At 36.8% G+C, this 81,119-nt stretch carries 76 protein-coding genes, 1 tRNA gene and 1 riboswitch (1 of these 78 only partly in view); of the genes, 40 read left to right on the forward strand and 37 right to left on the reverse strand.

The features are described 5' to 3' along the window. Positions 1-1,727, reverse strand: the 5' portion of a protein-coding gene (locus ACGHIN_RS03280; protein ID WP_390450779.1) for a SusC/RagA family TonB-linked outer membrane protein. 1,177 nt of this gene lie to the left of the window's left edge; the window shows 1,727 of its 2,904 coding nt (coding positions 1-1,727); the start codon lies at positions 1,725-1,727; its stop codon lies off the left edge, out of view. A 155-nt stretch (positions 1,728-1,882) separates the two neighbouring features. On the opposite strand from ACGHIN_RS03280, the gene ACGHIN_RS03285 reads away from it, so the two are divergent. After that, positions 1,883-2,467, forward strand: a complete 585-nt coding sequence (locus ACGHIN_RS03285; RefSeq protein ID WP_390450780.1) for a ribonuclease HII — start codon at positions 1,883-1,885, stop codon at positions 2,465-2,467. 109 nt (positions 2,468-2,576) lie between these two features. On the opposite strand, the gene yidC is transcribed toward ACGHIN_RS03285, so the two are convergent. Both yidC and ACGHIN_RS03295 read right to left on the reverse strand, forming a co-directional pair. Then, entirely contained in the window at positions 2,577-4,376 is a 1,800-nt protein-coding gene (yidC, locus tag ACGHIN_RS03290) for a membrane protein insertase YidC (protein ID WP_390450782.1), read from the reverse strand. A 193-nt stretch (positions 4,377-4,569) separates the two neighbouring features. Next, positions 4,570-6,177: a CTP synthase gene (locus ACGHIN_RS03295; protein WP_390450784.1), complete on the reverse strand. Its 1,608-nt coding sequence runs from the start codon at positions 6,175-6,177 to the stop codon at positions 4,570-4,572. A 657-nt stretch (positions 6,178-6,834) separates the two neighbouring features. Here ACGHIN_RS03295 and radA point away from each other — a divergent pair. The 3 genes from radA to ACGHIN_RS03310 all read left to right on the forward strand — a co-directional run bounded on the left by radA (position 6,835) and on the right by ACGHIN_RS03310 (position 10,471). After that, a complete protein-coding gene (gene radA, locus ACGHIN_RS03300; protein WP_390450785.1) occupies positions 6,835-8,184 on the forward strand; it encodes a DNA repair protein RadA in 1,350 nt (449 codons plus the stop codon). A gap of 75 nt (positions 8,185-8,259) precedes the next feature. Further along, on the forward strand, positions 8,260-9,798 hold the full coding sequence (locus tag ACGHIN_RS03305) for a M12 family metallo-peptidase (protein WP_390450787.1): 1,539 nt from the start codon (positions 8,260-8,262) through the stop codon (positions 9,796-9,798). A gap of 79 nt (positions 9,799-9,877) precedes the next feature. Then, the gene (locus ACGHIN_RS03310) at positions 9,878-10,471 is read left to right on the forward strand and encodes an acyl carrier protein phosphodiesterase (protein ID WP_390450789.1); all 594 of its coding nucleotides are present in this window, start codon (positions 9,878-9,880) and stop codon (positions 10,469-10,471) included. Between the two features lie 471 nt (positions 10,472-10,942). Here ACGHIN_RS03310 and ACGHIN_RS03315 read toward each other — a convergent pair whose 3' ends face one another. Continuing rightward, the gene (locus tag ACGHIN_RS03315; RefSeq protein ID WP_390450790.1) at positions 10,943-11,449 is read right to left on the reverse strand and encodes a DUF6702 family protein; all 507 of its coding nucleotides are present in this window, start codon (positions 11,447-11,449) and stop codon (positions 10,943-10,945) included. Between the two features lie 64 nt (positions 11,450-11,513). Between ACGHIN_RS03315 and ACGHIN_RS03320 the strand changes: the two genes are divergently transcribed. The 20 genes from ACGHIN_RS03320 to ACGHIN_RS03415 all read left to right on the forward strand — a co-directional run bounded on the left by ACGHIN_RS03320 (position 11,514) and on the right by ACGHIN_RS03415 (position 30,386). Then, positions 11,514-12,092, forward strand: a complete 579-nt coding sequence (locus ACGHIN_RS03320; protein ID WP_390450904.1) for a HupE/UreJ family protein — start codon at positions 11,514-11,516, stop codon at positions 12,090-12,092. 68 nt (positions 12,093-12,160) lie between these two features. Further along, complete coding sequence (locus ACGHIN_RS03325; protein ID WP_390450792.1) at positions 12,161-14,539, forward strand: M1 family aminopeptidase; 2,379 nt, start codon at positions 12,161-12,163, stop codon at positions 14,537-14,539. Positions 14,540-14,759: 220 nt separating this feature from the next. Further along, positions 14,760-14,894, forward strand: a complete 135-nt coding sequence (locus ACGHIN_RS03330) for a hypothetical protein (RefSeq protein ID WP_390450794.1) — start codon at positions 14,760-14,762, stop codon at positions 14,892-14,894. Positions 14,895-15,061: 167 nt separating this feature from the next. Further along, positions 15,062-15,340 carry a co-chaperone GroES gene (locus tag ACGHIN_RS03335; RefSeq protein ID WP_123262470.1) on the forward strand — a complete coding sequence of 93 codons (279 nt, stop codon included), beginning with the start codon at positions 15,062-15,064 and terminating at the stop codon, positions 15,338-15,340. 95 nt (positions 15,341-15,435) lie between these two features. Beyond that, positions 15,436-17,061 carry a chaperonin GroEL gene (groL, locus tag ACGHIN_RS03340; protein ID WP_390450796.1) on the forward strand — a complete coding sequence of 542 codons (1,626 nt, stop codon included), beginning with the start codon at positions 15,436-15,438 and terminating at the stop codon, positions 17,059-17,061. Between the two features lie 223 nt (positions 17,062-17,284). Then, on the forward strand, positions 17,285-18,514 hold the full coding sequence (locus ACGHIN_RS03345; RefSeq protein ID WP_390450798.1) for a DUF2268 domain-containing putative Zn-dependent protease: 1,230 nt from the start codon (positions 17,285-17,287) through the stop codon (positions 18,512-18,514). A 236-nt stretch (positions 18,515-18,750) separates the two neighbouring features. Then, positions 18,751-19,245 carry a YfbM family protein gene (locus ACGHIN_RS03350; RefSeq protein ID WP_390450800.1) on the forward strand — a complete coding sequence of 165 codons (495 nt, stop codon included), beginning with the start codon at positions 18,751-18,753 and terminating at the stop codon, positions 19,243-19,245. Positions 19,246-19,347: 102 nt separating this feature from the next. After that, a complete protein-coding gene (locus ACGHIN_RS03355) occupies positions 19,348-20,145 on the forward strand; it encodes a hypothetical protein (RefSeq protein ID WP_390450802.1) in 798 nt (265 codons plus the stop codon). 320 nt (positions 20,146-20,465) lie between these two features. Beyond that, on the forward strand, positions 20,466-21,560 hold the full coding sequence (locus ACGHIN_RS03360; RefSeq protein WP_390450804.1) for a hypothetical protein: 1,095 nt from the start codon (positions 20,466-20,468) through the stop codon (positions 21,558-21,560). Between the two features lie 35 nt (positions 21,561-21,595). Next, complete coding sequence (locus ACGHIN_RS03365) at positions 21,596-22,255, forward strand: DUF2461 domain-containing protein (protein ID WP_390450806.1); 660 nt, start codon at positions 21,596-21,598, stop codon at positions 22,253-22,255. 98 nt (positions 22,256-22,353) lie between these two features. Beyond that, on the forward strand, positions 22,354-22,869 hold the full coding sequence (locus ACGHIN_RS03370; protein WP_390450808.1) for a DinB family protein: 516 nt from the start codon (positions 22,354-22,356) through the stop codon (positions 22,867-22,869). A gap of 96 nt (positions 22,870-22,965) precedes the next feature. Next, positions 22,966-23,424 carry a nuclear transport factor 2 family protein gene (locus ACGHIN_RS03375; RefSeq protein ID WP_390450810.1) on the forward strand — a complete coding sequence of 153 codons (459 nt, stop codon included), beginning with the start codon at positions 22,966-22,968 and terminating at the stop codon, positions 23,422-23,424. Between the two features lie 62 nt (positions 23,425-23,486). Further along, positions 23,487-24,032 (forward strand): dihydrofolate reductase family protein, encoded by a 546-nt coding sequence (locus ACGHIN_RS03380; RefSeq protein WP_390450812.1) that lies wholly within the window; start codon positions 23,487-23,489, stop codon positions 24,030-24,032. Between the two features lie 5 nt (positions 24,033-24,037). Next, entirely contained in the window at positions 24,038-24,397 is a 360-nt protein-coding gene (locus ACGHIN_RS03385) for a DUF2200 domain-containing protein (RefSeq protein WP_390450814.1), read from the forward strand. A gap of 80 nt (positions 24,398-24,477) precedes the next feature. Beyond that, positions 24,478-25,161, forward strand: a complete 684-nt coding sequence (locus ACGHIN_RS03390; RefSeq protein ID WP_390450816.1) for a hypothetical protein — start codon at positions 24,478-24,480, stop codon at positions 25,159-25,161. Between the two features lie 159 nt (positions 25,162-25,320). Beyond that, a riboswitch (FMN riboswitch) is annotated at positions 25,321-25,446 on the forward strand. Positions 25,447-25,539: 93 nt separating this feature from the next. Then, the gene (ribB, locus tag ACGHIN_RS03395; protein WP_390450818.1) at positions 25,540-26,190 is read left to right on the forward strand and encodes a 3,4-dihydroxy-2-butanone-4-phosphate synthase; all 651 of its coding nucleotides are present in this window, start codon (positions 25,540-25,542) and stop codon (positions 26,188-26,190) included. Between the two features lie 146 nt (positions 26,191-26,336). Then, entirely contained in the window at positions 26,337-27,332 is a 996-nt protein-coding gene (locus ACGHIN_RS03400; RefSeq protein ID WP_390450820.1) for a T9SS type A sorting domain-containing protein, read from the forward strand. A 190-nt stretch (positions 27,333-27,522) separates the two neighbouring features. Beyond that, on the forward strand, positions 27,523-28,275 hold the full coding sequence (locus tag ACGHIN_RS03405) for a DUF3575 domain-containing protein (protein WP_390450822.1): 753 nt from the start codon (positions 27,523-27,525) through the stop codon (positions 28,273-28,275). A gap of 48 nt (positions 28,276-28,323) precedes the next feature. Next, positions 28,324-29,064: a hypothetical protein gene (locus tag ACGHIN_RS03410; protein ID WP_390450824.1), complete on the forward strand. Its 741-nt coding sequence runs from the start codon at positions 28,324-28,326 to the stop codon at positions 29,062-29,064. Positions 29,065-29,093: 29 nt separating this feature from the next. Then, positions 29,094-30,386, forward strand: coding sequence for an MFS transporter (locus ACGHIN_RS03415; protein WP_390450826.1), 1,293 nt, complete (start codon positions 29,094-29,096; stop codon positions 30,384-30,386). A gap of 51 nt (positions 30,387-30,437) precedes the next feature. On the opposite strand, the gene ACGHIN_RS03420 is transcribed toward ACGHIN_RS03415, so the two are convergent. Then, positions 30,438-30,650 (reverse strand): hypothetical protein, encoded by a 213-nt coding sequence (locus tag ACGHIN_RS03420; protein WP_121459940.1) that lies wholly within the window; start codon positions 30,648-30,650, stop codon positions 30,438-30,440. Between the two features lie 175 nt (positions 30,651-30,825). Between ACGHIN_RS03420 and ACGHIN_RS03425 the strand changes: the two genes are divergently transcribed. Together ACGHIN_RS03425 and ACGHIN_RS03430 are read left to right on the forward strand one after the other, a co-directional pair. Further along, positions 30,826-31,440 carry a class I SAM-dependent methyltransferase gene (locus tag ACGHIN_RS03425; protein ID WP_390450827.1) on the forward strand — a complete coding sequence of 205 codons (615 nt, stop codon included), beginning with the start codon at positions 30,826-30,828 and terminating at the stop codon, positions 31,438-31,440. Positions 31,441-31,509: 69 nt separating this feature from the next. Continuing rightward, complete coding sequence (locus tag ACGHIN_RS03430; protein ID WP_390450828.1) at positions 31,510-33,291, forward strand: M43 family zinc metalloprotease; 1,782 nt, start codon at positions 31,510-31,512, stop codon at positions 33,289-33,291. A gap of 76 nt (positions 33,292-33,367) precedes the next feature. Here ACGHIN_RS03430 and ACGHIN_RS03435 read toward each other — a convergent pair whose 3' ends face one another. From ACGHIN_RS03435 to truA, 4 genes are all read right to left on the reverse strand, one after another. Further along, positions 33,368-35,128, reverse strand: a complete 1,761-nt coding sequence (locus tag ACGHIN_RS03435; protein ID WP_390450830.1) for an ABC transporter ATP-binding protein — start codon at positions 35,126-35,128, stop codon at positions 33,368-33,370. A 125-nt stretch (positions 35,129-35,253) separates the two neighbouring features. After that, a complete protein-coding gene (locus ACGHIN_RS03440) occupies positions 35,254-36,024 on the reverse strand; it encodes an alpha/beta hydrolase (protein ID WP_390450832.1) in 771 nt (256 codons plus the stop codon). Positions 36,025-36,100: 76 nt separating this feature from the next. Further along, positions 36,101-36,688: a Crp/Fnr family transcriptional regulator gene (locus ACGHIN_RS03445; protein ID WP_390450834.1), complete on the reverse strand. Its 588-nt coding sequence runs from the start codon at positions 36,686-36,688 to the stop codon at positions 36,101-36,103. Between the two features lie 11 nt (positions 36,689-36,699). After that, positions 36,700-37,455 (reverse strand): tRNA pseudouridine(38-40) synthase TruA, encoded by a 756-nt coding sequence (gene truA, locus ACGHIN_RS03450; protein WP_390450836.1) that lies wholly within the window; start codon positions 37,453-37,455, stop codon positions 36,700-36,702. A gap of 87 nt (positions 37,456-37,542) precedes the next feature. Between truA and lpxK the strand changes: the two genes are divergently transcribed. From lpxK to ACGHIN_RS03475, 5 genes are all read left to right on the forward strand, one after another. Next, on the forward strand, positions 37,543-38,568 hold the full coding sequence (gene lpxK / locus ACGHIN_RS03455; protein WP_390450838.1) for a tetraacyldisaccharide 4'-kinase: 1,026 nt from the start codon (positions 37,543-37,545) through the stop codon (positions 38,566-38,568). Between the two features lie 153 nt (positions 38,569-38,721). Then, positions 38,722-39,246, forward strand: a complete 525-nt coding sequence (locus ACGHIN_RS03460) for a TlpA family protein disulfide reductase (protein ID WP_390450840.1) — start codon at positions 38,722-38,724, stop codon at positions 39,244-39,246. Positions 39,247-39,256: 10 nt separating this feature from the next. After that, positions 39,257-39,712 carry a GNAT family N-acetyltransferase gene (locus ACGHIN_RS03465; RefSeq protein WP_390450842.1) on the forward strand — a complete coding sequence of 152 codons (456 nt, stop codon included), beginning with the start codon at positions 39,257-39,259 and terminating at the stop codon, positions 39,710-39,712. Positions 39,713-39,754: 42 nt separating this feature from the next. Beyond that, the gene (dinB, locus tag ACGHIN_RS03470; RefSeq protein ID WP_390450844.1) at positions 39,755-40,852 is read left to right on the forward strand and encodes a DNA polymerase IV; all 1,098 of its coding nucleotides are present in this window, start codon (positions 39,755-39,757) and stop codon (positions 40,850-40,852) included. Positions 40,853-40,894: 42 nt separating this feature from the next. Next, complete coding sequence (locus tag ACGHIN_RS03475; RefSeq protein ID WP_390450846.1) at positions 40,895-42,370, forward strand: alpha-amylase; 1,476 nt, start codon at positions 40,895-40,897, stop codon at positions 42,368-42,370. Between the two features lie 43 nt (positions 42,371-42,413). Here ACGHIN_RS03475 and ACGHIN_RS03480 read toward each other — a convergent pair whose 3' ends face one another. The 28 genes from ACGHIN_RS03480 to ACGHIN_RS03615 all read right to left on the reverse strand — a co-directional run bounded on the left by ACGHIN_RS03480 (position 42,414) and on the right by ACGHIN_RS03615 (position 76,445). Next, entirely contained in the window at positions 42,414-43,745 is a 1,332-nt protein-coding gene (locus ACGHIN_RS03480; protein ID WP_390450848.1) for a carboxylesterase family protein, read from the reverse strand. A gap of 66 nt (positions 43,746-43,811) precedes the next feature. Continuing rightward, positions 43,812-45,089, reverse strand: a complete 1,278-nt coding sequence (locus ACGHIN_RS03485; protein ID WP_390450850.1) for an alkaline phosphatase family protein — start codon at positions 45,087-45,089, stop codon at positions 43,812-43,814. Positions 45,090-45,215: 126 nt separating this feature from the next. Then, a complete protein-coding gene (locus ACGHIN_RS03490) occupies positions 45,216-45,974 on the reverse strand; it encodes a T9SS type A sorting domain-containing protein (protein ID WP_390450852.1) in 759 nt (252 codons plus the stop codon). A 2-nt stretch (positions 45,975-45,976) separates the two neighbouring features. Continuing rightward, positions 45,977-46,504 carry an ankyrin repeat domain-containing protein gene (locus ACGHIN_RS03495; RefSeq protein ID WP_390450854.1) on the reverse strand — a complete coding sequence of 176 codons (528 nt, stop codon included), beginning with the start codon at positions 46,502-46,504 and terminating at the stop codon, positions 45,977-45,979. Beyond that, a complete protein-coding gene (locus tag ACGHIN_RS03500; RefSeq protein ID WP_390450856.1) occupies positions 46,501-47,046 on the reverse strand; it encodes a YceI family protein in 546 nt (181 codons plus the stop codon). The genes ACGHIN_RS03495 and ACGHIN_RS03500 overlap by 4 nt, the downstream gene beginning before the upstream one ends. A 21-nt stretch (positions 47,047-47,067) precedes the next feature. Continuing rightward, on the reverse strand, positions 47,068-47,406 hold the full coding sequence (locus ACGHIN_RS03505) for a c-type cytochrome (RefSeq protein ID WP_390450858.1): 339 nt from the start codon (positions 47,404-47,406) through the stop codon (positions 47,068-47,070). A gap of 1 nt (position 47,407) precedes the next feature. Then, positions 47,408-48,247, reverse strand: coding sequence for a DUF5777 family beta-barrel protein (locus ACGHIN_RS03510; RefSeq protein WP_390450860.1), 840 nt, complete (start codon positions 48,245-48,247; stop codon positions 47,408-47,410). A 125-nt stretch (positions 48,248-48,372) separates the two neighbouring features. Next, positions 48,373-49,023, reverse strand: a complete 651-nt coding sequence (locus tag ACGHIN_RS03515; protein ID WP_390450862.1) for a Crp/Fnr family transcriptional regulator — start codon at positions 49,021-49,023, stop codon at positions 48,373-48,375. Between the two features lie 208 nt (positions 49,024-49,231). Further along, on the reverse strand, positions 49,232-49,537 hold the full coding sequence (locus ACGHIN_RS03520; RefSeq protein ID WP_121459920.1) for a DUF3467 domain-containing protein: 306 nt from the start codon (positions 49,535-49,537) through the stop codon (positions 49,232-49,234). Between the two features lie 94 nt (positions 49,538-49,631). Next, positions 49,632-53,897, reverse strand: a complete 4,266-nt coding sequence (rpoC, locus tag ACGHIN_RS03525) for a DNA-directed RNA polymerase subunit beta' (protein ID WP_390450864.1) — start codon at positions 53,895-53,897, stop codon at positions 49,632-49,634. 113 nt (positions 53,898-54,010) lie between these two features. Beyond that, a complete protein-coding gene (rpoB, locus tag ACGHIN_RS03530; protein WP_390450866.1) occupies positions 54,011-57,832 on the reverse strand; it encodes a DNA-directed RNA polymerase subunit beta in 3,822 nt (1,273 codons plus the stop codon). Positions 57,833-58,243: 411 nt separating this feature from the next. Beyond that, complete coding sequence (locus tag ACGHIN_RS03535) at positions 58,244-58,777, reverse strand: hypothetical protein (RefSeq protein WP_390450868.1); 534 nt, start codon at positions 58,775-58,777, stop codon at positions 58,244-58,246. A 34-nt stretch (positions 58,778-58,811) separates the two neighbouring features. Continuing rightward, a complete protein-coding gene (locus tag ACGHIN_RS03540) occupies positions 58,812-62,228 on the reverse strand; it encodes a DUF6923 family protein (RefSeq protein WP_390450870.1) in 3,417 nt (1,138 codons plus the stop codon). Between the two features lie 389 nt (positions 62,229-62,617). Further along, positions 62,618-62,989, reverse strand: coding sequence for a 50S ribosomal protein L7/L12 (gene rplL, locus ACGHIN_RS03545; RefSeq protein WP_123262513.1), 372 nt, complete (start codon positions 62,987-62,989; stop codon positions 62,618-62,620). A 46-nt stretch (positions 62,990-63,035) separates the two neighbouring features. Then, entirely contained in the window at positions 63,036-63,629 is a 594-nt protein-coding gene (gene rplJ, locus ACGHIN_RS03550; RefSeq protein WP_390450872.1) for a 50S ribosomal protein L10, read from the reverse strand. 18 nt (positions 63,630-63,647) lie between these two features. Further along, a complete protein-coding gene (rplA, locus tag ACGHIN_RS03555) occupies positions 63,648-64,340 on the reverse strand; it encodes a 50S ribosomal protein L1 (protein WP_123262515.1) in 693 nt (230 codons plus the stop codon). Positions 64,341-64,351: 11 nt separating this feature from the next. Beyond that, entirely contained in the window at positions 64,352-64,798 is a 447-nt protein-coding gene (gene rplK, locus ACGHIN_RS03560) for a 50S ribosomal protein L11 (RefSeq protein WP_027375531.1), read from the reverse strand. A gap of 360 nt (positions 64,799-65,158) precedes the next feature. Further along, the gene (gene nusG / locus ACGHIN_RS03565) at positions 65,159-65,701 is read right to left on the reverse strand and encodes a transcription termination/antitermination protein NusG (protein ID WP_121459911.1); all 543 of its coding nucleotides are present in this window, start codon (positions 65,699-65,701) and stop codon (positions 65,159-65,161) included. A gap of 20 nt (positions 65,702-65,721) precedes the next feature. Continuing rightward, positions 65,722-65,928, reverse strand: a complete 207-nt coding sequence (gene secE, locus ACGHIN_RS03570) for a preprotein translocase subunit SecE (protein WP_121459910.1) — start codon at positions 65,926-65,928, stop codon at positions 65,722-65,724. Positions 65,929-65,940: 12 nt separating this feature from the next. Then, a tRNA-Trp gene (locus ACGHIN_RS03575) sits at positions 65,941-66,011 on the reverse strand. Positions 66,012-66,064: 53 nt separating this feature from the next. Continuing rightward, positions 66,065-67,252 (reverse strand): elongation factor Tu, encoded by a 1,188-nt coding sequence (tuf, locus tag ACGHIN_RS03580; RefSeq protein WP_121459909.1) that lies wholly within the window; start codon positions 67,250-67,252, stop codon positions 66,065-66,067. A 256-nt stretch (positions 67,253-67,508) separates the two neighbouring features. Then, on the reverse strand, positions 67,509-70,607 hold the full coding sequence (locus ACGHIN_RS03585) for an efflux RND transporter permease subunit (RefSeq protein ID WP_390450876.1): 3,099 nt from the start codon (positions 70,605-70,607) through the stop codon (positions 67,509-67,511). A gap of 46 nt (positions 70,608-70,653) precedes the next feature. Further along, complete coding sequence (locus tag ACGHIN_RS03590; protein WP_390450878.1) at positions 70,654-71,739, reverse strand: efflux RND transporter periplasmic adaptor subunit; 1,086 nt, start codon at positions 71,737-71,739, stop codon at positions 70,654-70,656. A 2-nt stretch (positions 71,740-71,741) separates the two neighbouring features. After that, the gene (locus ACGHIN_RS03595; protein WP_390450880.1) at positions 71,742-72,998 is read right to left on the reverse strand and encodes a TolC family protein; all 1,257 of its coding nucleotides are present in this window, start codon (positions 72,996-72,998) and stop codon (positions 71,742-71,744) included. A 61-nt stretch (positions 72,999-73,059) separates the two neighbouring features. Continuing rightward, positions 73,060-74,424, reverse strand: a complete 1,365-nt coding sequence (locus ACGHIN_RS03600) for an ATP-binding protein (protein ID WP_390450882.1) — start codon at positions 74,422-74,424, stop codon at positions 73,060-73,062. Between the two features lies 1 nt (position 74,425). Further along, entirely contained in the window at positions 74,426-75,106 is a 681-nt protein-coding gene (locus ACGHIN_RS03605; RefSeq protein ID WP_390450884.1) for a response regulator transcription factor, read from the reverse strand. A 284-nt stretch (positions 75,107-75,390) separates the two neighbouring features. Then, positions 75,391-75,702 carry a hypothetical protein gene (locus ACGHIN_RS03610; RefSeq protein ID WP_390450885.1) on the reverse strand — a complete coding sequence of 104 codons (312 nt, stop codon included), beginning with the start codon at positions 75,700-75,702 and terminating at the stop codon, positions 75,391-75,393. Positions 75,703-75,704: 2 nt separating this feature from the next. Then, the gene (locus ACGHIN_RS03615) at positions 75,705-76,445 is read right to left on the reverse strand and encodes a hypothetical protein (protein ID WP_390450887.1); all 741 of its coding nucleotides are present in this window, start codon (positions 76,443-76,445) and stop codon (positions 75,705-75,707) included. A 116-nt stretch (positions 76,446-76,561) separates the two neighbouring features. Between ACGHIN_RS03615 and ACGHIN_RS03620 the strand changes: the two genes are divergently transcribed. The 9 genes from ACGHIN_RS03620 to ACGHIN_RS03660 form a co-directional block, all read left to right on the forward strand. Further along, a complete protein-coding gene (locus tag ACGHIN_RS03620; RefSeq protein ID WP_390450888.1) occupies positions 76,562-76,870 on the forward strand; it encodes a hypothetical protein in 309 nt (102 codons plus the stop codon). A 210-nt stretch (positions 76,871-77,080) separates the two neighbouring features. Continuing rightward, positions 77,081-77,458: a hypothetical protein gene (locus tag ACGHIN_RS03625; RefSeq protein WP_390450889.1), complete on the forward strand. Its 378-nt coding sequence runs from the start codon at positions 77,081-77,083 to the stop codon at positions 77,456-77,458. 253 nt (positions 77,459-77,711) lie between these two features. Beyond that, positions 77,712-77,954 (forward strand): hypothetical protein, encoded by a 243-nt coding sequence (locus ACGHIN_RS03630; RefSeq protein ID WP_390450890.1) that lies wholly within the window; start codon positions 77,712-77,714, stop codon positions 77,952-77,954. Beyond that, a complete protein-coding gene (locus tag ACGHIN_RS03635) occupies positions 77,938-78,585 on the forward strand; it encodes an ERF family protein (RefSeq protein WP_390450891.1) in 648 nt (215 codons plus the stop codon). Before ACGHIN_RS03630 ends, ACGHIN_RS03635 begins: the two co-directional genes overlap by 17 nt. A gap of 2 nt (positions 78,586-78,587) precedes the next feature. Further along, positions 78,588-79,628, forward strand: a complete 1,041-nt coding sequence (locus tag ACGHIN_RS03640; RefSeq protein WP_390450893.1) for a PD-(D/E)XK nuclease-like domain-containing protein — start codon at positions 78,588-78,590, stop codon at positions 79,626-79,628. Then, complete coding sequence (locus ACGHIN_RS03645; RefSeq protein ID WP_390450895.1) at positions 79,618-79,980, forward strand: hypothetical protein; 363 nt, start codon at positions 79,618-79,620, stop codon at positions 79,978-79,980. Before ACGHIN_RS03640 ends, ACGHIN_RS03645 begins: the two co-directional genes overlap by 11 nt. Position 79,981: 1 nt before the next feature. Continuing rightward, positions 79,982-80,419, forward strand: a complete 438-nt coding sequence (locus ACGHIN_RS03650; RefSeq protein ID WP_390450897.1) for a hypothetical protein — start codon at positions 79,982-79,984, stop codon at positions 80,417-80,419. Then, positions 80,416-80,592, forward strand: coding sequence for a hypothetical protein (locus ACGHIN_RS03655; protein WP_390450898.1), 177 nt, complete (start codon positions 80,416-80,418; stop codon positions 80,590-80,592). The genes ACGHIN_RS03650 and ACGHIN_RS03655 overlap by 4 nt, the downstream gene beginning before the upstream one ends. A gap of 6 nt (positions 80,593-80,598) precedes the next feature. Continuing rightward, the coding region (locus ACGHIN_RS03660) for a hypothetical protein (protein WP_390450900.1) at positions 80,599-81,119 on the forward strand (521 nt) is incomplete at its 3' end.

Here is an 81,119-nt window from a genome sequence, read left to right on the forward strand (position 1 = left end):
GTAACAGATGGGTAGAAAGCTCCTTCGCTTAATGATGAGAACCAGTCTTGTCTTCCTGTTGTTTCTAAGAATAGCATATCTTTATAACCGAAAGACGCTGAATAGAAAACACTATTGATACGGGAATAAAATGAAGCATTCGTCGCTAAAGCTGTTTCTTTACTATTTGCCAGGTTATACAGATTAGGAATTACTAATCCTCCAACTGTAGTTCCTTCAAGCCAGCTTAATTTATTATTTCTAATATTGAAACCTGCAAAAGTATTCAAACTAAAGTCTCCGAAATTATCATTATAATGTGCTCTTCCTTCATAATTGTATTCAGAAACATTTCTTTTCTGAATAGTATAATCTGAGATGGCTTGTGAACCAACAGCTACCCTAGAACTAATACTTTGGCTATAAACATCACCGTACACTTTACCTACAACATATATTTTTTTGCTAAAATTATACGTTAAGCCAGCGTTTCCAAAAAATCTATGTCTGGAATCTTCTGAAGTATTTTCATAAATTGTCCAATATGGATTATCAGAATATAGTGGAGTTGCATCATCCCATGCTGTTCTGTTCCATGTTCTTTGCATTCCGTTGGCCAGTTTATAATCTTTTAGTTTTGACATATCCAACTGTCTCTGGCCCCATTGATAGAACTTTTGTGCCACTGAATTATCTCCATAACCTTGTTCTGGTCTATTGAATCCGTCTGTTCTCACATAGTTTAAAATAGCTTCAGCTTTAAGTTTATCAGAAAGCTTACTATTCATATTTAAACTAAGATTATCTTTCTTAATTTTAGAAGTAGGTATAATCCCTCCTATATTAGTATTGGTATATGATAATCTTATATTAGTATCATTAAAGGATTTTGAAACGGATACATTATTTGTGTAGGTAACACCAGTATCAAAGAATGAATCCACATCATGTTTAGGAGCTACCCAAGGAATAGGTTTCATATAATCTTCGGCAAATTCCGGGTCATATGCATTCCATGGTAGATAAAGTAAATTAGGATCATATTTTGGACCCCATGATTCATCAGTTCCGTATTCAGCAATATTGTAGGTTTGTCCTCCAATATTAACCGTTTCGAAAGTATCAGACAATCCTCCTCCGTATTGATTTTGTAACTTCGGACGAATATAAATGCTTTCAAAAGACACTCCCGTATTTAACTGGATTTCTGTTCTGCCTTTTTTTGCTGATTTGGTTGTGTAAATGATTGCTCCATTTCCTGCTCTGGAGCCATAAAGAGCCGCTGCCGGGCCTCCTTTTAGTACAGTTACGCTTTCAATATCATCTGGATTAATATCAAAAGTAGCATCACCATAGTCTCTACCTCCTGCACCTCTTTGCGTATCTATGTCATTGACATTGCCGTTGTCTAAAGGCACTCCGTCTACAACAATTAAAGGTCTATTTTCCCCGGTTACAGAACTAATACCACGCATAGTAATTCTTGTAGATCCCCCCATCGAAGATGGAGCCGTAACCTGTACCCCTGCTACATTTCCTGATAATGCACTTACCGCATTATTTTGTCCTGCGTCCGAAAGCATATCGCCTTTAATTTCTTGGGAAGCGTATCCAAGAGCCTTCTTTTCCCTTTTAATCCCGAGTGCAGTAACGACTACACCTTCAATGTCTTGTGTTTTTACGGTATCATTCTTCGTTTCCTGGGCTTTGGCCACAGCTAAAGACGAAGATAGCACTAACGTAAGCACACCTGCTGTTAGTTTCTTCATATCAAATTAATTTTTGCTTAGTACAAATTTGTAAAACTTTCTTAAAAACACAAAACAAAATCCCAAAAAATTATTATTTTTTCCATAACTCTTGAAATATTATTAATTTTGCATGATAGAAATTGTTAAAATTTATGGATTTGCTAAAGAAATGGACGGATAATTATATCGAGGCGGGGTGTGATGAAGTAGGCAGAGGCTGTTTAAGTGGTCCTGTAGTGGCAGCCGCGGTTATTTTAGATGATAATTTTAAGCAAAGTTTAGTTAATGATTCTAAAAAGTTAAACTTTCAGACCCGGATGCAATTGGATGACTACATAAAAGACAATGTTAAAAGTTATGCTATTGCTGAGCTTCCCGCTGAGTTCATAGACCAGCATAATATCCTGAATGCCAGCATCCATGCCATGCATCGGGCGTTAGACCAATTAACGATAAAGCCGGAGCTTATTTTAGTCGATGGAAACAGATTTCATCCTTATAATTATATTCCACATCAGTGTATTATAAAAGGTGATTCTAAAGTATTATCCATTGCGGCCGCTTCCATTTTAGCCAAAAACTACAGAGACAGACTGATGATTAAATTGCATGATGAATTTCCTCAATATGGATGGAATACTAATTTTGGATATGCTACTAAGCTTCATCAGGAGGCACTTTCTAAGCATGGACCAACCAAATATCACAGGAGATCTTTCAGACTTGAATATGACTAAATATCTTCAGATTGTAAATTATGATTTCACAGACTTTACAAATGAAATTTAAAATCTATCTAAATAAAAAAGGGAAGCAATAATTTGCTTCCCTTTCTGTTATGATATGTTATTTCTTTTTATTTCTTTGCTGTTCTGCCATTTTTTGTTGTTCCTGAGCTTTCTCCATCATCTCTCTCATTCTCTTTTGGAACTTCCCTTCCGCTTTTGGTTTTTCCTTATTGGCCTGAATCTGGGCATGAATCTTTTTCTCATCCAGTATCCAGTATTTAATGACAAGGATAATTAAAATGTTGATCGCATTCGATACAAAATAATACCATGATAAACCTGATGCAGAAGTATTCAGGAAGAATAGGAATGTAATCGGGAAGATATACATTAATACTTTCATGTTTGGCATTCCTTCTTGTTGAGGCTGCTGAATATTTCCTGAAGTCATGATCGTATAAATGAGGATTACCACTGTACAAGCTAATGCAAACACGCTTAAGTGATCTCCCAGGAAAGGAATGTTAAATGGTAACTTGATCAGATCATCATATGCGGTCAGGTCTTTTGCAAACCAGAAGCCTTGTCCTCTCAAATCTATAAAGTTCGGGAAGAAACGGAATAACGCATAGAAAATGGGGATCTGCACTAACGCCGGCAAACAACCTGCCATCTGATTTACCCCTGCTTTTCTGTACACTTCCATCGTTGCCTGTTGCTTCTTCATAGGGTCCGCATCCTTCAATTTGGCATTTACTTCATCGATTTCCGGGCGGATCACCCTCATCATCGCACTTAATTTATGCTGTTTGTACATAATTGGTGACAAGATAAGCTTCACAATGATCGTCAATATGAAAATAGCCCAACCTGCTGTTACTCCCCAGGAAGAAATAAAGTTATACATCGGCATAAAGAACCAACGGTTCATAGATCCGATAAATGACCAGCCTAAAGGTAATATTTCATCAAAGTTTTTATCATACGATTTCAATAAAGGTAAATCCAGCGGCATAAAATACCACGTGAAATCCTGGTTTAATTCATTTCCGGTCATCTGAACAAACCCTTCATAATTAAATTTCTTCAAATACTCCCCTTCTTCTACGTTCTCCTGGTTCCCTTTACTTTGTGTAAAACCGGTCTTCGCTTCAATAATTGAAGAAAAGAACTGCTGCTTTACCCCGATCCAGTTTAACGTTTCGTCCGGCTCATCCATATCTGTTCTCGCATCATAATCATAATCCTTATAATTATTGAAAGCATAAGAGAATTCTGAGTGAGACTGTTCCTGAGCCCTACCCTTTTCTAAATTTCTCACATTATAGTTCCAGATGAAATCTGCTTTTGTATCTGAAGTCACTTTAGCAAGTCCCTGAGTTCTTACTTTAAAATCTAAGGTATATTTCGGAAGTAATGTATAAATAAACTGAATAACAGCACCTCCATAATTAGCGGTCATGGTCACAGAGTTCCCGTTAACCGTTGGAGAGAACACCAAATCTTTGGTATTAATTACTTTTCCTGTTTTATCTTTAAACTGAAACCCGTAGCTGGAATTATTTTTATTAATCAGATAAAGCGGCAGATCTGCTTTATCACTTTTCTGATCATACGCTTTGTATTGTGAAAGCTCCACTTTAGAAACCTGTCCTCCTAAGCTGGAGAATTCCAGTTTCAATTCGTTGTTGGCCAGATTGGACACCTGAATTGCATTAGGAGTTACATTTGGATTGATATTACTTGCCTGAGTTTGCTTTACGGCAGTTTTTACCTGTTCTGTCTTTTGCTGCTGAGCTTTCAGCTCCTCTTCTTTCTGCTGCTTGTTTTGAAAATAAAACATGAAGCCGAAAAGCACCAAACATAAAACCGCAAAACTAATCATTTGACTTTTATCGAGTCCGTTGTTCTGTTGCATGTTGATTTTATTAAAATTATTTTTATTGCTATTGAATTATAACAAAACTTATAAATCTGTAGCTTTTTTGAGCTGACAAAAATACTGTTTTTTTATCAAAACTCTATCGTTTACCCTATTACAAAATAATAAACTCAAGCTGATAATAATCAACCTGAGTTTATAATAAGACGTTTATCGTAATGTAATTACTTTATTTCGATGTACAAGCTTTGATAAAAGCTCTGAATAAAGGATGTGGCGTAGCTACCGTACTCTTGTATTCCGGATGATACTGTACCCCAACATAGAATGGGTGATCTGGCATTTCTAATGCCTCAACCAATCCTGTTTCAGGGTTTGTTCCTGTAGCAAAGAAACCTTTCTTTTCAAAATCCTGTAGATAATCACTGTTGAATTCATAACGGTGACGGTGTCTTTCCAGAATATTTTTGTTTCCGTAGATATCTGATAATTTAGAACCGTTTTTCAAAGCACACTTCCAGGCTCCCAAACGCATAGTTCCTCCTTTATCTACAATATTTTTCTGTTCTTCCATTAATGAGATCACAGGATCCGGTGTAGCGGTATCAAATTCCATAGAGTTGGCTTTAGAATGCCCTAAAACATTTCTTGCGAATTCAATGGTCATGATCTGCATTCCCAAACAGATTCCCAGCATAGGAATTTTATTTTCTCTTGCATATTGTGCGGTAAGGACTTTCCCTTCAATTCCTCTGTCTCCGAATCCCGGAGCGATCAGAATTCCGTTGACTCCTTTTAAAGTTTCTTTAATATTTTCTTCGGTGATGTCTCCACTGTACACCCATCTTACTTTCACCGCTGTTTCCAGATCAGCTCCCGCATGCTTGAAAGCTTCAGCAATAGATATATAAGAATCCTGAAGGGAAACATATTTACCTACTAACGCGATCTCTATAGTCTTTTTAGGGTTTTGGAATTTTTTAAGGAAAGTTTTCCAGTCTTTCAGATCGGCATCTTTATCACTTTTCAGGTCCAGCTCTTTTAAAACTACGTCATCAAAGTTCTGTTTTTGAAGATACATTGGCACTTCATAAATAGTATCCAGATCTTTACACTCAATTACATTATCTAAAGGAACGTTACAGAATTGAGCCAGTTTTGCTCTCTGATCTTTTGGAATTTTATGTTCCGTTCTGCAAACCAATACATCCGCCATTATTCCGCTTTCCATCAGCTGACGAACGGAATGTTGTGATGGTTTTGTTTTCAATTCCCCACTTGAAGCCAGATAAGGCAATAATGTAAGGTGAATTACCATAGAATTTTTCTCTCCTAATTCCCACTTCAACTGGCGAACCGTTTCAATATAAGGAAGGGATTCGATGTCTCCCACAGTTCCTCCGATTTCCGTAATAATGATATCGTAGTTCTGTTTGGAAAGAATTTTAATTCTACGCTTGATTTCGTTGGTGATATGAGGAATTACCTGAACTGTTTTTCCTAAAAAGTCTCCTTTTCTTTCTTTTTCAATTACAGTCTGGTAGATTTTCCCTGTGGTAACGTTGTTGTTTTGGGAAGTGGGAGCATCTAAGTATCGCTCGTAATGACCTAAATCCAGATCCGTCTCCGCCCCATCTTCGGTTACATAACATTCTCCGTGTTCATAAGGATTCAGTGTTCCTGGGTCAATATTGATATAAGGATCTAGTTTTTGGATCGTTACATTAAAACCGCGTGATTTTAGTAGTAGTCCCAGAGAAGCAGAAACGATTCCTTTTCCCAAAGATGAAGTTACACCTCCTGTCACAAAGATGTATTTTGTATTCTTTTTACTCATTAGATTAGGTTTGTGCAAAGTTAGGGGAAAAAGAAATACAATGCAATTTTTAAATTTTAATTACACTTAAAATACAGATGAATAACGTTTATATTTTCTCGCTGATTGAGCAAATAATGCAGATAATCGTGTATAAAGATTAATGTAAATTGAGCAACTCCTCAACAATGGATTTTGATTTTATTTACCAGTTTTTAAATTTGAAATGATTATTTTGGAGTATATTAAATCAAAAAGGTAGATTATAAGAAAAACAATAAACGAATTTATGTACATCAGTAAATTTAAAATACTTTCATTCGAAGCCTCCGAAAAATATAAAAAGGGGTTATTGCCTGAAATAATTAAAAGAAACAGATAAATAGTTTCAAATAAAATGGAGATCCGCAATATAGAATGGTAGCTTTTTCTAAAAATCAATACAGTAATTAATCCTATCAAACTAATTATTGAGCAAAAAATCAGAATGAGAAAAGGAAACATTCCAAAATTCCCACCCGGCAAATGCAAAAATCCTATCGTCCATACTGTAAATAGAAAATTCAGGAGACTCATGACCACAAAAGTTGTCAGGCTTTTTAACACAATATTTTTCATGATTGAAAATTAATTAAAATTCGAAAGAAAAAATTCAAAAAAAATTTTGAACTTCGCAGTATGGCAAAACTTAAAACAGCATATTTCTGTCAAAACTGCGGAACTCAGTATTCTCAATGGATGGGGCAATGCAAAAATTGCGGGCAATGGAATACTTTAGTGGAAGAAATCATCGAAAAACCTTCTCATAAAAGCCTTCCTTCTTCAAAATCGAAACAGCACGTCATTAATATTATTGAGGTTGAAACCAGTGAAGAGCCAAGAATTAAAACGCCTTCCGAAGAACTCAATCGTGTATTGGGCGGCGGAATTGTTTTAGGTTCGGTAACTCTGATCGGTGGAGAACCCGGAATCGGAAAATCCACCCTTCTTCTTCAGCTTGCTTTGAAAATGAAGAAAAAGATTTTCTACGTTTCGGGGGAAGAAAGTGCCTCTCAGATTAAAATGAGAGCGGACCGTTTAACTGAAATTCAAAATCCGAATTGTTTTCTGTTTACTGAAACCTCACTGGAAAAGATTCTTCATGAAGCCCAAAAGCTGGATCCTGACTTCATTATTATAGATTCCATTCAAACGCTACAGTCACAGCTTATTGAAAGTTCACCAGGAACCGTTTCCCAGATCAGGGAATGTTCCAATGAGATCATCAAATATGCTAAAGAAAATAACACACCGGTTTTTCTTGTTGGCCATATTACCAAAGACGGACAAATTGCAGGACCAAAAGTCTTGGAGCACATGGTAGATGTTGTCTTAAATTTTGACGGAGATCGAAATCATCTTTTCAGATTGTTAAGAGCGAATAAAAACCGTTTCGGTTCCACTTCCGAAATCGGAATTTATGAAATGGTTGCACAAGGACTGAGAGAAATAAAAAATCCTTCTGAAATTTTAATCACCAAGAAATTCGAGGAACTTTCCGGAAATTCTGTTGCTGTAACACTGGAAGGAAACCGTCCAATGTTATTGGAAATCCAGGCACTAGTAAGTACTGCCGTTTATGGAACACCACAAAGAAGCTCAACGGGTTTTGATGCCAAAAGATTGAATATGCTTCTCGCCGTCCTGGAAAAAAGAGCAGGTTTCCAGCTTGGCGCCAAAGATGTTTTCCTGAATATTACCGGAGGGATAAAAACAGATGATCCTGCTTTGGATTTGGCTGTTGTCGCATCTATTCTTTCATCCAACGAAGACATAGCGATCTCCGAACATTTCTGTTTTGCTGGAGAAATAGGCTTAAGTGGTGAAATCCGTCCCATTGCTCAAGCCGAACAAAGAATTTCCGAAGCTGAAAAACTGGGGTATGAGAAAATTTTCATTTCCAACCTTAATAAAATTCCCAAAAGAAAATTCGGGATCAAAATTGAAGAGGTAAGTAAAATTGAAGAATTCCATGAAAGGCTTTTTTAAACTTATCCAGCTATTACAGTCTTAAGCTAACTATTTATATATTTGTCTCTAAAACCATTTTAAAACTAAATAACTATGAAAACAAAATTCACAGCTTTGTTGATTTTTTGTACAGGCTTGTTCTTTGCCCAAAATAAAGTTTTCCAGAATATCATTAATGAAAATAATTTACCTACTGAACAAAAGATACATAAAGAACTTGCTTCTAATTATACTTTAACGAAGTATTATCTGCAACCAGCTTTCAATTTACAGTCTGATCTACAGATCGCGCTTCCCACCAATAAAGAGATTACCGCTAAATTCAATCGTATTTTCAGATACAGCAACGGTACAGAATCGTATGTTTATGATATAGTGAATTCTCCCAACGCAGAATTAGTACTCTCAAAATATGACAATATTGTTACCGGAATGTATGCTTCCGGTACAGAAAAAGTGATGTTTCACCAAACTAAGGGAGACGTTTTCGCCCTATCGGTAGTAAGTGATGAAAAAATGATCAGCCAGGATTCTAAAAATGATTATGTTTTAGATCCTTCAATTTTAGACAATGCCAATAAAGTTAATGCCGATGTATGTTCCGAATCTACTCCGGTATGCAGTGCAACCAGAATCGATGTAATGGTTGTATACACTACCGCAGCAAGAACAATCTGGGGCGGAGTTTCACAAAGTAATACCCTAATCGCTACTGCTGTTACTAATTTCAATACAGCACTTATTAATTCCGGAGTTACCAATACTACGATTAACCTGGTATATTCTGGGGAAATATCTTATACAGAGTCTGGAAATATTAATACAGACCTTACAAGATTCAGAACCAACGGTGACTCCTATATGGATGATGTACACACCTTAAGAACGACATATGGAGCAGATCTTTGCAGTCTGGTTACCTCTACTCCAACGAACACTTGTGGTTTAGGAAATCTTAATACAAATCCTACCAACTACAGTAGTAACGCTGCTTTTTCTGTGACTATCTATAACTGTGTAGTATCCAATTATTCTTTAGCTCACGAAATGGGACATAATATGGGGCTTAATCATGACTGGTATGTTGCAACAGGCTCTCTTCCTTGCAGTCATCAACACGGCTATATTAATCAGACAGCCATTACTTTAGGAACAGCCAGTGCTTCTTCACAAAGATGGAGAACTATTATGGCCTATAATGATGAATGTACGGCTGCAGGAATTAGCTGCTCAAGAATTAATCGTTGGGCAAACCCGAACGTCAATTACAATACGGAACCTACAGGAATTGCTATAGGGAATACAAATCCTTCAGATGAAGCTTTCGGCTTTTCCCGTTTTGCGTGTGTGGTCTCGAATTTTATGCCTGAAGCTAATTTAGCTACAGCGGATATCAACTTTAAATCTAAAGAATTTATTTTATATCCTAATCCGGCAAAAGATATTATTCACATTTCCATTAATGATAACAAAAAGTATTCATTCAAAGTAATTAACTCTCTTGGCCAGCTCTTACTGACTACTTCAGAAAAAAGTATCCATTTAAAAGGTCTTGCTTCCGGAGAATATTTCCTTAGCATTTATGATGAAAAAAATACGTTGATTGGAAATAAGAAATTTATTGTCCAATAATCTTCAAAAAATAATTACCTTAAGTCCTCCGAATCGTTAAAATATTCGGAGGATTTAATTTTATGTATTATATTGGTATATGAATTATCTGGCTCACTCATTTCTGACTTTTTCCGACGGACAAATCGTCGGGCAGTTTTTAGAAGATTTTATTCCTAATAAAGACCGTTTTTCATTCCCTAAGGACATCCAGGATGGGATTACTTTACACAGAGCCATTGATACCTTTACCGATTCCCACCCTGCTATTCATGAAGCAAAAAAGATTTTCAGTCCATTAGTTAGGTTATACTCCGGCGCTTTTGTAGATGTTGCCATGGATTATTTTGTTGCCAATGATCCTGCTTTGAATTCTCTCAATGGATGGAAAAAACATTCCCTAAAAGTATACAAAGTTCTCCATGAATATGAAGTCTGGCTTCCTGAGAATCTGAAAAGAATGTTAATAAAAATGGAACAGGATGATTGGTTGTACAACTACCGTGAAAACCAGGGAATACAATTCAGTATGCGGAATGTTCTTCACAAAGCCAAATATCTCAATACTGATATCCCCGTATTTGAAGCGTTCCTGCAGAATAAAGGTATTCTTCAACAATGCTATACTAATTTTTTCCCCGATTTAATAGCCCATGTTAAAGGGATGAATGCTTTACTCCAGCTGGAAAATTAAATTCCGGCAAAAAAAACAAAAACACTCACAGCAGTAAGTGTTTTACTATTTGTGTTATTAGAATTATGCGCCTGTTTTCAGGCAGATTGAGGGTTTCAAGGTTACGTTAAATATATTTTACCAATCCCTACCTAAATACAAACAATAGCAGCCCCGTCAAAATAGCGATTTAAAAAATATCATTTATAATGCATTTAATTTAAAAATTATATTAAAACATACAATAATTAATAAATGTTACATTATTTTTTATGATAATTTAACTTATTTAACAAATTTAAAAAAAATACTTTAAAAACAAGCATATTAATAAAATATTATTTAAAACCACCTCAAACATCCACACCAAAAAAAGTTAAAAATTGAAAATCAAACCGTTAAAACCAAACATTAAAAGAAGATAACTCACAAAGAAATATACCTAACACCCGTATTAGCGACATTACCAGCAGGCACTGTGATGATGAAAAATTAGAATTGCTTATATAAATAGCGCTCAGGGTAGGTTAGTTTTTCACTCTTTCTGGCACCGTTTACGATAATATGAACAATATTGATCTGGTCATCAAAAAGATTATACAAAAAACTCACTGCCGTTTCTATCTTTTTAGGATGATCAACAGATTCTGACTCCAGATATATATTGACAGATTCATTATCCTCTTCATAGCCCAGATAATCCACTTTTAAAAACTTGTTATTGGTTTTTAATTTGAGATATTCTGCACAATAGGCTTTCAAGGCTTCATTGAGCAACAATTTATATTTAACATCATTGAAACGAAGAGTTTTCCCGTATTTTTTGCTCAAAGCATTTTCCAGGTCATCAAGAAAAAAACGTCCGGTAATTTCAAATGTCTTCGATTTCGAATTATAGCTGATTTCTACAGACCCTACATGATAAGGATGAATATCTTTTGCAAAAACCTGTAAAGAAAGAAACAGAATCCCTATAATCAAAAATATTTTTTTACCCATTGCCTATTGAAATTTGTTCCGAAATTAATCATTATTTTCGTAAGCCTTAATATTTTATTTTATGATGCAGGATTTTTTATTCTATCTGAATCTCGGTTGGGAACATATCATTTCATTAGACGCTCTGGATCATCAGCTTTTTGTTTTAGCACTGATTGCGGTATACTCTTATCAGGACTGGAAGAAAATCCTGATTCTTGTAACAGCTTTTACCATCGGGCATTCCATCACTTTAGCATTAAGCATATTGGATGTTTTCAGAGTGCCTTCAGACTGGGTTGAATTTTTAATTCCTCTCACTATTGTTCTGACATCATTCGATAATATTGTGATGAAGAACAAAAAACAGACATTAATGAGAGCCAACTATTATCTGGCTTTAATTTTCGGGCTTATCCACGGAATGGGTTTCGCCAATACGGCAAGGGTAATGATCGCGAAGAGCCAAAGCATAGCTGTTCCGCTCCTGGGATTCAATATCGGTCTTGAATTAGGTCAAATAGTAATTGTATTGGCAATTCTTCTGATCTTATTTGTACTACTCAATCTATTTAAAGTTAATAAAAAAGACTGGATCCTGTTTGTATCTTCCGGGGTTTTTGCTTTGGCATTAAAAATGACTTTAGAAAGAATTCCCTTTTAACGTTGAAACATTTTCAACTTTTCAACTACTTATTGTTATATTTGAAAACTCTTAAACAAATTTTGATCATGAAATTAAAAGTAGCTTTACTTTCAACATTTGCTTATATAGGTTTAACGGCTCAGAATATTCAAAATAATCCAGGCAGTAATCACGGAAATAAATTTGAACAATTAGGGACGATTCTTCCTACTCCCAATATTTACAGGGCGGCTTCAGGAGCCCCGGGACACGGATACTGGCAAAACAGAGCTGATTATGAAATTTCAGCCTATCTTGATGAAGATAAAAGAAATCTGAAAGGCTCCGAAACAGTTACTTATTATAATAATTCACCGGACGACCTGGATTATATTTGGTTGCAGCTTGATGAAAACCAGCAGTCCAATATTAAAAATGCCGATTACGACAATTCGTCTACCCTTCCGAAGACAGCCAATGATCAGCAGTTAAGAACTACTGATCTTCCTGCAAAAGATAACGGATACGGAGTGAACCTGGAGAAAGTAACTGATGCTGCAGGAAATCCCTTAAAATATGTAGTCAACAAAACGATGATGCGTATCGACCTTCCTAAAATTTTAAAAAAGGGAGAAAAATTCGTTTTTAAAGTAGACTGGAACTACAATATCCCCAACAGGATAGCCAAAGGAGGCCGTGGCGGTTATGAGAATTTCCCTGAAGACGGAAATGATCTTTACACCATGACGCAATGGTACCCGAGAATGTGCGTATACAGCGATTTTCTAGGGTGGCAAAATCATCAGTTCACCGGCAGAGGTGAATTTGCTTTGGTATTCGGAAATTTTAAAGTTTCCATGAATGTTCCTGCCGATCATATTGTGGGCGGAACCGGAGAATGTAAAAATTATGAGCAGGTATTATCTTCCGATCAGCTGGCACGGTACAGAAAGGCACAGAATGCTAATGAGCCTATAGAAATCGTAACGTTGGATGAAGCGAAGAAAGCGGAAAAAAACCATTCAAAACAAAGAAAAACATGGACGTTTGAAGCAAGTAACGTAAGGGATTTTGCGTGGACGTCTTCAAGAAAGTTCATTTGGGACGGCATGAACGTAACCATTCCCGAGAACAACAATAAAGTAATGGCCATGAGCTTCTATCCGAAGGAATCCTACGGATTATATAGAAAATACTCTACAAAAGCAGTTGCCCACACTATTAAAACCTATTCCGAATTTACCATTCCCTATCCATATCCGGTAGCACAATCGGTAGAAGCTGCCAACGGAATGGAATATCCAATGATCTGTTTCAATTACGGAAGAACGGAAAAAGACGGAACATATTCGGAAGGAATCAAAAATGGGATGCTTGGTGTGATCATCCACGAAGTAGGACACAATTTCTTCCCGATGATCATCAACTCAGACGAAAGACAATGGAGCTGGATGGACGAAGGGTTGAATACTTTTGTGGAATACCTTACGGAAGAAAAATGGGATAATAAATTCCCTTCAAAACGTGGTCCGGCATGGACGATTGTAGATTATATGAAGCTTCCGAAAGATCAGCTGGAACCTATTATGACCAACTCAGAAAACATCACTCATTTCGGGCCTAATGCGTATTCAAAACCGGCAACGGGATTGAATATTCTTCGGGAAACCATTATGGGTAGAGAACTTTTCGATAAAGCATTCAAAACCTATTCTAAACGTTGGGCATTTAAGCATCCTGAACCGGCAGATTTCTTCAGAACCATGGAAGATGCAAGCGGTGAAGACCTTGACTGGTTCTGGAGAGGATGGTTCTATGGAACAGATCCGGTAGATATTGCGATTGAAAAAGTTACAGTGGCCACTCCAGATCTGGATGCCGTTCCGAAAGCCAATGAAGTAAGATATAAAGTGGATAAGCCTATACAAAATGATTTTGAAGATATTTCAAAAATCAGAAACCGAGAGGATAAAAACATTGCTTTCTACGTAGAGAAAGATAAGGAGGTTCAGGATTTCTACTACCGTTATGACAGAGGACAGGAAAAAGTGGATACCAACAAGGAATACTCTTTCAAGGTGGATAATATGGCTTCTCTTGACACAAAGGATAAGGACAAATTTAAAAATATGACCGCTTATCAAATCGATTTTGCTAACAAAGGCGGATTGGTAATGCCTATCATTCTTGAATTCACTTTTGAAGACGGCTCAAAGCTATATGACAAGTCTTCCGCTCAAATCTGGAGACATAATGAGGAGAAAGTTTCAAAAACCTATTATTTCAATAAAAAGTTGAAATCCATTCAGCTTGATCCAATGAGAGAAACGGCTGACATTGATACATCGAACAATTTCTGGAGCAATGACGGAACGAATTCTGAAACTTCAAAATTCCAGGTATTCAAACAAAAACAGCAGGATGGCGTAAGAGGAAGTGCAAACGGAAAAGTGAATCCAATGCAGGCCGCCGGAAAGAAAAATTAAGATTTAAAAAAATCATATAAAAGGTTTACCAGATTGGTAAACCTTTTTTTATTCAAAACAGTATTGAACCACTCAAAAACGTATTTCGTCATCATTATTCTCCTTTTTGACACCAAATCATACAGGCAATGATAAAAAACTTTACTTTTGAAAATACACCAAAGTCAAAAACCTGATTGACGTTAAATGCTCAGGAATATTAACAACAAAATATTACTTTATGAAAAATGCCAAATTAGTAAGCAGAGAAGCCCAGAAATCTATTATAGGCGGAGCTTCAACACTTGTCTGTTGTGAATACAACGACAATGGAAGATGCATTTTATGGATTGGACCGGGACAGAACTGCCCTTAAAGACCAAGAATATTACAAGAAAACAAAGGCCGGAAAATTTTCCGGCTTTTTATTTTTCTGCCAAAATTTCACACCCTGTAATAAAATTCTGCCAAAAATTTCTTTTCAGACGCTTGGCATACATTTAGAGAATTCCAACGCAGAAATAACTTAAAACAGATATAATTATGTCAGTAAACTTTAAACCATTAGCAGACAGAGTTTTGGTAGAACCAATTGCTGCAGAAACTAAAACAGCTTCAGGTATTATTATTCCGGACACGGCAAAAGAAAAGCCACAAGAAGGTACAGTAGTAGCAGTAGGTCCTGGTAAAAAAGATGAGCCTACAACTGTTAAAGTAGGTGACAAAGTTCTTTACGGGAAATATTCAGGATCAGAATTGAAATTGGAAGGAAAAGATTATTTAATCGTAAGAGAGTCTGATTTATTAGGAATTATCGGATAATCTGTAAAAAAGTAAAATGTATTCATGTAGAATGACTTCATGAATATAAAATTCATTAATACATTGTACAACGCACATTAATACAATAAAAAATTATGGCAAAAGATATTAAATTCGATATTGAATCAAGAGACGCTTTAAAAAGAGGTGTTGATGCATTGGCAAATGCAGTGAAGGTAACTTTAGGACCTAAAGGAAGAAATGTAGTGATTGAAAAATCTTTCGGTGCTCCTCACGTTACTAAGGATGGTGTTTCCGTTGCAAAGGAAATCGAACTTGAAGATAAAGTAGAAAACATGGGAGCTCAGATGGTAAAAGAAGTAGCTTCCAAAACCAATGATATCGCAGGAGACGGTACTACTACCGCTACTGTTTTGGCACAGGCTATCGTAAGAGAAGGTCTTAAGAACGTAGCTGCAGGTGCTAATCCAATGGACTTGAAAAGAGGTATTGACAAAGCGGTAACAGCAGTTGTTGAAAACCTTAAAACTCAATCTCAGGAGGTAGGTGATTCTTCAGAAAAAATCAAGCAGGTTGCTTCTATCTCTGCCAACAATGACGATACCATCGGTTCTCTGATCGCTGAAGCATTCGGAAAAGTAGGTAAAGAAGGAGTAATTACCGTAGAAGAAGCTAAAGGTACTGATACAACCGTAGACGTTGTAGAAGGGATGCAGTTTGACAGAGGGTACCAGTCACCTTATTTCGTGACAAACCCTGAGAAAATGCTGGCTGAGCTTGAAAACCCATACATTCTTTTAGTTGAGAAAAAAATCTCTTCTATGAAAGAATTGCTTCCGGTTCTTGAGCCAATTGCACAGGGAGGTAAATCTTTATTGATTATCTCTGAAGAGGTTGAAGGAGAAGCTTTGGCAACTTTAGTGGTAAACAAATTAAGAGGATCTCTTAAAATTGCTGCTGTAAAAGCGCCTGGATTCGGAGACAGAAGAAAAGCCATGTTGGAAGATATCGCGATCTTAACAGGTGGACAGGTAATTTCTGAAGAGCAAGGTTTCACCATGGAAAACATCTCTTTAGATATGTTGGGAACTGCTGAAAAAGTATCTATTGATAAAGATAACACAACGATCGTAAATGGCGGTGGTGACGAAAGCAAGATCAAAGGAAGAGTTTCTCAGATCAAAGCTCAGATGGAAACTTCCACTTCTGATTATGACAAAGAAAAGCTTCAGGAAAGACTGGCTAAGTTAGCCGGTGGTGTTGCTGTACTTTATGTAGGTGCTGCTTCTGAAGTGGAAATGAAAGAGAAAAAAGACAGAGTAGACGATGCGCTACACGCAACAAGAGCTGCTGTAGAAGAAGGTATCGTTGCCGGTGGTGGTGTTGCTTTAGTAAGAGCAATCACATCTTTAGAAAATCTTTCAGGAGCTAATGCTGATGAAACTACAGGAATCAAGATCGTTAAGAGAGCTATCGAAGAGCCATTAAGACAAATCGTTGCTAACGCAGGTGGTGAAGGCTCTGTAATCGTTGCTAAAGTAGCGGAAGGAAACGGAGATTTCGGTTACAATGCTAAAACTGACGAATACGTGAACATGCTTGAAGCAGGAATCATCGACCCAACTAAAGTAACAAGAGTTGCCCTTGAAAACGCAGCTTCAGTTTCAGGAATGCTTTTAACCACTGAGTGCGTAATCACTGAAGTGAAAAAAGACGAACCAGCTATGCCAATGGGTGGCGGAATGCCGGGAATGATGTAACGGCCAGCGAACGAGGCAAATTAATATACTAACCGCTCTATTTTATAGGGCGGTTTTTTGTTTGGATTATGGTTTTTCATAAGGAAATAGTATATTTAGATTTTAATTTAACAATTGACAAATAGAGAACTAAAACCAAAACAACATTAGCACAATTATATATTCGTCAATACTTTTCTGTTGTACAACATTCTATACAAAATTGTATTTAAAATCAAAAAAAATGAATTTTAAAGTTTTAACTATTCTTCTTTTAATAATTTCTAATTTCTCTTTCGGACAAACCACTTTTTCAGAAAGTCCGTTAAATGCAGTTTTTGAAACTCGGGATTTTACCAATTTTTGGATAGCATTTGACAAAATGGAAACGTCAAAAGAAAATCCATTTAAAGAGTATTTACAAAACGGTTCTGTTGGTCTTAATGCGTTTCCTTACAGAGTAATGAGCGCAGATTCTTTATATGCTAATGTTAAAAGAAAAAAATCTGAATACGAAATTACCCGAAATATAATACATGATATTCCATCAAAAGAAAAAAGGTTAAGGGCAATTTATAGCGCCCTCAAATACTGGTATCCTGAAGCTAAGTTTCCACCCATTTATTTGGTGTATGGGTTAGGATACTCAGGAGGAACCTCTACAAATGACGGATTAATCATTGGAACTGAAGTCATAAAAAATCTTGATGGTCTTCCGGCACTTGCTGCTCACGAATTAATTCACTTTCAACAAAATGTTGAGGGAGAACAATCTTTACTAAAACAATCATTATTAGAAGGAGGAGCAGATTTTATCGGGGAATTGATTTCGGGGGAAAATATAAATTCTGCACACTTCCAGTATGGAGAAAAACATCTCGACAAACTATGTAAGGAATTTGTCAGCAGACTAAAAGGAGAAGATCAACAAGACTGGTTGTATGGAACATCAAAAAAAGATGACCGTCCCAATGATTTAGGATATTGGATGGGATATAAAATTGTGGAAGCCTATTTTAATAAACAGGAAGACAAGAAAAAGGCTATCTACGATATTCTGCACATAAAAGACCCCATGCAGTTTTTGAAAGAAAGCGGTTTTTTAAGTTCATATATTGAAAGCTATCAAAAATCCAACAATGAAGCTCCCGATACATTTTATAAAATATTTTCAGATGAAGTTTATAAGGTATCAATCGTTGTAAAAGTTCCCAATAAAGAAGACGAAATTTATATCACCGGAAATCAGGAAGAATTGGGAAAATGGAGTCCTAATCAAATAAAACTGAATAAAAAAAGTGATTATGAAAGAATAATAACACTAAAATTACACACCCCGGCAAAATTTAAATTCACGAAAGGAAGTTGGGAAAAGCAAGCTGAAGTTTTAGGAATAGAAAAAGGCAGTAATATTTCTTTGGAAACATTAAAACCTAATACAAAAGTAAAATATGAGATCATCAATTGGTTTTAGAACTGAATTAAAAGAACAGCTACTTTTAAATTCCACAAAAAAGCATAATGATGTAACGGTCAGCGACCGAGGCAATTTAATATATAAACCGTTCTATAAAATAGAACGGTTTTTTTGTTTGAATTATAGTTTTCTGTAAGGAAATAGTATATTTATATAAATTAGAAAGTTAGCTGTAACCTTGTCACAAAACCGCACTAACAGAAATTAACAACTTTAGACAAATATTTTGAATTATGAGTATGATAGGAAATTTGCTTCGAGTGACAAAATCTGAACTTGAAAATTATTTAAAAGATAGTTCATTATTAGAAGACAAAATCTATGACGACGAAACGGAAAATGAAAATTTAATTGATATTGACAAATCGTGGGACGGAATAATATATTTACTTACAGGACAAAGTTCAGCAACTGCGGAGCATAATCTTGTAAGGGTTTTATTCAGTGGACAACTAATAGATGAAGAACAAGATTTAGGCTGTGGACCAGCTCACTATTTGACACCAGAACAAGTTGCAGAGTTAAATAATGAAATTTCGACAATTACAATTACTGATTTAAAACAAAAATTCAATTCTGAAAAAATGACAGAACAGGAAGTTTATCCAACAATTTGGGACGAAAGATATGACGCATTTGATTATGTTGCTAACGGATTTTCAACATTACAAAGTGTTTTTGCAAACGCAACAAAAAATGGAGAAGCAATAATTACATTTATAAATTAACCTACAAAGAAAAAAAGAATTGGCGCAATATCTATTGTCATTATTACACAATACGTAACTTAGAAAGTTAGCCGTAATTTTAAACCAGAACTGGAATTTCAAATGGGAAGAAACACTAATATATATATGTTTGATAAAGAAATAGCTTCTGAAAAACTTTATCAAGATTTAAAATTCAAAAAACTCTGCAAGAGAACATTTGAAAATTTTATAAATGAAAGAAAAATTGAATTTGGAAACTCTTATCTCGTTTCCTATGATAATATTTTATCTATCGTAAAAGAAAATATAAACAATATTACAGCTGACGAATTATTTGAATTGATTTACTATATAGATGAAGAATTAATATATGGGAAATATGATAATGAAGGAAGTGACTGGAAATCAAGAGATAATTATCAAAATAAAATTTATGAAGAATATGGCATTACATTATTGTATGAACTTCCAACTTCTACAGTTTGTTATAGCTATATGTTTCAATATGGTAATTACACCCATCATTATCCAATAGAGGAGATTAAATTTGATAAAGATGATGAGGGTGAAAATATTAGCTCATTTGATTTTTTAAAATTCAATGATTATATGATTCTTATAATGAAAAGAATTATTGACGGCAAACTTGATGGAGATAGTAATTATTATTTAAATGACAATGAAATGACTATTTTAAACAAAGTTATTATGGAACATGAGGATAATAATATATTACACCTAATTATAGAACATGAATTTAACTTCATAAAATCTTGTTTTGAGTCTGAAGGAAAAGCAAGTGACCCAGAAAAAAACACAGTGTATAGAGCTACAGAATTTTTAAACAAATCAATAGAAATGAAGTCCAAAATAAACCCTCTAAAAAACACAAGAGTCGTAATTGTTGATTCTTGCTAAACAGCAGTTTTTCGATTGAACATTTGTGCTTCGATTTCCACCACTTCGCCAAGCTACAAAACGTTAGCTGATAGTTAATAAAAACAAATCTCAACTATCCTCAGTATTTCTAATCAATTTTGAAATCCAATGTAGTAAATGTAAAGTTTCTTCCATTTTCTATATCGCTTACTGTACCTTTGCTCCGCAAGTATTCTGCATTTTTTTAATGATTGCTGAAAAAGCTATCATCTTTCTAAGTTTACATACCAGGAATTGAAACAACTATTTTAAATTTACAAACAAAAAAATCCATACAAATAATCCGGCCTCAAATTACCATGGAAGACAATTTTAAAAATTTCGAAAGAACGATTAAGAAAAAACACAGTATTAGTTTCACCCCAAAATATAAAGAAGAATTCAAAACACCTGTCAATGAAACACTCTTTATTGCTATTGCAGAAAAAACATTCGAAAAATTAGGCTGGGATATCGTTTACAAAGACAGCAACAGCATAGAAGCAAAACGTAAAGAAGCAGGCTGGATAAATGAACGCTGGACAGAAATTATTACAGCCCATTATAAAAATGGAACCGTTTTCGTAAAAAGTGAATCCTTAGGTAATGAAATATGGGATGCAGGAAAAAATTCTAAGAGAGTAAAGCTATTCATCTATGCTTATGAGGAAATCTTAAAAACATTTGACCAAAATGCACTCAATAAAATTGAAAATGAGGCAGAAAGGAGAAATAACTGGGATGATTATGTTATTCCTGAAACCTTACCAAAGCCAATACAAACAAAAAATCCCAATATCACATTACCCATTATTGGTGGCTTATTCCTCTCGATAACTCTCGGTTTCGTATTAGCATTTCTTTCCGTAAAAGGGATATACATAATTATGCTTTTTGAATTTTTGGTGGCAACTGCTATTGCTTTTACGATGAAATATTTAATTAAGCTTTCAAACTATACAGATTTTAGCAAATTGAAATATCTGTTGGGAGTAATGGTTATATTAATTTATGTATTAAACCAATATTTTCAATATGAACTCATTTTGCATGAAAATAATCTGGAAAGAATTGGATTTTTAAATTTTTTACAGATAAGATTTACGGAAGGTTTTATAGTGAACAAAATTAATTTAGGTTGGATCGGATGGATAATCAGCTGGATCTTACAATTAGGACTTACAGGTATTATTCTTTATTTAAAAATAGTTGCTGTTCTCACCAGTTATATTATTGAAAGAGTTCCGGTTGAAGTCATTGACTTTGCATTTTATCATGTAGTAAAAGAAAAATCAGAGGAGGAAATTAGAAGTGAACTTGCTAAAAAAGGATGGTCCAACAAAAGAAATCAAGATGAAGCCATGGAAGCAGTTGGGGGAATGCAAAATGCAATAGAGTTAAATAGAATCAAATAAATATCTTTGGACTTTAGAATACGACACTTCCCATTATGAAAAAAACCTTTGAATTTCTTAAACAGCTAGAAAAAAATAACAACCGTGAGTGGTTTGCTCAACACAAAGCAGAATATGATGCAGTGGTAAAAGAAAACAAGGCATTTTTCAATCAGGTGTATACCGAGCTTCAGGAACATGACAACCTGAAAGGAATTCATATTTTCAGGATTTACAGGGATGTTCGCTTTTCTAAGGACCAGACTCCATACAAGACGAATTTCGGAGTAGGATATTCCCGTTCAAAACCAATGCTGAGAGGCGGATATTATATTCAGATTGAACCCGGAAACAGCTTTGTAGGAGGCGGATTCTGGGGACCGGATGCCAAAGACCTGCTCCGCATCCGTAAAGAATTTGAAAACAGTACCGCAGAAATTGAAAAGATCACTTTAGATGATACATTCATAAAATATTTTAAAGAAATTAAAGGGGAAGCCGTAAAAACCGCCCCAAGAGGTTTTGATAAAGATCATCCCGCCATAGACCTGATCAGAAAAAAACAATATGTAGTGATGAGAAAATTCACCGATAAAGAGGTTCTATCCGATGATTTTCAGAAAGAATCCGTTCTCACCTTATTAGCCATGCGTCCTTTTTTTGATTATATGAGCGAAGTGCTTACTACGGATTTGAACGGAGAATCATTATTTTAAAATTTAAAAACTGGTTAAGAATTTTCTACCCTGTATGAAATTGGCTACTATTTTACTTAATTTTATACACCGAATCATTAAAACAAAATATTAAGATCATGAATCTAAAAAACCTCATCACGCACACCGTCCAATACAACAACTGGGTGGTCAATAAATACCTCGACTGGCTTTCGACCAAGTCTGATGAACAACTTAACCAGGAAGTTATTTCAAGTTTCCCGACTATTTTGGCCACATTACATCATATCTGGCAAACCCAGGAATATTGGTGGAGCCATATTGCGGAGAATAATGATTTTAATTTTGCCGAAACTTCTGCTAAAACAACCAGAGATGAAATTTTCTCCGGAATAAAAAACAATTCGGAAAAACTTATGAAATATGTGGAGAGTCTGTCTGAAGAGGACTTAGCCAAAAACGTAAAAATCGAATCTCAGTGGTTTCAGTGTGATTTTTCCAAATATGAATACATTCAGCATATTATAATGCACGGAACCTATCACCGGGGACAGATCGTAACCATGGGACGAAATGTAGGAATAACCGATGCTCCAATGACGGATTATAACTTCTGGAACATCTATAAAGATGCGGATGTAGCAATCACCTAAATAAATACAAATTAAATATTACAGCCGTTCTGTTTTAGGGCGGTTTTTTATTAAAATGAAATAGTAAATTAGTGAATCAAACTAAGATAACTTATTATGAAAACTTCAATAATTACAATCATACTGTTTTTGATTTGCGTTAAATCTTTGGCTCAAAACTCTTTCGAAACACCTTTGTTAAAAGAACAAATAAGAAAACTTGAACTTTCCCACGCAAAAGCTATTTTTGAAGGCAATAGAGTCGCTTTAGACAGCTTAATGAATGATGATGTAACGGTCAATCATCCGACAAACAGAATCGTAAAAGAAAAAAAGGAATTATTAGACCTGATTAAAAAAGGAACAATAAAATATATCGAATTTGAAAGAATTCCAGAAACTTTTTTATTTTATAAAGATATGGTCGTCGTAATGGGCAGAGAAACAGTTGTTCCTGCCAAAGGAGCACCGAATTCTGGTAAAAAATTACTACGCAGATATACTAATACCTGGATGAGGAATAATGGGAAATGGCAATTATTTATTCGCCATGCAAATAATACATGTTCAGAGTGAATCTATATCGCCGGAACCTTTTCGAATTAAGTTCGCTACCATTATTAAAGTAATATACATCTATGAAAAGAATAATCCTAGACCTTGCCGTCACCTTAGACGGATTTATTGAAGGCCCCAACGGAGAAATCGATTGGTGCATTATGGACGATGACATGGATTTTGACGGTTTTCTTTCCACAATTGATACCATTTTCTATGGAAGGGTAAGCTATGATATGTGGGGAAATTATCAGCCGGAGGATAATGCAAGTGAAGAAGAGCAAAATCTTTGGAAGGCCGTTCATTCAAAAAATAAATATGTATTTTCAAGTCAGAAAGGAGAAAGCCAGAATGCCGTTTTTATTAGTTCAGATATTGCTAATGCTGTCGCAGAGATTAAAAAACAGGGCGGAAAAGGCATCTGGCTGTATGGCGGAGCAAGCCTCATCAAAACTTTCATTGATCTGAATCTTATTGATGTTTACAGGATTTCCGTTCATCCGATAGCCTTAGGAAAAGGAAAACCTTTATTTGAGAATTTGAAAGATAGCTTGCATTTGAAATTACTAAAAACGAATGTTTTTAAATCGGGAGTCGTCCAATTAATTTATGAACCTGTAAAATAAAAATCATGCAAAATAAAAATTACGAAAGAGTTTACAATATGTCATTTGCGGGGGTTTATCCGCATTATATTGAAAAGGCAGAAAGAAAAGGACGTACTAAAGAAGAAGTTCATGAAATCATATTCTGGTTAACAGGTTATGATGAAAAAACATTTCGGGAACATTTGGAGAACAAAACCAATTTCAGGACATTCTTTGAACAGGCTCCTCAGATCAATCCCAATGTCTCAATGATCAAAGGAGTGATTTGCGGATACCGCGTGGAAGATATTGAAGATGAGCTGATGAGGAATATCCGCTACCTGGATAAATTGATTGATGAATTGGCGAAGGGAAAGGCAATGGATAAAATATTAAGAAAATAATCATTAAAAAACTATTTAATCCTATGAAGCAATTCATCATAATTTTATTTCTTTTTGTATCCGCAAATATTTACAGCCAAATGCCTGATGCAATTAAATTGTCTGATTTCAAACTTTGTGAATTAACAATAGATGATTTAAAGAAAAGAGATCCGGAGTTGAAACAGGTAAAATTTGAAGAAATGGATTTATGTTCTGACGGTTTTGTTCAGGATGGCAGATTTGAAAACAGGATTGGATATGAAAGTAAACTATATCCCGGTGTCGTTTTTCAAAAATATCAGCCAGATTTAAATATTATTGCAAAAATCCACCTGACAAAAGAGTTTAAAGGTTACTTACCTGACGGAAATTATGTTGACATGAAAACCTTAAAAACAAGTGACATCCTGAAAAAGTATAATACCCTAAAGAAATGGACCTCAAGAGGATGTTCCGACTATTGGGGAATCAACCAGGATAAACAGCTATACTTTTATGTCAAAATCAATAAAGACAAAAAACCGCAATACCCGATTGATGAAAAATATTATATGGAGCAGTTAGTTGATGGAATTGATATCGTTAGTGATTGCTATAATACAAGAGAAATTAAACCTCTTTATATTTTGGACGGAAAAGAAGTATCTGAAGAGATACTTAAAGCCCTGAAACCAGAAAACGTAGAATCTGTAAATATTTTAAAAGATAAAAATGCAGTGAGTAAGTATGGTGAAAAAGGAAAAAATGGAGTAATTGAAATTTTTCTGAAATCAAAAAAGTAAAACGTTCTAAAACAGAACGTTTTTTTTATTTTCTACCCTTTGAAATCTCCTCCAACCTCTTCCCTATCTCAAAAAACTTTCCGAAATTAGCAGTCTGTGCGTTATATCATATTCAATGAAGTAAAAAATTAATTACAACAAACAGCAAAACTTAGGATAAGTTTTCTTCGGGGCAGGGTGAAATTCCCTACCGGCGGTTACAGTCCGCGACTCCTTTCATTTGAAGGGACTGATTTGGTGAAATTCCAAAACCGACAGTTACAGTCTGGATGGGAGAAGAAAATGAAACAATCGGTAAGGCTATTTCGATAGGCTTATTGTATTGTATTTCATTTCCATGTACCGAAGAGCTATTTAACTTTTAAAAGTAAATACAACATGGAAACATTACTAGAAAAATTCGGAGTTACCTCCACAGAACGTGTAGAAAATGCACTTCTAAAACTACAACAGGGCAAAGGCATTATTTTAGTAGATGATGAAAACCGTGAAAACGAAGGCGACATCATCTTTCCCGCCTCTACCATCACAGAACAGGACATGGCACTTCTGATCCGCGAATGCAGTGGAATTGTCTGCTTATGCATTTCCGAAGAAAAAAGCCGGCATCTGAACCTACGCCCTATGGTTGAAAACAACACCAGTAAAAACCAAACAGCATTCACCATTTCCATTGAAGCTAAAGAAGGCGTTTCTTCCGGCGTTTCAGCGAAGGATCGTGTAACTACGATTAAGGCGGCAACGGCAACATCTGCAAAAGCGGAAGATATTGCAAGCCCGGGACATATTTTCCCTTTAATTTCCAAAAAAGACGGCGTTTTTGAAAGAAGAGGACACACGGAAGGGAGTGTAGACCTCGTAAAGCTGGCCCGTCTTGGGGAAGATGCCGTTCTTTGTGAACTGACCAATGAAGACGGCTCCATGGCCAGGCTTCCTGAAATTGTAACTTTCGCTGAAAAAAAGCAGATGAGCGTAGTCACTATTGAGGACATCTATTCGTACCGTAAAATGAAGATCAGTCAAAATTAAAAAACCAATATTTAGCGCACAGACCATAGCCGTTCAATACAATTGAACGGCTTTTGTTTTAGCATATCAGCAATAAAGTGTATTTATTTTTAAAAATATACCCCTGTTTGCACGCAATATTATTATCTTTAAACAAAATATACTCTATGAAAAAATCTATACTGTTTTTATTAGCCGGTTGCGGTATTTTAACTGCACAAACAACCGTAACCAAAGCATTTAACGACCCCATCATAGGGGATGTTATTAACGGATATACGGTAAACGGGACCGTTGACAATTCTGCAACAGGTAATGGTGTTACCTTTAACAATGCAGGTTTAACACAGGGAACGGCAAGCAGTACAACCTATATAGCGCCTACCACCACTGAAATTACCACTTTTCCAGGCTCAAACATCAAAATGGTAGCCACAGGAAACACCATTCTTTACAAATCGTCTGCCTCCAAACTTGAAATAACAGGTGTTGTAACCCCTGATGCCACTTTAAACTTCTCTGCCGACAATGGTACATTCATTACTTATCCAGCCGCTTATGGGCATTCAGAATCTGATAACGCAAGAGGAACCTTTACTTCTACAGCAGCTTCAGGGCTTTTTAAGGGTACCATCAACACTACTGCCGATGCCTACGGAACTTTACTTATCGGGTCAAAAACATATACCAATGTTATCAGAATAAAATCTGTACAGAATTTTAATCTATATGCTTCTTTTGACGTAGTCTACTCCAACCCTATTGGAACAATTATCAATACGGCTTATTCTTACTATGATGCCACACATAAATTTCCTTTATTAAGCTCCACGAATGGCAACATCAGTGTTCCTCTGCTTAGCATTAACCAAACCACTAGTGGCGGTCAGGCTTTGAATGAGGTTTATTTATCTGCTGTAGATACAGTAAAAAAAGACAGCTTCAGGATTTACCCTAACCCTGCTCAGGATTTTATAGAGTTTAAAGGAAACACAGGAAATTATTCTACTGCCAATATTTACACACTGGATGGAAGATTAATAAAAACAGCTGATATTACTTCAGGAAAAGTTCAGGTATCGGAATTACCGCAGGCTAATTATTTCATCGAGGTTTCCGGAAAAGCCGGAAAATCAGAAGCAGTGAAGTTCATTAAGAAATAGTTCTATTTCAAATTAAAGAATATTTAAAATCCGGTCATTTTGATCGGATTTTTTATTTCAACAAATACAATTTATTATTGATAAATTATCTTCAATTTTAAATTATGTTTATATACAATTGAGTTTTTTGCCCGTTTTTTGCTTTCAGTTCACTAACACCATCACTTAATGTTTAATGAAAATTATAGTCATGAAAAAAAGTCTTATTATAATCCTTTCATTAGCCTCTTTGGGAGCTATTGCCCAAGAATCGCGCACTGCTTCTCCGGAAAAAATGAATATTGTAAAAACCAATGTCACGGGATATGCATTCAGAAATATCAATGCATCCTATGAAAGGGTAATCAATCAGTGGTTCTCCGTTAACATAGGTTTCGGAACCATGACAGAGGGAAAAGTTCCTTTCATCAACGCATTTCTAAGCGATAAAGATGAAGACAGATTTAAAAATCTTCGGGTGAAAGCTACTAACTTCACCATAGAGCCACGCTTTTATATTGGACAAGGTTATGGCAAAGGCTTCTATTTTGCTCCTTATTACCGGTATTCAAAAGTAACCTCCAATACATTTGATTTCTATTACGATTATAATGCCATTAACGGAGTTACCTATCAAATTCCTCTCAAAGGAAACGGAAGTACGAATGGAAACAGTGGCGGACTGATGGTCGGCGTACAGTTTTTCTTAACCAAAAGCCAGAATCTCGTATTGGATTTCTGGATTGCCGGAGCCCATTATGGTAGCGGAAAAGGAGATTTCAACTTAACCAGCGATGTGGTTCTTACCCCTGAAATGCAGGCTCAACTGAAAGAGGAAATAGAAAATCTTGACATTCCTTTTGTAGATTATACGGTAGAAACCAATGCCAATGGAGCCAAAATTAAAGTGGATGGTCCCTGGGCGGGATTCAGGAGTGGTTTGTCGATTGGGTATAGATTTTAAGAATAAAAAAATAGTAATGTGTAAATTTGCCCGTCATATAAATTAGTGATGGGCAAAAAAAAGAACAGTCAAAGAAAAAAGCCAGGTTTAATCAGTAAATTAACAATTCATAACCTCAACTGGCTGGAATGGTCAGCAATTTTTTTTTCAATCTGGTTTATATTCTATCCTAAACCTTATGAATTCCTTCTCATTATTTTATTGCTTTTTCCTATTGTTGGAATACTTTTAAATGGTATTCATCAGCCTAGCATCATCACCTTGGTGAAAATAAGTAAAGACGAAAATGGAAATGATGAATATGATGTTGCCGATTTTATAGATATTATCTCATGGGCTATTTTAATAAGAGTTATAATAGATTATGATTTTGAAAGTTTTTTAAGCTTAATAATTCCCGGAGCCGTTGCTTTTGTTCTTGTAGTAATAATTCTATTTTCAACACACCAATTGATTGCCAGCTCAACTAAAAACAAATGGTGGATATATTGCTCCTTACTATTTAATATTTTCGTTTATAGTTATGCCGGAACATATGCGATTAATTGTACTTTTGACAACTCCAAACCTCAAGTATACAAAACCACAATTCTAAGCAAACGGATATCAGAAGGAAGACGATCTACTTCTTACCTCGTTGAAATAACGCCTTGGGGTAACCGTTCAGAAAAAGAAGAAATAAGCATTTCAAAAACTCAATTTGGAAAATTATATGTAGGGGATCATATTAATGTAGACATTAAAAAAGGACTTTTCAATATTCCATGGTACTACGTTGAGGACAATTAAATAAATTTTTAAATCAGTATCTTTCTTTCATGTATTCATCACAAATCACCACCTCTCAAAGAATCAAAGCAATTATAGGTGGTTCTATCGGAAACCTTGTTGAATGGTATGATTGGTATGCTTATGCAGCCTTTGCCATTTACTTTTCCAATTCTTTTTTCCCGGATTCGGATCTCACAGCACAACTGTTAAATACAGCAGGAATTTTCGCGGTCGGATTTTTGATGCGACCTGTCGGAGGCTGGCTATTTGGAAGTATCGCTGATAAAATCGGGCGAAAAAAAGCGATGACACTTTCTGTGTTATTAATGTCGTTCGGCTCTTTACTGATTGCTTTTACGCCCACCTATAAAACCATTGGTGTTCTGGCTCCTGCATTATTGCTTTTGGCAAGATTATTACAGGGATTGAGTGTGGGTGGAGAATACGGTGTTTCCGCAACCTATCTGAGCGAGATGGCCACAGAGGACCGGAGGGGCTTCTATTCCAGTTTTCAATATGTTACATTAATTGGCGGACAACTTATTGCCTTAGGGATTCAGCTTATCCTTCAAAAACTTTTATTAACTGAAGCCCAGCTGGAAGAATGGGGATGGAGAATTCCCTTTATAATTGGAGCAATGCTCTCCGTAATTGCTTTATACCTGAGAGCCAATCTACATGAAACAGAAGCTTTTGAAAATAAGAAAGAGGTGAATGAAAATAAAAAAGGCACCATCAAAGAACTCCTGAAACATCCAAAAGCTTTGCTTACTGTAGTTGGCTTAACATTAGGCGGAACTCTTGCTTTTTACACCTATACGACGTATATGCAGAAATTCCTGGTGAATACTGTTCATCTTACCAAGGAGCAATCTACATTGATTTCATTTGTATCCCTTTTTATATTTGCCTGTTTACAGCCTGTATTCGGAGCATTATCCGACAAAATTGGACGGAGGCCTTTGCTTTTAAGCTTTGGAATATTGGGAACTATATTTACCTTTCCTCTTCTGAATGCATTAAGTACAACGACGTCCATGTGGGGTGCATTTTTCCTAATCATGGCAGCTTTGATCATCGTTAGCGGCTACACTTCCATTAATGCTGTGGTAAAGGCGGAGCTATTTCCGTCTGAAGTAAGAGCGCTTGGTGTAGGACTTCCTTATGCATTAACGGTAGCTATTTTCGGAGGAACTGCAGAATATATTGCCTTATGGTTCAAGCAGAAAGAAATGGAGCATTATTTCTATTGGTATATTACCGTATGTATTTTCTTTTCGTTAGTAGTGTATTCAAGAATGAAAGACACGAAAGACAATTCAGCACTGGATAATGATTAAAAATGATATTAAAACCGCGGCTCAGATTTCATCGGCCCCGCGGCTGTTTTTTTAACTATAAACTTGTTTGAATTTTTCTATCAGATGATCCATTGTATGACGCTGCACATAAACACTTTTTACCTCATCATATCTTGGAGATCTGTAAAAAACCTCATGGAAATCCATACTTCCATTACCCACCTTTACAATTTTCTGTACATCAATGTTTAGTTTTTTCAGTTCGTCTTTCAGCATTTGAAATTCATCTTGGATATTATTCATCTCTTAATCTTAATGTTTTTGTTAATAAAATATTATATTCACCATTTGTTATTCATTGAAACATCAAAAACTGTTCCTATATTAATTAAATGTTAACAAATTTAAAAATAATCCAACGAGTCAATGTGGATAACTTTAAAAAAATCAAGTATTCATATAAATATTTTATAAGTTAATGAAGCACTCTATCCATAAAAAACATTGGGAAACAGTATATGAAACTAAAAGCCCCGACCAGGTAAGCTGGACACAAAAAGTGCCAAAAACTTCTCTAGATTTTATCCGCAATTCAGGTTTCAATAAGGACGCTAAAATTATTGACATTGGTGGCGGTGATAGTAATCTTGTAGATTTTCTCCTGGCAGAAGGCTATCAAAACATCTCAGTACTTGACATCTCAGGCAAAGCTCTGGAAAGGGCACAGAAACGCTTGGGAGCTAATGCCGGAAAGGTGGCCTGGATTGAAGCCGACGTAACAGAATTCAACCCTGCCGAAGTCTATGATATTTGGCATGACAGAGCGACTTTTCATTTTTTAACTCATCAGGAACAAATCCTGAAGTATCTTCAGATTACTAAAGAAAATGTAACCGGCAATATGGTCCTGGGAACTTTCTCTACCAACGGACCGACCAAGTGTAGCGGATTGGATATACAGCAATATGATGAGTCTTCTTTAACAAGACTCTTCAAAGACAACTTTGAGAAGCAGACCTGCTTGACAGAAAACCATATTACCCCCTTCAACACCATACAAAATTTCATATTCTGCAGCTTTAGAAAACTTTAATTTGTTCACTTTAAATATTTCACTTAATTTAGAATTTTAAAAACCTAACCACCTAAATATAAAACCTTTATGAAAAAACTACTATTTTCTCTTATCTTAGGATTAACGGTTTCCCATGTCTATTCACAAAAAACTGAAGTGCTGGAATGCGGAACTGATGAGTTGATGAGAAAACATTATGCAAGATTTCCGGAACAAAAAGCTCAGGATGATGCTTTTAATTTAGAATTATCAAAACTGATCAAAAGCGGAAAAATTGCTTCTCAGATTAACAAGAATCAAATCTATGAAATCCCTGTTGTGGTGCACGTTGTTGGTGACGGAAGTCCTATCGGTTCTGTAAATAATAAATCTGACGCCGATATTATAGCCTGGATTAATTATACCAATGGAGTATTTGCAGGGAACTCGTCCAGTGGAATGTCTGCAACAAGTGCTGTTCTGCCTGTAAAATTTGTTTTTGCCAAAATAAGTCCAAGCTGTACTGCCACAAATGGGATCAACAGAATCGATGCTTCTCATCTTGCGAAATATGTAAGCGGCGGAGTGAATAGCGATAATACTACTAATGCCGTTGCAGCTTCTGAAATTACAGCATTAGGGATGTGGGATACCAGTAAATATTATAATATCTACGTGGTCAAAAAACTAGCTTCTAATTCAGGTACTTTAAATGGCTTTGCTTATTATCCGGGAGGAAGCCTGGATTATTCGTTCATGTCGACAAGTGCTTCTGCTGTCAATGCTCAAACGCTAGCTCATGAATTCGGACATGCTTTAGGGCTCAGACATACGCACGAAGGGTTCAGTGACAGTACCGGGGCCTGTCCTGCAAATGCAGACTGCACATTGGAAGGAGATCTTGTTTGCGATACAGAACCCATGAAAAGCCTTTATCACTCTTCTGTTCCTTATACCTGCCAGACAGGGCAGATCAATCCTTGTACAAGTCAGACATATGCAGGTGGAGAGAGAAATGTGATGTCTTATACATTCTGTTTCAGAGATCTTTTTACCCAAGGACAAACCACCAGAGCCATTGCCCAGCTTTTGCAGTACAGACAATCGCTGATCAATTCTCCAACAGGCAGTACTACAACTCCTAATAATACGGTTACTTTAGCAACAGCTTGTACACCGACAACCATTACCAACCCCGGGAATTTCAACATTGGTGTAACTTCTGTTAAATTCGGAAGCATTAACAATTATTCAACCAATTACAAAGTAGCTACCAATAATTTCTATGAGAACTTTACGGGCAATTATTGCCTGGGAACATCAAAAACCAGTATTCCGGGTAATTCTGCCACTACGCTTACGGTTGCTCCGGGAACAAGCAATACACATATCATCAAGGCCTATATTGATTATAATAATGACGGGCAATTTAATGAAACTACCGAGCTGGTTCTTAACCAAAGTAATGTAAGCAACACTTCCGTTGCCACAGCTTCTGTAACTCCGCCTGCCGGTGCTGTGATTAATACTCCTTTAAGAATGAGGGTTATTGGTGATTTTAATGGTACTGCTATTACTTCCTGCTATACTCCGAGATACGGACAAGTGGAAGATTATTCAGTAACTATTACTGCAGAAGATATACTAGCAATCAGAGAGGTAAAGAAAAATGAAACAAACATCGTTAAAGTAGAAAACACGGTGTTAGTGAAGAGCAATGAGAAGATTTCCTCATTAAAGATTTATGATATATCCGGGCGAATTCTTTTCGACCAATCTAATATCAATACTACAGAGTTTTCAGCTCCACTGAATGTAAAAGACATTGTCGTTATTGCCAGTGCAACTTTAGAAAACGGAAAAGTGATCACCAAGAAACTTAAATTCTAAATAATTCACTTATAAAATTAAAAGAGAGCTTTCCAGCTCTCTTTTTTATTGTTTTTATTTTGTCGTATCTGCAAATTTAAGCATTACGGTTTTCTTCCTCCACCTCTACTTCATGTTTTAGTTGAGCCTTGTAAAGTGTGGCATAATATCCGTTTTTATCTAAAAGCTCTAAATGTTTCCCTTCTTCCACAATCTTTCCATGATCCATAACAATAATCTTGTCCGCTTTTTCAATGGTAGAAAGTCTGTGTGCAATAATAATTGATGTCCTGTTTTTGGTAATTTTCTCTGTAGCTCTCTGGATCAGCTTTTCACTTTCATGGTCTATGGAAGAAGTAGCTTCATCAAGAATTAATATTTTCGGATCAGATAAATAAGCCCTCAGGAAAGAAAGCAATTGTCTCTGCCCAAGAGAAATAGACGAGCCCCTTTCACTTACCACATAATCGTACCCGCCCGGAAGCTGTTCGATAAATTCATCCACTTCAATCTCTTTAGCGCCTGCCTTTATCTTACCCAGCGTAATGGTTTCATCCCCGAAAGCAAGGTTTTCATAAATACTTCCATGGAAAAGGAAGACATCCTGCAATACAACTCCGACGTGGCTTCTTAAGTTATAGAGTTCGTAATCTTTCAGATCAACATCATCAATAAGGATCTTCCCTGAATTAATATCATAGAGTCTTGTAATCAAACTGATAATCGTAGATTTTCCAGCTCCTGTAGCTCCAACAATTGCTACGGTTTCCCCGGGATTTACTTTAAAATCAATTCCTTTTAACACCTCCTGCTTGTCATCATAGGCAAAACGCACCTCTCTGAATTCAATCTTTCCACCGAATTGATCTTTCTTCACTTTTCCGGTATTTGGTATTGCATTTTCCTCATCCATCAAGCCTAATACTCTTTCCGCCCCGACAATCCCTCTCTGGATATTGTTGAACCGGTCCGCAATCTGTCTTAAAGGACGGATCAGCATGGAAATATATTGAATGAAAGCAATCACAACCCCTGCCTTGATCGTGGTATACCCTCCATAAAGCAGTATGAATCCTATAAAAAGTGAAGAAATAAGCTCTACAACAGGAAAGAATAACGAGAAAATAAAGACCGTTCTTAATAAAGCTCCTTTAAGCGTAATATTAATATCATCAAACTTTTCAAATTCCGCTTGCTGTCTGTTGAAAACCTGAATGATTGGCATTCCGGCCAATCTTTCCTGCACAAAAGAGTTTTGATTAGCCGTCCAGTTTCTTTCATCCCCAAAAGCTTTCTTCAGCTTCTTCTGAAAAACTCGGGTAATAACCACCATCAAAGGTAAAATAGCCAGTGTGATATAACTTAGATGCACATTCGTCATGAACATCATTACCAATACAAATATAATTCTCAGGATATCCCCGAATACCATCAGAAAACCATCGGTATAAACGGTTGCTATAGTTTCCACATCCCCTACGGCCCTGGTTACAAGCTGCCCAATAGGCGTTTTATCAAAAAAAGACGTTTTGAAATAAATCAGCTTTGCATATAACCTCTCCCTTATATCCCTGATCACATTCTGTGAGATAAAATTGGAAAAATACACGAGAAAGAAGTTCAGTATAGTTTCCGCAAATACCAGCCCCACCAGGATGTAGACATGTTTCATCATGAGAGCTTTATCCTTTAATGCAGTAATGTCATTATCCACCACCTGCATGGTGAGATAGGGTCTGTATGTAGAAACTACTGATAATATGATGGAAATAATCAGGGTAAGGATGAACCAGGAACGGAATTTCATTCCGATAAAGAACAACCTTCTGATAATTGCCCAGGTATCTTGTTTTTTCATTGTACGAATGGATGAGTAGAAATAAAAATTCCTATGCAAAAATAAGATTTTATAAATTTATTCAGTTGCTACTCATCAAAATAGTCATAGAAAATTTTAGATACCTGTTATTTATAATATGAATCTTAAGGAAGTTTTTTCAGCCAGTTGAGAGTATATCCCGCCACTTCCTCCCAACCCTTTTCCCCACAGATAAAATGGCTTCTGCCTTCAAATTCTTTAAAATCCACAATGCTGTTGGAATCTTTATAGGCATTCGCTATTTTTCTTGAAAATGCAGCGGAAAAAATATGATCATTGGAACCTGCAATGAATAATAAAGGTTGATGAGGCTTTTTCATATCCAGTTTCGCAGAAGATTTGAATAACGGATCTCTTGCCAGCTTTCTGCTTTCAGGTGTGGCTACCGTTTCATACAGTTTATCGCTTTCCTCTCTTGAATAATTATTAAAAAATGCTTTGTGATACCATTCTTTTGTTCCTAAATAAGGATTGTTTCCTTTGAAAAAGTTTACGACAGGCCAAACAATTTTCACGGTAGAAAAAGGAGCCATTACATTTTTTGGCGGAGCACCATCAATACTCACTCCTGCAACAGCTTTATCCATGTCAATAAGCTTCTGAACCATCAATCCTCCGAATGAATGCCCAATTACAATAGGTTTTTCAGGAAGTGTATCAATAAATTTCACCAAATGATCTATCACATCATCAAAGCCTACATTCTTTAATTCGGATGGAATATTTCTTTTTAATTGTACAGGATCTCCATGATGTCCGGGATTGGATGGGGTATGAACCGTATAACCCTGAGCTTCGAAATAAGTTTTCCATTCTTTCCAGCTTGTATTATTCACAAATAATCCATGAATCAATACGATAGTTTTTGTTTTCATAATTTCTAGGTTTTAAATTATGAGACAAAGTTGCACAGATAAAATGACGTTCATTTTAACTTGGGTTAAAATCGTATTATTTCCCTGAAATTCTTTTTCTTATTCTGCTTAAAGAAGGCCCCTGAATACCTAAATAAGAAGAAATATGATAAAGCGGGACATTATTGAAGATATCAGGATGTTGTTTGATCAGGTCCAGATAACGTTCTTCAGGAGATTTGAGCAGAAAACCTTCAATCCTTGTCATGGTTACATTGAACGCTTCCTGAGCCAGTAACCTGCCGAACTTTTCCCATTGATGTGATTGCTGATATAAAGAAAGTAAGTCTGTATACCGGATATAAATAATAGCAGAATCCGTTAAAGCCTGAGTATGGTAATCACAGGGAATCTGGTTGATAAAGCTTTTAAAGGAAACCACAAAGCCATTGGCGGAATACAGGAAAACATTTTTCTCTTCTCCGGTTTTTTCATCTATCGTGTAAGAGCGGAAAACGCCATCTACGATGAACCCAAAATAGGTACAAACCGTTCCACGGAGATTGTAAAAGTCTCCTTTTTTATATTCTTTAGGCAGCCAAAAATCTTCCGACAGCTTGAAATCCTCTTCCGAAAGACCGGCAAACTGCTGCAGAGCAAAACTCAATTTTTCGATTTCGGTCATGGCATTATATTTTATTCAAATTCATACCCCACATCTACCAGGAACAAACCATGTCCCGGTGCAGAAGTTCCTGCAGAGTTTCGGTTTTTATCTTCAATGACTGTTCGTAAATCTTCGGGTTTCATTTTTCCGGCTCCGATTTCCACCATTGTTCCGACGATCGCTCTCACCATATTCCGGAGAAAACGATTGGCTGAGACAGTGAATTTCAATTCACTCCCGTTCTGTTCCCATTCTGCTTTATATATTTTACAGATATTGGTTTTATTGTCGGTCTTTAATTTTGCAAAACTTGTAAAATCTTCATATTCAAATAAGATCTTACAGGCTTCATTCATAGAAGTAATATCTAACGGTCTTTTCCAGTGCTGCCACGCAGAATCCTGTGTGAAAGGATTTTTCTCCAGGGAAATATAATACTCATACGTTCTGTACGTTGCATCAAAACGAGCATGAAAATCATCCTTCACCGGAAATATTTTTTTAATCGAAATATCTGGTGGAAGAAAGCTGTTCAATCTGTGGGCAAGCTGATCATTCAAAACCTGTTCCGTATCAAAATGGGCAAAAATCTTTCTGGCATGAACACCTGTGTCCGTTCTTCCTGCTCCCGTTGTTTTAATATCTTCTCTCAATATCGTGGAAAGCGCTTTTTCCAATTCTTCCTGCACAGAAACGGCATCCGGCTGAATCTGATAGCCGAAATAATTTTTACCGTTGTATGAAAACTCAATAAAGTACCTCAATGTATTACTATAACTCCACAAAAATACTTTAATTTAATGAAATATTTGTTGAAAACTCGTTGAGAATATTGAAGTAAATCCTGTGGGAATTCTTATTTTTGCAAGCGTATGAAAAGATGGTACCTTTATCCTTTTTCCCTCGGTTATCATTTGGCAACGGGTATCCGAAACACAATGTATGATCTTGGGATTTTTAAATCTACAAAATTCAAAACACCGATAATCAATATCGGGAATTTGTCTGTGGGCGGAAGCGGAAAATCACCCATGGTGATGTATCTCGCTCAATATTTATCCAAACATTACAGAACCGGCGTTCTTTCACGAGGGTATGGAAGGTTAACAAAAGGCTACATGATCACGAACTATGACAGCAATTATAAAACGGTAGGTGATGAAGCTATGCAATTGTTTGAACGTTTCAAAAACCGTTTCGTCATTGCTGTATCCGAAGAAAGAGTTCCCGGAGCCACTAAAGTGATTGAAGATATGGATCTTGATGTGCTGATTTTGGATGATGCTATGCAGCACAGAGCCATAAAAGCAGGATTCAATATTCTTATGACGGATTTCAATGATCCTTACTTCAAAGACCATTTACTTCCTGCCGGAGATCTGAGGGAATCAAGAGCCGGATCACGAAGAGCCGATATCATCATGGTCAGCAAATGCCCTGACGAATTAACAGAAGAAACCAAGAGATATTATATTTCAAGGATCAGACCTGATCGTCACCAGAAAGTGTTCTTCTCTTCTATTGGATATGATGAAAATGTATACGGAAGAGAAAAAATGCTTCCTGACAACAATCTGAATTATTACGACATCCTTCTCATCACCGGAATTGCCAATCCGAAACCTTTATTGGAACACCTGGCTAAGTTTTCACAAAGAGTAAAACATTTAAAATTCAGGGATCATCATAATTTTTCGGATGATGACATCAAAAAAATCGTTGCTGAATACAAGAAATTAGGAGAATATAAATTAATTCTTACCACAGAAAAAGACTATGTTCGTCTGAAAACTTTTGACTATCTCAGAGATATTGTGTACTACTGGCCGATCAATGTTATTATTGATAAGAAGGAAGAATTCAATCAGATCATCCTGGATTATGTCAGAAAAAATTAAAGAATTAACAACAATATTATTGCCCGGCATCCATCTGATGCCGGTTTAATTTTTACCATCATAGAATTTCTCAATTCTTAAATTTTTACTAATTCATACAAAATGAATCCGTAATTACGTTTCATTGTTTAGATTTGCAAAAAATGATTTGAAATGAAAAAGCTATTGCTCTTATTGATGATGGGTATTTTCGGACTGGGCTGTTCGCAGGAAGTTCCGAAAGTTCTTAAAACCAGTTTTTCTAAAAAAGCTTTGCAGCAGAAACTGGAAGATGAGGAAGGAAAAGCTATTACCATACAGCAGATCCTTGATCAGCATAAAGGGAAAGTTGTGGTCATTGATTTCTGGGCAGGATGGTGCAGAGACTGTTTGAAAGCACTTCCAAAAGCGGAAGAGCTTGAAAGAAATAACCCCAATGTAGATTTTATATTTCTTTCACTGGAAAGATCAAAAGAAGGTTTTGACAAAAGCCTTGAAAGGTTCCATATGAAAGAAAAGAACAATTATTGGTTCTCTTCCGGTTGGAAAAATGACTTTAATAATTATGTTGACCTTAACTGGATTCCAAGATATATGGTGATTGATCAGAAATCCGCAATTGCAAAATATTACGCCATTTCCCCGGAAGACCCGGAAATTCAATCAACCATCAACGCCTTGCTAAAAGATTCTAAATAATGATTAAATAATGATTATAAGAAAAGCTACAAAAGGTGATTTGAGCATACTCCTTGAATTTGAGCAGGGAGTGATTGCGGCTGAAAGACCGTTTGACAGCACTTTGGCCGAAGGTGAAATCCATTATTATCAATTAGATTATTTAATTGATTCTCCACAAGCCACTTTATTGGTCGCCGAAGAAAATAATGAAATAGTTGCATCAGGATATGCTCTAATCCAGAAAGCTGAAAAACAGTATTATAATTTTGAAGAATATGCCTACCTCGGGTTTATGTTTGTGAAACCAGAACACAGGAGAAAAGGTATTAATCAATTAATTTTGAATCAGCTTCTGGAGTGGACAAAGGAAAAGGGAATTTCCGAAGTGAGGCTGGAAGTATATGATCAGAATGAATCGGCGGTGAAGGCATATGAAAAGGCGGGCTTTGAACCGCTCCTCCTTACTATGAGGTTGAAAGTATGATATTTGAATCATCAGAAATACAAGAATCCATATCTTTGTGATATGGATTTTCCTTTTCCCATCCGCAAGATTATTCATGTAGATATGGATGCATTTTATGCTTCCGTGGAGCAGCATGATAATCCGGCATTAAGAGGAAAAGCTATTGCTGTAGGGGGAGGCCACAGAGGGGTTGTTTCCGCAGCCAGTTACGAAGCAAGAAAGTATGGAGTCCGATCGGCAATGCCCAGTAAAACGGCCAAGGAAAAATGTCCGCATCTCATTTTTGTTCCACCCCGATTTGCCCGTTATAAAGAGATTTCCAGGAAAATACGTGAAATTTTCCATGAATATACGGATCTGGTGGAGCCACTTTCTTTAGATGAAGCCTACCTTGATGTTACCGAAAATAAAAAGGGGATAGAATCTGCCAATCAGATTGCACGGGAAATACGGCAGAAGATATTTGAACAGACCGGACTGACTGCTTCCGCTGGGATTTCCGTAAATAAATTTTTGGCGAAAGTAGCTTCAGACATCAATAAACCTAATGGACAAAAAACCATTCATCCTGATAAAATTGAAGGTTTCCTGGAAGAACTCCCTGTTGAGAAATTTTACGGAGTAGGAAAAGTCACCGCCAATAAAATGTTTACATTAGGGATTTTTAAAGGCAAAGATTTGAAGAAAAAATCCATAGATGAGCTTGTAAAACTGTTCGGAAAATCAGGAACCTATTACTATAATGTGGTACGAGGAATTCATACTTCGGAGGTAAAGCCTCACAGAATCCAAAAAAGTGTTGCCGTTGAACGCACCTTTTTCGAGGATCTTTTTGACGAACAGCAGATTGATGAAAAATTAAGCAGCTTAAGTGCCGAGCTAAATCAAAGGCTGCAAAAAAACAACATTCTCGGGAGATCATTAACCCTGAAGATCAAATACAAAGATTTTTCCCTTTTCACAAGAAGTATAACCAAGGAAGAGTACTTCAGCTCTGAAGAAGAATATTTCAGAACATCAAAAAAACTCTGGGAGCTTCGCCCTTTTGATAAGCCTGTCCGTTTATTAGGATTATCCCTCTCCCACCTCAATACAGAGGAGAAAAAACAGGTTTCTGTTCAACTAAAAATCCCGTTTAAAGAGTTCGAAAATTATTAATTGAGATTTTTTCACTACATTGTAGTAACCAAATCCTGCATTATGATGAACCAGACCATGATTCAATTTTTCCATTGGTACTCGGAAGGTGGTGGAAAACTGTGGAAAGAAGCTGAAAAGGAAGCAAAGCATTTAGCCAGCCTGGGAATTACATCCGTATGGTTCCCTCCTGCCTATAAAGGTGCCAACGGCGGCTATTCTATAGGCTATGATTCTTATGATTTGTATGATTTAGGAGAATTTGATCAAAAAGGGACTATTCCTACCAAATACGGAAGCAAGGAAGATTATCTGAATGCGATTAAGGCTCTTAAGGAAAATAACATTCGGGTTATTGTGGATATTGTTCTTGGTCATAAGGGCGGCGGCGATGAACTGGAAACTTTCAAAGCGGCAAAAGTAGATGAAAATAACCGGAATAAAATCATTTCGGAATTTTTTGATATTCAGTCTTACACTAAATTTACATTTCCCGGAAGAGGCAAAAAATATTCGGATTTTGAATGGAATTTCACCTGCTTTAGTGGTGTAGATTATGCAGAAGGTCAGAATTCCCACATCTTTAAAATACAGTCTGAATACGGAAACGGCTGGGAAGAAATGATAGATGATGAAAAAGGAAATTATGATTACCTGATGTACAACGATATTGAACATCGTAATCCTCACGTGCGGGAAGAACTCAATAAATGGGCAAAATGGTATTTTGATCAAACTGATTTTGATGGTGTAAGACTGGATGCCCTAAAGCATATTTCCTTCGATTTTTATAAGGAGTGGCTAACGCTGCTGCGCTCCAATTCCGGAAAAGACATTTTTGCCGTAGGTGAATATTGGGCTCCGGGATATTTAAATCTTCTCCAGAAATATATTGAAGTGACCGAAGGCTGTATGAGCCTTTTTGACAGCTCTCTTCAGAATAATTTTCATAATGCTTCCAAAGAGGGGGATTCTTATGATTTAAGAAGAATCTTTGACGAAACTCTTACACAGGCTGACCCACTCCATTCTGTAAGCCTGGTGGATAATCATGATACTCAGCCTTTGCAGGATCTTGAAGCACCGGTTGAAAGTTGGTTCAAACCACTAGCTTATGCATTGATTTTATTAAGAGAAAACGGTTATCCGTGTATTTTTTATCCTGATCTGTACGGAGCTCATTATGTGGACAAAGACAGAGCGGGACATGACCAGGAAATTTTCTTACCTAAAGTAGATGGAATTGAGGAGCTTTTAAAAGCCAGAAAAGATCATGCTTACGGAGTACAAAGAGATTATTTTGAGGATGCCAATTGCTTAGGTTGGGTTCGTGAAGGTGATGATGAGCATACAGGGTGTGCCGTGGTTTTAAGCAATAAGGATGCTTATCATAAACCTATGGAAATAGGAAAACAGTACGCAGGAAAAAAATTCCAGGACCTGCTTAAAAGATTTGAAGAAAAAGTGATTATTGATAAAAATGGCTGGGGCAACTTCCCTGTTCCTGCAGGAAATGTGAGTGTATGGGTCCCTGAGTAACTCCTTGACCACAAAAATTTTACCTGATAATTAAAATGTATACCTAAACTTTTCGGAGCTCCAGAATTTCAGGCCTCTCGGATTCATCAGAAATATTTCCGTTTCGGGCAAATTCAGCCCAAAGTGCTCTCAGCTTCTTTCCGTTTTCATGGATATACTCCCACGGAATTCCATCTAACAATTGAGCTGTTTTCCAAGCTTCCTCATTCCCGAAAATCAAGGGAAGATCAATGCAGTGCGAAGCTCCGATAGCATTATGTCTGACTTTTGAGTGAATTTTGAAAAGGTAAATATTTCCGCCTCCCTTTGCATAGTTGTCCGCAAAAATACGGGCAGGATTTTCATAAATGAATTTCGTTGTTGCCCGCACTATTCTATTGAGAATACTATCATGCAAATAGGTATACATTCCTTCCTCAGCGGTTTTCACATAGAAAGCGGTTTCATCATTATTCAACCCTATTAAAACATCATATTTTCCGGCATTTTCTTTCCACCTTTCAAGACTTTCTTCTTCTTTACATAAAGGTGGGTAACCATATTGCAGACAAAAGGGCATAGAGGCTTTCAGGCCATATTTCATAACGGAGGGTAAATGTTGAGGATATTCTTCCATCATTTTCAGAACATCTGCTTCATCTTTCAGATATTCTGTTTTCCTGAACAGTTCTGCGGACATTTTCTGCCTCTTATGTCGAAATCCTAACGGAGCACTGTGAATAATCACTCTTTGAAATAAGTCTTCGACCTTTTCTGAAATGATAAGATGGGCTACGGCATCACCCCCGGAAGATTGCCCGAAAAGAGTAATATTCTCAGGATCGCCTCCAAAACTCTCTATGTTGGTTTTAATCCACCGCAAAGCTTCTATAATATCAAAAAGACCAAGATTGGGCGGTCTTTTTTCATCTCCGCCTAAAAACCCGAAAAGCCCGAGACGATAGGAGACTGAAACAACAATAATATTCTGTTCTTTTACCCATATCCCCGGATCAGAAGTCGGAAGATCTCCACAACCCACTTCGTAAGAGCCACCATGTATCCAGACGACAACAGACAATTTTTCATTTTTATCAATCTTTTCAGGGCGCGTAACGGTGAGGAATTGCGGTGATTCATCTACTTCGAATTTTTCCAGATTTGTTTTTTCTATTAATCTTTCCAGAAGCGGGCTTATCACTTGGGGACACACCGGAGTTTTCTCTCTGAAAGCAATTTCTGAGGCCGAAGGCTGAGCGGGAACAGGCATTTGATATCTTTCAGAATGGGCATAGCGAATGCTTTTGGCCTTGATAACACCATTTTCTTTTAATGCAATAATTTCCCCAAAAGAAGTATAAAAAGTATGCGTTCCTATATTTTGATGTGACGTCATCCGGCAAATTTATTTCCTCATTCTAAATTAGTGAATAATTTCGGCGCACCTTCGGTGCGCCGAAATTTATTTCTTCAATATTTTCTTTAAAATTTTTAATTTCCCGTCTATCGGTTGTTCTATTTTCAACCCTAAGATTTCAGCAACTAAGGGATAAACATTTACATTAGAGAATTCATCTATAACCATATGTTCTTTGAATTCCGGTCCCCATGCAAAAAAAGTGGCTTTCATTTCAGGCACTATTCTCGGGTTATATCCATGCTTTCCTACAGATGTTGTTTTCCCTTTAGGCAGAAATACTTTCGGTGCTCTAGGGACTAAGAGGATTTGCCCTATTCTGTTATATTGATCATCTTTCGTTGAAAAATGAAGGTATTTCGGAAACTTTTTATCCAAATATACTTCATAATCATCAGTCTTATTAGCTTTTAATTCTTTATAGACGTCTTTCACTTCGGACGGATTCTTTACATACACTCTTAATAAAGTTTGAGAGTTATAATAATCGAATTTATTTTTATCCGTTAATATTTCAGGTATTTCCAAAGGATTACCGCCGTCTACTTTAATCATTCCATGATCTGAAACAAATATGTAATTCACATTTTTTAGTCCTAAACTATTGACTCTTTGAACGAGCTCACCAACAGCTTCATCAACTAGATGAACCGCTTTCTCGGTTTCTTTACTGTCAGGCCCGTAATGATGGCCACTCCCATCTACTTCAGGAAAATATAATGAAATGAAATGCGGTCGTTTATCCATCGGTAACTGTAACCAATTGATCACTTTATCTACTTTCTCAGAAGGTGTAAACTTTTCGTGATAGGGATAATAATAGGTTGGTCTTTTACCCCCTGCATCGCTTGCAGAACCTACCCACATTAAAGAGGCAGAGATCATTCCCTGTTTTTCGGCCAATCCCCAAAGCGGAATTCCACCGTACCAGCTTCCGTCTTCAGCATTTTTCCTATCGCTCATGGCATATCCTTCTTTTCTCTGATAATCATAAAAATAATTATCAATCAAACCATGATGGGAGGGATAAAGGCCTGTAGCCAGACTCCAATGATTCGGAAATGTGATACTTGGGTAACTGGGAATCATTGCCTTGGACTGAATGTTCTGTGAAGAGAGTTTCAACAAATTCTCAGCTCTATATTTTTGGGCATAATCATAACGAAAACCATCCGCAGAAATCATAATCACATAAGGCTTTGTTTGAGCTTCCACACTATTATACCGGTTCGGAATGATGATCTGAGCCGTATCTACATTATCTTTTTGAGCAAAAACTGATAAAGAAACAAACAGCAAGAATAGTTGTATTCCACGCTTCATAAGAAAAATTTTTAGCAAATTTACTATCTGTATTCCGCTGCTGAAAATTTGGCAGGTTAAAAAAACATTAAAAGCCCATTTTAGAATGGTTGTCAATAAAAAAGCCACTTTTCAGTGGCTTTATAATTATTCCTTAATTAATTTCTCGTAAGTTAATGTTCCGTCTTTCAGTGTGATCTCGAAATAATAACTTCCGGATTTCAAATCAGAAACCCTAATATTTTCACCATCCATTTTTACTGATCTTACTTTTCTTCCTGAAGATTCATAAATATCAATGGATTTAATTTTATCAAAGTTTTTAAAGCTTACCGTCTCTTTTGCGGGATTAGGGTAAAGGACTACTTTTTTACTTTCCGCCAGAGCAGCCTCTTGCGTTCCCAGAGTAGCAGCCATATTTAATGTCGCATATCCTCTGTTGGTAGAACTGTGTTGAGTAATGGTTGTACTTCCTCCTCTGGCAAAGAAAATAGGAATTGGTCCGGCCGCATTAGGAATTGCCATATCTCCAGCTCCTCCAGTCAGTGATCTTGTTGCAATTACAGTTCTTGTGGTACCTGAAACCGTATTAGAAGTTTCTGTCCAATCTTGGCCACCAGCATCAGGAGATGGTGCACTTCCAACTCCATTAAATGTATAATCCCTGTTAGCAGTTGCGTTATATATAAATCCATCAGCACCATCAGCCATACCATCTCCTACTGCTCCAAATCCCATTCCCAAATAAGAAGTACTGTTTCCCGTAATTGTTAAAGTAGCCAGAGTTGGTGTAGTTTCCAGCCTTACTGTCATTCCTGTTGTTCCCAGACTTACTGTCCCGGAAGAAAATTGTGCTCCAACAGTCCCTGCAAGAGCTAAACTTAGTGTTAGTAAAACTTTTTTCATATTCAATTTTTTAAGAGGTTGATGATTTCTTTGTTATTTGTTTGTAGGGCATATTCAAATGGAGTCATTCCCATTGAATCTTTTTTAGACTTATCAGCTTTATGCTTTAATAATAATTCTATCAATTCTTTATTCCCGAATTTCACCGCCCAAAATAAAGGTGTGGATCCTGTAGAATCTGCAATATTGGGATCAGCTTTCTTCTCTAATAAATACTCTACGAGTTCTTTATTATACTTTACAGAAAGGCCGGCCAATGCCGTTCCTTCCTGACTTTTATAGTTAATGTCTTTTACGTTATCCATCAAAAATTTAGCCACTTCTACATTCCCCCTGTAGCATGCTAAAATAAGCGGAGAAAAACCATTTTCATTAGCCTGGTTGATGACGTCCGGATTCTGTTTCATCATCTCCTTTACTTCGGCGACCGTTCCGTTTCTGGCAATATCATAAATAGATTTTGCCGTTTCCTGAGCAGATAAAAATATACTGCTCAGACACATACTGATTATTAAGAGAAGATTTTTCATTGTTTTACCAGTATATAATTATATTCAACATTTACATTTTCTGCGATTTTCTTTGTAACCATTTTGGGAATTTTTACATTATAATCTGCCGGTCTTGCTACAAAGCCGCCCTGCATGTATATCTTACCATCCTTAGAATAAATGGTTGCCGATGAAGTAACTGCTTTATCCACACCATGAAAATTAAGTTTCCCCTGAACAGTATATTTTTGAGGTGACGCAGTAAGCCTGGTTTTATCGAAATTCAAAATTTTTCCCGTAAAAGTGGTTTTCGGATATTTTGATGATTCGGCATAGCTTTCATTGAAATGCTCTTCCATCAATTTCACTTTAAAATGAAAGTTTTTAACCGCAGATACAGACGCTATGTCTCCGGTATCCGTATTCAGCACGACAACATTATTGTCATCCTGCGCAAAAACATCTTCAAACAAAGGAACAGAAGCCTCAAACGTCACCTTTCCCGTTTTCGAGCTGTACTTCTGAGCCCAGGCCTGATCGCTGAACAGCAACGCCATTATAATTAATAGTACCTTTTTCATTTTTCCTATTTTTTCTGTTTTTTAATTTTCTACAAGACCATCCGCTTTCCATTTGATGAAAATATTGATCTGGGTTTGTGATAAAGCTCCGCCCTGCGGCATTTTTCCCGGATCACCATTCGGTCTTTGAATTCTATCCAGAATATTATCTATATTTTGTTTTACCTGATCATAATTCGTCAAAGCTTGTGGTCCCGGGGAATGACACCCTACACAATTGGCTTCTACTATAGGCTTTACATCTTTATTATAGGTTACTTTCTCAACAATAGGGGTGTTGTCTGAGATTTCTTCATAGGTTCTGCTTTCACAAGCGATTAGAGTAATGGCCAGTGATGATATGTATAGTATCTTTTTCATTTTAAAAAACTCTATAAAGATTAAACCCAAAGAAAATATGGCCTTTTCCCCACTCGCCGGTTGCATTGGATAAATATCCGATGTCGGAATTAAGCTGGGAATTGGTGAATAAAAGCTGGAACACATGTCCCCCGGTTTCTATATCCACTCCTAATGACAATGGATTTTTATAGAAACTGTGATTATCAAAATTGACAAAATATTCTGCATTCACAGAGATTCTCTTGGAAACCTTGTAGCGTCCCCCTAATCCCGCCAGAAATTGGTTTTTGTCTTCTATATTTGGATCATATAAATTTTTGTGAACATAAGAAGGTGTTAACTGCAGGGAAAATTTATCGTTAAATCTTCTCGAAATTAATGCTTGTGTAAGATAAGAAAGCCTGTCCCCAAACTTCAAGTGCGGATAGTTGTCTTTATCTAAATCTGTATTTACGGCCACTACATTGTATCCTACAATATCTATAGGGAATTTTTCATTTTGCTTTATCAGTCTGTATTTGGCTGTTCCTTCAAAAGTTTTCATATTGGTTTCTCTTGAAAGGCTTAAGGAGAGCCCGTCTGTAACCCCATAGATTACTCCTAACTTCGTAGAGGCATCATCCAATCCAAAAAAGTTTTTAAAGCCGGTACTTATATCCCCAAAGCGGTGAGCCACTACAATATACCATTCGTTTTTGGCTGTAAGTTTGGTGGATTGCCCGGTAACTACCTGTAAAGCTTTGAAGGCTGGTGGAGAAGTTTCGGTAGTTTTGAGCGTGTCAATATCTTTGAGCAAATCTTCCTGGGAAAAAGCAAGACCTGACATGAATATCGACAAAAATAATAAAGTTTTCGTCATATCATTTTGAATTAAAAAATGTATACAACAAACTTATCGAGTTATGATTTTAAAACTATGTGATAAAAGTCACCTACTACATTGTTTTTATCAATCGGAAAATTTAAAACAGTAAACAATATTTATTAGACAAGTCTAACATTCTCATTGGATGGAATTTTCAATCCTTCTTTCGTTTGAATAACCTCTCCTTCATTCTCCATTTTTTTCAGGACTCTGCTTACTACTTCTCTGGATGTTCCCAAATTGTTAGCAATTTCTCTATGGGTAAGTTTTATAGGATTATGTCCGGTAATTGAAATCTGCTGTTTAATATAGCTTAATATTCTCCGGTCTAATTTATGGAATACAGCTTCATTTACCATATTCATAACATCGGTAAATCTTTTGTCGTATTCATAATAGAAGAGTTTATTGATCTCAGGGAAACGGATCAGCCAATTGTGCAAAACGGAAACAGGAATCAGCAATACTTCGGAATCTTCTTCAGCAATTGCATATACTTTGCTGGTATAATCTCCAAAAATAGAGGCAAAAGTCATCAGACAGCTGTCATCCGGACGGACGTAATAATAAATAAGTTCCCGACCGTCATTCAAGGAATATACTTTTATGGATCCTTTAATCAAAAAAGGAACATATCTTACTTTTTGCCCTTCTCTTATGATTTCGGTTTTTGCTTTTATATGTTCTATTACAGCGTACTTCTGCATTTCGTTTGAGAAATCGTTACCCAGAAACCCGAATTTATTGAGAATAAACTGATGATCGACCATATCCGTTGCATATATTTACAGCAAATATATAAAATTGAAGTATTGATATGATAAGAAGACGCTAAACTTTTCTTACAAATTATAATAAAATGCAAATATATTTCTTGATAAAACAGCATTCATCGTCATCATTTGAAAAATTAAAAATACTACATAAGAAAAATGCCTCAGTAAACTGAGGCATTTTATGATTTATTTAAAAAAAATCTTAAGCTTGTACGTTATTACCACCTAATACGAAAGGCTCAACTTCTTTGATTTCTCCGAATTGTTGTTCGTAGTTAGCAATATTTTGTTGAAGAGCACTTAATACTCTTTTAGCGTGAAGCGGAGCAAGAATAACTCTTGATCTTACTTTAGCTTGCTGAACACCAGGCATTAATTGGATGAAATCTACTACAAACTCAGATGGAGAGTGATTTACCAATGCTAAGTTAGCATAGATCCCAGCAGCTACCATTTCGTTCAATTCGATGTTGATGTTTCCGTCTTGATTTTGATTTTGATTGTCCATGTTTTTTTAAAAAATTTTAATTTTTATATCTTAAATTATAGACTACGAATATAAATCATTTAAAATTTAAAATCCGTAATCTATAATTAAAATTTTAGTTAATATCCTCGAATTCTTTCTTAGAACCAACGATTACATTCTGATATTCTTTAAGACCTGTACCTGCCGGAATTCTGTGTCCTACAATTACATTTTCTTTAAGACCGTTCAGATCATCCACTTTACCTGCAACCGCTGCCTCGTTAAGTACTTTCGTAGTCTCCTGGAACGATGCCGCAGACATGAATGATTTAGTTTGAAGAGCGGCTCTTGTAATACCCTGTAATACTGGCGTTGCCGTAGCAGGAAGTGCTTCTCTTACCACCACTAAAGCTTGATCTTCACGTTTCAGCTTAGAGTTTTCGTCTCTTAATTCTCTTGCCGTAATCATCTGACCTGGCTTGAATTCTTTAGAATCTCCAGCGTCTACAACTACTTTAAGACCGAATACTCTGTTGTTTTCTTCTAAGAAATCATACTTATGCTCTAAAGCACCTTCAAGGAATTGAGTATCACCTCCATCAACGATCTCTACTTTCGTCATCATCTGTCTTACGATGATTTCGAAGTGCTTATCGTCAATTTTCACCCCTTGCAGACGGTAAACTTCCTGGATCTCATTAACAAGATATTCCTGAACCGCAGTTGGACCTTTAATTCTCAAAATATCTTCCGGTGTAATAGAACCATCAGAAAGCGGCGCTCCTGCTCTTACGAAGTCATTCTCCTGAACAAGGATCTGGTTAGATAGTTTTACTAAGTACACTTTTCTTTCTCCAGTTTTCGCTTCAACAATAAGTTCTCTGTTACCTCTCTTAATTTTTCCGTAAGAAACTACCCCATCGATTTCTGTAACCACCGCCGGGTTTGAAGGGTTTCTTGCTTCGAATAATTCGGTAACTCTCGGAAGACCTCCGGTGATATCCCCTGCTTTTGCAGATTTTCTCGGGATCTTGATTAAGATTTTACCTGCTTTGATTTTTTCACCGTCATTAACCATTAAGTGAGCTCCTACCGGTAAGTTGTAAGCTTTTTGCTCAACTCCTTTAGAATCTACTACTCTTAATGTAGGTACGGCTTTCTTATTTCTTGATTCAGAGATTACTTTTTCTTCGAATCCTGTTTGTTCGTCAATTTCAAGCTGGAATGAAACCCCTTGGATGATATCTTCATATTCTACCTTACCTGATGTTTCAGCAATGATAACCGCGTTATACGGATCCCACTTACAGATCAGATCTCCTTTCTTCACTTTATCACCAGGCTTCACTGCCAATACGGAACCGTAAGGAACGTTGGCAACCATTAGCGGAGTTCTTGTTTCGTTGTCCGCAACCAATCTGAATTCTGTTGAACGGGAAACTACAACCTCAGCGGTGTTACCATTTTCATCTTCAGAAGTAATGGTTCTTACTTCATCCATTTCAACGATACCGTCTCTTCTTGCCACAATTGAAGGGTTTTCTGATACGTTTCCTGCAGTACCCCCTTGGTGGAAGGTTCTCAATGTTAACTGAGTTCCCGGTTCCCCGATGGATTGTGCTGCAATTACACCTACCGCTTCTCCCATGTGGATTACTTTACCTGTTGCCAAGTTTCTTCCGTAACATTTCGCACAGATACCTTTCTTTGCTTCACAAGTTAATGGTGAACGAACCTCAACTGCTTCTAATCCTGCCTCTTCGATTCTCTTCGCCAATACTTCGTTGATTACCTGGTCTGCTTCAGCGATTAATTCGTCTGTTTCAGGATCATAAATGTTATGAAGAGAAACTCTACCTAAGATTCTTTCAGAAATTTTTTCAACGATCTCGTCATTTTTCTTAAGTGCAGTAACTTCAGTACCTCTTAAAGTACCACAATCGTCTTCTGTAACGATAACATCTTGTGCAACGTCTACCAATCTTCTCGTTAAGTAACCGGCATCGGCTGTCTTAAGAGCGGTATCCGCAAGACCTTTACGTGCACCGTGGGTAGAGATAAAGTATTCAAGGATGGAAAGACCTTCTTTAAAGTTCGCAACGATCGGGTTTTCGATGATCTCCGCTCCGGTAGATCCGGCTTTTTGTGGTTTTGCCATCAAACCTCTCATCCCTGATAACTGACGGATCTGTTCTTTAGATCCCCTTGCTCCAGAGTCAAGCATCATATATACAGAGTTGAATCCACCTTGGTCAGACTTCATTCTGCTCATGATCATTTCAGTTAATCCAGCGTTGGTGTTTGTCCAAACGTCGATTACCTGGTTATAACGTTCTGTATCTGTAATAAGACCCATGTTATAGTTGGCTCTAATTTCATCCACATTTTCAACAGCCTGAGCAATCATCTGCTTCTTCTCAGCAGGAACCACGATGTCTCCTAATGAGAATGAAAGACCTCCTTTGAACGCGTTTGAATATCCCAGATCTTTCATGGCATCCAAGAACTTCACGGTTGTAGGGAAGTCTGTATCAGCAAGGATCTTACCGATAACGTTTCTCAATGACTTTTTAGTTAAAAGTTCATTGATATATCCTACCTGTTTAGGTACAATCTGGTTGAATAGAATTCTACCTACTGTAGTTTCAATTAATCTTGTTACTAATTCTCCGTTTTCTTTAACCGGTAGTTTACATCTTACCTTAGCATTTAAAGAAACTTTTCCTTCCGCATAAGCAATTTCTGCTTCTTCAGGAGAATAGAATGCTAAACCTTCACCTTTTACCTTGTACTCTTCAGTAGAACTAGCTTCTTTAGTCATGAAATACAGACCAAGTACCATGTCCTGAGAAGGTACGGTAATAGGAGAACCGTTTGCTGGGTTCAAGATATTCTGAGAACCTAACATCAATAACTGAGCTTCAAGGATCGCTTCTGGTCCTAATGGTAAGTGTACCGCCATCTGGTCACCATCGAAGTCGGCGTTGAATGCCGTTGTTACTAACGGGTGTAGTTGGATAGCTTTACCTTCGATCATCTTAGGTTGGAAAGCCTGAATACCCAATCTGTGAAGCGTAGGTGCCCTGTTCAATAGTACCGGGTGACCTTTCATCACGTTTTCAAGGATATCATATACTACAGGTTCTTTTCTATCAATAATTCTCTTCGCAGATTTTACTGTTTTTACAATACCTCTTTCGATTAGTTTTCTAATGATAAACGGTTTGTACAATTCCGCAGCCATATCTTTAGGAATACCGCACTCGTGAAGCTGTAAGTTTGGACCTACAACAATTACCGAACGCGCAGAGTAGTCAACCCTTTTTCCTAATAAGTTCTGACGGAAACGACCTTGCTTACCTTTCAATGAATCTGAAAGGGATTTCAGTGGTCTGTTGGATTCAGATTTTACTGCTGAAGATTTTCTTGTATTATCGAATAATGAATCTACTGATTCCTGAAGCATACGCTTCTCGTTTCTCAAGATTACTTCCGGAGCTTTGATCTCCAATAATCTCTTCAAACGGTTATTTCTGATAATTACTCTTCTATAAAGGTCATTCAAATCGGAAGTGGCGAAACGTCCTCCATCCAATGGAACCAATGGTCTTAGTTCTGGCGGGATAACAGGAAGCACACGCATGATCATCCACTCAGGCTTGTTGATCATTCTTGTATTAGCACCTCTCAATGCTTCTACAACGTTCAATCTTTTTAAAGCCTCAGTTCTTCTTTGCTTAGAACCTTCGTTGTGAGCTTTGTGTCTTAAGTCGAAAGACAATGCATCAAGATCGATTCTTTTTAATAGATCCTCAACAGCTTCAGCACCCATTCTGGCGATGAATTTGTTTGGATCTGAATCATCAAGATACTGGTTTTCCACAGGAAGAGTTTCCATGATATCAAGGTACTCTTCTTCTGTTAAGAATTCCATATGTTCAAAATCAGAACCGTCTAATTTTTTAGCAATACCTTGCTGAATCACTACATATCTTTCGTAGTAGATGATCATATCTAATTTCTTAGAAGGAATTCCTAAAAGGTATCCGATTTTGTTTGGCAATGAACGGAAATACCAAATGTGCGCAATTGGAACGACAAGGTTGATGTGCCCGATTCTCTCTCTTCTTACTTTTTTCTCAGTAACTTCTACCCCACAACGGTCACAAACGATCCCTTTATAACGGATTCTCTTATATTTACCACAAGCACATTCGTAATCCTTTACAGGACCAAATATTTTTTCACAGAACAACCCGTCTCTTTCAGGCTTGTGCGTTCTGTAGTTAATAGTTTCCGGTTTTAAAACCTCTCCTCTCGATTCCTGAAGAATAGATTCCGGTGAAGCTAAACCGATGGTTATTTTATTAAATCTACTTGATTTATTTTTATTTGACATAATTTTTATTTTGATTAAAAGATTAAAAGATTGAAAGATTTAAAAATTACTTTCGCTCTTATCATCTCGGAGTTCATTAATTCTTTAATTTTTTAATAATTAAATCTTTTAATTTACTCCTCCAATCTTACGTCTAATCCAAGACCTTGTAGCTCGTGAAGTAATACGTTGAAAGATTCCGGAATACCTGGTTCAGGCATTGCTTCTCCTTTCGCGATCGCTTCATAAGTTTTCGCTCTACCAATCACGTCATCCGATTTCACAGTCAGGATTTCTCTTAGGATATTGGATGCTCCGAATGCTTCAAGAGCCCAAACCTCCATCTCCCCGAATCTCTGACCTCCGAACTGAGCTTTACCTCCTAACGGCTGCTGAGTAATCAATGAGTAAGGACCAATAGAACGTGCGTGCATCTTATCATCCACCATGTGTCCTAGTTTCAACATGTAGATTACCCCTACCGTTGCAGGCTGAGTAAATCTTTCCCCGGTACCTCCATCATAAAGGTGAGTGTTACCAAATCTAGGAAGACCAGCTTTATCTGTGTATTCAGTGATCTGATCAAGACTTGCTCCATCGAAGATTGGTGTAGCGAACTTCAATCCTAATTTCTGACCAGCCCATCCAAGAACTGTTTCATAAATCTGACCGATGTTCATACGGGAAGGTACCCCAAGTGGATTCAATACGATATCTACCGGTGTTCCGTCTTCAAGGAATGGCATATCTTCTTCACGAACAATTCTTGAAACGATACCTTTGTTACCGTGACGTCCTGCCATTTTATCTCCTACGTTCAGCTTACGTTTCTTAGCGATGTATACTTTAGCCAGCTTCATGATACCTGCAGGAAGTTCATCCCCGATAGAAACTGCAAATTTCTCACGGTTTTTAACTCCTTGGATATCGTTGTACTTGATTTTGTAATTGTGAATTAATTGCTTGATCAATTCATTCTTATCAGCATCAACTGTCCAGTCTGAACCACTAACGTTTACGTAATCTTCAACTGATGTCAATAATTTATGAGTAAACTTCACTCCTTTACCGATGATTTCTTCATCAAGGTCGTTTTTCACTCCCTGAGAAGTTTTACCGCTTACAAGTGTATTTAATTTTTCAATTAACGTGTTTCTCAAATCATCAAACTTAGCTTTGTAAGTGTTTTCAATTTCTTCAAGCTTAAGTTTTTCTTCAGTTCTTTTCTTTTTATCTTTAATATTTCTTGAGAACAATTTCTTATCGATCACCACCCCTCTTAATGAAGAGTCCGCTTTTAATGATGCATCTTTCACATCACCTGCTTTATCACCGAAGATCGCTCTCAAAAGTTTTTCTTCCGGAGTAGGATCTGATTCTCCTTTTGGAGTGATCTTACCTATCATGATATCTCCAGGCTTCACTTCCGCACCGATTCTGATCATACCATTCTCATCAAGATCTTTGGTAGCTTCTTCAGAAACGTTTGGAATATCCGCTGTTAATTCTTCCATACCTAATTTGGTATCACGAACTTCAAGAGAGTATTCATCTACGTGGATGGAAGTAAACCAGTCTTCACGTACTACTTTTTCATTGATTACGATCGCATCCTCGAAGTTGTATCCTTTCCAAGGCATGAACGCAACCACTAAGTTTCTACCAAGAGCCAATTCTCCGTTTTCAGTAGCATAACCGTCACATAGTACCTGTCCTTTCTCTACTGTATCTCCAACTCTTACGTTTGGTCTTAGGGTAATCGTTGTACTTTGGTTGGTTTTTCTGAACTTAGTAAGGTTATATGTTTTAGTAGCGGATTCGAATTGTACTAAATCCTCATCTTCGCTTCTTTCATATTTGATAACGATCTTGTCAGCATCTACATATTCTACGATACCTGTACCTTCAGCATTGATCAAGATTCTTGAATCTTTTGCCACTTGTTGTTCCAGACCTGTACCTACGATTGGAGCTTGTGGCTTCAACAAAGGAACTGCCTGACGCATCATGTTTGATCCCATCAACGCACGGTTCGCATCATCATGCTCCAAGAAAGGAATCAATGAAGCGGAAATACCGGAGATCTGGTTTGGTGCAACGTCGATAAGGTCTACCTGATTAGGCTCCACTACCGGATAGTCACCATCCAATCTTGCAATTACTCTGTCTGTACTGATCGTACCATCATCGTTCATTTCAACGTTTGCCTGAGCAATTACTTTTGCTTCTTCATCTTCAGCATTTAGGTAAATCGGATCTGAATTCAAATCAATTTTACCGTTTTCTGCTTTTCTGTATGGAGTTTCAATGAAACCTAAAGTATTGATTTTTGCATAAATACCTAGAGAAGAAATCAAACCGATGTTCGGTCCCTCCGGAGTTTCAATCGGACAAATTCTTCCGTAGTGCGTATGGTGAACGTCTCGAACCTCGAAACCTGCTCTTTCTCTTGATAAACCTCCAGGCCCTAGTGCAGATAATCTTCTCTTGTGAGTAATTTCTGACAATGGGTTGGTCTGGTCCATGAACTGAGAAAGCTGGTTGGTACCAAAGAATGAGTTGATAACAGATGTTAAAGTCTTCGCATTAACAAGATCAAGAGGGGTGAAGATTTCGTTATCTCTAACGTTCATTCTTTCTTTGATCGTTCTTGCAATTCTTGAAAGACCTACTCCAAACTGCCCAGCCAATTGCTCTCCAACAGTTTTAATTCTTCTGTTAGAAAGGTGGTCGATATCATCAACCTCAGCTTTAGAGTTTACAAGTTCAATAAGATGTCTTACGATTGCAATGATATCTTCTTTGGTAAGAACTTCAGTAGTTGTAGGGATGTTAAGACCTAATTTTTTGTTCAGTCTGTAACGTCCTACTTCACCCAGTGAGTATCTTTGCTCAGAGAAGAATAATTTTTCAATGATTCCTCTTGCCGTTTCCTCATCTGGCGGATCTGCATTTCTTAACTGACGATAGATGTATTCTACCGCTTCTTTTTCAGAGTTGGTAGGATCTTTTTGTAATGTATTCTGGATGATAGAGAATTCATTGCTGTTTTCTTTGTGGATCAGAATTGATTTCACACCAGCATCCAAAATAAGGTCTAAATGTTCTTTTTCAAGAACGGTTTCTCTATCCAGGATGATCTCATTTCTTTCGATAGAAACTACTTCCCCTGTATCTTCATCTACGAAGTCTTCGAACCATGTGTTCAATACTCTCGCAGCTAATGTTCTTCCTTCTACTTTTTTAAGGGCAGCTTTAGAAACTTTTACTTCTTCAGCAAGGTCGAAGATCTGAAGGATATCCTTATCAGACTCATATCCGATCGCTCTTAATAAAGTGGTTAATGGTAATTTTTTCTTACGGTCGATATACGCGTACATTACGCTGTTGATATCGGTAGTAAATTCCATCCAAGATCCTTTGAAAGGGATAATTCTTGAATAGTATAATTTAGTTCCGTTAGCGTGGTACGTTTGCCCGAAGAATACACCAGGTGAACGGTGTAACTGAGTAACGATAACTCTTTCAGCACCATTGATGATGAAAGATCCACTAGGCGTCATGTATGGAACCGGGCCTAAATATACATCCTGAACTACGGTTTGGAAATCTTCGTGTTCAGGGTCTGTACAATACAATTTAAGTCTTGCTTTCAGAGGAACTGAATACGTTAAACCTCTTTCCACACACTCATCGATTGAATAACGTGGAGAATCTACCAGATAGTCTAGGAATTCTAATACGAATTGGTTTCTTGAATCCGTAATAGGGAAGTTTTCCTGGAAGGTTTTGTATAAACCTTCGCTCCTTCTGTCTTCAGGAAGTGTATCAAGCTGGAAAAATTCTTTAAACGACTCGATCTGGATATCCAGGAAGTCCGGAGTAATGATTTTTCCTTTCGCTGATGAGAAATTAATTCTCTGATTTCCCTGAGCTGTTGCTGTTGTTTTACTCATAAAACTTTTAAGAAAGGGGTTAAAAAATATTTTGATTTATTAAAAAATATCAGGAACAGAGAAAAGAGGAGAGAGAAAAGATAAACGACTTCAAATGTTTGGCGCTATTAGAAATAGTCTTTATTCTTTTTTTCTTTATTCTTAAAATCTAATTCCTAACTGCAACACTGGTATATCTTTTCACAGCGTAATGCAAAATATTTTTATTACTTTTGAGGCAAAAATTAGCCGAAATATCTATATACACGAAATCCCTTTCATTGTAATGAAAGAGTTGATTTCTAGTATTTTACAGATTTACAAACAATTATTCGCGCCAAAAGAGGAGCAAAGATACAAAAAGCTATCCACATTCACAAATAAAAAAACCGCTTCCGAATGAAGCGGTTTAAATTTTTACTATACTATGGTCTATTGTTTCCAGAACGTCCAGACACTTCCATTGAAAACAGCCAAAAGCTTGGCGGTTGTATCATAAACCATCATCCCGGGAGCCGGATTAATGATGTTAAGATGCGGACTTGCCACCTTAGGAAGTACCATTGCTTTGTTTGTATCTTCCAGTACCAAAATACCCGGAGTTGCAGTTGGAGTTCCGATAGCCGTTTTTGCCGTAGCAGTTTCTGAAGCCGCATTTTGGATGGTAACACCATCTACACTGGTTAAGGGGTCTACTGTAGTTCCGGTAGTATCTATTGAAAGATCTTTCCAGCCTGAAGCATATTTTACTTTTACTTTTTTGTCAGTAAGGTCATACACCATGGTTCCGTTTACAACTCCAGTCACAGCTCCGGTTGAATTCACCCATGGAAGAATCATCCCTCTGTTTGCAGTTCCGAAATCCAAGGAAACCGAAGGCGAAGCCACAGATGTTTTTCCGATTGCAACTTGTGCAGAAAAACTATTAAAAAATAATGCTGCGATAAGTATGAATATATTTTTCATGTTGATTTTCAATTTTAATTATTACCTATAAAATTTAAGGACATGTTTGTGTATTAAAGCAAGCCCATCCCGCAGGAGTTCCTGTGGTATTTACCTGAAGACAGTCCAGTGTAACGTTGTACACCATCATCCCTTCTACAAGATCTGCAGCAGGAATAGCAGCGATCTGTGCTGTAGTCAGCCTGTTCAGAACAAATCCTTTGGTTTTGGCTTCAAGAGCCGTCCATGCTCCTTTTCTCACCATAGGCCAGTTACTATTATTGACTCCGGCTCTTCCCAGAGAGGTAATTCCGTGATTGGTATTCAATATCGTTCCGGCAGTTACAGCAGGTCTGTAGCATGCTGTCTGAAGATCCGTATCAGTAGCCGTATTATTGGCAGAGTTGGTATCTGTTGAGTTTGAAGGAGAAGTTATGGTAACCGTATTCACAAGATTTCCGTTATAGGTAGCAGGAATAGTAATTGTTACTGTATAGGTAACCGTTCCTCCAACAGGAAGACTGATGATATCATTGATGGCACCTGTCTGAGTTCCCGTCACAGAAGTGGTAGCGCCTCCGGCTACAGCAGCAGTATAGCTTACATTAGCGGCCGGAATTCCTGCCGGTACAGGATCTGAAACCGTAGCTCCAAGCACTCCGAAAGGACCACTATTGCTTGCCACAATAGTATAGGTAGTTGTAGTACCAGGAATATAATTACCAACTCCGTCTGTTTTAGTAACAACAAGGTCTGCACTGAATGTGATAGGTGTGGTTACACAATGCGCCCCGTCATTTGCCGAACTCGCAGGAGCACTGGAAATCAACACTCTTTGTCCGTTTGAAAGGTTGAACTGATAAAAACCTCCTGCATTATCAACCCCATACATCTCACCCGTACTGGAACCAAACATAGCTCCAAAATTCACTGCTCCCGGTGTAATTCCAATTGCCGTAACCGCTCCTGTAGTAGGATTAATGGAAACCAACTGCCCGTTCGTTGAATTCACCCCATATAAAAGGCCTGTACTCACATTATATGCGATATCAGGAAGGTTAATACTTGCCGTTAGGGTAATCAACGTAGCCGTTAATGTTGTAAGATTTATCCTGTAGAGCTGGTTATTGCTGGTATTTATTTTTACATAGTAGTTCCCCAGGTTATCAATTTCTCCGGCATTATAAATAACAGCGGCCGGCAATCCTGTTACAGCACCAAGAGTATTATAGGTACCATCCGCATTGATACGGATGACCGTATTGGAGTTAGCAATCATTCCATACATGAAGCCATCAAGCGGGTTAATGCCTATTGCATTATAATTTGATGCTGCACTAGGTCCAATTTGGGTATATGTGAACGGATTGGTTGAAGTATTCACATTATATAAGGTATTTGTCTGGGAAAGGTACATATTATTTGTACATCCAAAACCTGTTAAGCATTGAATATCCTGAATGCTTGCGTTGGCTGAGGTTCCTACTCCTTGACCTTGATCTGAGCCTGAGTCTGCTGCTCCGCCAGTGTTTACAAGAGCAGGCACTCCCTGAGCATCAACGGCTCCGGCAATACTTCCATTAGGGTTCAATTGTGAAGCTAGTACATTCTCATCACCTTCAAGGGCATCGTAACAACCGTCTCCGTCAGAATCCAGATCCAGATGATTTTGAGTTCCGTCTCCATCAAAGTCGCAAGTAAATGCTAAAACAGAAATGTTATCCAAAGACCAGTCGTCCAGTGCATTGGTAGATCTGAATATCAAAGTAGAGGTATCCGGAATGCTGGTATTAGGAATATTAAGGGTAAAAGTCTGTGTTGTGAAACCCGTAACATTAGCAGTCGTAAATGGTGTAAAAGTCGAGGTAGCTCCATTAGCCAAGGTAATGGTGACATTATTTGTACCTGTACTTCTTGTGGTACCATTATTAATTGTAGCATACAAAGTCCCGTTGAGTATAATTTGTAAACTTGCTGTTGATCCAGCTGCATTAGTACCATCTTGGGCACCCACGGTAAGTGAAAGAGGAATCGTATTATTAGTTTTTGTAAGATTATTCAAAGTTTGGGAAGCATCTACATCCGTCACACTATTATTAACTATCGTTATTGCGCCTACACCATCATATCCCCATCCAGTAGCTAAAGTCCAACCATTAGCATTACCAGTAAAGGTTCCGTTAGTAACAATGTTATTACCTGAACATTCTACATTATCCAAAATCCCATCATTATCATCATCCAGATCAGATACATTATTAATTCCATCTCCATCTGTATCTACAATAACAGGTGTAGGTGCTACACTTGCCGTGTTATTAGTTGTATCCGGATCGGGCAGATCCCCTGAAATTGTCGCAGTATTCAAATAGCTACCTGTGCTTTTAACAGTAGCAACAATATTTAGTGTAGCGCTTCCACCAGAATTCAAAGTTCCTATCGTCCATACTCCGGTTACACTATTATACGTCCCCACAGAGGGTGTAGCACTCACGAAAGTATATCCTGAAGGAAGGATATCATTAACTAAAACATTCGTATTATTTGATGCTCCTGTATTATTAGCCGTAATAGTAAAAGTGACATTGCTTCCTACATTAGGTGAAGGATTGTTCACTGTTTTTGTGACGTTAAGATTAGATTCCGCAACGGTAGCACCAATCATAAAACCTTCACCGGCTGTAGTCGTTGATCCATGCCAGTTGGTTCCGGTATTGGCGGTTCCACCACGCATATATACTCTTAAAGTAAGTGTGGTAATACCTGTCCCAATAACCTGTACAGTACCCCTTGATGCATTAGCTGCTGCTCCATCCGGTGTTGCGGCTGAATTTAGAATCTGCGTAGAGGTAATATTCAAAAGAGCCGTCCCCGAAACTTTAGAAAAGGTAACCGGTACATTAGATGACACATAATCGAATTCAGTAGTATAGTTCTGCCCATTAGAAGTACCACCTAGTGCATTGATCTGTAAATATGGATTAGTAACCGCTCTGCTAAAGGTCAGAGTTAAGTCCGCCATTTGCCATCTTTGATTCGTCGCTCTGGCTGCCGTAGTTAAAGGTTGAACATTCGTAAAGAAATTTACCGCCCGGTTAGCTGTAATATCAATTCCATTCCCAACTGGTGCACCTTGACTTGTAAAAGGAGTGCTTGCAGTGGTATTCCCAAAAGCATTCATTAAAGTCAGAATAGGTTCTCCGGGATATCCCATAAATACAGCTCCGTTATATCCTGCAAAGTTGGCCTGCGTATATTGCTGATTACTTAAAGTATACGTAACATTCAGGGCAGTGGGATTTGCATAAGTAGCAAACGTATTCCCTGTAGGATTATTGGTATTATTCCTTAGTCTTATCGTCGTATTACTAACGACATTCGTCACATTGGCAGTGGGATTTCCATCACCATCAGCCATTTCTAAAGCAGGATTCTGAGCTTTCAGGAAGAAAACAGATAGTACTGCCACCATTAAAAAAAACTTTTTAATATTAGTGCTTTTTTTAATATTAAAGTCCGATAATAAATTTTCCATACATACTTATTGTTAATTTTTCCCAAAATTACTGATTTAAATAACATCAGTATCAAAGATTTATGTTAAAAAAAAAATACATCTACTTTTTTAACTATCGGAAGACAATCCAACAAAATAAATATCACAATATAGATCTTGTCTGCAGGGGATTACAGAGTTTTCCGCTGTTATAATTAACAAGAATGTTAAGCATAAGGAAAAAAACTTCCGAGTGGTTTAATTCATGCTATACAGGCGTCAGTATACTTGGTTTGAACTGACAATATGGGAATAAAAAAAGCCTGAGCAAATTGCTCAGGCTTATATTTTGGAGTTCAATTGAATTATTTCAATTCTACTTCAGCACCAGCTTCTTCTAATTGCTTCTTAAGAGCTTCAGCTTCGTCTTTAGATACACCAGTTTTGATTGGAGCTGGAGCACCGTCTACGATATCTTTAGCTTCTTTAAGACCAGCACCAGTTAAATCTTTTACTAATTTAACGATAGCCAATTTAGAAGCACCTGCAGACTTAAGAATTACGTCGAATTCAGTTTTTTCTTCAGCAGCATCACCTCCTGCAGCTCCACCTGCAACTACTACAGCAGCAGCAGCTGGCTCAATTCCGTACTCATCCTTAAGGATAGCAGCTAATTCATTTACGTCTTTTACTGTTAAGTTTACTAGCGTTTCAGCTAAATTTTTTAAATCTGACATTGTTGTAATGTTTTTGTTGATTATTTATTTAATTTTTTGAGTGTAATTATTCAGCAGCTGGCGTTTCGTCAGTGCTTTCTGCAGCAGGAGCTTCCGGAGCTTCAGCAGCAGAAGTTTCTTCCACAGCAGGTGCAGCTTCTTCAGCTTTAGCTTCTACTGTTTCAGGTTTGTTTTGAAGAGCAGAAACAACTCTCTGGATTGGAGACTGAAGTAATCCGATGATTTCACCGATCATTTCTTCTCTAGACTTGATGTTTGCCAACGCGTCTAGGTTGTTGTCACCAACGTAGAAAGTTTCCTGAAGGTAAGCAGATTTTAAAGCCGGCTTTTCTTCTTTCTTTCTGAACCCTTGGATTAATTTTGCAGGAGCGTTTGCCGTTTCAGAGATCAAGATCGCTGAATTCCCTTTGAAGGTCGGGAACATCTCAGAGTAATCTACTCCGTCGATTTGCTCCATTGCTTTTTGTAAAAGTGTGTTTTTTACTACTTTTACTTTGATATTTTGTTTGAAAGCCTGTCTTCTGAAATCTGAAGATTTAGCAGCGTTCAACCCTTCCAGATCTGCTACATATACTACTTTTGCATCCTGAAGCAAGTCTTTGATCTCTTGTATTGCTACAACTTTTTGGTCTTTTGTCATTGTCTTAAGGATTTAATATTAGTTAACAGATTTAGTATCGATTGCAATACCCGGGCTCATTGTAGAAGACAGGTAGATGCTTTTTACGTAAGTTCCTTTAGCAGCAGTCGGCTTCATTTTGATCAATGTCTGGATTAATTCCTGAGCATTTTCTTTCAATTTAGCAGCATCAAAAGATACTTTTCCGATTCCTGCGTGAACGATACCATATTTATCTACTTTGAAATCGATTTTACCAGACTTCACTTCAGAAACCGCTTTACCGATCTCCATAGTTACAGTACCTGATTTAGGGTTTGGCATTAAACCTCTTGGTCCTAAAACTCTACCTAAAGGTCCTAATTTACCCATTACAGCAGGCATAGTAACGATAACGTCTACATCTGTCCAACCGTTTTTGATTTTATCTAAATATTCGTCAAGACCTACATAGTCTGCACCAGCTTCTTTAGCTTCAGCTTCTTTATCCGGTGTAACAAGAGCTAATACTTTAACATCTTTACCAGTACCGTGCGGAAGAGATACTACCCCTCTTACCATTTGGTTCGCTTTTCTTGGATCTACTCCCAGTCTTACAGCGATATCTACAGAAGCATCAAATTTTGCAGTGTTAACTTCTTTTACAAGAGCTGAACCTTCTTCAAGGTTATAAATTCTACCTTTCTCTACTTTGCTTAAAGCTTCCTTTTGCTTTTTCGTTAATTTTGCCATTTCTTTAAGTTTTAAGCGTTAAAAGTTGGTTTCGTTCCTGTTACTCTTAATCCCATAGATCTTGCAGTACCTGCAACCATAGAAACAGCTGAATCCATTGTAAAGCAGTTAAGGTCTGCCATTTTATCTTCAGCGATTTTCTTTACCTGATCCCAAGATACAGAACCTACTTTGTTTCTGTTTGGTTCACCGGAACCTCCTTTGATCTTAGCCGCATCCATTAACTGGATTGCTGCAGGTGGAGTTTTAATAACGAATTCAAAAGATTTGTCCTCGTATACTGTAATTACTACAGGTAAAACTTGCCCTGGCTTGTCCTGAGTTCTTCCGTTAAATTGCTTACAAAACTCCATGATGTTTACACCTGCAGAACCTAATGCCGGACCTACTGGCGGAGACGGGTTTGCTGCCCCTCCTTTCACCTGAAGCTTTACCATTTTAAAGACTTTCTTAGCCATTTTTTGTTTTTTAAGTTTGAATAATTAATGAGTTTGGAAGCATTATTATTCAGCAGGTTATCCATTCTCACATTAGATAAACCTACTTTTCGGACTGCAAAATTATAAAATATTTTTGAAATAGCAAACGGAATGTGTTGATTTTTAGAAAGATTTCAAAATAAATACTTTTACATAATTCCTAAGAGATAAATATTATAAAATTAAAAACTAATTTTCGCTCTATTTTTAATACTACTCTATTTTTATAAGCGAATGATTATTCATAAAATACATCAGAAATTATAAAAAAATACAGTAAAACAAAAAAGACCACTCAATTTAATAAGTGGTCTTTTTTATATATTGAATAAATATTTCTTAGATTTTCTCTACCTGCATATAGCTCAATTCCATTGGAGTCTTTCTTCCGAAGATCAGTACAGAAACTTCAATCTTCTTCTTGTCCTCAAGGATTTTTTCTACAGTTCCGTTGAATCCGTTGAATGGTCCGTCAATTACTTTAACGTTTTCTCCTACTACGTAAGGGATTTCAACATCGGTAGCAAATTCTGAAAGCTCATCCATTCTTCCCAACATTCTGTTCACTTCAGATTTTCTCATCGGAACAGGATCTCCACCTTTCGTTAAGCTCAAGAATGAGATAACTCCAGGGATATTTTTAATAATATGAGGAATTTCTCCCATCAGATCAGCTTCGATCATCAGGTAACCAGGATAATAAGGTCTTTCCTTAGGAACTTTCTTACCGTTTCTAAGTTGGATAACCTTTTCCATAGGAATAACCACCTGAGTAACGTACTGCTCAAACCCTAAACGTTTGATTTCCGTCTCAATATAGTTTTTCACTTTATTTTCCTGTCCGCTGATTGCTTTCAGCACATACCATTTCAATTCGCTCATTATGGGAAAATACTTTTTTGTTAGTTGAACACGTTAATTAGCATTCCTATTATGTTGCTGATTGCTTTCGAAAACAATTCATCAACTCCAAAGGTGAATAACGCAAGGATCACAGTTGCAATGGTTACTACAATTGTAGAAGACTGCAAGTCACTCCACTTTGGCCATTCAACTTTATGTCTGAATTCGTTATAAGAACCTTTTAAAAAATCGATAAATGAACTCATAATTTATATTTGCACGGGCACAAGGATTCGAACCCTGATCAACGGTTTTGGAGACCGGTATCCTACCATTGGACGATGCCCGTAGATTAAAAAGTTCCGTAAGCTTCCTTACGGAACTTTTATTTATACTAAATGATTAGTCTAAGATTTCAGTAACCTGACCAGCACCAACTGTTCTACCTCCTTCTCTGATCGCAAATCTAAGACCTACGTTAAGAGCGATTGGTTGTAACAATTCTACAGTGATTGTTAAGTTATCACCAGGCATTACCATTTCTACACCTTCTGGTAAGAAGATCTCACCTGTAACGTCAGTAGTTCTTACGTAGAACTGAGGACGGTATTTGTTGTGGAATGGAGTGTGACGTCCACCTTCTTCTTTAGAAAGGATATAAACCTCAGCTTTGAATTTTTTGTGTGGAGTTACAGATCCAGCTTTAGCGATTACCATACCTCTCTTGATGTCAGTTTTTTCAATACCTCTCAACAATAGACCTACGTTATCACCAGCTTCACCTCTGTCTAGGATTTTTCTAAACATCTCAACCCCAGTTACAGTAGAAGTTAACTTCTCGTCACCCATACCTACGATGTCTACAGCATCACCAGTATTGATAACTCCAGCCTCGATTCTACCAGTTGCTACAGTACCTCTACCTGTAATAGAGAATACGTCTTCGATTGGCATCAAGAATGGCTTATCCTGATCTCTTACCGGTTGCTCGATCCAAGTATCAACAGCATCCATTAATTCTTCTACAGTTTTAACCCACTTCTCATCTCCGTTAAGAGCACCAAGAGCAGATCCCTGGATTACTGGAGAGTTATCTCCGTCATATTCGTAAGTAGATAATAAATCTCTAAGTTCAAGCTCAACAAGCTCTAATAATTCAGCATCATCCACCATATCAACCTTGTTCATGAAAACAACGATTCTTGGTACGTTTACCTGACGGCAAAGTAGGATGTGCTCTCTAGTTTGAGGCATTGGTCCATCAGTTGCAGCACATACTAAGATAGCTCCATCCATCTGAGCAGCACCAGTTACCATGTTCTTTACATAGTCAGCGTGACCTGGACAGTCAACGTGTGCATAGTGACGTTTTTCAGTTTCGTACTCAATGTGAGCTGTATTAATAGTGATACCTCTTTCTTTTTCTTCTGGAGCAGAGTCAATAGAAGAGAAGTCTTTTTTCTCAGCAAGACCCTTGTTAGCTAATACGCTACTGATTGCAGCAGTAAGAGTAGTTTTACCATGGTCAACGTGACCAATAGTACCAATGTTCAAGTGTGGTTTGTTACGATTAAACGTTTCCTTTGCCATGATTTAAAATTATTTATTTATTGTTTATTCAAAATTTCGGTTTGCAAATATAGCGATTTTTTAAATATCAAAACCTTTTTGTTAAAAAAAGTTTTAATATTCAAAATCCAAAGAATTACAACCTTATATTTCTCTGTATTGAGATTGCAAATTTACACAAATTTCTCAATTGAAAAAATCTTTATAAAACCTTTTATTAAAAAGCCTGAAATAATAATTCATTCCAGGCCACAAGATTAATATAAATGAAAGAAAATCATATTTTCCCGCTCATTTTCGGCCTGTTGAATATCCAGAAAATAACGGGGAAAATAAGCAATGTGAGTATCGTGGCCGTAATCAGGCCGCCGATGATGACAATAGCCAATGGTTTTTGAGATTCAGAACCGATACCGGTAGACAATGCCGCTGGTAAAAGCCCGATAGAGGCCATTAAAGCAGTCATCACCACAGGTCTTGTCCTGGATTTTACGCCATTCAGTATAGCAGCATCCGGATTCAAACCGTTTCTGATATTCTGGTGAAACTCGGAAATGAGAATTACCCCGTTTTGAATGCAGATTCCCAATAAAGCGATCATCCCCACTCCTGCCGATATTCCAAAATTCATTCCGGTGATGTGGAGTGCAATAATTCCCCCAATCAACGCAAAAGGTACATTAGCTAATACCAGCAGTGAATCTTTCATGTTTCCGAAAAGAACGAACAGTAGGAAGAAAATCATCAGAATACTTACCGGAACTACCTGAGCCAATCTATGAGATGCTCTCTGCTGATTTTCGAACTGCCCTGTCCAGCCAATGGAATATCCATCCGGCAGGTCAATTTTTGCAACCTCTTTTTGTGCATCTGCAATGGTACTTCCCAAATCCCGGTCCCGGATGGAGAATTTCACTCCGATATATCGTTTGATATCATCTCTGTAAATAAATGCTGCACCATTATCTTTAACGATATTGCTGATCTCTTTGAGAGGGATTTTTGTTCCGTCCTGGGTGGGAACCATTAATGCAGCAATATCATTTTCATCTTTCCTGTATTCCTGCGAATATCGTAAGCGAATAGGAAATTTTCTTTCCCCATCGAACATTTCCGAGGCCGTTCTTCCCCCGAAAGCCATTTCCAGTACGGCTTGTGCATCTGCGGGCATTACCCCGTATGCCGCCATTTTATCCCTGTCCAATACCACGCTTACTTCCGGCTGACCTATGTTTTTAATAATTCCGGGGTCCTTTACTCCGTTTACATTTCTGATGGCTTTTAAAACTTCTTCCGCCAGTTTATCCAGTGTTTCGAGGTTATCTCCATAAATTTTAATTCCGTTTTCCGCTTTGAATCCTGCTACAGCTTCCGCTACATTATCGGAGATCGGCTGGGAATAATTAAAGGTAATTCCCTGATAACTCCTGAGCTTTTTATCAATTCCTTCGATGAGATCTTCATAGCTGATATTTCTCTTCCATTCTTCTTTGGGTTTGAGATTAACAGCAAACTGTACAAATCCGAATCCGTTTGGGTCTGTTCCATCATTACTTCTGCCTGTCTGCGCCAAAACATCCGTAACTTCAGGAAAGCTCATAATATCTTTCTTCAGGAGATCTGCGGTTTTCAATGATTCTTTTAAAGACGAGCTCATTGGCATTTCTGCGGTGATCCATAATGAGCCTTCATTCAGCTGGGGTAAAAATTCGGTTCCCAAAAATTTTCCTGAAAACAGGGTAATTCCCAGAAATGAAAGAGCTACCATTAAACTTATTTCTTTATGTTTAAAAGTATAGCTGAAGCCTTTCAAAACTATTCTGTCCCAGAAATTCACAAACGGATTGTTCTTTTCTTTTACATTTTTATTCAATAAAAGATGGGAAAGTACGGGAACCAAGGTCAAGGTAAAAATCAAAGCTCCTATTAATGCAAATCCTAAGGTAAAAGCCAGTGGTGAAAACATTTTCCCTTCTACTTTCTGGAATGAGAAAATAGGGATCAATGAAGTGATGATGATTAATTTTGAAAAGAAAATGGCTTTTCCCAATCCTGTTCCGGTTTGTTTGATCCATCCTGCTTTGGCTAGTTTGTTAAACCTTTCCGTTCCATATTTGTGGGCTTTATGATCGAGCATTACAAAGATTCCTTCTACCATAACGACGGCTCCGTCTATAATAATTCCAAAATCAACGGCGCCCAAAGACAGTAAATTGGCGCTCATTCCTGCCATTTTCAGGCATAAAAAAGCAAATAATAATGAAAGCGGAATAATGATGGAAACAATAAACGTTGTTCTCCAGTCAGCCATAAAAATCAGAACCATTAACGTAACCAGAATAATTCCTTCGATCAGGTTGTGCATTACGGTACGCGTTGTAAAATCCATCAGATTGTCACGGTCATAGAAAGTAACCATTTTAACATCTTTCGGCAATACCTTCTCATTGAGCTCTTTAATTTTAGCTTTTACTCCTACCAAAACCTCACGGGGGTTTTCGCCTTTTCTCATGACAATAATTCCTTCCACCGTATCTTCGTGATGATTCAGCCCGGCCTGCCCTACTCTCGGCATTGAGCTTTCATGAACTTCTGCCACATTTTTAACCAACACCGGATTTCCACTGTCATTCTGGATGGTAATATTTCCAATATCAGCGACTGATTTTACCAACCCTATTCCTCTTACTACATAAGCCTGTCCGTTTTTCTCAATCACATCACCTCCGACATTCAGATTACTTTTTGTGACGGCATCATAAACCTGAAGTGGGGTAAGGTTGTATTTATCTAATGCTCTAGGATCAATACTCAATTCAAAAACTTTATCCTGTCCTCCGAAGACATTAATGTCGGCAACTCCGGGAACTCCTCTCAATGCCCGGTCTATCACCCAATTCTGCAAAGTCAGCAATTCACGGGAATCTTTGGTCTTACTTTCCAGCGTATATCTGAAAATCTCACCGGTTGGTCCGTAAGGCGGCTGTACTTCGGGATCTACCTCATCGGGAAGGCTTACTGTTCTTAATTGATTATTAACCTGATTTCTGGCAAAAGTATCATCTACCTCATCATCAAACAGGATTTTAACAATGGATAACCCAAACATTGTCGTACTTCTTACACTTGTTTTTTTCTGAACCGGGCTCATTGCCAGTTCAATAGGTGTTGTTACAAAGCGTTCGACCTCTTCCGCACTTCTTCCGTTCCATTGGGTAATAATGACAATCTGAGTATTGGTTACATCAGGGAATGCTTCAATCGGCATATTTTTGAAGCTTATAAAGCCTGCAATGGCCAGAAGGGCTACCCAGATAAAGGTAAATGCTTTATTTTTTAATGAAAAGGCAATAATATTTTTGATGAATTTATTCATGCTATGATTTTGATGACCTAAAAAAGCCGTTGAAGAAATTTTGATTTTAGCTGTTCAGAGACCGGTAAATCAATAATTGATTGTTCATAATGACTTGTTCGCCTTCCGTTAATCCTTCCGAGATGTAAGTGGTATCTCCTACTTGTTTCATTATTTTTATTTCTTTAACCTTCACATGAGTTCTGGATTTGAAGATCACCACAAAACTCCGGTTATCATCAAATATCACAGCTTTGGAAGGAACTGCGAGCGCCTTATTATTTTCTGAACTGATGACTTTAATCGTTGCTTTACTCTCTGGAATCAATAGTCCATTCGTATTATCCAATACTACCCTCGCCTGCATCGCATTGGTTTGAGGGTCAATGATTTTGAAGATTTTATCAATTTTCCCATAAAAGATTTTGTCAGGATATGATAAAGTGGAGACTTCGGCCTTCATTCCCAGGCTTATTTTATCAATATCGGATTCATTGACATTCATGATGGCCCATACATTGGTGGTATTGGCTACGTCGAAGATGTTATCGCTTCTGTCGCTTCTCAGCTGCATATCTTTATTGATATTCTTTTGAACGATATATCCGCTGATCGGTGCCACAACATTGTAAATATTTCCTTTTTTAACATTATACACGGTGCTTACAGCCGAAGTTCTCTGCAATTGGTCCTGTGCTTTTTGTAATTCACTTTTGGCCTCAAGAACATCTTTCTCCGTATTCAGCCTGCCTTCATACATTTCTTTAGCTACCCGTAAGTTATTCTGAGCCACTACTAAATCTGTTTTGGCATCACTTACTTCTTTCTGGATTTCTGCCAGCTCCGTACTTCTGATGGTCGCCAAAACCTGTCCTTTCCTCACATGATCACCCAATTCAACATTTACACTCAGAACGTTTCCTCCCACCAAAGGATACACGTCAATGTAGCTGTTCTTATCAGCTGATATTTTACCATAGAAACTATACTGATCCTCTATATATTTTTCCTCCACCTTTGCCACGGAGATCGATTTTAACATGGTATTGCTCAGCTCAAAACCTTTTTGGGGCTGCGGAATGATTTCCCCTTGCTTTTTTGAACAGGAAAAAAACAGGGATATTATTATTACAGGAATGATGTAGTTTTTCATTATTAGTAGAAGATTTTCGTTTGTACTAGTTGATTAAGCCGTTCTGCAAATTCTATCACCTCGTTTTTCATATCATAGATCTGAAGAGCAGTCTGCCTGTAACTATCCATAAAATCTGTAAACTCCATAAGGTTTACATTTCCGTTTCTGAAGTTTTTAAGCATTCCATTATACACCAGATCCATATTGTCAAGGTCGGTGGTTTTAATGTCCTGTAATTGATCATAATGGCTTTTCCAGATTTTAAAAGCAGATTCTATCTGGGTTTCCAGATCAAGTTTGCGGTAATCTGCATTTTTCTGATTTTGCTGAATAGCATAATTCGCTTTTTCTACATTTCCCTGATTGGCTTTCCATAAAGGCAAAGGAATTTCTATCATCAGATTCACCTCATTTTTGAAAGTTCCTCCGTTTTGATCCCATCCCGCCCCAACGTTCAGATCTGGAACATTTAAGGATTTCTGCCATTGAGCATATAATTTACTATTATCGATCAATTTTAAATAATATTGGTAATCTGCATTATTTTCCAGAGCTTTTCTTTTCAGTTCTTTCTCGTCCCCAAAAGGTTGGGAAGTTAGAATTCTCTTTGCCTCATCATCCGAAAGCCGGGGCTCAATGTCATCCGTAATCCCGGTTAAAACTTTCAGGCTTTGCTGCTGATCGAAAATATTCTTATTGATCTCCAGTCTGTCATTATTAAGCTGAATAACTATGCTCTGCAGCCTGACCTCATCCTTAAGAGATACATTTCCTTTGGCAGACTGTTCCCTGTATGCGCTAAGAAGATCATTCATATATGCTAATTGCTTCTGTGTACTTTCCAACTTCAGATGCTCATAATAAAGATTGAAATAAGCTGTCCGTAGCTGGGTTTTCAGATTAACCAGCAGTTGAGAGAATTGAAGTATGGCCAGCTCTTTATTTGATTGGGCAAAGGCTATCTCATTCTTCTTTTTTCCTCCCATATAAATCAATTGAGTCACTTGCGCCCCTTTTGCATGTCCGCCATCAAATATTTTCTTGTTTTCGGGATTATATGCATTAATCTGCCCGCTCAGCTGGGGAAGCTCCCAGATTTTGGCTTGCAGGATATCTGCATCCGTCATATTAATATTGTATTGTTCGGCAAGCAGAAGCAGATTGTTGTTCTGAAAAGCTTCTTCACAATCTGTAAGCGACAAGGGACGTTGTGCTGTCATAAGTGAAGAAATGACAATAAGTAACCCGGCAATCCTGTTGACTTTCTCAGTTTTCATGAGACAAAATTGCCTTACCGTAATTAAAACGGACTTAAAGAGGGATTAAAAAAAAATTAAATTATTTTTTGAAAGATACCTTGAATTGATTGATGTTTTGCTCAGGAGAAGAATATGTAATTTCTGCGCCATGGTATTCAAGGATTCTTTTAACAATTCTAAGACCTAAGCCGGAGCCTGAAATATTCTGTGAATTATTCCCCCTCATAAAGGCTTCAAATAATTTGGATTGCTCTTCTTCAGGGATAGTGTTTCCCCGGGAAATGACATCTACTGAAAGTTGGGAATTGGTTTCGGTAATCATAACATCCACTTCGGCATTATCAGAATATATGGCTGCATTTTTGAATAAATTAATGAATACAATATCCAATAGAGATTGAATTCCTTTGATCGTCAAAAGGGCATTTTCAGAAGTCTTCTCTGAGATCATGAAATCCATTTTAAGATTCGGGTAGCTTTTTTCCACCGCTTCAAAAGATTCAAAAATGACTTCATCGATTCTCACTTCTTCATAAATGCTCTGGATATTTTCTTTATCAAACTTAGTGAGCAAAAGCAAAGAATTCGTTAAGTCTGACAACTGATAAACATCCTGTTGGATTTGCTTTAAGGAAGATAATGTTTCCGGAGAATGCTGCTTCAGCTTAATCAGATTTTCCAACTGAAAGGCCATTCTTGTGATAGGCGTCCTGATTTCATGGGAAGCACTGGCAGTAAAATCTTTCTGGGACTGGAACACATCATTTAACCTTACAATCATTGTATTGAAAGATTTTGCCAGTACATTAATTTCATCTTCTGATTCCTGAACCGGGATCTGATTCGTTAATTTGTGGGCGGTAACTTCTGAGATTTCCTGATTTAGATTCTCCAGTGGCCGCAGAAACTGCCCCATAAAATAATAGCTGAAAAACCCGATCAAAAGTACGCTCATAACATAGGCAGTAATTAAAAGGTATTTCAGATAGGCCAGCTTAGATTTTCCATTGCTGTCGAACGCACTGGTAAGGATGTAGTAGTTTTCTCCATTAATGGTTTTTAAGGCGGCATATATTTCCGGAACCGTTGTTTCTGAGTATATCGTTTTTTTCTTATCCAATTCTTTCAGCAAGGCATAATCCCATGTAACTTTCCTGTCTTTAATGGTACTGTAAACCAGTTCCTTCTGTCCGTTAAAGATCATGATGGTTTCATTTAAAAGGATATTGTCTGAGTTTTCATTAAAAAAAACGGGAGCTTCTTCTGCAAAATCTTTTGATTTTGAAATGAAGTGAGAGGTAAATTCCAGTCTCTGCCTGAATCTCTCTTTAAATTCCTCTCTTCTGAAATCATTGAAAGATATATAAATAACTGCCATTACAATACCAAACAGTAATGAAAAGGCAATGCTGATTGTTAACGCTATCTTTCGTTTTAAAGACATTTTATAACGGGCTTAAATAATATCCAAAGCCGGATCTGGTATGAATAAGCTTTATTTTAAAATCCTTATCAATTTTTTTCCTTAGAAAATTGATATATACTTCTACCGTATTGGTATTGGTATTGAAATTATGCTCCCATACATGCTCCGTAATCTGTTGTTTGGAAACGGTTCTTCCCTGGGCTTCGGCCAGGTATACCAGCAGCTGGAATTCTTTCAGCGTAAGAGCAATCTCATTTCCACTCCTGTACACTTTCTGCTCTGTTTTATTAATGATAAGGTCATCCACTCTGATCATTTCCAGGTCTGTATTCTCTACCGGCCCTTTCCTTCTCATCAGGGAATTGATGCGTAAAAGCAATTCTTCAAACTGAAAAGGTTTTACCAGGTAATCATCTGCCAGCCTGTTAAAGGCGTCTTTTTTATCCGAAAGATCTCCATAGGCCGAAATAATAATGATCGGAGTATTTTTATCAAAAGAGCGAATGGTTTGGCATACATCCAGTCCGTTTATTTTAGGTACATTGATATCCAGAAGATACATATCGTATGTATTATTTCTGATCTGACGAAGAAATGTTTCCCCGTCATAGATTTTATCACATGTAAAATGATTGGCCTCCAAAAATTTACAAAGCTCCGCGGAAAGGATAAGGTCGTCTTCCAATAAAAGAATATTCATCGAAATTATTTTATACGAATTTAAAGATTTTTCAGGGATCTGAATCAAATAGTAATCCATATAGCGACCCGCAAGTTGATTTTAATTAAATTTTAATGTATTCAAAAAACTGCAAATTGTTCATTTGAATCATCCATCATTAAAATAAAAAATCCCGGAAGGAATCCGGGACTGAGAGAGCCAACTACGGGACTTGAACCCGTGACCTCTTCCTTACCAAGGAAGCATATTATTTAGCAAAAGTAGATTAACGCTGAAAATCAACCATTTACATTTATTGGATTTTAGTTATTTAATATTTTATTTAGCTTAATGTTACCGTTCATGTTACCGTTATTTTTTTTGTTCCTGAAGGGTTGATCGCTTAACCCAAAGAAAAAATTGGAATTAGCATTAAATACTTCACATATCAATCTTATATGTTCAGCAGTAAAATGCCAGGACTGTCTATCAGGATATTTATCTTGATGCTTTATATTATTGAAAATACTTTTTGCCATTCCAATAGGTGTATAAAAACCACTATCAAATCTTATTATTTTTTGATCTTTAAGTATTTCTACAAATTCTAATATTTTAATATCCGACTTATACATAATCAATAGATTAGTTTCTTTGAAATAGGTTTGCTCACATCAAATGCATAGAATAAAGCTTTGACATCATTTAGGCTAATTGAAACATTGTGAGAATATTCCAGACTAGGGTTCCAAGAATCACAAACAATTGTTCCTGTTTCCACTTCGTGTTTTGTTATTTCTTTTAAAGTTGGTCTGCCAAAACTTGTAGAGCAAATTACCCATACATTAAAATCATGGAGATGTAATTTTGAGCTCCAAAGATCCCTTTTTAATTCTCTGGTTGAAACAATTGAACCATCAACTATACTTCTATCAGTTCCATCATTCATACTATCTCCTTTTATTCTCCAGGCAACGTATTTACCATGTAATGGTTTATCAACAATAATGGTGTGTTGCTCTATATCTTCATAATCAGGATGTGCTATATTACAATCATTATCCACAAATCCGGCCTGTGCGTAATATTCAAATAAAGGCATGTACATTAAATATTGCCCGTTTGGCAATTCAACAAACTTGTTATTGAAAGTATTGTAAACTACTTCTTCTTTGTCTTTAACACCATATTTTTCTTTTATGTAACCAATGATTGTCAAAAGAGTTAATTCCAGAGGTCTCTTTGTGTCACCATTAATAATTTTCAATATCCCAACATCTGATAATGAGGTGTTTTGAGAAATCTCGTAGGCACTTACCCCATATTTTTTAATTAATTCTAAAGCCTCATTTAATAGTTGTTCTCTTGTCTGTTTCATAAATTTTTCTAATTGATTTTCAAATGGTTACATTTTAGATAGCAAACTTGTTAACTAATTATTTTGCGAAATGACTAACTTGTTATATATTTGCTATATCAAATAAGTTAATCAAAATGATAAATCAAAAAGCAAATATAGTGATTAAAACCAAAATCAAAGATGAGGTTTTCCGTAAAATTCAAAGCGATTATGATTTAAGAAAGGAAATTGCTGATAAACTTAATAAGCGTGAATCAGCAATTTACAACCTAGCCAATAGAAAATCTAATGGTATTGCTAACTATTTTATAGTGATTCTTTTTAAGGCACTAACTGGTTGGTCTGATGATGAAATGTTTGAAGAACAAATTAGCTCTAAAACTATTACCAATGATAAGAGAAATAAATCCAGAAAGGGCACAGATAATACTGTTAGCGCTTAATAAAATTGAAACATTATCTGCCTTTGTTAAAGCTGAAATGAACGCTTCTCAGGGTGGCGTAGGAACCGCCCTAGGGAAGCAAAAAAAAACTAAAGCAGAAAAAGATAAGGAAGTTCAGGATCGTGCAAGAGCTGAATTTCATAAAAGAAAATAAAAAAAGCCATCTGCGCTAACAGACGGCAAAAGTTTAACTATTAAAAGTCAAATTGTATGGACACAAAAGTACAAAACGTAAGGGAAATAACAAACTCTCCTACAGAAAAAAATTTCAGAAAAGCGGTTCATTTCGCAAACAACTTAGAATTTAACGATTTCGGAATCGATGAAAATGTTAAAGCAAACAATTGGTTTGGGCTATTCTTAGATGAAAATAACGCCTACTGGACTATCCAAATGACTCACAAAGGATCTTATGCTCTTTTCTTAGAAGATGAAAAGATTTGTGTAGTCGGTAAAGATTTGGAGGAGAAGCTTGACTCTTTTCGTGAGGACCAACTTTGTTCCGAAGAAAGAAGCATTCGGTCTCATGGTGAATATCTCGCTGAATATAATGAGTTATGGGCTAATTACGGTTACGGTAAAATTTAAGATCATGGGTGCAAAACTTAAAAACAGGTTCAAAAATCGCTTTAAAATGATGCCTTTAAAAAATGGTTCACTCCATTTTAGAGCAGACTATAAATTGAGAGACTTTAAAGCTACCGTATGGTGTTCACTCGCAAAATATGAGAAGCAATGAAAAGAATCATAGCAATGATATTTGGAAAGAAAGTAACCTTTCTCAATGTCAATAATCGAAGATACTTCAATCAATACTGGTATAAAGGAAAATTCTATTAAAATGAGTTACAACAAAAAAACCTTTATAGCACCTAACAGCATAGATTCCATGAGCGCAATTCATTGCAAAATATATGATGATGGAAAAGCAATAGTGAGACTTTCAGATTGTCACGGTTCAATCAGGTGGCACAACCAAATTACAGATCTGAAAGAAAGAAAAGAATTCCTCGAAAAATTAGGAAACTCTATTACTGAATTACAAAACCTTAAAAATCATATTGAAAATGAGTTCACTATATAAAAAACTTCACCAGATACAATGCAAGATCAATGGTCTGGCAAAAGATAAATCCACTTATAATTATAAGTATGTGACGGGAGATAAATTGCTTGGTTTTGTAAAGCCATTAATGAATGAATTAGGTCTGCTCTTAAAGCAAGAAATTACTTCTATTGAAAATGATAGGCAAGATTATTCAACAAAGAATGGTGAGAAGTCAGAAATTCTTTCAAAAGTTATGCAGCGTTTCACATGGATTGATATTGAAACAGGTGAAAAAGATGTGAATGAATTTGGTGCAAACGGTCAAAATGATTGGGAGAAAGGACTTGGATCTGCTCTTACTTACGCTGAAAGATATTTCCTACTGAAATACTTCCACATTCCTACCGATGAAGATGATATTGATAATGAGCTGAGAAAAAAAGTTGATGAAGAAAATCATCAAAATACTCCGATTCAGGAAAACACATACTCGCCTGCTAATGATACTGATAAACTTCCATGGCTAAATGAAAATGATGAGAACTGGAAGAAAATAGATGAATCTATTCAGAAGGGAGAAAAGATAAGACTGTCTAGCCTGCAAAAAAGATTTAAAATGAGCAAAGCAACAGTTGATTTACTTAAAACCAAATTTCAAATTCAATAGTCATGGGTGCATCAAAAAATACTGCTATAGAAAACCAAGAGCAGGAATATTATGTTGATCCAGAAATTAAATTCTTTGATTGCCATTATCCTGATAAAAGATCAGAAAGAGAGATTTTAATTGACAATTTGATCAACAGAGACATACACATGTCTTATTCTAAACTAAAAAACCTTACCAGTCCTGTCAACTTTATGAACGCTCTACTTCAGCCAAAGAAAAAGAATTCGGGGATGAACTTGGGAAGCTTAGTTGATTGTCTTGTTTTGGAAGAGGATAAATTCGAAGAGAAGTTTACAGTTGTTTCAGTTACTCCGACCACTGAAAAGCAAGAAGATTTTGTACAGCTGGTCTTAGATAAAATGAATTTAGAAACATTTAGTGAAGAGTTATTGGAAGAAAAATTCAAAGAAGCTGTTTCTGAAGGGTTTTCAAGAGTTAAGACTGATGGTTTACAGAAATACATAATTGCAATATATCATGGAAAACAAGTAGTATCACAGGATGAATATAATAAAGCAAAAAAAATCGCTGAGCATCTTAAAAATGCTCCCGATGTTGCTGATGAACTTTGCATTTGTGAAGAATTTCAGAAAATGATCAGATTTGAATATATGGGTTGGGAAATTGTAGCAATTCTTGACACTTATTCCCCTTCTATTTTTCATGATATGAAGTTTGTATCAAATCTTAATCCCGATAAGTTCAAATGGGAAATAGAAAAATACGACTACGAATTACAAATTGGAGTTTACTCTAAGGGCTTAAAAATACTTGGCCTCACACAAAATCCGAGGTTTAAATACATTTTATATGACGACAAATTCAATTATTCTGTTCCTGAAATTGAAGTAGGTTATATAGACTACTGTGAAAGGAAATTTGAAAATTACATGATGCGATTGAATAAAATGGTTGATGAAAAAGCTTTCGAGAAGTCTTTCGATTTCTTCAAGAGTAAAAATGTAATATATAAACCACAGTGGGCTGCCGGATTCGATTATTCAATTTTCTTAAACGATCAGGAAAAAGATGAGCTTTAAAAATATTGCAGATAATCTGATCAATGAATTATCCAAGAAAGGAATTGAAGCTTATATCTGGCATATAGCAACAACAGGAAGTATTTATGTGAGATTCCAAGATAATAGAATTGGTTCAGTAAGGATTGCCAATCATGAAGGGAAATCAAGATTAAAGTATAAATACAACCTGAGATCTGACATGCATCTTAAAAAATCAACATGGATTAAAGATGGTGATTCTTGGAGGTTTTATTTACCTGTAGAACAGTGGAAACTCTTAATTGATGTTTTGGTTGAACGTTCAAAAATGGTTCAATCCTGGGAAAATAAATACAACTACACAATACCCAAATTCAAAAAGAAAAAGTAAGATGAAAGCCATTGAAATTGAAACCAAAATTCACGGCGGAAAATTCCGACAGAACAATGATTTCATAAAACAGGCTGTCCAGGAATTTGAAGGCAAAGAAATCACTCTCATTTTCAAAAGGAAGTATAAAAAACGAACCAATGAGCAAAACAGTTTCTATTGGGCGGTATGGATTCCAATTCTGCAAAGAGAGATCCGGAATGCATGGGGCGAGTTTAAAACACCAACTGAGGTTCACGACATCTTAAAATGGAATTGCAATTATGAAGATAAGATTAATGAAGAAACTGGAGCCTTTGCCAGAGTGCCTGTATCATCAACAAGATTGAACACTTATGAATGGGAGTTTGAGTTCAAACAAAGAGTTAGGCAATTCGCAATGGACTTTTTTAATACTGTCCTTCCGGAACCGAATGAACAGTTAAAACTCAAACTATGAAAGAAGGCGATACAATGACACTCAATAAAGATGCAAAATTCGCCAAAAGCTTTTGGGCCAAGAAAGGCGAAAAAATAAAGATCATAGGAATAAGCGGTAATGCTGTGATCTGTGAAAAATCAAATGGGTTCCGCTTCCCGTGCAACATTAAAGATTTAGAACAAATTAATTAATAAATAATGGAAAATTTCAAAGAAATCAAAGAAGAAATACTTGACAGGGCTAAGAAGGCTGAAGCATGTAATGGAGAATACAAAAGAGCACATAAAGCAGAAAATTACAATGAACTTTTAAAAGTTGTAACAGATAATTTCCATTTCTGCTGTAATAATAAAATTATTGATTGTGAGCTACTTTCAAAAATTGGGACTGAGATATGCAATGAAAACAATCTTTACTCTAATGTTTCAGTAGATAAGGGTTTTTTGTTGGTGGATTCCGCTACTGTTGAGGCTTCGGGTTCCGCTACTGTTGAGGCTTCGGGTTCCGCTACTGTTGAGGCTTGGGATTCCGCTACTGTTAGGGCTTGGGGTTCCGCTACTGTTGAGGCTTGGGGTTCCGCTACTGTTAGGGCTTGGGGTTCCGCTACTGTTGGGGCTTGGGGTTCCGCTACTGTTGAGGCTTCGGGTTCCGCTACTGTTGAGGCTTGGGATTCCGCTACTGTTAGGGCTTGGGGTTCCGCTACTGTTGAGGCTTGGGG

Origin of the sequence: Chryseobacterium barbadense, from assembly GCF_042849955.1 — a bacterium.
In the GTDB taxonomy this organism is placed as follows: Bacteria; Bacteroidota; Bacteroidia; order Flavobacteriales; family Weeksellaceae; genus Chryseobacterium.

What these genes read in the sequence shown, in the direction of transcription:
- ACGHIN_RS03310 (WP_390450789.1), top strand. Translation starts at nt 9,878, where the DNA reads ATGAATTATCTGGCTCACTCATTTCTGACTTTTTCCGACGGACAAATC.
- ACGHIN_RS03430 (WP_390450828.1), top strand. Translation starts at nt 31,510, where the DNA reads ATGAAAAAACTACTATTTTCTCTTATCTTAGGATTAACGGTTTCCCAT.
- ACGHIN_RS03350 (WP_390450800.1), top strand. Translation starts at nt 18,751, where the DNA reads ATGAGTATGATAGGAAATTTGCTTCGAGTGACAAAATCTGAACTTGAA.
- groL (WP_390450796.1), top strand. Translation starts at nt 15,436, where the DNA reads ATGGCAAAAGATATTAAATTCGATATTGAATCAAGAGACGCTTTAAAA.
- ACGHIN_RS03440 (WP_390450832.1), bottom strand. Translation starts at nt 36,024, where the DNA reads ATGAAAACAAAAACTATCGTATTGATTCATGGATTATTTGTGAATAAT.
- lpxK (WP_390450838.1), top strand. Translation starts at nt 37,543, where the DNA reads ATGAAAAGATGGTACCTTTATCCTTTTTCCCTCGGTTATCATTTGGCA.
- radA (WP_390450785.1), top strand. Translation starts at nt 6,835, where the DNA reads ATGGCAAAACTTAAAACAGCATATTTCTGTCAAAACTGCGGAACTCAG.
- ACGHIN_RS03445 (WP_390450834.1), bottom strand. Translation starts at nt 36,688, where the DNA reads ATGACCGAAATCGAAAAATTGAGTTTTGCTCTGCAGCAGTTTGCCGGT.
- ACGHIN_RS03285 (WP_390450780.1), top strand. Translation starts at nt 1,883, where the DNA reads ATGGATTTGCTAAAGAAATGGACGGATAATTATATCGAGGCGGGGTGT.
- ACGHIN_RS03330 (WP_390450794.1), top strand. Translation starts at nt 14,760, where the DNA reads ATGAAAAATGCCAAATTAGTAAGCAGAGAAGCCCAGAAATCTATTATA.
- ACGHIN_RS03490 (WP_390450852.1), bottom strand. Translation starts at nt 45,974, where the DNA reads ATGAAAAAAGTTTTACTAACACTAAGTTTAGCTCTTGCAGGGACTGTT.
- ACGHIN_RS03315 (WP_390450790.1), bottom strand. Translation starts at nt 11,449, where the DNA reads ATGGGTAAAAAAATATTTTTGATTATAGGGATTCTGTTTCTTTCTTTA.
- ACGHIN_RS03500 (WP_390450856.1), bottom strand. Translation starts at nt 47,046, where the DNA reads ATGAAAAAGGTACTATTAATTATAATGGCGTTGCTGTTCAGCGATCAG.
- ACGHIN_RS03650 (WP_390450897.1), top strand. Translation starts at nt 79,982, where the DNA reads ATGAAAGCCATTGAAATTGAAACCAAAATTCACGGCGGAAAATTCCGA.
- ACGHIN_RS03510 (WP_390450860.1), bottom strand. Translation starts at nt 48,247, where the DNA reads ATGACGAAAACTTTATTATTTTTGTCGATATTCATGTCAGGTCTTGCT.
- rplA (WP_123262515.1), bottom strand. Translation starts at nt 64,340, where the DNA reads ATGGCAAAATTAACGAAAAAGCAAAAGGAAGCTTTAAGCAAAGTAGAG.
- ACGHIN_RS03355 (WP_390450802.1), top strand. Translation starts at nt 19,348, where the DNA reads ATGGGAAGAAACACTAATATATATATGTTTGATAAAGAAATAGCTTCT.
- ACGHIN_RS03585 (WP_390450876.1), bottom strand. Translation starts at nt 70,607, where the DNA reads ATGAATAAATTCATCAAAAATATTATTGCCTTTTCATTAAAAAATAAA.
- rpoC (WP_390450864.1), bottom strand. Translation starts at nt 53,897, where the DNA reads ATGTCAAATAAAAATAAATCAAGTAGATTTAATAAAATAACCATCGGT.
- secE (WP_121459910.1), bottom strand. Translation starts at nt 65,928, where the DNA reads ATGAGTTCATTTATCGATTTTTTAAAAGGTTCTTATAACGAATTCAGA.
- rplK (WP_027375531.1), bottom strand. Translation starts at nt 64,798, where the DNA reads ATGGCTAAGAAAGTCTTTAAAATGGTAAAGCTTCAGGTGAAAGGAGGG.
- ACGHIN_RS03620 (WP_390450888.1), top strand. Translation starts at nt 76,562, where the DNA reads ATGATAAATCAAAAAGCAAATATAGTGATTAAAACCAAAATCAAAGAT.
- ACGHIN_RS03370 (WP_390450808.1), top strand. Translation starts at nt 22,354, where the DNA reads ATGAATCTAAAAAACCTCATCACGCACACCGTCCAATACAACAACTGG.
- ACGHIN_RS03505 (WP_390450858.1), bottom strand. Translation starts at nt 47,406, where the DNA reads ATGAAAAAGATACTATACATATCATCACTGGCCATTACTCTAATCGCT.
- ACGHIN_RS03365 (WP_390450806.1), top strand. Translation starts at nt 21,596, where the DNA reads ATGAAAAAAACCTTTGAATTTCTTAAACAGCTAGAAAAAAATAACAAC.
- ACGHIN_RS03515 (WP_390450862.1), bottom strand. Translation starts at nt 49,023, where the DNA reads ATGGTCGATCATCAGTTTATTCTCAATAAATTCGGGTTTCTGGGTAAC.
- ACGHIN_RS03325 (WP_390450792.1), top strand. Translation starts at nt 12,161, where the DNA reads ATGAAATTAAAAGTAGCTTTACTTTCAACATTTGCTTATATAGGTTTA.
- ACGHIN_RS03415 (WP_390450826.1), top strand. Translation starts at nt 29,094, where the DNA reads ATGTATTCATCACAAATCACCACCTCTCAAAGAATCAAAGCAATTATA.
- ribB (WP_390450818.1), top strand. Translation starts at nt 25,540, where the DNA reads ATGGAAACATTACTAGAAAAATTCGGAGTTACCTCCACAGAACGTGTA.
- ACGHIN_RS03360 (WP_390450804.1), top strand. Translation starts at nt 20,466, where the DNA reads ATGGAAGACAATTTTAAAAATTTCGAAAGAACGATTAAGAAAAAACAC.
- ACGHIN_RS03520 (WP_121459920.1), bottom strand. Translation starts at nt 49,537, where the DNA reads ATGGACAATCAAAATCAAAATCAAGACGGAAACATCAACATCGAATTG.
- ACGHIN_RS03380 (WP_390450812.1), top strand. Translation starts at nt 23,487, where the DNA reads ATGAAAAGAATAATCCTAGACCTTGCCGTCACCTTAGACGGATTTATT.
- ACGHIN_RS03305 (WP_390450787.1), top strand. Translation starts at nt 8,260, where the DNA reads ATGAAAACAAAATTCACAGCTTTGTTGATTTTTTGTACAGGCTTGTTC.
- ACGHIN_RS03540 (WP_390450870.1), bottom strand. Translation starts at nt 62,228, where the DNA reads ATGGTGGCAGTACTATCTGTTTTCTTCCTGAAAGCTCAGAATCCTGCT.
- dinB (WP_390450844.1), top strand. Translation starts at nt 39,755, where the DNA reads ATGGATTTTCCTTTTCCCATCCGCAAGATTATTCATGTAGATATGGAT.
- ACGHIN_RS03605 (WP_390450884.1), bottom strand. Translation starts at nt 75,106, where the DNA reads ATGAATATTCTTTTATTGGAAGACGACCTTATCCTTTCCGCGGAGCTT.
- ACGHIN_RS03475 (WP_390450846.1), top strand. Translation starts at nt 40,895, where the DNA reads ATGATGAACCAGACCATGATTCAATTTTTCCATTGGTACTCGGAAGGT.
- ACGHIN_RS03460 (WP_390450840.1), top strand. Translation starts at nt 38,722, where the DNA reads ATGAAAAAGCTATTGCTCTTATTGATGATGGGTATTTTCGGACTGGGC.
- ACGHIN_RS03425 (WP_390450827.1), top strand. Translation starts at nt 30,826, where the DNA reads ATGAAGCACTCTATCCATAAAAAACATTGGGAAACAGTATATGAAACT.
- ACGHIN_RS03320 (WP_390450904.1), top strand. Translation starts at nt 11,514, where the DNA reads ATGCAGGATTTTTTATTCTATCTGAATCTCGGTTGGGAACATATCATT.
- ACGHIN_RS03535 (WP_390450868.1), bottom strand. Translation starts at nt 58,777, where the DNA reads ATGAAAAATATATTCATACTTATCGCAGCATTATTTTTTAATAGTTTT.
- ACGHIN_RS03480 (WP_390450848.1), bottom strand. Translation starts at nt 43,745, where the DNA reads ATGACGTCACATCAAAATATAGGAACGCATACTTTTTATACTTCTTTT.
- ACGHIN_RS03645 (WP_390450895.1), top strand. Translation starts at nt 79,618, where the DNA reads ATGAGCTTTAAAAATATTGCAGATAATCTGATCAATGAATTATCCAAG.
- ACGHIN_RS03335 (WP_123262470.1), top strand. Translation starts at nt 15,062, where the DNA reads ATGTCAGTAAACTTTAAACCATTAGCAGACAGAGTTTTGGTAGAACCA.
- yidC (WP_390450782.1), bottom strand. Translation starts at nt 4,376, where the DNA reads ATGCAACAGAACAACGGACTCGATAAAAGTCAAATGATTAGTTTTGCG.
- ACGHIN_RS03495 (WP_390450854.1), bottom strand. Translation starts at nt 46,504, where the DNA reads ATGAAAAATCTTCTCTTAATAATCAGTATGTGTCTGAGCAGTATATTT.
- tuf (WP_121459909.1), bottom strand. Translation starts at nt 67,252, where the DNA reads ATGGCAAAGGAAACGTTTAATCGTAACAAACCACACTTGAACATTGGT.
- ACGHIN_RS03410 (WP_390450824.1), top strand. Translation starts at nt 28,324, where the DNA reads ATGGGCAAAAAAAAGAACAGTCAAAGAAAAAAGCCAGGTTTAATCAGT.
- rplJ (WP_390450872.1), bottom strand. Translation starts at nt 63,629, where the DNA reads ATGACAAAAGACCAAAAAGTTGTAGCAATACAAGAGATCAAAGACTTG.
- ACGHIN_RS03345 (WP_390450798.1), top strand. Translation starts at nt 17,285, where the DNA reads ATGAATTTTAAAGTTTTAACTATTCTTCTTTTAATAATTTCTAATTTC.
- ACGHIN_RS03600 (WP_390450882.1), bottom strand. Translation starts at nt 74,424, where the DNA reads ATGTCTTTAAAACGAAAGATAGCGTTAACAATCAGCATTGCCTTTTCA.
- ACGHIN_RS03655 (WP_390450898.1), top strand. Translation starts at nt 80,416, where the DNA reads ATGAAAGAAGGCGATACAATGACACTCAATAAAGATGCAAAATTCGCC.
- ACGHIN_RS03610 (WP_390450885.1), bottom strand. Translation starts at nt 75,702, where the DNA reads ATGTATAAGTCGGATATTAAAATATTAGAATTTGTAGAAATACTTAAA.
- ACGHIN_RS03405 (WP_390450822.1), top strand. Translation starts at nt 27,523, where the DNA reads ATGAAAAAAAGTCTTATTATAATCCTTTCATTAGCCTCTTTGGGAGCT.
- rpoB (WP_390450866.1), bottom strand. Translation starts at nt 57,832, where the DNA reads ATGAGTAAAACAACAGCAACAGCTCAGGGAAATCAGAGAATTAATTTC.
- ACGHIN_RS03375 (WP_390450810.1), top strand. Translation starts at nt 22,966, where the DNA reads ATGAAAACTTCAATAATTACAATCATACTGTTTTTGATTTGCGTTAAA.
- ACGHIN_RS03295 (WP_390450784.1), bottom strand. Translation starts at nt 6,177, where the DNA reads ATGAGTAAAAAGAATACAAAATACATCTTTGTGACAGGAGGTGTAACT.
- rplL (WP_123262513.1), bottom strand. Translation starts at nt 62,989, where the DNA reads ATGTCAGATTTAAAAAATTTAGCTGAAACGCTAGTAAACTTAACAGTA.
- nusG (WP_121459911.1), bottom strand. Translation starts at nt 65,701, where the DNA reads ATGAGCGAATTGAAATGGTATGTGCTGAAAGCAATCAGCGGACAGGAA.
- ACGHIN_RS03400 (WP_390450820.1), top strand. Translation starts at nt 26,337, where the DNA reads ATGAAAAAATCTATACTGTTTTTATTAGCCGGTTGCGGTATTTTAACT.
- ACGHIN_RS03595 (WP_390450880.1), bottom strand. Translation starts at nt 72,998, where the DNA reads ATGAAAACTGAGAAAGTCAACAGGATTGCCGGGTTACTTATTGTCATT.
- ACGHIN_RS03435 (WP_390450830.1), bottom strand. Translation starts at nt 35,128, where the DNA reads ATGAAAAAACAAGATACCTGGGCAATTATCAGAAGGTTGTTCTTTATC.
- ACGHIN_RS03485 (WP_390450850.1), bottom strand. Translation starts at nt 45,089, where the DNA reads ATGAAGCGTGGAATACAACTATTCTTGCTGTTTGTTTCTTTATCAGTT.
- ACGHIN_RS03590 (WP_390450878.1), bottom strand. Translation starts at nt 71,739, where the DNA reads ATGAAAAACTACATCATTCCTGTAATAATAATATCCCTGTTTTTTTCC.
- ACGHIN_RS03390 (WP_390450816.1), top strand. Translation starts at nt 24,478, where the DNA reads ATGCCTGATGCAATTAAATTGTCTGATTTCAAACTTTGTGAATTAACA.
- ACGHIN_RS03640 (WP_390450893.1), top strand. Translation starts at nt 78,588, where the DNA reads ATGGGTGCATCAAAAAATACTGCTATAGAAAACCAAGAGCAGGAATAT.
- ACGHIN_RS03630 (WP_390450890.1), top strand. Translation starts at nt 77,712, where the DNA reads ATGAGTTACAACAAAAAAACCTTTATAGCACCTAACAGCATAGATTCC.
- ACGHIN_RS03465 (WP_390450842.1), top strand. Translation starts at nt 39,257, where the DNA reads ATGATTATAAGAAAAGCTACAAAAGGTGATTTGAGCATACTCCTTGAA.
- ACGHIN_RS03420 (WP_121459940.1), bottom strand. Translation starts at nt 30,650, where the DNA reads ATGAATAATATCCAAGATGAATTTCAAATGCTGAAAGACGAACTGAAA.
- ACGHIN_RS03625 (WP_390450889.1), top strand. Translation starts at nt 77,081, where the DNA reads ATGGACACAAAAGTACAAAACGTAAGGGAAATAACAAACTCTCCTACA.
- ACGHIN_RS03635 (WP_390450891.1), top strand. Translation starts at nt 77,938, where the DNA reads ATGAGTTCACTATATAAAAAACTTCACCAGATACAATGCAAGATCAAT.
- ACGHIN_RS03615 (WP_390450887.1), bottom strand. Translation starts at nt 76,445, where the DNA reads ATGAAACAGACAAGAGAACAACTATTAAATGAGGCTTTAGAATTAATT.
- ACGHIN_RS03385 (WP_390450814.1), top strand. Translation starts at nt 24,038, where the DNA reads ATGCAAAATAAAAATTACGAAAGAGTTTACAATATGTCATTTGCGGGG.